General features: G+C 56.5%; 105 protein-coding genes, 1 tRNA gene and 2 pseudogenes (2 of these 108 cut by a window edge). 52 read left to right on the forward strand and 56 right to left on the reverse strand.

Going from position 1 to position 115,343, the window contains the following annotated elements; all coding sequences use genetic code 11:
* Nucleotides 1-1,157, forward strand: the 3' portion of a protein-coding gene (locus tag QEN43_RS15960) for a phage tail tape measure protein (RefSeq protein ID WP_317963399.1). 703 nt of this gene lie to the left of the window's left edge; 1,157 of the gene's 1,860 nt are visible here — the last part of the coding sequence; its start codon lies beyond the left edge, outside the window; its stop codon occupies nt 1,155-1,157.
* A 547-nt stretch (nt 1,158-1,704) separates the two neighbouring features.
* Here QEN43_RS15960 and QEN43_RS15965 read toward each other — a convergent pair.
* The 4 genes from QEN43_RS15965 to QEN43_RS15980 all read right to left on the reverse strand — a co-directional run bounded on the left by QEN43_RS15965 (nt 1,705) and on the right by QEN43_RS15980 (nt 4,583).
* Nucleotides 1,705-1,950 carry a zinc ribbon domain-containing protein gene (locus tag QEN43_RS15965; RefSeq protein ID WP_202901082.1) on the reverse strand — a complete coding sequence of 82 codons (246 nt, stop codon included), beginning with the start codon at nt 1,948-1,950 and terminating at the stop codon, nt 1,705-1,707.
* 22 nt (nt 1,951-1,972) lie between these two features.
* A complete protein-coding gene (locus QEN43_RS15970) occupies nt 1,973-2,191 on the reverse strand; it encodes a helix-turn-helix domain-containing protein (protein ID WP_026609338.1) in 219 nt (72 codons plus the stop codon).
* Between the two features lie 660 nt (nt 2,192-2,851).
* Nucleotides 2,852-3,103 carry an ogr/Delta-like zinc finger family protein gene (locus tag QEN43_RS15975; RefSeq protein ID WP_026609340.1) on the reverse strand — a complete coding sequence of 84 codons (252 nt, stop codon included), beginning with the start codon at nt 3,101-3,103 and terminating at the stop codon, nt 2,852-2,854.
* A gap of 388 nt (nt 3,104-3,491) precedes the next feature.
* On the reverse strand, nt 3,492-4,583 hold the full coding sequence (locus QEN43_RS15980) for a PA0069 family radical SAM protein (protein WP_051331454.1): 1,092 nt from the start codon (nt 4,581-4,583) through the stop codon (nt 3,492-3,494).
* Between the two features lie 59 nt (nt 4,584-4,642).
* Here QEN43_RS15980 and moeA point away from each other — a divergent pair, with 59 nt between their 5' ends.
* Complete coding sequence (gene moeA / locus QEN43_RS15985; RefSeq protein ID WP_026609341.1) at nt 4,643-5,911, forward strand: molybdopterin molybdotransferase MoeA; 1,269 nt, start codon at nt 4,643-4,645, stop codon at nt 5,909-5,911.
* Between the two features lie 138 nt (nt 5,912-6,049).
* On the opposite strand, the gene QEN43_RS15990 is transcribed toward moeA, so the two are convergent.
* Entirely contained in the window at nt 6,050-6,358 is a 309-nt protein-coding gene (locus tag QEN43_RS15990) for a PilZ domain-containing protein (RefSeq protein WP_051331455.1), read from the reverse strand.
* A 446-nt stretch (nt 6,359-6,804) separates the two neighbouring features.
* Between QEN43_RS15990 and aceE the strand changes: the two genes are divergently transcribed.
* From aceE to lpdA, 3 genes are all read left to right on the forward strand, one after another.
* Nucleotides 6,805-9,492 carry a pyruvate dehydrogenase (acetyl-transferring), homodimeric type gene (aceE, locus tag QEN43_RS15995; RefSeq protein ID WP_051331456.1) on the forward strand — a complete coding sequence of 896 codons (2,688 nt, stop codon included), beginning with the start codon at nt 6,805-6,807 and terminating at the stop codon, nt 9,490-9,492.
* Nucleotides 9,493-9,502: 10 nt separating this feature from the next.
* Entirely contained in the window at nt 9,503-10,846 is a 1,344-nt protein-coding gene (gene aceF / locus QEN43_RS16000) for a dihydrolipoyllysine-residue acetyltransferase (protein ID WP_026609344.1), read from the forward strand.
* Nucleotides 10,847-10,935: 89 nt separating this feature from the next.
* On the forward strand, nt 10,936-12,357 hold the full coding sequence (gene lpdA / locus QEN43_RS16005; RefSeq protein ID WP_026609345.1) for a dihydrolipoyl dehydrogenase: 1,422 nt from the start codon (nt 10,936-10,938) through the stop codon (nt 12,355-12,357).
* 56 nt (nt 12,358-12,413) lie between these two features.
* On the opposite strand, the gene QEN43_RS16010 is transcribed toward lpdA, so the two are convergent.
* Entirely contained in the window at nt 12,414-13,745 is a 1,332-nt protein-coding gene (locus QEN43_RS16010) for an AmpG family muropeptide MFS transporter (RefSeq protein ID WP_036267881.1), read from the reverse strand.
* Nucleotides 13,723-14,502: an exodeoxyribonuclease III gene (locus tag QEN43_RS16015; protein WP_026609347.1), complete on the reverse strand. Its 780-nt coding sequence runs from the start codon at nt 14,500-14,502 to the stop codon at nt 13,723-13,725. The genes QEN43_RS16010 and QEN43_RS16015 overlap by 23 nt, the downstream gene beginning before the upstream one ends.
* Nucleotides 14,503-14,699: 197 nt before the next feature.
* Between QEN43_RS16015 and rpmE the strand changes: the two genes are divergently transcribed.
* Complete coding sequence (gene rpmE, locus QEN43_RS16020; protein ID WP_026609348.1) at nt 14,700-14,903, forward strand: 50S ribosomal protein L31; 204 nt, start codon at nt 14,700-14,702, stop codon at nt 14,901-14,903.
* Nucleotides 14,904-15,056: 153 nt separating this feature from the next.
* Here rpmE and QEN43_RS16025 read toward each other — a convergent pair whose 3' ends face one another.
* The gene (locus QEN43_RS16025) at nt 15,057-15,674 is read right to left on the reverse strand and encodes a hypothetical protein (RefSeq protein WP_026609349.1); all 618 of its coding nucleotides are present in this window, start codon (nt 15,672-15,674) and stop codon (nt 15,057-15,059) included.
* A gap of 8 nt (nt 15,675-15,682) precedes the next feature.
* Entirely contained in the window at nt 15,683-17,968 is a 2,286-nt protein-coding gene (locus QEN43_RS16030; protein ID WP_084161994.1) for a penicillin-binding protein 1A, read from the reverse strand.
* A gap of 387 nt (nt 17,969-18,355) precedes the next feature.
* Between QEN43_RS16030 and QEN43_RS16035 the strand changes: the two genes are divergently transcribed.
* The 12 genes from QEN43_RS16035 (at nt 18,356) to QEN43_RS16090 (ending at nt 30,246) form a co-directional block, all read left to right on the forward strand.
* Nucleotides 18,356-19,417, forward strand: coding sequence for a pilus assembly protein PilM (locus tag QEN43_RS16035; RefSeq protein ID WP_317963400.1), 1,062 nt, complete (start codon nt 18,356-18,358; stop codon nt 19,415-19,417).
* A complete protein-coding gene (locus QEN43_RS16040; RefSeq protein WP_036267884.1) occupies nt 19,417-20,001 on the forward strand; it encodes a PilN domain-containing protein in 585 nt (194 codons plus the stop codon). The genes QEN43_RS16035 and QEN43_RS16040 overlap by 1 nt, the downstream gene beginning before the upstream one ends.
* Entirely contained in the window at nt 19,998-20,633 is a 636-nt protein-coding gene (gene pilO, locus QEN43_RS16045) for a type IV pilus inner membrane component PilO (RefSeq protein ID WP_026609351.1), read from the forward strand. Before QEN43_RS16040 ends, pilO begins: the two co-directional genes overlap by 4 nt.
* An 11-nt stretch (nt 20,634-20,644) precedes the next feature.
* The gene (locus QEN43_RS16050; protein WP_026609352.1) at nt 20,645-21,211 is read left to right on the forward strand and encodes a pilus assembly protein PilP; all 567 of its coding nucleotides are present in this window, start codon (nt 20,645-20,647) and stop codon (nt 21,209-21,211) included.
* Nucleotides 21,208-23,442, forward strand: a complete 2,235-nt coding sequence (pilQ, locus tag QEN43_RS16055; RefSeq protein ID WP_317963401.1) for a type IV pilus secretin PilQ — start codon at nt 21,208-21,210, stop codon at nt 23,440-23,442. The genes QEN43_RS16050 and pilQ overlap by 4 nt, the downstream gene beginning before the upstream one ends.
* Nucleotides 23,443-23,575: 133 nt before the next feature.
* Nucleotides 23,576-24,106, forward strand: a complete 531-nt coding sequence (gene aroK / locus QEN43_RS16060) for a shikimate kinase AroK (RefSeq protein ID WP_026609354.1) — start codon at nt 23,576-23,578, stop codon at nt 24,104-24,106.
* A complete protein-coding gene (gene aroB, locus QEN43_RS16065) occupies nt 24,103-25,185 on the forward strand; it encodes a 3-dehydroquinate synthase (RefSeq protein ID WP_026609355.1) in 1,083 nt (360 codons plus the stop codon). Before aroK ends, aroB begins: the two co-directional genes overlap by 4 nt.
* Before the next feature lie 73 nt (nt 25,186-25,258).
* Nucleotides 25,259-26,764 (forward strand): AAA family ATPase, encoded by a 1,506-nt coding sequence (locus QEN43_RS16070; protein WP_026609356.1) that lies wholly within the window; start codon nt 25,259-25,261, stop codon nt 26,762-26,764.
* A 118-nt stretch (nt 26,765-26,882) separates the two neighbouring features.
* Nucleotides 26,883-27,950: a uroporphyrinogen decarboxylase gene (gene hemE / locus QEN43_RS16075; RefSeq protein WP_026609357.1), complete on the forward strand. Its 1,068-nt coding sequence runs from the start codon at nt 26,883-26,885 to the stop codon at nt 27,948-27,950.
* Between the two features lie 2 nt (nt 27,951-27,952).
* Nucleotides 27,953-28,516, forward strand: coding sequence for an NUDIX domain-containing protein (locus QEN43_RS16080; protein WP_036267890.1), 564 nt, complete (start codon nt 27,953-27,955; stop codon nt 28,514-28,516).
* 427 nt (nt 28,517-28,943) lie between these two features.
* Entirely contained in the window at nt 28,944-29,579 is a 636-nt protein-coding gene (locus QEN43_RS16085) for a hypothetical protein (protein WP_202901083.1), read from the forward strand.
* Between the two features lie 13 nt (nt 29,580-29,592).
* Entirely contained in the window at nt 29,593-30,246 is a 654-nt protein-coding gene (locus tag QEN43_RS16090) for a hypothetical protein (protein ID WP_026609360.1), read from the forward strand.
* A 50-nt stretch (nt 30,247-30,296) separates the two neighbouring features.
* On the opposite strand, the gene QEN43_RS16095 is transcribed toward QEN43_RS16090, so the two are convergent.
* Nucleotides 30,297-30,383, reverse strand: a tRNA-Leu gene (locus QEN43_RS16095).
* A gap of 82 nt (nt 30,384-30,465) precedes the next feature.
* Here QEN43_RS16095 and queA point away from each other — a divergent pair.
* The 5 genes from queA (at nt 30,466) to QEN43_RS16120 (ending at nt 35,365) form a co-directional block, all read left to right on the forward strand.
* Nucleotides 30,466-31,500, forward strand: coding sequence for a tRNA preQ1(34) S-adenosylmethionine ribosyltransferase-isomerase QueA (gene queA, locus QEN43_RS16100; RefSeq protein WP_026609361.1), 1,035 nt, complete (start codon nt 30,466-30,468; stop codon nt 31,498-31,500).
* A 385-nt stretch (nt 31,501-31,885) separates the two neighbouring features.
* A complete protein-coding gene (locus QEN43_RS16105; protein ID WP_026609362.1) occupies nt 31,886-32,308 on the forward strand; it encodes an HIT domain-containing protein in 423 nt (140 codons plus the stop codon).
* Nucleotides 32,309-32,312: 4 nt separating this feature from the next.
* The gene (locus QEN43_RS16110) at nt 32,313-32,567 is read left to right on the forward strand and encodes a YkgJ family cysteine cluster protein (RefSeq protein WP_051331457.1); all 255 of its coding nucleotides are present in this window, start codon (nt 32,313-32,315) and stop codon (nt 32,565-32,567) included.
* A gap of 66 nt (nt 32,568-32,633) precedes the next feature.
* Complete coding sequence (locus QEN43_RS16115) at nt 32,634-34,202, forward strand: FAD-dependent oxidoreductase (protein ID WP_026609364.1); 1,569 nt, start codon at nt 32,634-32,636, stop codon at nt 34,200-34,202.
* Between the two features lie 29 nt (nt 34,203-34,231).
* The gene (locus QEN43_RS16120; protein ID WP_026609365.1) at nt 34,232-35,365 is read left to right on the forward strand and encodes a polysaccharide pyruvyl transferase family protein; all 1,134 of its coding nucleotides are present in this window, start codon (nt 34,232-34,234) and stop codon (nt 35,363-35,365) included.
* 143 nt (nt 35,366-35,508) lie between these two features.
* On the opposite strand, the gene QEN43_RS16125 is transcribed toward QEN43_RS16120, so the two are convergent.
* From QEN43_RS16125 to ettA, 3 genes are all read right to left on the reverse strand, one after another.
* Nucleotides 35,509-36,411: an ATP-binding protein gene (locus QEN43_RS16125; RefSeq protein ID WP_268870457.1), complete on the reverse strand. Its 903-nt coding sequence runs from the start codon at nt 36,409-36,411 to the stop codon at nt 35,509-35,511.
* A complete protein-coding gene (locus QEN43_RS16130; protein ID WP_026609367.1) occupies nt 36,408-38,156 on the reverse strand; it encodes a DEAD/DEAH box helicase in 1,749 nt (582 codons plus the stop codon). Before QEN43_RS16130 ends, QEN43_RS16125 begins: the two co-directional genes overlap by 4 nt.
* Before the next feature lie 530 nt (nt 38,157-38,686).
* On the reverse strand, nt 38,687-40,354 hold the full coding sequence (gene ettA / locus QEN43_RS16135; protein WP_026609368.1) for an energy-dependent translational throttle protein EttA: 1,668 nt from the start codon (nt 40,352-40,354) through the stop codon (nt 38,687-38,689).
* A 92-nt stretch (nt 40,355-40,446) separates the two neighbouring features.
* Between ettA and QEN43_RS16140 the strand changes: the two genes are divergently transcribed.
* From QEN43_RS16140 to infA, 4 genes are read left to right on the forward strand one after another with little or no spacing between them, the layout of a single operon-like run.
* The gene (locus QEN43_RS16140; RefSeq protein ID WP_084161660.1) at nt 40,447-41,637 is read left to right on the forward strand and encodes a GNAT family N-acetyltransferase; all 1,191 of its coding nucleotides are present in this window, start codon (nt 40,447-40,449) and stop codon (nt 41,635-41,637) included.
* On the forward strand, nt 41,612-42,316 hold the full coding sequence (aat, locus tag QEN43_RS16145; protein WP_026609369.1) for a leucyl/phenylalanyl-tRNA--protein transferase: 705 nt from the start codon (nt 41,612-41,614) through the stop codon (nt 42,314-42,316). The genes QEN43_RS16140 and aat overlap by 26 nt, the downstream gene beginning before the upstream one ends.
* A complete protein-coding gene (locus QEN43_RS16150; protein ID WP_026609370.1) occupies nt 42,313-43,038 on the forward strand; it encodes an arginyltransferase in 726 nt (241 codons plus the stop codon). Before aat ends, QEN43_RS16150 begins: the two co-directional genes overlap by 4 nt.
* 50 nt (nt 43,039-43,088) lie before the next feature.
* The gene (infA, locus tag QEN43_RS16155) at nt 43,089-43,307 is read left to right on the forward strand and encodes a translation initiation factor IF-1 (protein WP_026609371.1); all 219 of its coding nucleotides are present in this window, start codon (nt 43,089-43,091) and stop codon (nt 43,305-43,307) included.
* A 4-nt stretch (nt 43,308-43,311) separates the two neighbouring features.
* Here infA and clpA read toward each other — a convergent pair whose 3' ends face one another.
* The 3 genes from clpA to QEN43_RS16170 form a co-directional block, all read right to left on the reverse strand.
* Nucleotides 43,312-45,579: an ATP-dependent Clp protease ATP-binding subunit ClpA gene (gene clpA, locus QEN43_RS16160; protein ID WP_026609372.1), complete on the reverse strand. Its 2,268-nt coding sequence runs from the start codon at nt 45,577-45,579 to the stop codon at nt 43,312-43,314.
* Nucleotides 45,580-45,594: 15 nt separating this feature from the next.
* Complete coding sequence (gene clpS / locus QEN43_RS16165) at nt 45,595-45,915, reverse strand: ATP-dependent Clp protease adapter ClpS (protein ID WP_026609373.1); 321 nt, start codon at nt 45,913-45,915, stop codon at nt 45,595-45,597.
* A gap of 122 nt (nt 45,916-46,037) precedes the next feature.
* Nucleotides 46,038-46,790: an elongation factor 1-alpha gene (locus tag QEN43_RS16170; protein WP_026609374.1), complete on the reverse strand. Its 753-nt coding sequence runs from the start codon at nt 46,788-46,790 to the stop codon at nt 46,038-46,040.
* A 200-nt stretch (nt 46,791-46,990) separates the two neighbouring features.
* Between QEN43_RS16170 and QEN43_RS16175 the strand changes: the two genes are divergently transcribed.
* From QEN43_RS16175 to QEN43_RS16215, 9 genes are read left to right on the forward strand one after another with little or no spacing between them, the layout of a single operon-like run.
* Nucleotides 46,991-47,425 (forward strand): NUDIX hydrolase, encoded by a 435-nt coding sequence (locus tag QEN43_RS16175; RefSeq protein WP_317963402.1) that lies wholly within the window; start codon nt 46,991-46,993, stop codon nt 47,423-47,425.
* A complete protein-coding gene (mnmA, locus tag QEN43_RS16180; protein ID WP_051331458.1) occupies nt 47,425-48,546 on the forward strand; it encodes a tRNA 2-thiouridine(34) synthase MnmA in 1,122 nt (373 codons plus the stop codon). Before QEN43_RS16175 ends, mnmA begins: the two co-directional genes overlap by 1 nt.
* Before the next feature lie 47 nt (nt 48,547-48,593).
* On the forward strand, nt 48,594-49,955 hold the full coding sequence (gene purB, locus QEN43_RS16185; RefSeq protein WP_026609376.1) for an adenylosuccinate lyase: 1,362 nt from the start codon (nt 48,594-48,596) through the stop codon (nt 49,953-49,955).
* Nucleotides 49,956-49,969: 14 nt separating this feature from the next.
* The gene (lolA, locus tag QEN43_RS16190) at nt 49,970-50,593 is read left to right on the forward strand and encodes an outer membrane lipoprotein chaperone LolA (RefSeq protein WP_026609377.1); all 624 of its coding nucleotides are present in this window, start codon (nt 49,970-49,972) and stop codon (nt 50,591-50,593) included.
* Nucleotides 50,590-51,903, forward strand: a complete 1,314-nt coding sequence (locus QEN43_RS16195) for a replication-associated recombination protein A (RefSeq protein ID WP_026609378.1) — start codon at nt 50,590-50,592, stop codon at nt 51,901-51,903. The genes lolA and QEN43_RS16195 overlap by 4 nt, the downstream gene beginning before the upstream one ends.
* 23 nt (nt 51,904-51,926) lie before the next feature.
* Nucleotides 51,927-52,568, forward strand: a complete 642-nt coding sequence (locus tag QEN43_RS16200) for a PilZ domain-containing protein (RefSeq protein ID WP_051331459.1) — start codon at nt 51,927-51,929, stop codon at nt 52,566-52,568.
* A gap of 25 nt (nt 52,569-52,593) precedes the next feature.
* Nucleotides 52,594-53,583 carry a biotin--[acetyl-CoA-carboxylase] ligase gene (locus QEN43_RS16205; RefSeq protein ID WP_317963403.1) on the forward strand — a complete coding sequence of 330 codons (990 nt, stop codon included), beginning with the start codon at nt 52,594-52,596 and terminating at the stop codon, nt 53,581-53,583.
* Between the two features lie 13 nt (nt 53,584-53,596).
* Nucleotides 53,597-54,340, forward strand: a complete 744-nt coding sequence (locus QEN43_RS16210; protein WP_026609381.1) for a type III pantothenate kinase — start codon at nt 53,597-53,599, stop codon at nt 54,338-54,340.
* Nucleotides 54,337-55,104, forward strand: a complete 768-nt coding sequence (locus QEN43_RS16215) for an SPOR domain-containing protein (protein WP_026609382.1) — start codon at nt 54,337-54,339, stop codon at nt 55,102-55,104. Before QEN43_RS16210 ends, QEN43_RS16215 begins: the two co-directional genes overlap by 4 nt.
* Before the next feature lie 45 nt (nt 55,105-55,149).
* Here the strand turns inward: QEN43_RS16215 and QEN43_RS16220 are convergent, their stop codons facing one another.
* From QEN43_RS16220 to QEN43_RS16235, 4 genes are all read right to left on the reverse strand, one after another.
* Entirely contained in the window at nt 55,150-56,199 is a 1,050-nt protein-coding gene (locus QEN43_RS16220; RefSeq protein ID WP_084161671.1) for a COX15/CtaA family protein, read from the reverse strand.
* 69 nt (nt 56,200-56,268) lie between these two features.
* A complete protein-coding gene (locus tag QEN43_RS16225) occupies nt 56,269-56,661 on the reverse strand; it encodes a hypothetical protein (RefSeq protein ID WP_026609384.1) in 393 nt (130 codons plus the stop codon).
* Nucleotides 56,662-56,731: 70 nt separating this feature from the next.
* Entirely contained in the window at nt 56,732-57,301 is a 570-nt protein-coding gene (locus QEN43_RS16230; protein WP_026609385.1) for a CDP-alcohol phosphatidyltransferase family protein, read from the reverse strand.
* Nucleotides 57,298-58,281, reverse strand: a complete 984-nt coding sequence (locus QEN43_RS16235) for a DUF2066 domain-containing protein (RefSeq protein WP_036267895.1) — start codon at nt 58,279-58,281, stop codon at nt 57,298-57,300. Before QEN43_RS16235 ends, QEN43_RS16230 begins: the two co-directional genes overlap by 4 nt.
* 220 nt (nt 58,282-58,501) lie before the next feature.
* On the opposite strand from QEN43_RS16235, the gene purM reads away from it, so the two are divergent.
* The 3 genes from purM (at nt 58,502) to QEN43_RS16250 (ending at nt 60,747) form a co-directional block, all read left to right on the forward strand.
* A complete protein-coding gene (purM, locus tag QEN43_RS16240; protein WP_026609387.1) occupies nt 58,502-59,545 on the forward strand; it encodes a phosphoribosylformylglycinamidine cyclo-ligase in 1,044 nt (347 codons plus the stop codon).
* A gap of 30 nt (nt 59,546-59,575) precedes the next feature.
* Entirely contained in the window at nt 59,576-60,301 is a 726-nt protein-coding gene (locus QEN43_RS16245) for a glycosyltransferase family 2 protein (protein ID WP_026609388.1), read from the forward strand.
* A gap of 74 nt (nt 60,302-60,375) precedes the next feature.
* Complete coding sequence (locus tag QEN43_RS16250) at nt 60,376-60,747, forward strand: cupin domain-containing protein (protein ID WP_026609389.1); 372 nt, start codon at nt 60,376-60,378, stop codon at nt 60,745-60,747.
* A 52-nt stretch (nt 60,748-60,799) separates the two neighbouring features.
* Here the strand turns inward: QEN43_RS16250 and QEN43_RS16255 are convergent, their stop codons facing one another.
* A complete protein-coding gene (locus QEN43_RS16255; RefSeq protein WP_051331460.1) occupies nt 60,800-61,642 on the reverse strand; it encodes a DUF3530 family protein in 843 nt (280 codons plus the stop codon).
* A gap of 125 nt (nt 61,643-61,767) precedes the next feature.
* Here QEN43_RS16255 and QEN43_RS16260 point away from each other — a divergent pair, with 125 nt between their 5' ends.
* On the forward strand, nt 61,768-63,228 hold the full coding sequence (locus QEN43_RS16260) for a hypothetical protein (RefSeq protein ID WP_026609391.1): 1,461 nt from the start codon (nt 61,768-61,770) through the stop codon (nt 63,226-63,228).
* Between the two features lie 204 nt (nt 63,229-63,432).
* Here QEN43_RS16260 and ftsH read toward each other — a convergent pair whose 3' ends face one another.
* From ftsH to QEN43_RS16390, 26 genes are all read right to left on the reverse strand, one after another.
* Nucleotides 63,433-65,442 (reverse strand): ATP-dependent zinc metalloprotease FtsH, encoded by a 2,010-nt coding sequence (gene ftsH, locus QEN43_RS16265; RefSeq protein WP_051331461.1) that lies wholly within the window; start codon nt 65,440-65,442, stop codon nt 63,433-63,435.
* Nucleotides 65,443-65,662: 220 nt separating this feature from the next.
* Nucleotides 65,663-67,027, reverse strand: a complete 1,365-nt coding sequence (locus QEN43_RS16270; protein ID WP_051331462.1) for a TolC family outer membrane protein — start codon at nt 67,025-67,027, stop codon at nt 65,663-65,665.
* Nucleotides 67,024-70,542: a DNA polymerase III subunit alpha gene (gene dnaE, locus QEN43_RS16275; protein WP_026609392.1), complete on the reverse strand. Its 3,519-nt coding sequence runs from the start codon at nt 70,540-70,542 to the stop codon at nt 67,024-67,026. The genes QEN43_RS16270 and dnaE overlap by 4 nt, the downstream gene beginning before the upstream one ends.
* A gap of 161 nt (nt 70,543-70,703) precedes the next feature.
* Nucleotides 70,704-71,030: a HepT-like ribonuclease domain-containing protein gene (locus QEN43_RS16280; protein ID WP_051331463.1), complete on the reverse strand. Its 327-nt coding sequence runs from the start codon at nt 71,028-71,030 to the stop codon at nt 70,704-70,706.
* A gap of 86 nt (nt 71,031-71,116) precedes the next feature.
* The gene (locus QEN43_RS16285) at nt 71,117-71,359 is read right to left on the reverse strand and encodes a nucleotidyltransferase family protein (protein ID WP_235726523.1); all 243 of its coding nucleotides are present in this window, start codon (nt 71,357-71,359) and stop codon (nt 71,117-71,119) included.
* A gap of 114 nt (nt 71,360-71,473) precedes the next feature.
* A complete protein-coding gene (rfbD, locus tag QEN43_RS16290) occupies nt 71,474-72,376 on the reverse strand; it encodes a dTDP-4-dehydrorhamnose reductase (RefSeq protein ID WP_026609394.1) in 903 nt (300 codons plus the stop codon).
* Complete coding sequence (gene rfbC, locus QEN43_RS16295) at nt 72,373-72,930, reverse strand: dTDP-4-dehydrorhamnose 3,5-epimerase (protein ID WP_026609395.1); 558 nt, start codon at nt 72,928-72,930, stop codon at nt 72,373-72,375. The genes rfbD and rfbC overlap by 4 nt, the downstream gene beginning before the upstream one ends.
* Nucleotides 72,927-73,817, reverse strand: coding sequence for a glucose-1-phosphate thymidylyltransferase RfbA (gene rfbA, locus QEN43_RS16300; RefSeq protein WP_036267901.1), 891 nt, complete (start codon nt 73,815-73,817; stop codon nt 72,927-72,929). Before rfbA ends, rfbC begins: the two co-directional genes overlap by 4 nt.
* A gap of 69 nt (nt 73,818-73,886) precedes the next feature.
* Nucleotides 73,887-74,957 (reverse strand): dTDP-glucose 4,6-dehydratase, encoded by a 1,071-nt coding sequence (gene rfbB / locus QEN43_RS16305; RefSeq protein WP_036267903.1) that lies wholly within the window; start codon nt 74,955-74,957, stop codon nt 73,887-73,889.
* On the reverse strand, nt 74,954-75,763 hold the full coding sequence (locus QEN43_RS16310; RefSeq protein ID WP_317963404.1) for an ABC transporter permease: 810 nt from the start codon (nt 75,761-75,763) through the stop codon (nt 74,954-74,956). Before QEN43_RS16310 ends, rfbB begins: the two co-directional genes overlap by 4 nt.
* On the reverse strand, nt 75,760-76,503 hold the full coding sequence (locus tag QEN43_RS16315) for an ABC transporter ATP-binding protein (protein ID WP_026609399.1): 744 nt from the start codon (nt 76,501-76,503) through the stop codon (nt 75,760-75,762). Before QEN43_RS16315 ends, QEN43_RS16310 begins: the two co-directional genes overlap by 4 nt.
* Nucleotides 76,500-77,465 (reverse strand): PQQ-dependent catabolism-associated beta-propeller protein, encoded by a 966-nt coding sequence (locus QEN43_RS16320; RefSeq protein WP_026609400.1) that lies wholly within the window; start codon nt 77,463-77,465, stop codon nt 76,500-76,502. The genes QEN43_RS16315 and QEN43_RS16320 overlap by 4 nt, the downstream gene beginning before the upstream one ends.
* A gap of 95 nt (nt 77,466-77,560) precedes the next feature.
* A complete protein-coding gene (locus QEN43_RS16325) occupies nt 77,561-78,784 on the reverse strand; it encodes an ABC transporter substrate-binding protein (RefSeq protein WP_036267906.1) in 1,224 nt (407 codons plus the stop codon).
* A 94-nt stretch (nt 78,785-78,878) separates the two neighbouring features.
* The gene (gene rapZ, locus QEN43_RS16330) at nt 78,879-79,736 is read right to left on the reverse strand and encodes an RNase adapter RapZ (RefSeq protein WP_026609402.1); all 858 of its coding nucleotides are present in this window, start codon (nt 79,734-79,736) and stop codon (nt 78,879-78,881) included.
* Between the two features lie 58 nt (nt 79,737-79,794).
* Nucleotides 79,795-80,082 carry a ribosome hibernation-promoting factor, HPF/YfiA family gene (gene hpf / locus QEN43_RS16335; protein ID WP_026609403.1) on the reverse strand — a complete coding sequence of 96 codons (288 nt, stop codon included), beginning with the start codon at nt 80,080-80,082 and terminating at the stop codon, nt 79,795-79,797.
* A 34-nt stretch (nt 80,083-80,116) separates the two neighbouring features.
* The gene (locus QEN43_RS16340) at nt 80,117-81,580 is read right to left on the reverse strand and encodes an RNA polymerase factor sigma-54 (protein ID WP_026609404.1); all 1,464 of its coding nucleotides are present in this window, start codon (nt 81,578-81,580) and stop codon (nt 80,117-80,119) included.
* 91 nt (nt 81,581-81,671) lie between these two features.
* Complete coding sequence (lptB, locus tag QEN43_RS16345) at nt 81,672-82,397, reverse strand: LPS export ABC transporter ATP-binding protein (RefSeq protein ID WP_026609405.1); 726 nt, start codon at nt 82,395-82,397, stop codon at nt 81,672-81,674.
* Between the two features lie 3 nt (nt 82,398-82,400).
* A complete protein-coding gene (gene lptA, locus QEN43_RS16350; protein WP_084161997.1) occupies nt 82,401-83,003 on the reverse strand; it encodes a lipopolysaccharide transport periplasmic protein LptA in 603 nt (200 codons plus the stop codon).
* On the reverse strand, nt 82,987-83,565 hold the full coding sequence (gene lptC / locus QEN43_RS16355; RefSeq protein WP_051331465.1) for an LPS export ABC transporter periplasmic protein LptC: 579 nt from the start codon (nt 83,563-83,565) through the stop codon (nt 82,987-82,989). Before lptC ends, lptA begins: the two co-directional genes overlap by 17 nt.
* Nucleotides 83,565-84,101, reverse strand: a complete 537-nt coding sequence (gene kdsC, locus QEN43_RS16360) for a 3-deoxy-manno-octulosonate-8-phosphatase KdsC (RefSeq protein ID WP_026609408.1) — start codon at nt 84,099-84,101, stop codon at nt 83,565-83,567. Before kdsC ends, lptC begins: the two co-directional genes overlap by 1 nt.
* On the reverse strand, nt 84,101-85,111 hold the full coding sequence (locus QEN43_RS16365) for a KpsF/GutQ family sugar-phosphate isomerase (RefSeq protein WP_051331466.1): 1,011 nt from the start codon (nt 85,109-85,111) through the stop codon (nt 84,101-84,103). Before QEN43_RS16365 ends, kdsC begins: the two co-directional genes overlap by 1 nt.
* Nucleotides 85,112-85,209: 98 nt before the next feature.
* The gene (locus tag QEN43_RS16370; protein ID WP_026609410.1) at nt 85,210-85,617 is read right to left on the reverse strand and encodes an ExbD/TolR family protein; all 408 of its coding nucleotides are present in this window, start codon (nt 85,615-85,617) and stop codon (nt 85,210-85,212) included.
* Between the two features lie 2 nt (nt 85,618-85,619).
* A complete protein-coding gene (locus QEN43_RS16375) occupies nt 85,620-86,282 on the reverse strand; it encodes a MotA/TolQ/ExbB proton channel family protein (protein ID WP_036267910.1) in 663 nt (220 codons plus the stop codon).
* A 13-nt stretch (nt 86,283-86,295) separates the two neighbouring features.
* A complete protein-coding gene (locus tag QEN43_RS16380; protein WP_317963405.1) occupies nt 86,296-87,018 on the reverse strand; it encodes an energy transducer TonB in 723 nt (240 codons plus the stop codon).
* A 99-nt stretch (nt 87,019-87,117) separates the two neighbouring features.
* Complete coding sequence (locus QEN43_RS16385) at nt 87,118-87,690, reverse strand: nicotinamidase (protein ID WP_026609411.1); 573 nt, start codon at nt 87,688-87,690, stop codon at nt 87,118-87,120.
* Nucleotides 87,691-87,736: 46 nt separating this feature from the next.
* Nucleotides 87,737-88,288, reverse strand: coding sequence for a macro domain-containing protein (locus QEN43_RS16390; RefSeq protein ID WP_026609412.1), 552 nt, complete (start codon nt 88,286-88,288; stop codon nt 87,737-87,739).
* Between the two features lie 2,926 nt (nt 88,289-91,214).
* Here QEN43_RS16390 and QEN43_RS16395 point away from each other — a divergent pair.
* The 3 genes and pseudogenes from QEN43_RS16395 to cysZ all read left to right on the forward strand — a co-directional run bounded on the left by QEN43_RS16395 (nt 91,215) and on the right by cysZ (nt 93,103).
* Nucleotides 91,215-91,954, forward strand: a pseudogene (locus QEN43_RS16395) (autotransporter outer membrane beta-barrel domain-containing protein).
* Nucleotides 91,955-92,069: 115 nt separating this feature from the next.
* Nucleotides 92,070-92,216 (forward strand): hypothetical protein, encoded by a 147-nt coding sequence (locus QEN43_RS16400; RefSeq protein ID WP_156912662.1) that lies wholly within the window; start codon nt 92,070-92,072, stop codon nt 92,214-92,216.
* 116 nt (nt 92,217-92,332) lie between these two features.
* On the forward strand, nt 92,333-93,103 hold the full coding sequence (gene cysZ, locus QEN43_RS16405) for a sulfate transporter CysZ (RefSeq protein ID WP_026609417.1): 771 nt from the start codon (nt 92,333-92,335) through the stop codon (nt 93,101-93,103).
* Here cysZ and mtaB read toward each other — a convergent pair.
* From mtaB to QEN43_RS16420, 3 genes are all read right to left on the reverse strand, one after another.
* Nucleotides 93,046-94,365, reverse strand: a complete 1,320-nt coding sequence (gene mtaB / locus QEN43_RS16410) for a tRNA (N(6)-L-threonylcarbamoyladenosine(37)-C(2))-methylthiotransferase MtaB (RefSeq protein ID WP_026609418.1) — start codon at nt 94,363-94,365, stop codon at nt 93,046-93,048. The genes cysZ and mtaB overlap by 58 nt on opposite strands.
* Before the next feature lie 7 nt (nt 94,366-94,372).
* Nucleotides 94,373-95,599 carry a nucleoside recognition domain-containing protein gene (locus QEN43_RS16415; protein WP_317963406.1) on the reverse strand — a complete coding sequence of 409 codons (1,227 nt, stop codon included), beginning with the start codon at nt 95,597-95,599 and terminating at the stop codon, nt 94,373-94,375.
* Between the two features lie 235 nt (nt 95,600-95,834).
* The gene (locus QEN43_RS16420) at nt 95,835-98,171 is read right to left on the reverse strand and encodes a DNA translocase FtsK (protein ID WP_156912663.1); all 2,337 of its coding nucleotides are present in this window, start codon (nt 98,169-98,171) and stop codon (nt 95,835-95,837) included.
* Nucleotides 98,172-98,313: 142 nt separating this feature from the next.
* On the opposite strand from QEN43_RS16420, the gene trxB reads away from it, so the two are divergent.
* Nucleotides 98,314-99,273, forward strand: a complete 960-nt coding sequence (gene trxB / locus QEN43_RS16425; RefSeq protein ID WP_026609421.1) for a thioredoxin-disulfide reductase — start codon at nt 98,314-98,316, stop codon at nt 99,271-99,273.
* Nucleotides 99,274-99,378: 105 nt separating this feature from the next.
* A complete protein-coding gene (locus QEN43_RS16430; protein WP_026609422.1) occupies nt 99,379-99,549 on the forward strand; it encodes a rubredoxin in 171 nt (56 codons plus the stop codon).
* Nucleotides 99,550-99,897: 348 nt separating this feature from the next.
* Here QEN43_RS16430 and QEN43_RS16435 read toward each other — a convergent pair whose 3' ends face one another.
* Both QEN43_RS16435 and QEN43_RS16440 read right to left on the reverse strand, forming a co-directional pair.
* A complete protein-coding gene (locus QEN43_RS16435) occupies nt 99,898-101,574 on the reverse strand; it encodes a GTPase (protein ID WP_051331468.1) in 1,677 nt (558 codons plus the stop codon).
* Between the two features lie 3 nt (nt 101,575-101,577).
* Entirely contained in the window at nt 101,578-103,440 is a 1,863-nt protein-coding gene (locus tag QEN43_RS16440; RefSeq protein WP_084161683.1) for a GTPase domain-containing protein, read from the reverse strand.
* Between the two features lie 924 nt (nt 103,441-104,364).
* On the opposite strand from QEN43_RS16440, the gene QEN43_RS16445 reads away from it, so the two are divergent.
* Nucleotides 104,365-104,616, forward strand: a complete 252-nt coding sequence (locus tag QEN43_RS16445) for a GlsB/YeaQ/YmgE family stress response membrane protein (protein WP_026609424.1) — start codon at nt 104,365-104,367, stop codon at nt 104,614-104,616.
* Between the two features lie 231 nt (nt 104,617-104,847).
* Nucleotides 104,848-105,423 (forward strand): hypothetical protein, encoded by a 576-nt coding sequence (locus QEN43_RS16450; protein WP_156912664.1) that lies wholly within the window; start codon nt 104,848-104,850, stop codon nt 105,421-105,423.
* Between the two features lie 264 nt (nt 105,424-105,687).
* Here the strand turns inward: QEN43_RS16450 and QEN43_RS16455 are convergent, their stop codons facing one another.
* The 4 genes from QEN43_RS16455 to QEN43_RS16470 form a co-directional block, all read right to left on the reverse strand.
* Nucleotides 105,688-108,045 (reverse strand): hypothetical protein, encoded by a 2,358-nt coding sequence (locus QEN43_RS16455; protein WP_026609426.1) that lies wholly within the window; start codon nt 108,043-108,045, stop codon nt 105,688-105,690.
* 209 nt (nt 108,046-108,254) lie between these two features.
* Nucleotides 108,255-109,679, reverse strand: a complete 1,425-nt coding sequence (locus tag QEN43_RS16460; RefSeq protein WP_026609427.1) for an amino acid permease — start codon at nt 109,677-109,679, stop codon at nt 108,255-108,257.
* Nucleotides 109,680-110,238: 559 nt separating this feature from the next.
* Nucleotides 110,239-110,688 carry an SRPBCC family protein gene (locus QEN43_RS16465; protein WP_026609428.1) on the reverse strand — a complete coding sequence of 150 codons (450 nt, stop codon included), beginning with the start codon at nt 110,686-110,688 and terminating at the stop codon, nt 110,239-110,241.
* A 432-nt stretch (nt 110,689-111,120) separates the two neighbouring features.
* Nucleotides 111,121-112,086 (reverse strand): IS481 family transposase, encoded by a 966-nt coding sequence (locus QEN43_RS16470; protein WP_317963407.1) that lies wholly within the window; start codon nt 112,084-112,086, stop codon nt 111,121-111,123.
* A 236-nt stretch (nt 112,087-112,322) separates the two neighbouring features.
* Between QEN43_RS16470 and QEN43_RS16475 the strand changes: the two genes are divergently transcribed.
* From QEN43_RS16475 to QEN43_RS16495, 5 genes and pseudogenes are all read left to right on the forward strand, one after another.
* Nucleotides 112,323-112,538, forward strand: a complete 216-nt coding sequence (locus tag QEN43_RS16475) for a hypothetical protein (RefSeq protein WP_317963408.1) — start codon at nt 112,323-112,325, stop codon at nt 112,536-112,538.
* 75 nt (nt 112,539-112,613) lie between these two features.
* Entirely contained in the window at nt 112,614-113,144 is a 531-nt protein-coding gene (locus QEN43_RS16480; protein WP_317963409.1) for a helix-turn-helix domain-containing protein, read from the forward strand.
* A complete protein-coding gene (locus QEN43_RS16485) occupies nt 113,068-113,541 on the forward strand; it encodes a transposase family protein (RefSeq protein ID WP_084161864.1) in 474 nt (157 codons plus the stop codon). Before QEN43_RS16480 ends, QEN43_RS16485 begins: the two co-directional genes overlap by 77 nt.
* Before the next feature lie 482 nt (nt 113,542-114,023).
* Nucleotides 114,024-114,983 (forward strand): annotated as a pseudogene (locus QEN43_RS16490) (IS481 family transposase); the annotation flags it as partial.
* A gap of 338 nt (nt 114,984-115,321) precedes the next feature.
* On the forward strand, nt 115,322-115,343 hold the 5' portion of the coding sequence (locus QEN43_RS16495) for a UPF0158 family protein (protein WP_317963410.1). The gene runs 422 nt beyond the window's last position; the window shows 22 of its 444 coding nt (coding positions 1-22); it begins with the start codon at nt 115,322-115,324; its stop codon lies off the right edge, out of view.

Consider the following 115,343-nt stretch of genomic DNA (forward strand, 5'->3'; position numbering starts at 1 on the left):
TCCGGGGCAAGTTCGGGGAAACCTTTACCGTCGCCGACGCCGATTTGTTGAAAAAGGCGTTCGGCCGTAAGGAGGCGGTTTCTTTTATTCAGACTCTGATGGTCGACCTCGAGGGCCTCAAGGCCAACATAGACGAAATCAGCCAGGTTCGCGGTCTCCAAGACTTGACCCAGATGGCCCAGATCTTGGCAGACCCCTTCGACCGCGTAACAAGGGGCGTCGAGGCGCTCAGGATCGCCGTCGGGCAGAAAATGATCGATGCCATGATGCCGACGCTCAACAAGATCGTGGAGATCGAAAAGCGGATGATCGGCTGGACCGATCGATTCCCAAAGCTCACAGCCCTTATCGGCAAAGGCACGCTCGCTGTGTTCGGCCTGATTGCCGCAATTTCGGCGCTTTCTATCGCCGTGGGCGTTTCCAAGTTCCTGATGATTGGTTGGCAAGCGGCGTTCGGCGTACTCAAGTTCGCCATCCTCAACATGCTCCCGGCGCTCGGCAAGTTCGTCGCTGTCGTCCTCTTCGACGCAGTGCCGGCCATCGTGAGTTTTACCCTCGCCTTGCTCGCCAATCCGATCACCTGGATCGTCATCGGTATCGCCGCTTTGGTGGCGGTCATTGCCGCCGCGGTCATCTATTGGGACCAGTGGACCTCGGCCGTGATCGAATGGGCCAGCGCACTGGGCGAATCATCTGGACTCTTTGCCCTGGTCGACAACCTGATCGAGTATTGGAACAAGCTCCCAGTATGGTGGGACGAAACCGTTAACTGGCTGATTGCCAAGTTCGACCAGATCAGCGATTGGTGGACCCGCTTCACCAGTTGGCTGTCCAGCCTGAACCCGTTCGCCGGAATCTCCGCCGCCATCGATGGGGTACTCGGAAAGATAGCCCAGATCCCAGGCGTCGGCTCGCTGGTTAGGGCTATCGTGCCGTCTGCGCCGTCTCCGGTTATCGTGCCGTCTGCGCCGTCTCCGGTGCCGCCGCCCGCTGCGCTTTCGGCGTCGATGTGGGCCAACGTACCCGCTGGCGGCATTGCCAACAAAATTTCCTCGAAGGGTGGTGGCTTCCAGTTCCGGGACCTGCACGTAAACAACTACGGGCAGCCCATGAGCGGGCAGCAGCTGGTCAACGAACTTGCCTTCGCCGCGGGTTGAAGGCGCCTTGGCGAGGGGGCCGGCTGTGGATAGAGTATTTTTAACGGTTCCGGCTCGACAATTCGCCCGCATCCCCCGATAATCAAATCTTATCCTCTGTATCTCTAAACAGTCCTCAGTTGGTCCCAATCTGGCATCGACTGAGGGCTCTTTCTTCACGGTTTCGATTGCGTCCTCGGCCACGTGCACGCAGGCAGGCATCGCCCACACTGGCGATGGGAGCAGCTTGAATGCCTTGGCCTGGCGCTATCGCCAAAACCGGCGGTTTCGTACCGCGATCGCTTGCCACAATGGTCGATGGGGCGTCGTTCGACAGAATAGACACGAGGCCCCATACAGCGAAGACGCTTATCCACACGTAACGCCTGAGGCTGGTGCCCCGACGAAAAGCAGGAAGGCCGATCGAGACAGACAGCCGGCGCAAGAAGCGACTGGCTCTCTGGAGGCCAGATATGGCAATGTTTCCGATCTTTTTGGTGGTTTTCATTTCGCGTTTTCCGTTCTTTGACATCCTCCCCGGCCTGAAGGCCGGAGATTCCTACGGCGCTCAGGCGAGGCATTTAACCGCTCCTGAGTCGCTTCGGTGGGTTCCTGCTGCTGGCGACACTTCTGCATCGCTCACTTCACAGGCGCAACGGGCGTGTCCCGCCCTGAGAATGTTGATCGCGCCGGCCAGATCGGCGTTTTCCTCGAAACCGCACTCGACGCAGGCAAAGCGGGCCTGTGTGCGCCGGTTGTCGGCAGACACATGACCACACTCCGGGCAGGTGCGGCTGGTGTTCTGGGGCGGCACCGTCAGACTTGCTCATTCCTGCCTAAAACGGAAACTGTTCGCGCTTGATGGCGTTCAGTTGCCGCCGCAAGGCGTGTTGCGTGGGTTTGGGTAGGCTGTTGTCCAGTTTCCATGCCTCGTACTGCCGCTTCCACTCGACCAGCGCCCAGTTATAGGCAAAGCGGGCCGTGCCTGCGGCGCGGGCAAAGTAGGTCGCTTGCACGTTGTTTGGATCGAGCGCGATGCGATGGGCGATCAGCATTGCGATGCCTCCACGGCGGCCTTGAGGAAGAAGCTGTTCCCGCTGTTTTCAATACGATGGCCCGAAAAGCCTCTTGGTGGCATCTGCATGGTACATAGGTACCACGCAGATGCCCAGAAAACGGCCCAAATAGACGCTTTCCGCCACTCGCTCGTTGCCGAGAACCGCCCAGTGCGGAATGTTGCGACGGAGCACTAGACCAGATTTCAGGAAAAGAAGCGATTGGCGGTTGTCTGGCCTATCGCCCTCGGGACGTGTTTTGCGACGGCTCGTAGACCGAGCAACGGTGAGGGCCGCTATCCGCTTGGGTTTTTGCCTGGCGAGAACATAGCAAGAGATGTTGTTTTTTTGCAACATTTTGCAGTGCAGTGGCAACAGCTACTTCGAAAGGGCAGCTAATGTTATGAATTTATTATGGAAATCCTATATTTCGGGGGCATCCCCATCTGCAAAATGCAAAAAAATGCCAAAAACCCGGCAGGCGGGGAGGAGTGCGCGGCTCGCGTTCGGGGCGGGTAGGGTTTAAAAGCAAAAATCGTGCCAAATCATGATGGCGCAGGTTTTGGCACTAGACTTGCATATATATCCGGCGGCACGGATGGGCCAGATCGTGTGGGCCAACGCCAATGGTGGCGGTGAGGGCCTTGGGCCATCAGATAGCTAGAGATCGACCATGCCGCGCAGCTTGGCGCGTTCCTCGGCGGGGAGCGCTCTGATGATAGTTGCGGCGAGTTGGGCGGTGACGTTGACCGGCGGATTGATGGTGTGACTGAGGGCGAGACAATAGACGAATGTGGCGCCGCAGCTGGCGACGTTCCGGCAATGACAATAGAGATTCACGGCTGTCTTGGTTTGGGGGTGCCTACTGGTGATGGCGGCCTTGCCTCCACAGTGTGGACAGTTGATGCGCATGAAGCTTTTTGCTCGTCGGTGGCTTCGCCCCATAGATTCTAGCCTTTGTGCTTGATAAATATAGGGACTGGAAGCATTAAGAGCATGCTTTTCTGTTGAAAGGGGTCTGATAACAGCAGACCCCTTTCCCTTTTTAGCTATTCGCGGAGATTTGGTAACCGAAACAGTGGGGCAAGTCTGGGGGCAATTTTCCCGACACGAATTTTGTTTTTCAAAGAAATCAATGGGATATAGTGTGATTAGATGGGCTCTCTCGCCACATGGCTTAAGAGCGAAAAGTCCGGAAGAAGTCAGAAAAACCCGCGAGCGGTAAGGCTCGGCGGGTTTTTTGTCGCAATCCGTTTTTTCAGGCTCGATCCCGGGACTGCCAAATCCGCTTGCCCCCACGTTAGAACAAACTCGTTTGCACCGGACCATCGACGGGTCGTCGGAAAAGCTCCGAATTGGATCGGATTTCCACGGTGTTGAGCCCGGTTTTCTTGAGCGCCAGCAGAAAACGTTTCCGGATCAGATCGGCATAAATACCCGACCCGGACTGACGAACCCCGAAACGCGAGTCGTACAGGTTGCCGCCATGGAGATCGCGGATCCGCGCCAGAATATGTTTGGCTTTCAAGGGAAAGTGGGTTTCCAGCCATTCACGGAACAATTCGGTTACTTCAAGGGGGAGTCGCAGCATGATGTAATTGGCCCGGATGGCTCCGTGTTCGGCAGCTTGCGTAAGGATGGTTTCGAGCTCGGCATCGGTCAGAACCGGAATGACCGGGGCCACCATTACGGTAACTGGTACGCCGGCGTTTGCTAGTGTGCGGATCGTTTGCAAGCGGCGCTGCGGGCTGGTTGCGCGGGGTTCCATGATTCGCGCCAAACCTTTATCGAGTGTGGTGATCGAGATCTGAACTTGGGCCAGATGATCTCGAGCCATGGCTGACAGGATGTCGAGATCGCGCTCGATCAATGCCGATTTCGTGGTGATACTGACCGGATGGCGGCAATCGCGGAGTACTTCGAGGATTTGACGGGTGGTGCGCCATTCCCTCTCGATCGGTTGATAGGGATCGGTGTTGGCTCCTAAAGCGATCGGGGACGGACGATAGGTTGTCTCGCTCAGTTCCTTCCGAAGCAGAGCGGCCGCGTCGGATTTGGCAAAAAGGCGGGTCTCGAAGTCCATTCCCGGTGACAATCCCATGTAAGCGTGGCCGGGGCGTGCATAGCAATAGATGCAGCCATGTTCACAGCCCCGGTAGGGGTTGATAGAGAGCTCGAACGGGATGTCTGGCGAACGGTTATGGGTGATAATGCTGCGAGCGGTCTCATGAGTCACGCTGGTTGTCAGCGGGGGCGCATCCTCGGGCCACCAGCCGTCGTCGATCTTCTCGCGCACGGTCTTCGAATAGCGGGAATCCCGATTGCTCACCGCTCCGCGGCCTTTTCTCGGCATGTTCGGGATACGGATATTTTCGAATCCATCGTCACTCATATCTATCACCGATAGTACCATTTCACCGGTACAAAGGTTTCCGAAGAACGGGTTTCGACATGACTACGATTATCCAACCGAGTTGCAGCGATAATGAAGAGCCCGGCGCACTTCATGTCGATGACGCTTTAGCCCATATGCTGAGTGCCGTATCGCCGGTCAAGGGTTATGAGCAAGTCGCCTTGCTCGAAGCCGTTTCCCGAGTTCTGCACGAGCCCGTGGTCTCGCCCATTGATGTTCCGTCGCACACCAATTCGGCAGTCGACGGCTATGCCTTGAGGGGAGAGGATCTGCCGGGACCCGGTGACGTCGCGAGGTTCCAGGTGGTAGGGACGGCTTTGGCGGGAACGCCGTTTGTCGGAGAACTGCTTTCGGGGCAAGCGGTGCGCATCATGACCGGCGCGTCTATGCCGAACGGAGCCGATACCGTGCTGATGCAGGAGCATGTCGATTTCGATGGGGAGCGGATTTCCGTGACTGGCGGGCGACACCGTGTCGGAGACAATGTCCGCCTGGCCGGGGAAGATATCAAGCAGGGTGAGACCATTCTGAAACCGGGACGCCGTTTGACCCCGCCGGATATCGGCTTAATCGCCTCAATGGGAATCGGTGAAGTCAAGGTTAAGCGGCGTCCGCGGGTGGCTCTCTTGTCGACCGGAAGCGAACTCCATTCGCTCGGGAAGGCTTTGGGGGGTGGCGGCGTATACGACAGCAACCGATATACCCTCCATGCGGCGCTGAAGCGCTTGAGCGTCAAGGTGATGGACCAGGGTACCGTACCCGATGATCCAGAATTGCTGACGGAAGCTTTCATGCGAGCGGCTGCTGCGGCCGATGTGGTGATTTCCACCGGCGGCGTGTCGGTCGGCGAGGCCGATTTCGTCAAAGAAATTCTGTCGTCGATCGGTACCGTCGGTTTTTGGAAAATCGCCATGAAGCCCGGTCGCCCCCTCGCTTTCGGAAGTATTGGCGGCACAACTTTTGTCGGCTTGCCGGGAAATCCGGTGGCAGCGATCGTCAGTTTCTATCGGTTTGTCCTTCCATTGCTTGAAAAGAAGATGGGCGTTCAGGAATATTCCGTCATGCCCATGTTGAAGGCCAAGTGCGTCGAACGTTTAGCAAAAAAGCCGGGGCGTACGGAATATCAACGAGGCATTCTGGAACGGACAGAAACCGGGGACTGGGAGGTTCGTACGACCGGCAGTCAAAGTTCAGGCATCCTTCGTTCGATGAGTTTGGCCAACGTCCTGATCGCGCTGGAACACGATCGCGCGGATGTCGAACCGGGTGATTTGGTCGATGTCTTGCCTTTGGCCTATTTGATGTAGGGAGGCAATTGCTTATCGCCAAGGGCCGGAACATTGATGCCCACCTCTGCGGATCCGAAAGCTCCTCGAGCGGCCCAGGATCAGAGGTTTGCTCCGATAGGCTTTGAAGCCAGGTAGCCGCGTTGGATCTCGAGTCCATCAGGTTTCGCGAGCACCCGGGGTTTTGCCAGACTGCCAAAAACCGAGGCCGATTCCGTGCTGCGATTCCCGTACGACAACGACCGAATACCGAGCCAACCGTATCAGGTTGCCGTGTTCGAGGGTAAAGACGAGCCTGGCCGTCTCACCAATGAGCCGCTTCGACGGTTTCGCGACTTCGATGAAGACGCCTGAACGGCTTATGTTTTTCGCGATGCCTCGTAAGGGAGCGCTAGCCGGCATGATGAGATAAGCGGAAATTCGCGAATCGAGCCGTGGCGCACGCCGGCGTTCCTTCTCCGAATTCATCCTGCTTCCTAACATAGGGGGCAACCGGTTGTCTAAAACAGGGATTCACGCTCGAACGGTGCAACTATGCGTCCGTTGGCGAGCGAGGATGTTCTTGTGCCCGGGATGGAGTGAGCACCCAGCGATGATAACAGGTGACGGAAGTTCATTAAATCGCCGACCAACTCATTTTTCACATTCTCTTTTCTGGCGTAATCGGCTCTTAATCTGTAACATTTTCCGATTGGACTTTTTTCCAACAATATCACGTTGACCGCGTTCAGAAGCAAAGTCAGAGTTGCACGGTTCCGTCATCACTGGATCAACGGTTCGAGAAACATGCCAGGAATTCTTTCGTTAACAACGCGATTTTCAAATCGGTACTCTGACCCGATGATTTGGAGCGCGCTTGCCCACGTTCGAAAAGATTAACTGGAAGACCTTAAATCACTGGAGGAATCTTTCCTATGTCCGCCGTGAGTTTGTCTCACCCATCACAAATCCTTAAGAGCGAAAACGATATCGATCCCGAAGAAACTCGTGAGTGGCTGGAGGCCCTGCAGGCGGTCATCGAGACGGAAGGTATCGAACGGGCGCATTTCCTGATCGAAAGCCTGGTCGACCAGGCGCGCCGGGCGGGAGCGAATCTGCCTTATAAGGCGAATACGGCGTACATCAATACCATCCCGCCTCACATGGAGCCTCGCTTGCCGGGCGATGCCGGTTTAGAGCACCGCATACGCTCTTACATCCGTTGGAATGCGATGGCCATGGTGGTGCGTGCCAACCGCAAGTCCACCGAATACGGCGGGCACATCGCGACCTTCGCTTCGGCGGCGACGCTTTACGACGTGGGTTTCAATCACTTTTTTCGCGCCCCTAACAAGGACCATGGGGGAGACCTCATCTACTTCCAGGGACACGCCGCACCCGGTATTTACGCGCGTGCTTATCTCGAGGGGAGATTGACCGAAGAACAACTCGACAATTTCCGCGCCGAGATCGGCGGCAACGGTCTTTCGTCTTATCCGCACCCTTGGTTGATGCCGGACTTCTGGCAGTTCCCGACGGTGTCCATGGGCCTCGGGCCGCTCATGGCGATTTACCAGGCGCGCTTCATGAAATATCTGGAGGACCGGGGGATTTTGAAGACTGCGGGCCGTAAAGTCTGGTGTTTCTGCGGTGACGGAGAGATGGACGAACCGGAATCCATGGGCGCCATCGGATTGGCCGGTCGAGAAAAACTCGACAATCTCATCTTCGTCATTAACTGCAATCTGCAGCGCCTAGATGGGCCGGTACGGGGCGACGGCAAGATCATTCAGGAACTCGAGGCCGAATTCCGCGGCGCCGGATGGAACGTCATCAAAGTTATTTGGGGCTCCTATTGGGACCCGTTGCTGGCCAAAGACAAAGACGGGCTCTTGAAAAAACGCATGGAGGAAGCCGTGGATGGCGAGTATCAGGCGTACAAAGCGAAAGGCGGTGCCTATACTCGCGAGCATTTCTTCGGCAAGTATCCGGAGCTGAAGGAAATGGTGGCCAATTTGTCCGACGAGGACATCTGGCGCCTGAATCGCGGTGGACACGATCCGCACAAGGTTTATGCCGCTTATCACGCGGCGGTGAACCATACCGGCCAGCCAACGGTGATCCTCGCCAAGACGGTCAAGGGTTACGGCATGGGTAGCGCCGGCGAGGGGCTCATGACCACGCACCAGCAGAAAAAGATGGACGAGCAGGCGATCCGGGCATTCCGCGACCGTTTCAAGATTCCGATTCCCGATGACAAGCTGGCAGAGGTGCCGTACTACAAACCGCCGGAAGACAGTCCGGAATTGCGCTACATGCACGAGCGTCGAAAAGCTCTCGGCGGTTACCTGCCACAGCGCCGCCGCGACGCGCCGCTTTTGCAGGTACCGGACTTGGATGTTTTCGAATCTCTGCTGAAAAGCACGGAAGGTCGGGAAATGTCCACGACTATGGCGTTCGTGCGTTTGCTGACCCTGTTGCTGCGCGACAAGAAGCTGGGCAAGTACATCGTTCCCATCGTTCCGGACGAAGCCAGGACTTTCGGTATGGAGGGACTGTTCCGCCAGTACGGCATTTATTCATCCGTGGGACAGCTGTACGTCCCTGCGGACGCCGGTGGGGTGATGTATTACAAGGAGGATAAGTCGGGCCAGATCTTGGAGGAGGGCATTTGCGAGGCGGGTTCCATGTGCTCCTGGCTTGCGGCCGGAACGGCTCACACCAATCACAACATCCAGATGATCCCTTTCTACATCTACTACTCGATGTTCGGGTACCAGCGGGTGGGGGACTTCATGTGGGCCGCAGGCGACATGCAGGCACGCGGTTTCCTGATCGGCGGAACGGCAGGGCGTACGACTTTGGCGGGCGAAGGCTTGCAACACCAGGACGGACACAGCCATGTGAATATGTCGGCGATTCCCAACTGCGTGGCTTACGATCCGTGCTTCTCCTACGAGCTGGCCGTGATCATTCAGGACGGACTCCGGCGGATGTACCAGGAGGGCGAGAGCGTCTTCTATTACATCACGGTCATGAACGAGAATTATCCTCACCCGGAGATGCCGGCGGGTGTCCGAGAGGGGATCGTCAAGGGCATGTACAGATTGAAGGACGCTGGCAAATCGGCGCAAGCGCAACTACTGGCCAGCGGTACGATACTCCGCGAAGCCCTCGCCGCAGCGGAGTTGCTGGAACAAGACTTCGGCGTGAAAGCCAACGTCTGGAGTGTCACCAGCTTCACCGAGCTGCGCCGCGATGGATTGGACAAGCAGCGTTGGAATCTTTTGCACCCGGACCAGCCTCGTCGCATCAGTTACGTGGAGGAATGCCTGGCTGGAACCAAGGGGCCGATCATCGGCGCATCCGACTATATCAAACTTCTCGCCGATCAAATCCGGCCGTTCGTGCCGAGAGCCTATGAAGTGCTCGGTACCGACGGTTTCGGGCGCAGTGATCGGCGTTCCGAATTGCGGAGGTTTTTCGAGGTGGACCGGCATTACATCGCATATACCACACTGAAGGCTTTGGCCGATGAAGGAAGCGTGGCGATTTCAACCGTCAAGGAAGCCATGGCTAAGTACGGCATCGACCCGGAAAAGCCCAATCCAGTGAAGGTGTAAAGGCAACGCTATGGCAGTGTTGAAAGAAGTCGTCGTTCCCGACATTGGAGATTTCAAGAACGTCGAGATCATCGAGGTGCTGGTCAAACCCGGTGATGTGGTCAATGTCGAAGATTCCCTGATAACTCTAGAGAGCGACAAGGCGGCGATGGAAGTGCCGTCGCCTTTCGCGGGTGTGGTGAAGACCATGAAGGTCAATGTCGGTGATCGGGTGAGTCAGGGATCGCCGATATTGCAGTTGGAGGTCCAAGATCAAGCCGAGGCGAAGCCGGCCGAGGAGCCCGCGCCGGTCGTGGAGGCGAAACCCGAAAAGGTGGTAGCCGAAGAAGTGGAGGCTAAGCCTGTCGCCGAGCCGACGAAACCGGTTCCAGCGGAGCCCCAGTCAAAGCCCACGCCCTCGCCGGTTATTGCCGAACGAGCTCTGAAAGCCGCCGAAGAAGATCTTGCGCATCCGCCTCACGCGAGCCCATCGGTTCGGAAGTTCGCTCGCGAGTTGGGCGCTGATCTTAGAAAAATTAAAGGCACGGGGCCCAAAGGTCGCATCTTGAAAGAGGATGTTCAAGCGTTCGTAAAGGAGAGCTTGAAGCGGGCGGAGCAAGCATTGGCCGGTGGCGTTTTGGCGATGCCGCCCCAGCCGGAGATCGATTTCGCGCAGTTCGGGGTAATCGACCGCCTGCCATTGTCACGCATCAAGAGACTTTCCGGTCCGAACCTGCATCGCAGTTGGGTCAGCATTCCCCACGTCACGCAGCACGACGAAGCCGATATCACGGATCTCGAAGCGTTTCGTCAGTCGCTGAAGAGCGAGGCGGAAAAGCAGAACGTCAAACTGACCTTTCTGCCGTTCGTCATGAAGGCTGTGGTGGCAGCGCTCAAAGCCTTTCCGACGTTCAATTCTTCCCTCGCAGGTAATGGCGAAGAACTGATTCTCAAGAAGTATTATCACCTGGGCGTAGCCGTGGATACTCCGGAAGGCTTGGTCGTGCCTGTCGTGCGGGATGTCGATCAAAAAGGCATTTTCGACCTGGCTAGAGAGTTGGCCGAGCTCAGCGCTAAAGCTCGCGGCAAGAAGCTGCGCAGCAATGACCTCGAGGGTGCATCGTTCACCATTTCGAGCCTCGGCGGAATCGGAGGTACGGCCTTTACGCCTATCATCAACCCGCCTCAGGTTGCGATCCTCGGCTTGTCCCGAGCGCAAACCAAGCCGGTTTACCAGGACGGGCAGTTCGTCCCGCGCTTGATGTTGCCCTTGTCCTTGTCCTACGACCACCGTGTGATCGACGGCGCCGAAGCCGCACGCTTCACGGTTTATTTGGCCGGGCTGTTGGCGGAGTTGCGGCGGGTTCTCTTATAGAGACAAGCATGCTCTCCCGCAAACGGATTCGAAACGGGAGCGACGGACCGCTGACCAGCAATTTCCCTTAAACAGAAGGTAAACAATCGATGTCGGATACATCCAGTTTGCATGCCGAGGTAGTGGTTTTGGGCGGTGGGCCCGGTGGCTACACGGCCGCTTTTCGAGCCGCCGATTTGGGTAGACAGGTGGTTTTGGTCGAACGCTATCCAGTGCTCGGCGGTGTCTGCTTGAATGTCGGTTGTATTCCTTCAAAAGCATTACTGCATGCCGCCAAAATTATTCAAGAGGCGCAGGAAGCGTCGAATTTCGGATTGAATTTCGGTACGCCCAGCATCGACCTGGAGAAACTGCGTGAGTGGAAGGACAAGGTCGTGAAGACGCTCACGACCGGCCTTGCCGGGCTCGCCAAACAGCGCAAGGTCACCGTCGTAACCGGGGTGGGTAGATTTTCGTCGGATCGATCGCTGACAGTCGAAACAGCCGAAGGTCCGAGAACAATCAGTTTCGACCATGCGATCATTGCGGCCGGCTCGCAGCCGGTCCGGATTCCCGGCTTTCCCCATGACGATCCGCGGATGATGGATTCCACCGACGCCTTAGAGCTGGCCGAGGTGCCCAAGCGTCTTCTGATCATTGGCGGCGGGATTATCGGGCTCGAGATGGCAACGGTCTATCACGCGCTGGGCTCGAGGATCACAGTGGTCGAACTGATGGATCAGATCATTCCGGGCTGCGATGCGGATTTAGTCAAACCTTTATATCAGCGCATCAAGAAACAGTACGAAAACATCTTCCTGAAAACCAAAGTCACGCGCATCGAGGCGAAGTCGGAAGGATTGCAGGCCTATTTCGAAGGCGACGAAGGTGCGCCCGAATCCGACCTATTCGACCGGGTTCTGGTCGCGGTTGGCCGGAAGCCGAACGGTCATCTGATCGGTGCTGAAAATGCCGGCGTCAAGGTGGATGAGAAGGGCTTCATTCCGGTAGACGAGTGTCAGCGGACCAATGTGCCGCATATCTACGCGATCGGGGATATCGTGGGCAATCCGATGCTGGCGCACAAAGCGACGCATGAGGGCAAGGTAGCGGCTGAAGTCATCTCCGGAGAGCGGACGGCATTCCAGGCACTGACGATTCCCTCGGTCGCTTATACCGATCCGGAGGTGGCCTGGATGGGGCTAACGGAAACGCAGGCAAAAGCTCAAGGTATCGCTTACGACAAAGCCGCGTTTCCCTGGGCGGCGAGCGGTCGGGCACTGGGCATCGATCGCAAGGAGGGCATGACCAAGATTCTCTGCGATAAAGAGACTAGACGCATTCTGGGGGCAGGCATCGTCGGCCCGAACGCGGGGGAGCTGATCAGTGAGGCCGTTCTGGCTTTGGAAATGGGGGCCGATGTGGAGGACGTCGCCTTGACGATTCACCCGCATCCGACCTTGTCGGAGACTTTCGCCTTCGCCGCCGAGATGCTGGACGGCAGTATTACCGACCTTTACATTAGAAAATAGGCGGAATCAACGCGAGAAGAGACTACCGGCAGGCGCTCGTCTGCCGGCAGAGCTTTTCAGTCGGGTGACTGTGAATCGGGTTGCGGTTCGAGGCGAGCGGGTCTTTCGCTTTTGTTTCCGCCGTTCCATGGCGCCACTTTGAATAACAGCAGCATGCCCGGCAGGGTGAGCGCAAAGCACAACCAGTAAAAGCGCTCCCAGCCTAGCGCTTCGATATGAAGCAGCGAAACATTCCCCACTTTGATGTCCCCACCTTCGACTAGAAAGCCGGTAAAGGCATTGGCCAGCGTTCGCGGAGTGGCGGCGAGGCTGGTAAATAGCGCAAACTGGGTGGCAGTGTACGCTGGATTGGTCGTAGTGGCGATATAGGCAACGAAAGCGGCCGTGCCCAATCCAACACCGAAGGCCTCGGCGCCGATAACCGCAGCCAATCCGGCTATCGTGTGGCCGGCCGTGGCAAGCCAGACGAAGCCGAGAATCACCAGGGCTTGTAACACGCCGAATATCCATAGGGACCGATGAATCCCCAGGGAAATCATCCAAATGCCGCCGAGAATGCCGCCCGCGACGTTCGGCCAGAGCCCGGCATGCTTGGCGACCACGCCGATTTCCGTCTTACTGTAGCCCATATCTAAGTAAAAAGGTGTAGCCAGGGCTGTCGCCATGCTGTCGCCGAGCTTGTAGAAAAATATGAACGCCAGCACGGTCAATGCGCCGCTCCAGCCTTTTCGCTGAACGAATTCACGAAAAGGATCGACCACGGCTTGACGCAGAGTCGACGGTGTCTGGCTGGAAAATTCTGGTTCGCTGCCGATGATTGTGAGGAGTAGCCCTGGGAGCATGAACAGCGCCGTGATCAAGTAGACGGTATCCCAGGACAAATAGTCGGCAAGAATGAGTGACAGAGATCCCGGCACGAGTCCGGCGATTTTGTACGCGTTCACGTGGATGACGTTGCCGAGTCCCTGTTCCTCGTCCTTCAGGATTTCGCGTCGAAACGCGTCTATGGCGATGTCCTGAGTTGCCGAGAACAAAGCTACGGCCACCGCCAGCCAACGAATGGTCGCGATGTCCGGTATCGGTGTCAGCCAGCCGAACGCCGGAATGGAGAGCAAGAGCGCGATTTGCGTCACGAGCATCCAAGTTCGGCGCCGTCCCATCGGCAAGCCGTACCGGTCGCACAGAGGCGCCCACAGGAATTTCCAGATATAAGGAAATTGAACCAAGGCCAGAAGCCCGATTTCTTTGAGATCGACACCACCATCGCGTAGCCAGGCTGAAATCAGGCTGATCAGCACGAAAAGCGGCAACCCGGAGGAGAACCCCGTGAGGACGCAGATCAGCATCCTCCGGTTGAATACCGCTTCACGCCAGGAAAGGGTAGTCATAGTCGATGGTGAGTGGCGCATGGTCCGAAAAACGCTCTTCCTTGTAAATGTATGCCGCTAGAATTCTGTCCCTGAGAGAAGGGCTGGTCACCTGGTAGTCGATACGCCAGCCCACGTTCTTGGCCCAGGCCTGACCGCGATTCGACCACCAAGTATATTGCTCCGGCTCCTGATTGACGACACGAAAAGCATCGACCCAGCCATCCTGCTCGAACACGATATCCAGCCAGGCACGTTCCTCAGGCAGAAATCCGGAATTCTTCTGGTTGGAGCGCCAATTCTTGAGGTCGATCGGTTTGTGGGCGATGTTCCAGTCGCCACAAAAAATGTAAGTCCGCCCCGATTGTGCACACTCGCGAAGGTATGGCAGAAACCGGTTCATGAAGTCGAACTTCACCGCTTGACGCTCCTCGCTGGACGAACCGGACGGCAAGTAAAGGGAAACGACGCTCAGGGAGCCGAATCTCGCTTCGAGGTAACGCCCTTCAGCGTCCAAGTCAGGCCAGCCGAGGCCTTGAACGATTTCGTCCGGCTCGCGGCGGCTATACAACGCAACCCCACTGTAGCCTTTCTTGACGGCGTCCAGGTAGTAGCACCGATAGCCTTTGGGCCAATATATCGGATCTTCCAGTTGGTGTGTCTGAACCTTGGTTTCCTGAAGGCAGACGATGTCGGCGTTTTGTTTGTCCATCCAGTGGAAGAAGCCTTTGCGCGCCGCTGACCGCACGCCATTCGCGTTGAAGGAGATTATACGCATTATGGTTTATATCTCAGATGGGCATAAGACCGCGGAAAGCTACTCGAAACATCGGGCATACCGTTCGATGAGGAGGGTCGGTGTCAGCCCAAAGCGGGAAGATTCGAGTTGCAGACGTTGCGGTAAAAGGTCGTTTTAAGTAAGATGAAAAATTTGTCGTCCCTTTGTAGTTCTGATTTGTTGGAGAGTACCTAATCATGAAGCCGGATATTCATCCCGAATATAAAGCCATTACCGTCCAGTGCAGTTGCGGCAACACGTTCGAAACCAAGTCGACGTTAGGTAGGGATTTGCACATCGAAGTGTGTTCCGCCTGCCATCCATTCTATACGGGCAAGCAGAAGATCGTCGACACCGCCGGTCGAGTCGACAAGTTCCGGCGGAAATATGGACGGGGTTGATTTTCGGGCCCCATCCAAACCGCTCGAAACCGCTTGGCCACGTCGATTAAATGACAATAAGCAAGGACCGGCCCTCGCGGTTTAACATCGCCCGTTTGGGAATGGAAGCGAAATCGGCTGGACGGGAGGGTTCGGTCTGCTCGCACTATTCGCTTATGTACCAAGCCGAAGCTTGGACGGTGAGCTGCCGTTAATCAATTTTTCGACATCGTGCAGCGAGCCGCCGGGTACAGCCTTTTCCTTCCGGTTGATCCGTTGCCCTTTTAATTCCGGCGGCAGTACAGCCAGTTCAACGCGGACGCCGTCGACATAAAAGTCCAGTGCCGGACAAGTCACGCCTCGCCGATGCCCTAGATTGAACGAAAAGGATCGTTCCCTGAACGGGATGCCGACCTCGATCAGTTTCTTGATGATCTCTTCCGGGGTTTCGGGATACACATACAAAACAATAGGGCTGTACTTGCTGGCACTGCCGTCCAAGACAGCGCCGACCAAGCGCGGCGAAAATTCTTCCAAGAAACGCATGGCCTCCAATGCGAGCCTTCGCAGTCGGGTAATGTGTTGTGGCTGCGTATCCGCCCGGTAGAGTCGAAGATATTCTTCTAGCGCCTGGTCGATTTCCTCGTTACGGGGAAGGCTGCGCGAGTTCGTTATCCCAAGACGGGCCGCAGCCTTATTTTTTGCCGGAAGATAATCATTTATACCTTCCTCTGCGATGATTCGTGCGGCCTCGTAGGCGATCAATCGTCGGGCTCTGTCTTTTGCGGACATGGCGGAGGTCAAAATAGCGATTCGATCGGTTTGTCGGTCGTGACGCTCGGGACTGTTGGCTCCAGTGGTCGCGGTTGTTCCTCGTCTGCGATAGACTCTGATGGAGGAGGCGCGCTCACGCGCGGCGCGGCGTAGTAGCGGGGCACTCTCCCAGAAGGAAAGACCTCAAACACTGCATTGGGGCTCCCGGGCAAGGCTAGCATCCCGGTGCTCGGATCCATGCGAGCGATTGTCAGTCCGCTTGGAAGTGGGAAAGTTTGCTCGGGTACGTCTTTGAGTGCTTCTCGCATGAAGTGGATCCACATGGGAAGTGCGGCTTTGCCCCCGGTTTCGCCTTTCCCTAAGGATTTTGAGGAATCGAATCCAATCCAGGCGACGGCGGTCAGGGAAGGAACGTAACCGTTGAACCACGCGTCCTTGTAATCATTTGTCGTACCGGTTTTGCCGGCGACATCATTGCGCCCCAGTTCCATAGCGCGGACCGCGGTTCCGGTTCGCACCACATCTTGCAGCATAGAATTCATCATGTAGTGGACCTGAGCCGACAGTATGCGGGGTGCAAAGTTCGTCTGGTGATCATCGGCGTCACTGCAATTTGCGCAAGCGATTTGCGGAGTGGCTTGAAAGACCATGCCACCCGCTTCGGTTTCTATGCGTTCGATGAAATAGGGCTCGACGCGAAAACCGCCGTTAGCGAAAACCGCGTAGGCCTGTGCCATTCGAAGAGGCGTCGCGGTGCCGCTGCCCAGGGCTAGCGGAAGGGATCGCGGCAGTTCTTCGGGTTGGAAACCGAAGCGCCGCGCCATATCGATCGCTTTCGTAAGGCCGATGCTCTGAAGTAGGCGGATGGACACGAGGTTCCGAGATTTGGCCAAGGCTACCCGAAGCCGCGTGGGGCCATAAAATCGACCCGAGTAATTCTGCGGACGCCAAAATCCGCCTTCCTGCGAGGGGTCGGAAAAAACGACCGGCGCGTCATTGACTACGCTCGCCGGAGTATATCCTTGGGCCAAGGCCGCCGAGTAAAGTACGGGCTTAAAACCGGAACCCGGTTGTCTTTGAGCTTGGGTTGCTCTGTTGAATTTGCTGATCGCGAAATCATATCCGCCCGCCAGCGCGACCACGGCGCCGCTGGTCGGATCCAAGGCGACCAAGGCACCCTCGACTTGTGGAATCTGGCTGAGTTTCCAATGGCCGTCGCCGTCCTTGCGAAGTCTGATGAGGTCGCCGGCCTTGAGTATTTCTTTGGCGCTTCGCGGAAAAGGGCCTTGTGCGTTTTCGGAAATATATCGGCGTGCCCATTTGAGACCATCCCAGTCGAGTACGATTTGTTGTTGATGGCCGAGATAAACGTCCGCGGAAGTTTCGTTGACAGCCAGGACTAATCCTGGCACCGTCTCCCCGGTTTTCGGGATGCTGGACAACTGCCTGTCCCAGTACTCGCGGCGCTTTTCTTTCTTTAAGTCTATTCGCTGTGTTACACCTCGAAATCCGTGGCGTTCGTCGTACTCGTGCAGCGCAAGGCGCAATGCCTTGTCGGCGGCCCTTTGTAAACGGCTGTCGATAGTAGTGTAAATTCGGAAACCGTTGGTATACGCAGCTTCGCCATACTGGCGATACATCTCGTTGCGGATCAATTCCGCGACATAAGGAGCGTTTAATTCGATGGGGGTGGTGTGAAGCTTTGCGGTGACCGGTCGCTCGATTGCTTCCTGATAAGTTTGATCATCGATATATCCCAGTTTCCGCATCTGCTTAAGAACGTAGTTTCGCCGCTCCACGGCCCGTTGCGGATTGGTTATCGGATTGAAAGCGGAGGGGGCCTTCGGTAAACCAGCAATCATCGCGATCTCGTCTACCTCGAGCTCATTTATCTTCTTGCCATAGTAGACCTGACTCGCGGCAACGACGCCATACGCATGATGACCGAAGTAGATCTTGTTTAAGTACAGCTCCAAGATCTGCTCCTTTGTCAATTCCGATTCGATTTTGACTGCAAGCACAATTTCCTTGAGTTTGCGATAGAAAGTCTTTTCGCTGCTCAAGAAGAAATTGCGAGCGACTTGCATCGTGATGGTGCTGCCGCCTTGCTTTTTCTTTCCCGTCCGAAGGAAGGAGAACGTCGCTCGCATCAAGCCGACGTAGTCCACACCACGGTGCTTGAAGAAACGATTGTCCTCGGCGGCCAGGAAAGCCTGAATGACCCTGCTCGGGACTTCGGAAAAGGAGACCGGGCTCCGCTTCATTTCGCCGTATTGAGCCATCAGCAAGCCGTCTTTGCTGTAGATGCTCATGGGGGTTTGGTATCGAGCATCGCGCAGAACCTCCGTGTTCGGGAGTTGCGGTGCAATGAAGCGATAAAGCAAAAACGCGGCTAAAACTAAACTCGCAAATCCGCCAAGCAGGAAGAGAAAGATTAGTTTGATAAGGCTCGCGGAACGGGAGCGTGCTTGACCTCGATTGTTGCGGGTTCTCACTCGACCATCAAAAAAGCTGTTTTTCCGGCTGTAGCTATCGAACGATCATGAGCTGCGCGTCGCTCGGCTGACCGATAGCGGGGGTCTCATGGGCAAACTTCCAATCCCTACTATACTACATGACAGCGTTTAGCGGGTGACGAGAAACGGCATTGGGACTCGGTACCGCCCGCGTGAAGTCAAAGCGAGCTTGGGACGTTATCGATGTTTTTTTTGTACCGCAAGAGACCGCCGCTGCTTGGAATCGACATTAGTACTGCGGCCGTAAAGCTGCTGGAACTAACAAAAGACGGACAGCGTTTTCGGGTGGAAAGCTATGCCGTCGCACCGTTGCCGCCAGACGCGGTGATCGACAAAAACATCGCGAAGGTCGAAATCATCGCAAACGTCATCAAAACGCTTGTCAAGCAGTCGGGCACGCGACTCAAACATGCTGCCGTTGCCGTACCGAGCTCGTCGGTCATCACCAAGACCATCTCTATGCCCGCTTCCTTGAGTGAAGATGAGCTTGAGGCCCAGATCGAACTGGAGGCAGATCAGTACATCCCATACTCGTTGGATGAGGTGAGCCTCGACTTCGAGGTGCAGGGCAGGACCGAGAAAAATCCCGATATGGTCGATGTTCTACTGGTGGCTTCCCGAAAGGAGAATGTGGAAGACCGGGTCGCCGCACTAGAGATGGCTGGACTCAAGGCAGAGATCGTCGATGTGGAGTCGTACGCACTGGAGAATGCCTGCAATCTGATCCTGGATCAGTGGCCCGGCTACACCCCTGAGCAGACTATCGCTGTAGCCGATGTGGGCTCGACTATGACGACCCTGAACGTGATTCATAACCGCCGAATCATCTATACACGCGAACAGGGGTTCGGCGGCAAGCAGCTGACGGAGGAAATCCAGCGCCGGTATGGGCTTTCATACGAGGAAGCCGGTTTGGCAAAGAAACATGGGGGGCTGCCAGACAATTACTTGCTCGAAGTGCTGGAACCATTCAAACAGGCCATGGCCCAGCAAATCGGGCGCTCGCTGCAATTTTTCCTTGCTTCGAGTTCACACCGGACTGTCGACGGTTTGGTGTTAGCAGGCGGATGCGCTTCGATACAGGAAATTGATCGCTTCGTGGAAGGCGTTCTGGGTATTCCCACGGTCACTGCGAATCCGTTTGTCAACATGCATCTTGCGCCGCGCGTTAAACCACAAAGCTTGAACAATGATGCTCCGGCGTTGATGACGGCCTGTGGGCTGGCTTTGAGGAGTTTGGACTAATGGCTCGGATCAACCTACTTCCTTGGCGAACGGAACTCCGTAAACAAAGGCAAAAAGAATTCATCGCAATCACTTTAGCCGCGTTGCTATCGACGGGCGCCTTATGGTGCTTTGTGCACTACTTCATCGGCAGCATGATCGACTATCAGACCCAGCGGAATAAGTACTTGGAGTCCGAGATCGCGTTGCTCGATAAAAAAATCAAGGAAATCGAGGAATTGGAAACCAAGAAAAAGCGACTCATCGCCAAGATGGAGGTTATCCAGAGATTGCAAGCGAGCCGGCCCGAGATCGTCCATCTGTTCGATGAGTTGGCGCGGACCATCCCCGAGGGTGTTTATCTGACGGACCTGACTCAGCTTGAAAACAATCTGACGATGAATGGAATAGCTCAGTCCAATGCCCGAGTTTCCGCATACATGAGGAATCTCGAGTCTTCGCCTTGGATGCAGGATCCTCTGTTAAACATCATCGAGACCAAACAGGATGCCAACGATAGCCGCAAAGCGCGCAGCAATCGTTTTACGCTTCAGGTCAAGCAGGGAAGCGACAAAGCAGACAAGCAGGAGAAGAAGCCGTCATGAACCTTTCCGAAATCAACTGGGACTTAGAAAACGCCGGCGCCTGGCCGCTGCCGATCAAGGCCGCAATTATTGCCCTCCTGTGCTTCATTCTGAGTGGCCTTTGGTACTACCTGGATACGCAGGACCAAATGGCGCTGCTCGAAACGGAAGAAAGGAAGGAGCTGGAGCTGAAGACCAAATTTGAGCAACGCCAACAAAAGGCCGCCAATTTAGAGGAATACAAGGCGCAAATGGCGGAGATAGAAAAAAGTTTCGGCGATTTACTCAGACAACTACCCGATAAGACTCAAGTTCCAGAGCTTTTAGTAGACGTTTCTCAAACTGGACTCGCGGCAGGCTTGGAGTTCGAGCTTTTCAAGCCGGGTGCTGAAATCGCCAAAGAGTTCTACGCGGAGTTACCTATCGAGATCCGCGTAATAGGTGATTACATGGAGTTCGGAGCGTTTGTCAGCGGATTGGCATCTTTACCGCGCATTGTAACGATCCATAACGTAAAGATTGAACCGCACAAGAAGGATGAGAGAGCGAAGAAAACGGCTAAGAATCCTTTGGTCATGAGTGCGCTGGTCAGGACTTATCGCTACCTGGATGAGGGAGCCGTGCCGGCGAGCCAAATCAAAAAGTCACGATGAAGAAAAACGCTATGGGTAGGCAGTTGAATTTTTCGATACCGCCGTATCGTTCGCGGCTCCTCGTTTCTTGGCTGATCATTTTCGGATTGACGGGCTGCGCGGGCGACGATTTGGCCGATCTCAAACACTATGTCGAAGAAGTCAAGGCGCGGCCGAAAGGGTCAGTCGAGCCTCTGCCGGAATTCAAGGCGGTTGAGCCCTTTGTCTTCAATCCGGAAGATTTGCGCAATCCTTTCATCATTGATGATAAATCCGAACAGACCGAGGACGCGAGGATCAGCAGCAGTATTCGACCGGACACCAATCGCCCTAAGGAAGAACTGGAATCCTACGAATTGGACACGCTGCGTATGGTCGGGACGGTCGATAAGCAAGGCGTACTCTGGGGCTTGGTGAAAGCCGCCGATGGGACGATACACCGAGTACGCACTGGTAATTACATGGGAAAGAATTTCGGCAAGGTCGTCAGCATTAAAGAAAACGTGATCGAGTTGGTAGAAATCGTATCCGACAGTCCTGGAGTATGGCGCGAACGTAAGGCAGCTCTCGATTTGGCGGAAGTGGGGGGAAACAAATGAAAACGACACGAAGTATAGGTATTGCCCCGACCGTATGGCAGCGATACATGAAAGCGGTAGGCTTCATTTTGGCCGGGTTGTTTTTGCATCTTTCCGCCAGTCGAGCGGAAGGACTCGTTCTCGAATCAGTGGACTTCTCGATCTTGCCTGGAGACAACTTGCAACTGCTGCTGGGTTTGAACGGACCAGCGAACGAGCCGAGAATTTTCCATACGGAAAATCCTGCCCGCATAGCGCTGGATTTGCCTGGTGTGACGAATGGCCTGAAACAGAAGACAGTGCCCATCAACGTAGGTGCCGCTCAAAGCGTTCAAGCGGTGGAAGCGGCGGGTCGTACCCGGGTCGTCATCAATTTGACTGATATGATGCCCTACACCAGTCGAGTGGATGGCAACAATATTCTGATCACGTTACAAAGTGGTACGGCGCCGATCGCTGCAGCAAACGCCACATCCGCGAGTCCACGTTTTAGCGATCGGCCATTCGGCGGAGGAGATCGGCGTATCGAAAATATCGATTTCCGCCGAGGAGAAAGAGGCGAAGGCCGGCTTCTGGTGACGCTGAGCGACCCAAAATCCTTAGTGGACATTCACGAAGAGGGGCAGAAAGTCGTCATCCGATTTGCCAATACCCGGCTTCCCGCTCAGTTGCAACGCAGACTCGACGTTATGGATTTCGCCACGCCTGTCCGTTCGGTCGATGCCACGGTAGAAGGTGCTCACACACGTATGGTTGTGGCGACGGTTTCCGACGAATACGACTATTCCTCTTATCAGACCGACAACATTTTGACGGTGGAATTCCGTCCGTTAACCAAAGCGGAAAAGGAAGAGATCAAGAAGAAGGACTTCGCGTACTCCGGTGAGAAGCTAACGCTGAACTTCCAAGATATTCCGGTGCGCTCTGTTCTTCAGATTCTGGCGGATTTTACCAATCTGAACATCGTCGCCAGCGATACGGTTCAGGGCAATGTCACGCTTCGGCTCAATGATGTCCCATGGGATCAGGCATTGGACCTGGTTCTCAAATCCAAGGGATTGGGCAAGCGGCAAGAAGGTAACATTATCCGCGTCGCGCCGCTTGAGGAAATCAACAAGCAGGAGAAAGAGGAGCTCGAAGCGCAGAAGGTGGTAGAAGATCTCGAACCACTACGGACGGAAATTATCCAGATCAATTACACGACGGCCGAGGACATCAAGAAAGTTTTGATCGGCACTACGGAACGCATCAGCCAATTGACAACACAGCCAGGAGGTATTAGCGGTGGATCCGGTTCTACGTCGGTGTCGACACTCGATGTCAGTCAATCGGTATTGTCCGGCCGGGGTAACGTAACCGTCGATCCACGGACCAACCAACTGATCGTGAAGGATACGCCGCGCAATTTGGAACGGGTGCGCGAGCTCGTCCGTCAACTGGACAAGCCGGTTCGGCAGGTGCTGATCGAGTCTCGGATCGTCATTGCGAGAAACGATTTTCTGAGGGATTTAGGCAGTCGGCTTCAGCTCAACAGATTAGTTAAAGGGAGAGGTGCCGATTCCTTTTCTTCGAGTGCCGGATCCGAGGGTGTAATCTTCCAACAGCCGGCCTCGGGAGGGGAAAAGTCGACCAACGTCGACGTGTTGGTCGACCTTGCGGCGAAAGGCGCGGCGACCGCCGCGACCGGTGGCGCAAGTGCGCTCGGCTTCACCCTCATCAAGGCAGGCGACTATTTGCTCGATCTTGAGTTATCCGCCGCTCAGCGTGAGGGACGCAGCGAGACGGTGTCCAACCCCCGGCTGATCACCTCGGATCAGACCAAGGCGGTGATCAGGCAGGGTGTTGAAATTCCTTACCAGACGACTGTCGTAGCGGGCGGGGGTGCTTCGGCGAACATCACCTTCAAGCAGGCCGTGCTCGAGTTGAACGTGACACCGCATATCACACCAGACGATCAGGTGTTGATGGAGCTCTTGATCAGGAAGGACGAACAAGGCCAGCAAACGCCGATCGGCCCGGCGATTGATAAGCGCGAGATTGAAACGACCGCCCAAGTTTCGAACGGGGAAACTGTAGTTTTGGGTGGGGTTTACGAGGGGTTGAATCGTAACAATACGGACAAAGTGCCGTTTTTCGGCGATCTGCCGGGAATCGGCTACATGTTCCGCAGAAATAGCGTGGAAGATACGAAGCGAGAGTTGCTCGTTTTCATCACGCCGAAGATCCTCAAACAAGATCTCGCTTTTCGCTGATTTCGGCGGGAAGTGAAATACAAAGGCGCCGCCCCGAACGGGCGGCGCCTTTTGTTTTTGGGCCGGAGCCTACGCCACGCCCGGTATTATCTAGACGCATGGTATGATGACCCGATTTCGCACCTCCTGCAGCATGAGACAGACGCAGAATATCTATTTGATCGGCCCTATGGGAGCGGGCAAGACGACCATCGGACGGTTGTTAGCTAAAGCCCTGAACGTTCGTTTCGTCGACAGCGATCGGGAGATCGAGCAGCGCACAGGCGTCTGTATTCCCATGATTTTCGAATACGAGGGAGAGGAAGGGTTTAGGCGGCGAGAGGCGGAAGTTCTGGCGGAGTTGTGTTGTGAGGAGGGCGTGGTGTTGGCTACGGGGGGCGGATCGATTTTACTGCCGAGGAATAGAGAGATACTGCGGGAGCGGGGGTTTATCGTTTATTTGAAATGTTCGGTCGAAAAGCAGCTCGAAAGAACTCACAAGGATTCCAATCGGCCTCTCCTCCAGACTGAGAACCCGCGCCAGCGGTTACAGGAATTGTTGCGGATACGGGAGCCGCTCTATCGCGCCTTGGCCGATTTTATCGTGGATACCGGGACGCACTCCAGCCGCAGCGCCGTCCGTCAGATCTTAAAAGCCTATAACCGAGCGAACGCCAAGTCATGAAAACCTTAACCGTTAATCTGGGCGAACGCAGCTATCCGATTTACATCGGTTCGCGAATTTTGGAGTCCGATGAGCTTTTGGCTAGGCATCTGACTTCCAGTCAGGTCATGGTTATTACCAACGAAACCGTGGCTCCCCTCTATTTGGAGCGAGTCAAGCAGAGGCTGACAGGCAAGGAGACTGCCGAAGTGATTTTGCCAGACGGTGAATCCTACAAGAGTATCGAGTCGGCAATGATCATCTTCGATAGGCTGCTCGCCGGAAAAATCAGCCGAGACGCATCTCTCATTGCACTAGGCGGCGGCGTCATTGGCGACCTGGTCGGTTTTACTGCCGCATGCTATCAACGGGGCGTACCGTTCATTCAAATTCCGACGACTTTGCTGGCCCAGGTCGATTCTTCCGTAGGCGGTAAGACCGCGGTCAATCATCCGCGCGGCAAGAATATGATCGGGGCTTTTTATCAACCGCAATGCGTTTTGGCCGATACCTCGACTCTTGATACGCTGGCTGACCGGGAGCTGAGCGCCGGTTTGGCTGAGGTGATCAAGTACGGGCTTATTCGCGACCTTGAATTCTTCGAGTGGCTGGAAGCCAATTTGGAGAGGCTTCTGGCTCGCGATGCGGAGGCTCTGGCCTACGCCATCGAGCGATCCTGCCTCAATAAGGCGGAGGTCGTAGCCGAGGACGAGCGGGAATCGGGGTTACGGGCGATTCTGAACCTGGGGCATACATTCGGACATGCCATCGAAACCGGGATGGGGTATGGAACTTATCTCCACGGCGAAGCGGTCGCTATCGGTATCTGTCAGGCCGCGGATCTCTCCAGACGGCTCGGTTGGCTGGATGCCGACAGTGTCGAACGCATCGTTTCGCTGCTCGCGCGGGCGCGGTTGCCGGTGACACCGCCGACGGATCTGGATGCGGATCGCTATTTGGACTTGATGGCCGTCGACAAGAAGAACGTTGCAGGTAAACTGCGAATGATCTTGCTGGAGAGAATTGGCCGGGCTACCTTGCCGATGGCTGTGGATCCGGAGTTGCTTCGCGCCACCTTGAATGAATATGGCCGCCGCTGAGTTGTCATCGTCTGCCAGTGGTCGTGAGGCCGCCGACAGCAGCCAGTCCTTGCCGCTACTATCCGCGATACGCATGCAAAAGTTCGATCTGCTTTTGCATTTGTCGGTCAACCTGGCTCAGCCCATCGTCGTTTGCGGGCCGGAAGGCATCGGCAAGACAACCTTCCTGCGTCTCCTGGAGACTCGCTTATCGCCGTTCGCAGTGGTTGCCTATTTGGCGTCGGGGCCGAATATGGGTTACCTGCGTGTTTTGGACGAACTGTCACGCGCCTTGAATCGGGACCGACCGGGATTGGTTTCTGCGGGGGCGGATTTGGCTGATCTACTGGACGCTTACGCCAAGGAACGCCGAAGCCTCGTGCTGCTGCTTGATGATGCCGGCAGGCTCGTGCCTGGGGCGCTCGGTACGTTATGGCAGTTCGCGAGTCAGCATCCGGCCTTGCGTGTGGTGCTGGCAATGCGCACCGATGAGGCGGCGCAAAAGTCGGGGCTCGATAAATCGGCTCTCGCCGACGCATTCACGCTGGAAATCCCCGCCCTTTCCGAAGACGATTGCGTACTGTTTGCGCGTCAATTGAGAACAACGTGGCCTGAGGCGGCAACCGGGCGACACAGTGCGGAATCCTTGGCAAAACGGTTGTACGCCGAGAGCGGTGGGATTCCAAGCAAGCTGATCGAGATTCTGGAATCCTCTCATCATTCGACAAGCACGGCGGCTTCGGCCAGATGGTTTATCGCCACGGGCCTATCGGCTGGCGCGGTGTGTGCAGTGTTCCTGATATTCGCACTGCGATCTTCTGTGTCGGAAAAGTCGGTTCCAAGCAGCCCGGTGTTCGACGACGCCGCTACGTCTCGGAGCTCGGAACAAGCCGGAATCGTCGAGACATTGAATCCTGCGAAGTCGCTGATAGATACCCAATCTTTTCCGCAGCGTTCGCCGTTAGCCGATAACGAAAAGACGGAGACGCCTCCGATCTCCGAAACTGCCGCGCCGAACATGATGCCCCCGTCCCAAGTGGAGGGGAATGAAGATCAAAAGCCGAGGGAAGCGGTCGGCGGGGACGAACCGTCGACACCGCCGATTTCGGAAGAGCCGAAGAGTATACCGGAAGAGCAGCCGGAGATTGCGCGGAAACACTCCGTGCCAACCGACTCGGTACGCGAAGCCCAGACGCACATGCGGCCACCCATTGAACAAGAGAGCGCGCGTTCGAAATTGTCGGAAAGCGTGGCGGATGGTCTAAAAGGTACCGAATGGCTGATGCGTCAAAACCCTGATGCCTATACCTTACAGATTGTCGCCGTGTCCCGATTGAGTTCGTTGCTGAAACTGGCCGAGCAATTTCCGCCGGGTAGTCAACTGGCCAGTTTTCGTTCGCGCAAAGGAAACGCTGAGCTTTATCCGCTTTTTTTCGGTATTTTTCCATCGCTGTCGGCGGCCAAAGAAGCGGCGGCGAATCTTCCCGTATCGCTCGGGCAGCCTTTACCTAGACAGTTGAAATCCGTTCACCAGGAAATTCGGCGCATGATGCCGCGGCAAGCAGGGCCGAGCATATCGGCCGATTCCCCGACCCGCTGAAGCGGTCGAATAGGCTCTTATTCCGAAGTGCTACCTATGCCGTTGAAGCTTTTTCCCAACCGGCGATTCTTGCTAAACGCTGTAATCCGACCTTTATGCCATTGAGTTGCGTGATGCCATGAATGCACCTACAAACGATTGCCTAATCCGTGCACTGTTGAGACAACCCACCGAAAGAACGCCGGTTTGGATGATGCGCCAAGCGGGCCGCTATCTGCCAGAATATCGTCATGTTCGTGAACGGGCCGGCAGTTTCATGACACTGTGCAGCACGCCCGAACTGGCTTGTGAGGTCACGTTGCAGCCTCTCGCGCGCTTTCGTCTCGATGCCGCCATACTTTTTTCCGATATTCTGACGGTGCCGGATGCCATGGGTTTGGGGCTGGAGTTCGTCGAAGGCGAGGGTCCCCGTTTTAGAAACCCGGTTCGCAGCGCGGCCGATGTGCGCCGGTTGTCGGTACCCGATCCGGAATCCGATTTGCGCTATGTCATGGATGCTGTTCGCCTGATTCAGCAAAATCTAGCTGGAAGCGTTCCTCTTATCGGGTTTTCGGGCAGCCCCTGGACGTTGGCCACTTACATGGTCGAGGGCGGGGGCGGGCAAGAGTTTCGCCGAGTCAAGGGATTGATGTATGAACAACCCGCCGTTCTCCACGAACTTCTTGAAAAGTTGGCCGATGCGGTAGCGCTTTATCTCAATGCCCAGATTGCCGCAGGCGTCGATGTAGTCATGTTGTTCGACACCTGGGGCGGGATTTTGCCGGCGGCGCATTACGAAGAATTCTCCCTGGCTTATGCAAAACGCGCACTCGACAAGCTGAATCGGCGTCACGGCGAAAAAACCATTCCGACGATCTTCTTTACTAAGGGTGGCGGGCAGTGGCTGGAAGCCATGGCGGAAACGGGCTTCGATGCTTTGGGTCTGGACTGGACCACACCCATCGGAGAGGCTCGCCGGCGAGTGGGACACAAGGTGGCGCTGCAAGGCAATTTGGATCCGATGGCTTTGTATGCACCGATCGAAACCATCCGCACCGAAGTAAAGCGGATTTTGGAGCAGTATGGTCATGGAGGCGGGCATGTATTCAACCTGGGCCACGGCATATTGCCTGATGTCGATCCCGAGCACGCCAAGGCCATGATTGAGGCTGTACATGAATTCAGTCCCGCGTTTCACGGACCTTAACTATGTCCGAACACAACCCTTGGAAACTGATTCGCCGCCGGATGGTTTACGAGAATCCCTGGATTCGCCTCGACGAAGACGAGGTGATTAATCCGTCCGGCGGTTTGAGCCTCTATGGCAGAATCCATTTTAAGAATCAGGCTATCGGCATCATACCGATAGATGCTGAAGGCAATACCTGGTTGGTCGGCCAGTATCGCTACGTTCCCGATGCCTATTTTTGGGAGATCCCCATGGGCGGCTCTCCTGAAGGCGAAGATATTCTCGAGACCGCGAAACGCGAACTTAAGGAAGAAACCGGTTTGACGGCCAAGGATTGGACGCTTTTCATGCACTTGCATACCACGAACTCGGTCACCGACGAGGAAGGTTATGTCTTCCTTGCGGAAGGATTGTTGGAGGGTGATCCGGACTTCGAAGAAACCGAGGCGATTACCATCAAGAAGCTGCCTTTGACGGAAGCGGTGCGTATGGTGATGGAAGGAGAAATCACCGACTCGATCAGCGCCGCCGGTCTGTTAAAACTCGCCTACGTTAGAAATTTGTTTCCTCCCGCCCACCGTTAAAGCATTCTCATATTGCGGGTACGGGCGAATACACTCGCTCGCTCGGCGCACCGCAGGCGAAGGAATTTGCTTGCTACGCCGCAGTAAATGCCGGAGGAAAATGCTTTTGCCAACCGCCTGCCGAACAGCAAATCGCCGTTAAATCGGCGGTTTATTGTGATAAATTGGTCCAAATCCTGCATGTGATCGATTAAGGGTACCGGACTGGATTGAGAAGTAATGCTCCGAGTAAACGATAGCCACTCGAACCACGGCCTCATCATCGACGTCCAATTGTTGACTTGTTTTTTCTCCCAGTGAACCGGAGATGTGGCCTGTCCGACAGTTGGTATACTCGGGGAGAATTTTTTACGATCGGCTTGTGATATTACCCATGCAAATCGGTCACTTTGTCAGGTAGATCTTCACTTCTTGGGAGAGGTTAGACATGATGGCGCCTGAGAACCTCGACGCGAACTTGATTACGGATGTAAACGTCCAGGAATATTTCAGGGAATCGGTAACAACGGCTTTATCGAATCAGAAAGTCGATGCCGGGGAGGATACCGTTTACTACATCGTCAATTTGCTCGCTTATTTTACCGAGGCGGACAAATTGTTTACCCAGACCGCCGAGGGTGTGATCTTGCAACCGTTGGCCCTGATCTACGCAGAAGCGTTGGAAGCGGCAAGCTTGGAAGAACGGCATCAAATCCTGCGCCGGCTAGGAGACGTGGCACTCCTGATATCGGGTCTGTTTTCTTCCAGCCTCAATCGTAAGCTCGTCGACGTCGACTATTACATCGCGATGGGAGGCACTGCGTACGGCTATCTATCCGATTTGAACCGTGGTACCGTAAGGGGCAAGGCGCTCTGCGCGATTTTCGGCGAGCTTTCCGAGAAATTTCAGTTGTTCGTGGATGTCCTTTCAGAGGTCGGCGAAAGATCCTCGATAGGTTCGTGCACGGATATTATGCGGCTTTACGAGATTTGGCTCCGAACCGGTAGCAAGCGTGCAGCCGAAAAATTGAGGAAACTGGGTATAGAACCGGCCCACGGCTCGGTCAGCCGCCGGCACAATTGATGGAGGCGCTGTCATGCGCCTGAATGCCCTACAGAAGCTGCTGGAGCGTATCTATCGCGTCGAGGTGGGGCTCGACGTGGAAGATTTCCTAATTACCGCCCCGGAGCTTGCCCGACAGCTGGACACGAGCATTAATCCGCGCGAGAGCAAAGAGAAGCTCTTGGTCTCGCAGCAAGGCGACCAGCTGGACCTTGCCCTGTTTCTGGATGCCTCGGTAATGGCTCGCCTATCCGAGGATGATCCCCTGGTCAGTCTTCATTCCGAGAATTTCGTCGACTTCCTCTTAGCTGTGGAAGGCGTTAGCCACTTCCTTTATCTCATTTGGAATGCAGGCGTCGAGCGGGGCGTGACCTTGTTGGAACTGGAGATGCAGGCCGAGGTGGACAAATTCGTAACGGCCACGTCGCTTTGGAAGCATCAAGGCCGGAATCTCGTGTCCTCAGAGCTTCGGTATTGTTTGTTCGAAGCGCCGGCTTACGATGCGGCATTGGATCGGGTCCAACGCCAGCGCTACGAAGACGCCAATCATTATGCAGGCAAGTATTGCCTTAGATTGGAGAATCGTTATCTGAAGACCGCGAGGGCCGGTGCGATGATGGAAGAACTCCGCCGATTCTATCGACTTACGCAAGGCGAAAAGATCCGGCTGATCGATTCAGCCGCTTGACCTGCTAAAAGAAGAGGGCGTGCGATGACTCACAAGCCCTTTTTATTCGATGGTGCCGAGGGCGAGAATCGAACTCGCACTTGGTTTCCCAAACCAGATTTTGAGTCTGGCGCGTCTACCAGTTCCGCCACCTCGGCGTGAAAGCAGGCGAATTATAAAGAAACTTCTTTTGAAAAGCCACATACTGCGCTTTCGGTTCTCGCTTGATACTATCCACCGATGCGCAAGAGTGATTTCTTTTTTGAACTTCCCGGCGATCTAATCGCCCAGCATCCTCTGCCCGAGCGGAGCGCCAGTCGGTTGTTGTGTTTGGATGGAACGACCGGCGAAATTGGCGATCACATGTTTATCGAGTTGCCGGAATTGCTCCAGCCGGGTGATCTTTTGGTATTCAACGACACCAAAGTAATGCCGGCGCGTTTGTTCGGCCGCAAAGCGTCCGGCGGGCGAGTAGAGATCTTGATCGAGCGAGTGCTCGAACCGGATACCGCTACGGCCCATGTGCGTGCGAGCAAGGCTCCGAAAGCAGGTAGCGAAATTTTATTGGACGGCGGTTTTCGCTGCGTGGTTCAAGGCCGGCAGGACGATCTGTTCGTGTTGGCGATTCTGGATGGTCGAACCGTCGATGAAGTCTTGAACACGGTAGGCCATATCCCTCTGCCGCCCTATATCGACCGCCCGGATTCGATGGCCGACTGGGAGCGTTATCAAACGGTGTACGCGAAGGAACCCGGTGCCGTGGCGGCACCTACCGCCGGTCTCCATTTCGATGAAGCGATGTTGGCGCGTCTAGCGGCGAAAGGTGTCGAGCGGGCTTTCGTCACGCTGCACGTGGGGAGCGGAACGTTTCAGCCTTTGCGTGTAGACGACCTCGATCAGCACATCATGCATTCGGAGTATTGCGAAGTCGACACGGAAGTAGTGGAAAAAGTCGACGACGTTCGACGCCGCGGAGGGCGGGTGATCGCTGTCGGAACGACCGTGGTGCGGACCCTGGAGTCGGCTTCTTCGGAAGGCACGCTCGTGCCATACAAAGGTGAAACCAATTTGTTCATTCGTCCAGGGTTCCGTTTTCGCTGCGTCGATGCCATGGTTACCAATTTTCATCTTCCAGAGTCTACTTTGTTGACTCTGGTGTGTGCTTTCGCGGGCCATGCGGAGGTCTTAGCGGCGTATCGGCACGCGGTGGCGCGCAAATACCGGTTTTTCAGTTATGGCGACGCGATGTTTGTCACGCGCAAGCCGCAGGGCTAGTCGATAGGATTCGATTATCGATCTACATGTGTAACAGAATGGTCGCCAAGACATCCGATGTTCTGAAACCGTTCAACCCCGGGCGGATTTTTGTTACCGATCGCGTTGGGGTTGAACATTGTCGGTTTTACGCTATGCGACGAATGGATGAACAGTGATTTACCCGAGCGCGAGGTTCTGGACCGTTTCGCCTGAACATCTCGCTCAAATCATTGGGTAGCCATAGTGCTTCTGATGATGGTGCTATGCGATGTCGGCTATCTGTGGCGGTTGAGCAGTTACTTTCCTTACTTGGTTTTCGGCGTTTCGGTCATGATCCGCTGGGTCAGGTGCGTGTACGGTACCGATATCCGACAACCTCAAATCGGTATCGATTGAATTCGTTATGTTCGAATTACACCCTCGCTTGTCGCAGGATTGCATCCAATTGGGCCGTTTTCCCTTGTGTCGGGTTTTGTTGATGAACGAAAGCCGGTACCCGTGGTTTATTCTGGTCCCTGAGCGGGAAAATATCGTCGAGATTCATCAGTTGACGGACGAGGATCAAGTTCAGCTCATACGGGAGTCATCCCATTTCGCCGGCGTTCTCGCGGAACTGTTCCGTGCGGACAAAATGAATATTGCCGCGATCGGCAACCTGGTCCCTCAACTCCATCTTCATCACGTGGTGCGCTACCGGAACGATCCGGCCTGGCCCGGTCCGATCTGGGGACGTTTCGACCCTAAGCCTTATGATGAGCGCGCCGTCATAGACGTCAAGGAAAAACTCAAGTACTCGCCCTTACGCGATTTTTCTTTTTTCGATTAGGGCTATGGAATGCCGGCCCGGTTGTGGCGCGTGTTGTATCGCCATATCGATTTCCAGTCCGATGCCCGGAATGCCGGAAGGCAAGCCGGCAGGCGTTCGCTGCCCGCATCTGACCGATGATCTGCGTTGTGCCATTTTCGGACAGGCCGGCCGTCCCGCTTGCTGTGCGGGCCTGCAACCTTCTCGAGACATGTGCGGCGACAGCCGGGAAGAGGCTTTCGCTTTTCTGACTTGGCTGGAAAAGGCGACGCTTCCGTAGCGGACGGATCCGAACTCGCGCCGTTCGCGCCAGTCAATATTCAAGGAGTGAAAGGAGGAGACAAAGGTGGAGGTGATTCGCACGGATGTGGCAATCATCGGTGGAGGACTAGGAGCTTGTGCGGCGGCCCTGGGCGCCGCGCGTGTGGGATACCGGGTCGTTCTTACCGAGGAAACGCACTGGATCGGCGGTCAGTTGACGAATCAGGCGGTTCCGCCGGATGAGCACCCATGGATCGAGGAGTTCGGGGCGACGGCCAGCTATAGGGCGTTGCGGGAAGGTATTCGCCAATATTACCGTGACCATCTTCCGCTCACGCCGGTGGCACGGGCGTCGAAACATCTCAATCCGGGCAACGGCTGGGTCAGCCGCCTTTGTCATGATCCGCGCGTCGCTGTCGCCGTTCTCCATCAGATGATGGCTCCGTATCAGCTCAGCGGCAAGATGTTCATAATGCACCCCCACCGTCCGATTGACGCATGGACGCATGGTGATCGAGTGACTGGAGTGGTCGTTAGAGGGCTGGAATCCGGACGCGACACCCTGATAGAAGCCTCTTTTTTCATCGATGCGACGCCGCAGGGCGAATTGCTTGATCTCGCAGGTGTGGAGCATGTCATAGGGGCGGAGTCACAGGCCGAAACCGGGGAGCCTCATGCATCCGAAGTGGCCGATCCCAAGGACCAGCAGGCGATTACGGTTTGTTTTGCCATGGAGTATCTTCCGGGCGAAGATCATACGATCGACAAGCCGCGGCAATATGAGCTTTGGCGAGATTATCACCCTCCGAATTGGCCGGGGCCCTTGCTCGGATGGACGACGAGTCACCCGGAAACGCACGAGCCGTTGACGCGTTTTCTGTTCGAAGCCGAGGACGGACGGCCGTGGTGGCACTTCCGTCGAATTCTGGACATCACCAACTTCGAGCATGGCTTCGCGCCGAGCGACATCAGCGTGGTTAATTGGCCCCAGAACGATTATTGGTTCGGTCCCGTTTGCGGCGTGGACGAAGTGGAACAGGCACGCAATCTGGAAGCCGCGCGGCAGCTCAGTCTCAGTTTGCTCTATTGGCTTCAAACGGAAGCTCCGCGACCGGATGGAGGAGTCGGGTATCCTGGGCTTCACCTTCGCCGGGACGTGGTCGGTGGAACTGTTGACGGACTAGCGCCGGCACCTTACATCCGGGAATCCAGGCGCATCCGGGCCGAGTTCACGGTGCTCGAGCAGCACATCGCATACCCGCTCCGACCGAAGGGCCCTGAGTTTTTCCCCGATTCGGTCGGTATCGGCTGCTACCGGATCGATCTTCACCCACGCACCAGCGGTGCCGGTTATCTGGACCTCGGCTGCTGGCCTTTTCAGATTCCGCTTGGGTCGCTGCTGCCGGTACGGGTCGAAAACCTCTTGCCGGGTGGCAAGAATCTGGGCGTGACGCACATCACGAACGGCGCTTACCGGGTTCATCATGTCGAATGGAATGTCGGTGAAGCGGCTGGACTGCTCGCAGCGTTTTGTTTGAATCGCAGGGTTTTGCCGCGAGCCGTAAGGAACCGCAAGGCGCTGTTGGACGACTTCCAGTCCTTGCTCCGGCAGCAGGGAATTGCGCTTTCCTGGCCGTCGCTCACTCCGCTGTAGGCTCTTTGGTTGACATTAGAGGCTTTCCAATGGAACAGCAAACTCGATTGTTTCGGATCGGCATCTCGGGATCCTACGGCGGGATGAATCTCGGTGACGAAGCCATTCTGGATGGCATCGTGAGCCAGTTGCGCCAGTCTGTCTCGGCCGAAATCACGGTTTTTTCGCGGAACCCCGAGGATACATTGAACCGGCACGATGTCGACCGCGCCGTTCCGGTCCGCAGCCTGACCCGGAAAGAGATCAGTCCCGAAATCGAGCGACTCGATTTGTTCATCCTTGGCGGCGGAGGCATTCTTTACGACCGGGACGCCGAGACTTATTTGAGGGAAGTCTTTCTCGCGCATGAGTTCGGGGTACCCGTGGTCGTTTATGCGGTGAGCGCCGGTCCACTCACTTATCCGAGCTCGCGTAGCGCCGTGCGCGAGGCTTTGAACGATGCCGCCATCATCACGGTGCGGGATCGGCAAGGCTATCGTTTGCTCGAGGACGTCGGGATCGACCGCGAGATTCATCTGACCGCTGATCCCGCTCTACTCATCCATCCCGATCCGCTTCCCATCGATGCTCTCAAATCGGAAGGGGTCGAGTTTGAACGCCATCTCGTCGGTTTTTCGGTCAGAGAGCCGGGCCCCGCGGCTCCTGATCTCGATCCCGAGCATTATTACGCGCTGCTCGCCAATACGGCGGATTTCATGGTGGATCGGCTCGATGCCGACGTGGTTTTCGTACCGATGGAAAGGACTGATGTCCAGCACAGCCACGCGGTAGTAGCGCACATGCAGAATTCAGAACGGGCGGAGGTTCTGCGACGGAAATACTCTGCTCAGCAAACCCTTGGTTTGTTGGGATGTTTCGAGTTCGCGGTGGGTATGCGACTTCATTTTTTGATTTTTGCCGCCCTTCAGGGAACGCCTTTCGTCGCGCTTCCGTATGCATCCAAAGTCCTGGGTTTTCTCGAGGATTTGGAGATGGAAACACCGCCGTTAGGGGGAGTCGGGATCGGTCAGCTCATTGCCAGGATAGACCGTTCCTGGGACACACGCGAGGAAATTCGCGAAAAGATAAGACAACGTCTTCCCGCACTCCAATCTCGCGCACGAGAAACGAATCAGTTTGTGACGAGACTGCTGATGGCTTCAAATGATTTATCAGGCCGGTAAATACCGTCCTGATATCTACGGGCCACCACCCAGGCCGGTGTACACGCCCGGCCTGGGCTCACGTGGCTGGTCGCCGCACCGGGGCATCCCAGTCCCGGGTTAATAGCCCTTTCGGAGTCGAAGTATTTCGAGTCGGTCTTGGATTATCCGCCGCTCGAGTGGGTATCGAGCCGCGTGCGCCCACTCCAGTCCTTCGCGAATTGCCAGGCAACCCGTCCGCTACGGGAACCGCGCTGAAGCGCGAAACGAAGGGCTTCCGTACGCACGGTTTCCCAGTCGTTCAAGGGCGTTTGCAGCTTTTCCAACCAATACCGAACGATGCTCAGGTATTGATCCTGGCTGAACGGGTAAAAGGACAGCCATAAGCCGAAGCGTTCCGAGAGGGATATTTTTTCCTCGACTGCCTCGCTCTGGTGGATTTCCCCCTCGATCTGGCGTGCCATAAGGTTTTCCTCGTGATATTCGGGTAGCAGATGGCGCCGGTTAGAGGTGGCGTAGATCAACACATTCGTGGGCGGTGCGCTAAGCGAGCCCTCCAGTGTGGATTTCAGAGCCTTGTAACCGGGGTCGTCCGCCTCGAACGAAAGGTCGTCGCTGAACAGTATGAATTTCTCCGGACGCGGATAGACTAGATCCAGAATGTCGGGTAGTTCCACCAGATGCTGGCGGTCGACCTCGATGACCCGTAAACCTTCGGAAGCGTACTCGTTGAGTAGAGCCTTAATGAGCGAGGATTTGCCGGTTCCCTTGGAGCCCCAGAGCAAGACATTATTGGCGGGAAATCCTTTGATGAACTGCCGGGTATTGCGATCCAGTTCGCACTTTTGGCGGTCGACGCACAGGATGTCGTTCAGCCTCAACCGGTGTGGGTGTCGGATCGGCTGCAATGGATTGGTATGACCGGCGCCGCGCCAGCGGAAGGCGATGGCGTCTTGCCAATCGGGTTCCGCGGCTTCAGGGGGAATCCGTCTTTCCAGGCGCTCAAGCAATTCGGATGCTTTGGCGATCAGTTGTGCAAGTGCGTCCATAGCTGAAGGAACGTTCAAAGTTGATTCGTCGGGCGGCGTTGTGCCGCAGATTTATTCTCACTCGAAGCCTTTGGTCTTCCTAATTTACCTGACTTACCTGCTTCGGCCGTGGTGGATTTTCTGTGCGGTTTCCGACCGCTATTGTCGAGCAATTGTAGATTGAGGCGCTGGTTTTTGACCCAGGTTTTTTTGAGCAGCCTGAAGAAATCGTCCGGGAGATCGGCCGGAAGCTCCACCGTGCTGTAGGCATCGAACAGTTTGATCTGGCCGATCAGCCTGGGGGAAAGGCCGGTTTCGTTGGCGATGGCGCCGACGATGTCTTTGGGCTGTACGCCGTGTTCCCGACCTACGGCGAGGCTGTAGCGCAGCAATCCGCTCTCCGGGCGTGTCTTTTCCCGCGAGCGTTCGCGAGCGTGTCCCGGAACCGGCGGTTCGGGCTCTTCGAGCGCTTGCAGCGGGCGCTCCCGGTGCATGAGATAGGCGAGGGCGGCGGCAATGTCGGTGGCATCACCGATGCCTTCGGCGACAAATTTATCCACTAGATCGCGATAGAAACTCACATCCTGGTCGTCCAGGGCTTGAACTAATTGCGCCTTGAGCTGCTCGATACGGCGGTCGGCGATATCCTGCAGCGTGGGCAGGCGCATCTGCTGTATCGATTGGCGGGTCGTTTGTTCAATGGTACGCAACATACGCCTCTCACGCGGAGCCACGAACAGGATAGCCTTGCCTTTACGCCCGGCGCGTCCGGTGCGCCCGATACGGTGGATATAGGCCTCGCTGTCGTAGGGGATATCGTAATTCACGACGTGGGTGACGCGTTCCACGTCCAGACCGCGAGCGGCAACGTCGGTCGCCACGACGATATCCAGGGTACCCTTCCTGAGGCGATCGATGACTTTTTCGCGCAAACCCTGGCTCATGTCGCCGTTCAAGGCGGCGGCTTCGTGCCCGCGGGCTTCCAGTTTCTCGGCCAGCTCCACCGTTTCGGTCTTGGTACGTACGAAGATGATCATGGCGTCGAAGTCTTCCGTGTCGAGAATTCGGGTCAGGGCTTCGAGCTTTTGCACGCCCGAAACCAGCCAGTATCTCTGGTTGATGGCGTCGACGGTGGCGGTTTTCGCCTTGATTTTTACTTCTACCGCATTGTTGAGGTGACGGTTCGCGATCTTCCGGATGACCTCCGGCATGGTGGCTGAAAACAGCGCGATCTGCCGGTGCGGCGGAGTCTGTTCCAAGATCCATTCGACATCTTCGATGAAGCCCATGCGCAGCATCTCGTCGGCTTCGTCGAGGACCAGGGTGGTCAAGTGGTTCAACGACAGGGTTCCGCGGCGAAGATGATCCATCACCCTGCCCGGCGTGCCGACGACGACGTGCACGCCCCGGGCAAGTTGCCGCAATTGGGAACCCATGCCTTGGCCGCCGTAAACGGGCAGGATGTGAAAGCCATCGAGGTGGCGGGCATAGGTTTGAAAGGCTTCGGCAACCTGAATGGCGAGTTCGCGGGTTGGGGCGAGCACCAGGGCCTGGGGTACGCGCCGGGACAGATCGATTCTCGTCAGTACGGGAATCGCGAAGGCCGCGGTTTTACCGGTGCCGGTCTGCGCCTGGCCCAGCAAATCCTTCCCCTCCAGGAGATGCGGGATGCTTTGGGCTTGAATGGGCGATGGGGCTTCGTAACCGATTTCTCGGAGCGCCCGCAGGACGGGTTGGGCGATGGCCAATTGTTCGAAGGAGGATATTGAGGTGGATGATGTCATGTGTTCGATGGAGTCCGTGTAGGAGATGATCGGCGGACGACGCGGTGGCTTGTCGTAACCGGTGTTTTCACTTGAAAGAGCGTAGATATTAAGCTTGGCGGTTTTCCTATATGTAATACCTCGCCGCGGGAAACGTATCGGTTCTGCTGATGGACGAATTAGCCGACTGCAAGAGACCTCGGGACCGACGCGGAATCGATCATTCGGCGCTTCTACGCAAAGGGGTTCTTCGACGGCTCGGTTTTCCGGTGAAACCGAAGTCGAGGTCAAGAAAAATCGGAATGTGAGTCGATGCGGTGAATCGTCTTGCGATGCGTTTTCCCTGTATTGCCGTTTGCCAACGTTGGACGTCGACTCAGCCTTACTGGCGGGATTCGGTTAGCTGTTACCCACCATTCGAGGCAATTCCGGCAGAACGTTTCCGGTGCCGCCCAGCCTCATCGAGTCCCGTCGGCACCAACGGCTGGCGGCGGACCGAGCCGCCGCCATAAATCACTTTTCATCAAAAAGAAGTGCGGTTGCGCTCAAAATCAGCGCGTCAAAGGTTTGAATCGGATTCGATGCGGATTTTCCGCTTCGTCGCCCAGTCGACGCTTACGATCGGCTTCGTAGTCCGCGTAGTTGCCTTCGAACCAAACCACCTTGCTCTCGCCTTCGAAGGCTAGGATATGGGTGGCAATGCGGTCGAGGAACCAGCGATCGTGCGAGATCACGACGGCACAGCCCGGGAATTCGAGCAGCGCTTCTTCGAGCGCCCGCAGTGTTTCCACATCCAGGTCGTTAGTCGGTTCGTCGAGCAACAGTACGTTGCCGCCGGCTTTAAGAAGCTTAGCCAAATGCACGCGGTTGCGCTCGCCCCCGGAGAGTTCGCCGATGCGTTTCTGCTGATCTGAGCCTTTGAAGTTGAAGCGGCCAACATAAGCGCGGGACGGTGTCTGATATTTGCCTACCGTCACCATGTCCAGGCCGTCGGAAATTTCCTCCCAAACCGTTTTCTTGTCATCCATGGCGTCACGGAACTGTTCGACATAGGCGAGCTGAACCGTAGGACCGATACGGATGCTGCCGGAATCGGGCGCCTCAATGCCGGCCATCATGCGGAACAGCGTGGTCTTGCCGGCACCATTAGGGCCGATCACGCCAACGATACCGCCCTGCGGGAGGCGAAAGCTTAAATCCTCGATTAGGAGCCGGTCGCCGAAACCCTTCGAAACGTTTTCGAACTCGATCACCAGTTCGCCCAGACGCGGTCCTGGGGGAATATAGATCTCGCGAGTCTCGTTGCGGGCCTGGTATTCGCTGGACGACAATTCCTCGAATCGCTGCAAGCGTGCCTTACTCTTGGCCTGTCGCCCCTTGGGATTGGCGCGTACCCATTCCAGCTCTTCTTTCATGGCTTTCTGGCGAGCAGTTTCCTGCTTCTCTTCCATCGCCAGCCGTTTTTCCTTTTGCTCTAGCCAGGAGGAGTAGTTCCCTTCCCAGGGGATGCCGTGGCCGCGGTCCAATTCGAGAATCCAGCCGGCGACATTGTCCAGGAAATAACGGTCGTGGGTGACAGCAACCACCGTACCTCGGAAGTCTTGGAGGAAACGTTCGAGCCAAGCGACCGATTCGGCGTCTAAATGGTTGGTGGGTTCGTCCAGGAGCAGCATGTCGGGATTCGACAACAGCAACCGGCATAAGGCGACGCGGCGTCGCTCGCCGCCGGAGAGCTTGGTGACGTCGGCGTCCCAGTCGGGAAGCCGCAGGGCGTCGGCGGCGATTTCCAATTTGCGATCGAGATCCCAGGCACCCGCGGCCTCGATCTTGTCCTGGAGTTCGGCTTGTTCGGCGAGCAATTTGTCGAAATCGGCATCGGGATCCGCAAAAGCACTGCTGACCTCGTTGAAGCGGTCGATCAGCGCCTTGATTTCAGCCACGCCGTCCTCAACGTTTCCTCGGACGGTCTTGGTCGGATCGAGTTGAGGCTCCTGCGGCAGGTAGCCGATTTTGATTCCCGGCTGCGGACGGGCTTCACCGTCGTATTCTTTGTCGACACCGGCCATGATGCGGAGCAGAGTGGATTTGCCGGAACCGTTCAGGCCGAGTACGCCGATTTTCGCGCCGGGAAAGAAGGAAAGCGAGATGTCGCGCAAAATCTCTCGTTTGGGCGGCACGATCTTGCTCACCCGGTTCATCGTGAAAATGTACTGAGCCATTTTGACAGCAATCTGTTGGCAGAAAAACGTTATTATTTCATGGTTTGGTGAATCGATCACGGCATGCCGCTATTCGGCAGTTGAGGAGTGAAATGACTGCCCAAGACCAGAAAATTTCGGCGGGTTTGAGCTCGCGCATTGTCCGCCGTATCAGCGCGGTCGATCCTGATGCTTGGAACGCATTGACCGGAGGCGCTTATCCCTTCTTGCGGCATGAATTCTTATTCGCGTTGGAAGAATACGGATGCCTGGGCAGGCATGTCGGCTGGATTCCCTATCATTTGCTCATCGAGGATGCGGAGCACGGTCTGATGGCGGCCCTGCCGATGTACCTCAAACTCAATTCATTCGGCGAGTTCGTTTTCGATTGGGCTTGGGCGGACGCCTATGAACGAGCCGGCATGAACTATTATCCGAAGCTGGTCGTGGCTTCGCCGTTCACTCCCGCAACCGGACCACGCCTTCTTATCCGGCCCGAGCATTATTCGGAACAGTTGGCGGAAGCTGTGGTCGAGTTGGCGATCAGGGCTGCACAGGATGCGGGCGTTTCTTCGCTGCACTGGTTGTTCACGCAGGACCGGGTGTTGCTGCAGGCGCCGCAGGTATTGAAGCGACTCGGCTGTCAGTTTCACTGGTACAACCGGGGGTACCGGGACTTCGATGATTTTTTGTCGGAATTTACCGCCAAGCGACGTAAAGAGGTAAAAAGGGAGCGCCGACGGGTCCGCGAGGCCTCGGTAGAGTTGCGAAGAATCCGGGGCGACGCAGTGCAGCCGGAGATTTGGCATACGGTGTATCGGCTCTACCGGTCGACCTTTGCGAAGCACGGCAATTATCCGGCGCTGACGGCCAAGTTTTTCGAGGCCATCGCGGCGACGATGGGCGAGCAAATCCTGCTGGTTTTAGCCGTGCGGCGCGGACACATCGTCGGAGCGGCCTATTTTCTCGTCGGCCGCGATGCCTTGTACGGTCGATATTGGGGTTGTACGGAGGAGATACCCGCGCTCCACTTCGAGGCATGCTATTACCAGGGCATCGAATATTGCATCGAAGCAGGTCTCCCTAAATTCGAGCCCGGTGCTCAGGGTGAACACAAAGTTAGTCGGGGGTTCTTGCCGACAGATACCTGGTCTGCCCACTGGCTGGCCGAGGCGGCATTTCGTGACCCGATCGCACATTTTTTGGATCGTGAACAGCGCTCGGTGCGTGCCTATATGTCGGAACTGAATGCTCACTCGCCTTTCAAAGGCTTTGACCATGCTGACCGTTCTGAATCCTTTTGACCGTAACGAACCTTTTCCGCCGGTGGAAAAGGCTTTGGATGAACCGAACGGACTCCTGGCCGTGGGCGGATGTCTCTCCGCTCGACGGTTGGTGAACGCTTATCGGAACGGGATTTTTCCTTGGTTCAGCAAAGACGAACCGATACTCTGGTGGTCGCCGGATCCCCGGCTCGTCTTGCGCCCCGAAGGTATCAAGATTTCCCGGAGTCTTGGCAAGCGGCTCAGGCGAGGAGAATTTCAGTTCAGTTTCGACGTCTGTTTCGACCGCGTTATAGAGGCCTGTGCAGAGCCGCGGGACAATGCGATCGGAACCTGGATCACCGAGGACATGAAACGGGCATATTCGAATCTCTTTGATCTGGGTTTGGCCCACTCCTTCGAAGCATGGCAAGGCGACACGCTTGTCGGCGGACTTTACGGCGTTTCCGTCGGACGCGTGTTTTTCGGAGAATCCATGTTTCATCGCGTCACCGATGCGTCCAAGGCGGCGTTCGCTTTTGCGTGCAACTGTTTGAAGGAATGGGGGTATGTCCTGATCGACTGTCAGGTCTATACTCGGCATTTAGCGAGTTTGGGAGCTGAAGAGATACCCCGTGCCGAGTTCGTGAAATTGCTGCGAATCTACTGCGACCAGCCGGTTTCGAGCGAGGCTTGGAAATCGAGGGGCGGAGCATCATGACATCGATACCGCTTTATATCAGCTACGAACACGACTGCGATTATCTGCCGGGACGGCGGGCGCAGATGGCGTATGTCTCGCCGCGAGAGAGATTGGATGTCGGTATTTTTTCCTGGCTCGCAACCCGAGGTTTCCGGCGAAGCGGCGACATGGTTTACCGGCCGCACTGTCCAAGTTGTTCAGCCTGCATCCCGGTGCGGATACCGGTCGCACAATTTCGGCCAAATCGGGGACAGCGACGGATTCAGCGGATGAATTCGGATCTGAAGGTCGTGCGGAAACCGGCTCGTTTCGAAGAAGCTCATTACCGACTTTTCATACGTTATCTCAGGGCGCGCCACTCGGATGGTCATATGGCCGAGTCTTCGCCAGGTGACTACATCCGTTTTCTCGCTTGCGGCTGGGCGGAGACCGGTTTTTACGAGTTCAGATTGGGCGATCGGTTACTGGCAGTAGCCGTTACCGACCATTTAATCGATGGGCTGTCGGCGGTTTATACGTTCTACGATCCCGAGTTGCCCGAACGGAGCCTTGGAACCAACGCGATTCTCTGGCAAACAGCCGAGGCCAGACGTCGCGGATTGGATTGGCTGTACCTCGGGTTCTGGATATCGGATTGCCGAAAAATGAGTTACAAGAGCGCGTTTCGCCCGCTGGAGGCGCTGGTCGGCGAAAACTGGGTACTATTGGGGAAAGGCGAGAATATCGTGCCAGAAACTTAATGTGATATTATTCACCCTTTACCATTTGAGTGCATTTCTGAGAGAGGTTTATGTCGAAAGAAGATCACATCGAAATGGAAGGCAAAGTGATCGAAACTTTGCCTAATACGACTTTTCGCGTCCAATTGGATAACGGCCATATCATTACGGCGCACATTTCCGGAAAAATGCGTAAACATTACATCCGCATTCTTACGGGCGACCGTGTAAAAGTGGAAATGACGCCGTACGATTTAACCAAAGGACGGATCACCTTTCGTCAGCGGTAAGCTCTCAGACCGCTGCCGTTTCTTGCACGCTTTCGATGGTGAACGACAGTTGACCATCTGCCACGCCGATTCTCACTATTCCGCCTTCGCTCAGCTTGCCGAATAGGATTTCTTCGGCCAGGGGCTTTTTGATATTTTCCTGAATGACCCGGGCCATCGGTCTCGCTCCCATAGACGGATCGAAACCGTGTTCGGCCAGCCACTCGCGCGCATCGGGCTCCAGGACCAGAGAAACCCGCTTTTCGGCCAGCTGCGATTCCAGTTCGAACATGAACTTGTCGACGACCTGGCCAATGGTCTCCAGGCTAAGCGGCTTGAACTGGATAATGGCATCCAGCCGGTTGCGGAACTCGGGCGAAAACATCCGCTCGATGACCTTCATACTGTCGGTGGAGTGATCCTGCTGGGTGAAACCGATCGATGGACGGCCTCCTTCGGCGGCCCCGGCATTGGTCGTCATGATCAGGATGATATTCCGGAAATCGGCCTTGCGTCCATTGTTGTCGGTCAAAGTGCCGTGATCCATGACCTGCAGCAACAGGTTGAACACGTCGCTATGCGCTTTCTCGATCTCGTCAAGCAGGAGTACGGCATGAGGATGCTTGTTGACCTCGTCAGTCAGCAGACCTCCCTGATCAAAACCGACATAACCGGGTGGTGCCCCGATCAAGCGGGAAACGGTATGCCGTTCCATGTATTCGGACATATCGAAGCGGATGAGCTCGATGCCCAGTACCTTGGCCAACTGACGGGTGACCTCCGTTTTTCCGACACCGGTTGGACCTGCGAACAGGAAGCAGCCTATGGGTTTTTGCGCTTCACGAAGTCCCGCGCGCGACAGCTTGATCGCGGAGGCCAGAGTCGAAATGGCTTCGTCCTGACCGAACACCAGCATCTTTAGGTTCTTTTCGAGGTCCCGCAGTTTGTCTTTGTCGTTGGTGGAGACGGTTTTCGGCGGGATGCGCGCGATTTTCGAGACGATATCCTCAATCTCCAAAGTGCCGATCAGCTTCTTTCGACGCGACACCGGCAACAGGCGCTGACTGGCTCCGGCCTCGTCGATCACGTCGATCGCCTTGTCCGGAAGATGACGGTCGGTAATGTAACGATCGGACAATTCCGCTGCCGTGCGGAGCGCCGCCAACGAATATTTCACGTCGTGGTGCTTTTCGAACCGGGACTTGAGTCCGCGCAGAATATGATAGGTCTCGTCGACCGTAGGCTCATGGATGTCGATTTTCTGAAAACGGCGGGCCAAAGCTCGGTCTTTTTCGAAAATACCGCGATATTCCTGGTAGGTGGTGGACCCTATGCAGCGCAGTTCACCTGAGGCCAACACCGGCTTAATCAGGTTCGACGCGTCCATCACGCCGCCCGATGCCGATCCGGCTCCAATAATGGTGTGGATCTCGTCGATGAATAGAATCGAGTTAGGCTCTTTCTTGAGCTGAGCGAGCAGTGCTTTGAGACGCTTCTCGAAATCGCCGCGGTATTTGGTTCCGGCGACCAAAGAGCCGAGATCCAACGCGTAAATCGTGCTGTCCGCCAGGATTTCCGGCACTTCGTTGTCGACGATCTTCTTGGCCAGCCCCTCAGCGATCGCGGTCTTACCGACGCCGGCCTCGCCGACTAGCAAAGGATTGTTCTTGCGACGCCGGCACAGGACCTGAATGGTACGTTCGATTTCACCCTTGCGTCCGATCAGCGGGTCGATTTTGCCACGTTTTGCCAACTCGTTGAGGTTGGTGGCGAATTTCTCTAGCGGATTGGCGGTGGCGCCGTCACCGTCGTCGCCATCCGACGCGGTGCTGCCTTTCGGGGTGGTGTCCGAATCTTCGCGAACTTTCGAAATACCGTGGGAAATGTAGTTGACGACGTCTAGGCGGGTCACGTCTTGCTTGTTGAGCAGATAGACCGCTTGGGAGTCCTGCTCGCTGAAAATAGCGACCAGGATGTTGGCGCCGGTGACCTCTTTCTTGCCCGAAGACTGCACGTGGAACGCCGCCCTCTGGAGCACCCTCTGAAAACCTAGTGTCGGCTGAGTTTCCCGTTTTACTCCCGGCGGAATTAATGGAGTCGTTTCGTCCAGGAATTCGGTGAGTTCCCTTCTCAATTGATCGATGTTCGCGCCGCAGGCTCGAAGCACTTCAACCGCAATCGAGTTGTCGAGCATCGCGAGCAAAAGATGCTCCACGGTAATGAACTCGTGCCTTTTTTCGTAGGCCGACCGGAATGCCACATTTAATGAATATTCGAGTTCTTTGCTTAACATAGAATCAGGGCCTGTTCAGGCTTCCTCCATCGTGCAAAGCAGAGGATGCTGGTGCTGCCGAGAATAATCGTTCACCAACTGGACCTTGGTTTCTGCAACGTCTTTCGAAAAGACGCCGCAAACGCCGATGCCCCGTGTGTGAACGTGAAGCATAATCTGGGTAGCTTTTTCCTCGCTCATGCCGAAGAACGTTTTCAATACCAAAACGACGAAATCCATCGGAGTGAAGTCGTCGTTCAACAGAATCACTTTATAAAGCGGTGGCCGTTTGAGTTTTGGCTTCGCTTCCTGTACCGCAACATCATCTGTGAGTTTGTAGTCAGGATGTTGTGCCATTTTTCGCCCTTGAACTGCAACAATGTCTAGACCAAGGCTACTATAGCATTTGCGCGCTTCCTTGTATTAGACCGTTCCCAGTTGAATGATTTCCCCCATCCAGCGGCTTGCCGAGCTTGGTTTCACGATCGCGTCAAAGCGTTACGCCGATCCGGAAACGGGAGCTTTTTGGGGAGTATCCACATCTCGTACATTGAGACGACCCACATGAATACAAATGCCATGGCTAATCCCGCGCCGCCTAGCACGACTAGAAGCGCGAAATTCGGGTTCAATTTAGTCAGCCACCAGGATGTGATGTCAAGCAGTAAGAAAGCGTAAGGCATGATGATCGCAGCGCTTTTCAGCTTCACGGGAACGCCAGTGGACAGGCCGAATATGAGCCCCACGAACATGAAAATGAAGGAAATGCCGAATAAATGGATGTGCGACACGCGTGTCAAAGACTGGAAGGTCGCTCCTTCATCCGATGCAGTTCGTGCCTTGATATTCTCGAACTGCGTGAAATCGGGAATTCCGCTGGCTTCTGCGTTGTGGCAACTGATGCAACGCTGTTCGAAAATCGGTTTGATGTCTTTCTCGTACGACTTCTCGCTGGCGCCGTCGCGCACCCATTGGATGATCTTGAAGCGCTCCTCGTCCGGGGCCATGGGTTTCATGGAGCCGTTCAGCTGGCTTTCCAGGACAGAGCCGGACCGGTTGCCGTAATAGCTGTACACGATATCTTCGATGGAAAGACCAAACTTACCATCCGCCATGCCGTGGGTGAACAGGATTTGAACCATCGCAACGGCATAGCCGATTGCGATGACCGTCAAATAACCGGAAAATAACAGCTTTATCGGTAATCCTAGACTGCTCAGGTTTAACGGCATTATTCAGCTCCGGCCGGTAGGGGGAAATTGCAGGTCTGTCCTGGCCGGCTCACCGGCACCGACACACCTCGTACTTTAGTTTTTTAGTTCTGCTAGCCGGTTTTCTTTTAGCATACGCGAACAGGCTAAGCAATTTGAGCCTCAGTTAAAAGTTCATGCACCAGCTCGAAACGGAATCCAGCGGGAATGAGAGACCGAGAGTGACCGTCGCGGCTATCGTCCAAAGGGGTGGGCGGTTTCTGGTCGTCGAGGAACGAATCGACGACGGCGAGCCAGTGATCAATCAGCCCGCCGGCCATGTCGAAGGCGGAGAGAGTATCATCTCGGCCGTTATCCGCGAGACTTTGGAAGAGACGGGGTGGCGCTTTCGTCCCGAGGCACTGGTTGGTGTGTATTTGTGGCGTCGGTCGGAGCGTGATGGGGGATTCCTCAGGATCGGGATTGCCGGCTCGGTTGATGACCACGACCCGAACCGTCCCCTGGATGATGGGATCGTGCGGACGTTGTGGTTGGGCCGGGAGGAACTTTTAAGCGAGAACGTACGTCTTCGAAGTCCTTTGGTGATGCAATGCATCGACGATTACCTGAAGGGAGAACGCTATCCGTTGTCGGTGCTTAAGTCTTTGTTGAGCTGATGTCACAAAAGATCGTTGTTGGTATGTCGGGCGGAGTGGATTCCTCCGTCACGGCTTTGCTACTCAAGGAACAGGGTTACGATGTTGTCGGGCTTTTCATGAAGAATTGGGAAGAAGACGACGACACCGGTCTTTGTACCGCGCCTCAAGATTTCGCCGATGCGAAAAGTGTTTGCGACAAGCTGGGCATACCGCTGCACGCCGTCAACTTCGCCGCCGAGTATTGGGACGAGGTGTTCGAAGTCTTTCTGAGTGAGTATCGTGCCGGCCGCACGCCCAATCCGGATATCCTCTGCAATCAGCAGATCAAGTTCAAAGCCTTTATGGATTATGCGGCGGATCTTGGAGCCGAAATGATCGCGACGGGGCATTACGCACGGGTTAGCCAGCGAGACGGCAGATATGCACTATTGAAAGGAGTCGATCAGCAGAAGGATCAAAGCTATTTTATTTACACCCTCGGGCAGTCGCAGCTCAAGCGCGTGTTGTTTCCGATCGGGCACATGGAAAAGTCCGAAGTCAGGAAGCTTGCCGAGCGGGCGGGATTATCGACCTATCAAAAGAAAGACAGCACCGGTATCTGTTTCATCGGCGAGCGCCGTTTCAAGGAATTCCTGCAGCGGTTTTTACCGGCTCAACCGGGCGAGATTCGTACGCCTGACGGCAAGGTCATCGGACGGCACGACGGTTTGATGTATTACACACTGGGACAGCGCCAGGGGCTCGGCATCGGTGGCGTGAAAGGTGCGCCGGAAGAGCCTTGGTACGTATTGGCCAAGGATTTAGAGCGTAACGTTTTGATCGTCGGCCAGGGGCACGACCACCCGATGTTGTTCCATACTGGCCTTGAAGCGGGAAGCGTGAGCTGGGTGGACGGGAAGTCTCCTGAGGGCCCGGTCCACTGCTCGGCGAAAATTCGATACCGTCAGCCGGATCAGGTTTGCACCGTCGAGGCTATCGACGAGCAGCGGGTCCGTGTCGCCTTCGAGCGACCACAGCGCGCCATAACCCCGGGTCAGTCGGTGGTGTTTTATCGAGGCGAGGAGTGCTTGGGTGGCGGGATCATCGAGCGGGCGCTGGATGCCGCGCCGACTTCGATCTCGACACGGGCTGTGGCCTGAATTTCGCTTCCTCATTGCCAAGAATTACCAGAACCAAGGTTTTTTGAATGACGTCTCTCACCTGCCTTTCCCCCATTGACGGGCGCTATGCCGACAAATCGGATGCGCTGCGTCCGATCCTCAGCGAATACGGACTTATTCGTTTCCGCGTGCTGGTTGAAGTCCGATGGCTTAAAGCCTTGGCGGAAGAGCCCGCGATTGGCGAGGTGCCGGCGCTGAGTGCGAGCGCCAAGGATCGCCTGGAGGCCATCGTGAACGGGTTTTCGCTCGAGGATGCGGGGCGGGTGAAGGAGATCGAAAGGACGACCAACCACGATGTCAAGGCGGTGGAATATTTCCTCAAGGAAAAGATCGCCGATCACGCGGAATTGGCTCGAGTGAGCGAATTCATCCACTTCGCCTGCACATCGGAAGACATCAACAACCTCGCCTACGCCCTGATGCTGAAAGAGGCACGGGATAGCGTTCTGCTGCCAGAGATGCGGCGATTGGTCGGCGCGATCAAAGAAAAAGCGGTTGCCTATGCCGGTCAGCCTATGCTGTCTCGTACCCATGGACAGTCGGCCACGCCTACGACCATGGGCAAGGAGTTCGCCAATGTGTCGGCTCGCCTCGAAAGACAGCTGAAGCAATTGGAGTCGATCGAGCTGTTGGGCAAGATCAACGGTGCGGTCGGCAATTACAATGCCCACCGGGTCGCCTATCCCGAGGTCGATTGGCCAACGTTTTGCCGCAATTTCGTGACGTCCCTGGGATTGACATTCAACCCTTATACCACCCAGATCGAGCCGCACGATTATCTGGCGGAGTTCTTCCACGCCCTGTCGCGCTTCAATACCGTGCTGATCGATTTCGACCGAGACATATGGGGCTATGTGTCGCTGGGCTATTTCCGGCAGAAGACCGTGGAAGGCGAAGTCGGTTCATCGACCATGCCGCACAAGGTGAATCCCATTGATTTCGAGAATTCGGAAGGCAATTTGGGCGTGGCCAATGCGGTGTTCGGTCACCTCGCCGAAAAATTACCGGTTTCCCGCTGGCAGAGGGATTTGACCGATTCCACCGTGTTGCGGAACATCGGGGTAGGGATCGCCCACACCTTGATCGCTGTGCAAGCGACGCTCAAAGGGCTCGGGAAGCTTGAAATCGATGCGGCTGCCTTGGAAGCGGATCTCGCTGCCAATCTGGAAGTGTTGGCCGAGCCGATCCAGACCGTCATGCGCCGTTACGGCATCGATAAACCTTACGAAAAGCTGAAGGATTTGACCCGCGGCAAGCGTGTTGAACCGGAGGCGCTCTCCGAATTCATTCTGGGACTCGATATTCCGCAAGACGCGAAGCGGCGCTTGTTGGCGCTGACACCCCGCGACTACACCGGTTATGCGGAAATCTTGGCCAAGAACGCTTGAACGATAAACAGACGATGATAAAAAAAGCCTTATTCCTTCTTCTGGTCGCTCTGCCGGTATTTGCAGCCGCGGCGGAAGTGGCGCCTGTCCAGCGTTTGCGGGATTTTCTGGCGAGGGCAAACACCCTGCAAGCGGAATTTTCGCAGGTGATCATCGATGAAGCCGGCAATCCCGGGCAACGCACTAGCGGCGTGTTTTATCTTCAACGTCCCGGCAAATTCCGTTGGGATTACAAGAAGCCTTACAGCCAGGAAATCGTTTCAAGCGGCCAGAAGGTGTGGTTCTACGATGTCGATCTCGAGCAGGTCACAGCCAAGCGCCTGGATGAGGCGATCGGGTCCACGCCGGCTTTGCTTCTGAGCGGCGAAGTCGCCTTGGAAAACAATTTCAAGATCGAAAATCAAGGAAGCGACGAAGGTTTGTTCTGGATCAAGCTGGTCCCGAAGTCCGAGGACAGCGGATTCAAGTATGTCCTAATCGGCTTGGACGACAACACGCTGGCGGGCATGGAACTTGGCGACAATTTCGGCCAAGTCACCCGCATTTATTTCAGTAACGTCAAGACGGGAGTCAAGCTGGATCGCAACCTGTTCGAGTTCCGTCCTCCTCCGGGAGTCGACGTTTTCGAGGAAAGATGAGCACGGATTTCCAGAGACCCTTGGCTGACAGGATGCGGCCACGCTGCCTTGACGAATACGTCGGCCAGCGGCATTTGATATCGCCCGGGAAGCCGCTCTATGAAGCGATCAAGGCGGGCAAGTTACGTTCAATGATTTTCTGGGGGCCGCCCGGCACCGGCAAGACGACCTTGGCGCGTATCGTCGCCCGGCATGCCGACGCCGAATTTCTGCCGATTTCGGCGGTACTGGCGGGCGTCAAGGAAATTCGGGAGGCGGTGGCGGAAGCCAAGCGGCTTTTGGCAGAACACAATCGACGTACTATTTTGTTTGTGGATGAGGTGCATCGCTTCAATAAATCCCAACAGGATGCGTTTCTGCCTCATGTGGAAGACGGTACCGTCTATTTCATCGGCGCTACCACCGAAAATCCTTCTTTCGAGCTTAACAACGCCTTGTTGTCGCGTGCTCGCGTCTACTTGTTGAAGCCTTTATCCGAAGACGATTTGCTCGAGCTTATCGAGCGTGCGCTGTCGGATTCTGAGCGCGGAGTCGGTCGGCCCGATCTCGTATTTCCGGACGAGCTGCGTGGTTGGTACGCCAGGGCGGCCGACGGCGATGCGAGAAAGGTTCTGAGCCTTTTGGAGATCACTCTCGATCTGCTGGAGGCTGGGCAGAACGAAGTCACCCCGGACATCGCCCGGGAAGTGCTCGCCGGTGGTGGGGTCAGGCGATTCGATAAGCAGGGCGAGGATTTTTATAACCAGATTTCGGCGCTGCACAAATCGGTGCGGGGCAGCGCCCCAGATGCGGCTTTGTACTGGCTGTGCCGCATGTTGGATGGCGGTTGCGACCCACTTTATCTCGCACGCCGCATCGTTCGTATCGCGAGTGAGGACATCGGCAATGCCGATCCTCGCGCACTGGAACTGGCGTTGAACGCCTGGGATGCTCAGGAGCGGCTTGGGAGCCCGGAAGGCGAGTTAGCCTTGGCCCAAGCTGTGCTGTATCTCGCTTGTGCCCCCAAGAGCAATGCGGTATACACCGCTTATAACGCGGCGCGCGCCGACGCTTCCAAGACCGGCAGTTTGGAAGTGCCGATGCATCTTCGCAATGCTCCCACGCGGTTGATGAAGGAACTCGATTACGGCAAGCATTACCGCTACGCTCACGATGAACCTGAAGCGTATGTAGCGGGGGAGAACTATTTCCCTGACGGCTTTCAGCCTCGCTCGTATTACAAGCCGGTTCCGCGAGGGCTGGAAATCAAGATTGCGGAAAAATTGGAACGGCTAAAAGTCTTGGATGACGCAGCTCGGAACAAGACATAGCGACTACCAATCGGATGAGTTTTATGAGCGACGACCAAGCGGGTCATGAAACTGGGAATGGGATAGGACCGGTGACCGGCAGGGAAGTGGAGAAAGAGCGCAGGCGATATTTTCGGATAGAAGACGAGATCATCCTTTTTTTCAGGGAAATTGCGCCTGACGAGATTCCCGACAATCGAAGTCCGCGGGAGTTTCCCTCGGATGCTTTCGCGCTTTCCGCCAGTTTGGACTTACTGACCCAAGAATCCCGTAAGCTACTGCGTAAGATTGAGCGGGATTCGCCCGAGGTTAGCGACTTCCTGAAAGTCATGGAGCGCAAAATCGATCTCATCGCTCGGGCTTTTCTGAACTACGAAGCCAATTTGCCAGAACAATGCCCCCAGCGCGTGAGCCTCAGCGCGTCCGGTTTGTCATTCGACGTAGACAAGCCGTGTGCCGCTGGTAAAGTGTTGGAGATCAAGATGGTCTTGCAGCCGGAATTCGTCGGGCTGACCGCTTACGGTCGTGTCGTTTATTGCCAGAAGAATGCTCCCAATTCCGAGTTGCCTTACCAGATTTCAGTAGATTTCGTTGGATTGCGCGATAGCGATCGGGAGTTGCTGATTCGGCACGTCGTCAGACGGCAGTTGCAACAGCTTAGAAATAAGAAGCAGCCGCCGGAATAAGCGCTTTTCTGCGTTTTATCCCTTCATGCAATACGATGAGCTGACCAAGACCCTGCTTCATGTGTTGTCCGACAATGGCTTTCACTCGGGAACGGAGCTGGCGGGCCGTCTTGGTATCAGTAGGACGGCCGTGTGGAAAGCTGTGCGTGCCTTGGAGCTCCGCGGAATCGAAATCGCCGCCTTGCCGGGCAGAGGGTACCGGGTAGTGCAGCCCCTGGAGCTGCTCAACGAAACAGCCATTCGTGCCGCTCTGAAACCCGAGGTCGCGTGCCTGCTTAGCGCGCTACACGTTTACGACGAACTCGACTCGACCAACACGCATTTGATGCGCCTGGCCGCAGAAAGAGCCCCTTCGGGCGTGGTTTGCCTCGCTGAAACGCAAACGGCCGGTAAGGGACGAATTGGTCGCACTTGGCTTTCGCCCCTGGGAGCCAACGTTTATCTCTCGGTCCTGTGGCGTTACGACGATCACGCTTTGATAGCCGGTCTTAGCTTAGCCGTCGGCGTGGCGGTGATTCGGGCACTGGAAAAATGCGGTGTCGTCGGAGTCGGACTCAAATGGCCAAACGATCTTTTGTGGGAAGGCCGCAAGCTAGGGGGAATCCTGCTGGAGGCGAGCGGGGAGGCCCATGGTGGATGTGCGGTGGTCGTGGGCTTGGGGATAAACCGCTATATACCCTCCGCCGTGGGGCGCGAGATCGATCAGGCATGGGTCGATCTCTCTACCGTGGCGGGAGAATCCGCCCCGTCGAGGAACCGCCTGATCGCCTCGATTCTGAACGAATTGCTGCCATTATTGAACGATTACCAGCATACCGGGCTCCGGCATTATCTTCCGGAGTGGCGCCGCTATCATCATCTGAACGGCCGCGAGGTGATCGTCCGCCAAGGCGACATTGAAACCGTCGGCACGGTCGCGGATATTACCGAAGAAGGACTGCTCGTCCTAACGTGCAAGGACGGAAAACGCCGAGAGTTCGCATCCGGCGATGTGCAGCTCCGCGTCGTTGGGTAAGGAAGGGAGCGGGATGTCGCTTCTGGTCGATATCGGCAACAGCCGTGTGAAGTGGGGTATCGTGCAGGACGATCGAATCGTTTCGGGGCAGCCATTTCCTTCGGCTGCCGAATCGCTGGAAAAATCGCTGAGTCACTACTGGCTTTCTCTTCCAGTCCCTCATCGCATATACGCCTGCAATGTCGCTGGCAGCAACGCAGAGCAGATCATTACTGCCTGGACGCAACGATACTGGGGGAATGCACCCCATTTCGTCAGGTCGGCGGAGCGGAGTTATGGCGTCTTAAACGGTTACGAAGAACCGGAAAAATTGGGTGTTGATCGCTGGGTCAGCCTAATCGCCTTAAGAATGCTCGCTAGGGGACCCGCATGCGTGGTCGACTGTGGAACCGCTTTGACGTTCGATGTGCTTGACGCGGACGGCAGGCATCTCGGCGGTCTTATCGCCCCCGGTCTCGCAATGATGAAACAGTCGCTGGTGCGGGATACGAAAGGCATCCGCGATATCGACTGCAGCGATTCCCGTTTTTTTGGGCGGAACACGGCGGCCGCTGTGAAGGGCGGTGTGCTGGCGGCCTGTACGGGATTGATCGAGAGATCCGTCCGAGAGGCCGCGAAAGAATTGGGACAGATGCCCGAGCTGGTGCTGACCGGCGGCGATGCGAACGAGGTGGCCGACACACTCGAAGCGCCGTGTACGGTTGTTCCGGATCTGATTCTGCGGGGACTGCTCCGCATCGCGAGAAGCGTTTCATGAAATACACGTTTTACGGTCTAATTCTGGTGAACATCGTGTTCTTCCTATGGGAGAGCAACATACTCGGGCGAGGTAGCCATAGCGATGCGCCTTATCGGGAGTTGCAGCTACCCCGCACCGTGGAGCAAATCGTGTTGCTCAGGGAACGCAAAGACTTGCCCGAAAAAAACGCTGACGTGGATCTGGCTGAGGTATCCGCGACCGCAGCGAAATCGGAGCAGGCCAAAGAGATAGCGCAGTCCTTAAAAGAGATTGCTCCGATGGATGCGCCGTCTGTCCCGATGCTGGCAACAGTGCCGAACTGTTTTCAATGGGGGCCTGTCACTGATGAAACGCGGGCGCGCGGGATTTTGGAGCAGGTGAAAGTTCGCTCCAATGAGGCCAGCCTCGTCAAGAAACCTTCGGCGCTGACCGATGGCTGGTGGGTGCTGTTTCCCAAAGCTCACGATATGGACACTGCCAACTCGAATCGGAAGATGCTACTCGAGAAAGGGGTAACCGATCTGTGGTTGTTCGACAAAGGCCCTTTACAAGGGGCAATATCCCTTGGTCTTTTCAAGACCCGGGTCCGAGCAGAACAGGCGCAGAAAAAATTTACCGATCAAGGCATCATCACCGAGGTCGTGCCCCGTCAAGTACCAAGAGACGCCTATTGGGTGCGAATTCCCTGGACTGGCCCAACAACGGATTTGGACGAACTTTTGAAGGCAACAGCGCGACAAAGTGCGACCGGGATGTCCGCATCGCTCATTCCCTGTGATTGATCACTTCGATCAAATCGGCCCGGGGCTTTCAGCCCCGAACGGATGTCAGCCCATGCGCGCCACGCCCGTGATCGTCGGACGTTCCGAATACCGCAAGGCGATAAACAGGAAAAACTGCGCGCCGAAGATCAGGTTGGCCAGGACGAGATGGATCGGCTGGACGAACGCGGGAAATCCGAGACGGTCCAGGGTCACCCCGGTGCCTATAGCGGCCACCACCAAAGCACCTAGCCCGATGGCGAAACTGCGGAGCAGGTGCCGACGGTGCAGGCGCTGCACTAGATGCCAGACCAGCCACAGGTTCGTAAAGAGAATGACAGCGGAAAACGAACGGTGGATATAGAAAATGGTTGGAAACTCTTCTCGCCAAAGGTGGCGTTCGGCTTGATTGAAAGTCGAGGCGATGATGTCCACCGATTCCCGAATCTGGGTTCCCATCATGATTTGTAGCAGCGTCATCCCCATGGCTGCCGCCAGGACGGTTTTAAATTTGGGTGATAGGGCGCCGCTATCTAATCGGCATAGTGTGTCCTGCTGCGATCTCGCGATCGTGTAGATCAGCAGGCAAACGATCACAAAGGCCATGACCATATGGGCGGTGATCATGATAGGCCGCAAATTGCTGGCGACCACCGCGGAGCCCAGCCAGCCCTGGAAACCTACCAGCAGGAATACGAGTAAGGCCAGGAAAAAGACGGTACGGTCTCGTTTTAGATACGGGACCGAATAGAGCAGAGTCAGCAGAACGAGTACCCCGATACTCACGCCGACCAAGCGGTTCACATATTCGGTCCAGGTCTTGACCGGATTGAACTCCGTGTCTGCATAACCTCGTTCGGCATAAATTTCATGGTAGTTCGGCGGCAACTGGGATTCATCGGTCGGCGGGATCCAGCGGCCAAAGCACGTCGGCCAGTCAGGGCAGCCCATTCCGGCGCCCGAGGCGCGAACGATACCGCCGACCAAGATCAGAAAATAAACTGCGGCGATCGTGATCAGGCCGATCCGGCGGAACCGCCTGGAAATCGCTGCATCGGATGGGTTGGAGGGAAAAGCGTGTTGAGGCTCAAAGGCGGAAGAGACCGTATCGTTCATGGCTGATATTTCGACGAACTAGGAACGTAGAATTTTGCAAGATGGCCTGCGGCTAGCCGTTAACCGCGTCTAACGAGCCGGCATGACCGAAAAGGATTCTGAGATGCTGAAGCTGCGGCTGCGAGTACTCTCGGAAAGGTCCTGATAATACAGCCGAACGCGATAATTTCCGACCGGCAACCGGCCGATCCGATAACTCTGGTAAAGCCCGGCGCCAGGGAGACCCTGCCCGTGCGGCTGATAGGTATAAAAGCATTGCCCGTAATGACTGACGACGACTTCGATTTCGTTGCCCTTCATTCGGGCATCGACGCGGCTGTCGTGGCAACCCCGCCGCGGGAAATAAATCAGGATTTCTTCATTGTCGCGAGGGGTGTTCGGTTCGATAAAAATCGTCTCACCCGGCGTTCCGCCAGGCACCCAGTGGTATCCCTGGGCACTGGCCAAGAGAGGCGGAAACATCAGGAGAAGCGCTGAAGTATGTCGGCGAATGCGGGATAACCGTACTGACCGAGACCTGGAAAAACGGCCTTCAGTCATTGCGCATACCCGCAACTCGGGTTTCGCGGTAATAACTGCTTCCCCAGATATACACATACAACGCGCCGCTGGCCAGGGTGGTTACAAACACGACCGCGATCAGTCCTGTGATGAGGCCGGCGGGCAACGGCACGAAGCCATTGTGCAGGAGTACGATAAACACCAGAAAAAGCTGAAGCAGAGTATTCACTTTGCTGATTAGAAGCGGCTGCCCTTCGAACGGCCTCAGCAAGAAATAATACAGCACCGCGCCTGTGAATATCACCACATCGCGGAGCACCACAGTCGCCGAGAGCCAAAACGGGAGCAACCCCATGGAGCTCAGCACAATGTAGGACGAAACTAGCAGTAGCTTGTCGGCCAATGGATCGATATAGGAGCCGAGACGGGATTGCCAATGAAAATGCTTGGCCAGGAAACCGTCCAGGGCATCTGATACACCCGCGACCACGAATAGCGTCAGCGCCCAATCGAAGCGCTTTTGCAGAATCGAGGCGACGACCGGGTAGACGAGTAGGATTCGGCAAACCGAGATGATGTTGGGTATGTGACGTGCTTTCATTCGGCCAATTGGTAGGTTAGCCCGGAAAAATGCCGGTCTTCGTTGGCGACTGGTCTCAACACGCGCCCTAAAGCCAGGGCCTCTTCCAACGACTTTCTGTCACCGAGCACGGAAAGCTTGAAAAGGGCATGGTCGGCGTCCACTCCCAGCCATTCCAATTTTTCGACCTGTGACAAGCGGCTCAGATAGGTCGTTGCCCTATCGATCGCATCGAGAGACGAAAGGCCCACGATTTTTAGCTCCAGGGTCGTTTCTTGCGTCGTGCGCGGAATGAATCGTTCGGCCAAGCGCGTGTAGACACCGGACGTGGCCGATTGAAATGCTCCTGAGAGATCGGAGAAGTTCCCTTGCCATGTCTCATCCGTATTTTGCAGGTAAAGCCGCCAGGTTGCATCCCAAGTGCCCTCTGGCTTATGTGACAGGCGTCCGGCCAGGACCACATCGGTCTCGTAGCGGGCGGACGCTTGCCGGATCCTTTCCCCGTTCCCGGTTGCCAAATCATCGAGACTCAGACTCTGTTGGTCGGTTAAATCCCACAAAGGCAACGTCACTGGAACGCCGCTTTCCTCTGCGGCGGCTCGAAGAGCCTGGTCGATTTCGGGCATCTGGTCGGCCACGAACATCGATTCTTGCGCATTATCCTCAATCGAAAGCCACACCAGCACTTCGGGGCGCTGCTCTCCCCAAGAGCTGATATTCGCTCCGCGCAAGGTCTTCTTGATACGGGGAGGATCGAAGTCCACGCTCAGATAATTAAGCGGCGCACCGCCGGTCGCCTTGGTGATGTATTCGTACTGCAGAACGAACTGATCGGGCTTTTCCAGCATGGCGCGTATCGCTTTGGACTGCATGGCATCGGTCCTGACCAATCTCCTGAGGACCATCTCGAGAGCTCTGCGGATGTCTTCGTTGCGCGTCGATTCATCCTTGCTCTGTACGGCGACGTCCATTCGATACAATCCTTTTATTTCCGCGGCCATAAGGCGCGGGCAAAGCGCTATGAACCACAAACTGACGAGGGCGACGAGGCGCACGAGGATCCTCCCGCAGGTTGTCGTAGAGCGTTGTACAATATCACAATCCTTTTAAGCAGCTAAAACCCTCGATGTCCGTTCGTCTACGCGAGATTCTGGTCGAATCGGCATCGGTTTCCGGCTTGTTAGAGTCCATTTTTCCGAATTGATTTCCCGGAGATTCAGCTTGACCGATTCCAAATCCGTACCCCTCGATTATAAAAGCGCTGGTGTCGATATCGAGGCCGGCAGTGCGCTCGTAGAACGGATCAAACCCGTTGCCGCAAAGACGCGTATTCCCGGCGTGCTGGGCGGACTCGGCGGATTCGGCTCGCTGTTTGAGCTTCCCGTGGGTCGTTATAAGCAGCCGGTTTTGGTCGCCGGCACCGATGGGGTAGGCACCAAGCTGAGGTTGGCTATCGATACCGGTCGTCACGGCGGCGTCGGCATCGACCTGGTTGCGATGTGCGTCAACGATATCGTTGTACAGGGCGCCGAACCGCTGTTCTTTCTTGATTATTACGCCACGGGCAAGCTGAATGTTGACGTCGCCGCCTCGGTCATCGAGGGCATAAGCAAGGGGTGCGAGTTGGCAGGCTGTGCGCTGGTGGGTGGCGAAACAGCGGAAATGCCCGGCATGTATGGCGCGGGCGATTACGATCTGGCCGGCTTTTGCGTGGGGATCGTGGAAAAAGAGGAGTTACTTGACGGGAGTCGGGTTCGTCCAGGCGACAAACTGCTCGGTCTCGCATCCTCCGGTCCGCACTCGAACGGCTATTCCCTGATCCGCAAGATCGTCGAGCGCGAGGGCTGCAGCCTAACCGAATCGTTGGAAAGCAAATCTCTGGCCGATTGGCTGCTGGAGCCGACCCGAATTTATGTTAAGCCGCTGCTTCAACTGATGCGCCAGGTCAAGATTCATGCCTTGGCCCACATCACCGGCGGCGGCATCACGGAAAATCTGCCACGGGTCCTGCCGAACGGGTTGGAGGCGGTGGTCGATCCGAACGCATGGCCGAGCCCGGCCGTGTTCCGTTGGCTCCAGGAAAAAGGCGGGGTAGATGATAGCGAAATGCTGCGTACCTTCAATTGCGGTATCGGAATGATCGTATGCGTCGCACCGGAAGACGAAGCGAACGCACGCGCGGTGCTGACCGCCGCCGGGGAGACCGTGTACGGGATCGGCGAGATTGCAACGGCCGAGGGCTTGCCCAGGGTCAAGTACGTCTAGGCGTAATACTCGTCTTTGGTTTGAGGCGTTATGGAGCTTAGTGTCGTCGTGCCGGTTCACAACGAAGAAGACAATGTCGCACCGCTAATTGCGGAGATTGAGCGGGTTTTGGTCGACGCGGGAGATTACGAAATGGTTTTCGTCGACGACGGAAGTACCGATCGTACCTTGGACCGACTCGATGGTTTACGGGCGCGATACCCGCGGCTCCGTGTCTTGCGCCACCGGCGCTGCTGCGGTCAAAGCACAGCGTTGTTGACAGGCGTTCGCGTGGCTCGAGGACGAATCATCGCGACCCTCGATGGCGACGGGCAGAATAATCCTGCCGATATTCCCAAGTTGGTCGCCGCTCTCAAGACTTTAGAGGAAGGAGGGACGAAAGGGATGGTGGCCGGATTTCGTAAACGTCGCAAGGACACCGTTTGGCGGCGCTTTTCCTCCCGGGTCGCCAATATCGTGCGCGGTTCGCTGCTCGGCGACAACACACCGGACACGGGATGCGGTCTCAAGGTTTTCTCGCGCGAGTTGTTTCTTTCCCTGCCGTACTTCGACCATATGCACCGATTCCTACCCGCGTTGGTTCAGAGGGCCGGCGGAAAGGTAGTGTCGGTGGAGGTCGACCATAGGCCGCGGATGCGCGGAGTCTCCAAGTACGGGACCTGGCAGCGGCTTTGGGTGGGGATCGTCGACCTGTTCGGGGTTATGTGGTTGCAAAGGCGCGCACAAATTCCCGAGGTGGAGGAAATCGCCGGATGATCGGCGTCTTTATCCGCCGCGCGAGATGGCGTAAGTTTTTAACTTTAACCGGTACAAGAACAAAGGAAAATAATATGCGACCGAATTCTCTTCTGCTCGTAACTGCCGCTTTTTTCATGGGGGCCGGAGTAATCCGAGCCGAAGAAGCGACGATGCCGCCCCGCCAAATGCTTTTGGAGAAAGCCGTCGAGCTGCCGACGAACAAGGTTAACGCGCGGGTAGTGCGCGTCATTTTTCCGGAAGGATACAAAACGCCTCTGCATACACATGAAGGGCCAGGTCCTCGTTATGTCGTGAAAGGCAAGGTAAAAATCGAGGAAGGCGGTCAGGTGCGGGAATACGGCCCCGGAGAAGTCTTTTGGGAAACTGGCCAGTGGATGACGGCCGAAAACGTCGGGCAGGGCGAAGCCGAACTCATCATCATGGAGTTGGCGGCTCCGAAGTGAGCCCGATCCACCTATGGGATCGGAACAGCCCGATGAGTAAGGGGCGGCACCATCACTCTTGTTTGTTCCCACTAGGCGTCCGGGTTTCAGCAGGCGTTGCCGTGATCGAAACGGCACTTGCTTGCAAGTGACTCAGCCAGCCATGAATCCGGTTGAGGAGAAAGTCTTCGCTATCCTGCCACCCGCGGTGAGGCTCGTTCAGAACCAACAACTGGTAAGATGGGTTGGCTTTCATGACCGTGCGCTTGCGAGATGCCTCGTCGTTGACGGAGACCGATATTCGCCGGCTTAGAATTTCCAATATCGGCAGACTGATGGCGCGCAGACTGCCGGCGGAGATGGGTGGCACGTCGAGTTCCCCTACGGGTGCCGGATCGATCAGCACGGCACCCTTGACGCTGTTGTCGGGGGCGTCGGCGAGATAGCGGAGTGTTCCCCATGCCCCGGTATCGTGAGCTAGCAAGGCGATAGTTCCGATGTTTTTCTCCTTCAAGTAGGTGATGCCGGACTGCAGCCTCACGATCGCTTCCGGAACGAGATCGGCTTGCCCCTGTAAATCGTCAGGAACCGCGATGGGCATAGCCAAAGATAAAGTGTTCCAGCCATGTTCAGGCAACCCCCGCCGAAGCGGACGAATCAGATCGGCCGCATCCTGGTTTGAATCTCTCCCGTGCAGCAGGACGACGGCGCCGCGCACGTTCTTCGATACCGCCTCCCGATACAATCCCTGGAATTCGAGACCGGACGCTTGTAGCCGCACGACTTCACCCGGGCTTGTACGAGCGTCGATGTCTTGGGTGATCTGAAGTTCGCGGTACCCATCCGTTGCCCATAGCTCGCCGCTCGCGAGCCAGGCCAAAAGGCCGATGCCCAGAACGGGCTTAAAAGACGCCATTTTGTTCACAAATCGTTTCCTTGAAAAAAGCAAACACAGATGGGGTCGCAGCGGTCCAGCAATTTCGATTGGTGTACACTGGCCGGACCCGAACAACCCTCGTTATGCATACCGGAGCGTTACTCATGGAAACACTTGCCGAAACCATAGACGGTCTTCCCAATATCTCGGGGTCGGAATTTTTGATCGAACAGGTGATTCGAAATCGGCCCGACCCGATCTTCAAGGATTCTAGCCGGATCGATTTCGGCCGCATCAAGAGCGCGGCCGCGATCGCGCTGCATATGCATCAGCCTTTGATTCCCGCGGGTGGCAGCGACCTGCCGACCGCCAAGATCATCAGCAATCTCAAGTACATGATGGAGAACCAGCATATCGGGGACAACCATAATGCTCCGGTTTTCCACTGGTGCTACAAGCGCATGGGCGAATTCGTGCCGCAGCTGATACATGAGGGCAAGGAACCGAGGGTCATGCTGGAATACTCGGGAACCCTGTTCTACGGCCTTCGTGAGATGGGGCTGCACGATGTGTTCGATAATCTCAAGACCATCACCTTGAATCCGGATTACCGCCGTGCCGTCGAGTGGCTAGGCGCGCCCTGGGGCCACGCAGTGGCCCCGTCGACGCCAGCCCAGGATTACCGCCTGCACGTCAAAGCCTGGCAGCACCATTTCGCTGCCATCTTCGGCGTCGAAGCCTTGGAGCGGGTGAGGGGATTTTCGCCGTCCGAGATGGCTCTGCCGAATCACCCGGATGTCGCTTACGAATTTGTGAAGACGCTTCGGGATTGCGGCTATACCTGGGTTCTAGTGCAGGAGCATACGGTCGAGCGGCCCGAAAACGGCTGGGGGCCGGAACACAAGCATTTGCCGCATCGGCTAGTGTGCACCAATTCGGAGGGCGAGAGCGTCAGCATCATCGCGATCATCAAGACCCAGGGCAGTGATACCAAGCTGGTGGCTCAGATGCAGCCCTATTACGAGGCCAGAAGCCTGTCTCGCTGGGAGTTGGCGGGGAAATCGGTTCCACCGCTGGTCACGCAAATCGCCGACGGCGAAAACGGCGGAGTGATGATGAACGAATTTCCGCCGAAATTCATGGAGGTAGTCCGCGAGGCCAGCGGTTCGGAAACGCCTCTCATGAACGTCACCGAATACCTCGAGTTTCTGGCTGACATGGGAATTGGAGAAAGTGATTTTCCTGTGATCCAGCCTTTGTTCCAAAAAAAGATTTGGGATCGTTTCAAACCCGGTGACGGCGCCGAAAAGCTGGAAAAGGTCATCGAAGAAATCAAGAAAGAAGATCACCGGTTCCACATGGAAGGCGGAAGTTGGACCAGCGATATCTCCTGGGTGAAGGGTTATGAAGATGTACTGGGCCCTATGGAAGAAGCGAGCTCGCTATTTTACGAAAAGGTCCTGAAAAGAGGCGTGCCGACCGACGATCCGCGCAATCGGAATGCGCTATTCCATTTGATGACGGCACAAACCAGTTGTTACCGATATTGGGGGCAGGGTTTGTGGACCGATTACGGGAAGGAGATTTGCCGACGCGCGAAAGAGATCATCAACAACGATTTCTGATGGCTTTTTGGATATCCCGCTCGTCGAACGCCAAGACGCCCGCAACGTGGCAGGCGCTATGGCGGACGGGAATGACAGGGCTTTACGCGTTTTCCTTCTTTTCTCTGGGGGTAGCTTGGGCTAAGGAAGCCGAGAAACATCGGTTTCCCTGCAAGCCGCTCCCAGAAAAAGCGGTTCACGCATAAGTCCTGACTGGTTTCGACATCACTGGAGCGTGGGTTCGGCGGTACCGTGTGATGGTGCCTCGGCGCGCGGTTCCATTCTGTGGATGATTTCCTTGATTTCCTCGCCGCTGACGACTTCCCGGTCTTGCAAAATGCGGGCGATTTCATCCAGTGTTGCACGCCGTTCGGTAAGAATCTCCCGGGCTCTCCGATGTCCTTCCTCGATTATTTCTCTTACCTCGGCGTCGATCAGCCGCGCGGTTTCCTCGCTGAAATTCCGTTCCTCGGGCCCTTCGTAGTTTAGGTACGTCAGCTGCTGCCGCTTGCCGTAGGTGAGGGGGCCGAGTTTCTTGCTCATGCCCAGTTGGCAGACCATCGCGCGTGCGATTTCGCTGGCTTTCTCCAAGTCATTGTGCGTGCCGCTCGATATCGTGCCGAAAACCAGTTCTTCGGCGGCGCGTCCTCCGAGCAGGATGGCAATCTTGTCGCGAAGTTCGTCCTCGGTGGCAAGGAATTTTTCCTCGATGGGCAATTGCAGGGTAAAACCCAGGGCGGCTGCGCCGCGAGGAATGATGGAGACCTTGTGCACGGGCTCTCCGGTCGGAACGATTTCGGCCACTAAGGCATGGCCGGATTCGTGGTAAGCCACTCGGCGCTTCTCCTGCTCGCTGAGGGTACGGCTTTTCTTCTCGGGACCGGCGATGACACGATCTATGGCCGCTTCGAAATGCCTCATGCCGACCGCATCTTGATTTTCGCGCACCGCGATGATGGCAGCTTCGTTGCAGATGTTGGCGAGATCCGCGCCGACCAGTCCAGGCGTACGCTGGGCCACTACCCGAAGATTCACGTCCGGTCCCAGTTTGATGTTGCGGGTGTGAAGCTGGAGTATAGCCACCCGATCTTCGAGCCCGGGTTTGTCGACCACGATCTGCCGGTCGAATCGGCCCGCCCGTAGCAAGGCTCGGTCCAAGATTTCCGGACGATTGGTGGCCGCCATGACCACGACTCCGATCGAAGGATCGAAGCCGTCCATTTCGGTGAGCAGTTGATTCAAGGTCTGCTCGCGTTCGTCATGACCGCCCATGACCACCGGGCCTCCGCGTGCCCGTCCGATGGCGTCCAATTCGTCGATGAAGATCATGCAGGGTGCTTTTTGTCGCGCTTGTTCGAACAGATCGCGCACCCTTGCCGCACCTACGCCGACGAACATCTCGATGAACTCGGAACCGCTGATGTTAAAGAACGGTACGCCGGCTTCGCCGGCCACGGCTCGTGCCAACAAGGTCTTTCCCGTACCGGGTGCGCCGACCAGAAGGACCCCTTTCGGCATGCGCCCGCCCAGCCGCTGTATACGGGCCGGGTTGCGCAAGAATTCGATCGTTTCTTTGAGTTCCTGCTTCGCTTCTTCGGCTCCGGCCACATCCTGAAACGTGACCTTGACCGACGATTCCGCATGAATGCGAACCCGGCTGCGGCCGAAGTTGAGAAGCCCGCGGCCGCCGGTCATGCGGCGCGCCATCCAAGTCCATAGCGCGAACAGGATGCCGATGGGCAGCAGCCAATTGAAGATGAAGTTGCTCAACCAGTTGTCGGTGTAGCGAACGGTATATCTGACGCCTTTTTCTTCCAGGGTTTGAGCCAAATCCTGGTTCCATAAAGGCACGGTGACGAAGCGACGCCGTTCTTCACCGGGAGCTTTGGGTTTCAGGTAGCCGGTGATGACCTGGTCCATCACTACCACGTCCTCGACCTGCTGTTCCTGTACGTATTTCAGAAACTCGCTGTAGGGAATTTCATCCTGGCGGATTTCTTGATAGCCCTGCCAGAAGTAAAGAGTGGCCAAGATCAGAAGGAGGTAAAGCCATAGGTTGAGGCGCCGCCTGCGTGCGGCCTGCTCATCGTTCTCACCGCCCGCGCGCGGGTTGACTTCAACGCCACGTTTTCCGGTAGAACCGAGATCTTGCAGAGTGTCCGCGAGCTTCTTCCAGAATTCCTTAACGGTTTTACCCAAGGAATCCAACAAAGAATTTTGTGAGTTCTTATTCATAGCGTTCTCCCAATGGGATAGCCGACGGTAACAGTTTCGAACCCGATGGTCACGATTGGTTCCGCCGCTGGCGGAACGCGTACGAGGCTTCCTTTTCGAGCCGATCCCAGCAGGTCTCAAAACTATTCGACAGGACTTTCCTGAGCTAAGTCAAAAGCCTCAGACGAGTCCATTGAAGCGACCAGGGTGAACAGCCTACGGAGATAGGCTCCCGGTCCTGTCAAGCCCCGGGGTCGTCCGGAGCTACGACGGTCTTGCGAGCATGCGGCTTTAGCCACTCATTGACGATCGCGAAATCGGCCGGATTTAACGTGCCGGCAGCCTGTTTGAGCGTCAAGCTGTTGAGGATGTAATCGTAGCGCGCCCTCGCGTAATCGCGCTTGGTCCGAAACAGATTACGCTGTTCGGTGAGAACGTCGACCATCGTTCGCGTGCCGACCTCCAAGCCCGCCTCGGTTGCTTCCAAGGCGCTTTGCGACGATACGATGGCCGCCTCGAGGGCTTTGACCTGACTGATAGTTGACAGGATACCACGGTAGGCATCTTTTACTTGACGTTGGATGGAACGCCGAACGCCGTCCAAGTTTTCTTGGGCGGCCTCGTATTCGTGGCGGGCTTGACGAACCCGCGAATTGACGCCTCCGCCCGCGAACATCGGCACATTGACCTGCATCCCGATAATTTGATACTCAGTGGGTATGCCCTGCGGTCGATTGGTGTCGGTGAACCCGGCCGAGCCAACCAAATCCATGGACGGAAGATGGCCGGCGAACTGGAGGTCGATACCCTTTTTCGCGACCAGGCTACGGTTTTCGGCCGCGATGATGCTGGGGTTGGTCTGCTGAGCCAACTCGGCCCAACTCTCGATGTTTTCCGGGTCCGGACCTTTCAGCGGGATTTCCTCCGCGAGTTTTGCCAGGTCGAAGTCGAATTCGCCGATGATTTCGCGCAGCGCTTCACGGGCATTGTCCACTTGATTCTCGGCCTGTATCACATTGGCGTGGGCCTGATCGTACCCGGCTTGGGCTTCGTGCACATCGGTTATGGCGATCAGGCCGACCTCGAACCGAGCCTTAGCCTCTTCGAGTTGGTGCTCGATGGCGCGCTGTTCGGCCCGCGCGAACTCAAGGCTGTCTTGGGCGAACAGCACATCGAAATAGGCGCGTGCGGTGCGCAGCATCAGGTTTTGTTGTTCGGCGGCGTAATTGGCCTCGGCCTCGGCGATTTGGTTGTCCGCCTGGCTGAGTTGCACCCAGTAATCGTGGTGATAAATCGGTTGTGTCAAATTGATACTGGCCGCGCTGTTCCAGAAGCCGAGATTCCTGCCGCCTGCGATGAAAGCCAGTATAGAGTCTTCGAACTTTGACAGCACCGAGTTGCGGTTGAGCTCTCCGGTAATCGACAAAGTCGGCAACAGGCGGGCAACGCTTTGAGGCTTGGCTTCCAGCACGGCGTTGCGGGTAGCTTCCGCTTCGCGCAGCCTGGGATCGCGTTGCAGCGCGAGTTCCAAGGTTTGTAACAGATCCTGGGCGTTCGCGACTGCGCTCGCCAGCAAGGACACAGCAAGCAAGAGGCTTTTTTTCATTGGTAGTGCAGTTTCACCTTGTCCGCTCCAACACGCTTTTGCAGGCGCGCGATCAATTCGTCGCCAGGATGCACGCGCCAGCTTTCGCCGAGCTGGATCGTCGTCTGTGCGGCCTTTCCCCGATATTCGATGTAAATCGGACAGGAACCCCCGCGGAACGGCGTGAGTAGATCGACCAGCTCGTTTACCCATTGGTCGCTCGGGCGATCGGTGCTCGTCCCGGCGGATGGCCATTGAATAAAAAGATGTTTGGCAAAGTGCGCGCGCGCCTCCGCCATGGTAAACAGATTTTCGGCCGTGAGACGAAGCTGGCCTGCATAGTCGTCGAAGCTCAAATTGCCCTCGACGACGAGCAGGGTGTCCTTCACCAAATGTTCGCGGTATTTTTCCAAGACTTCCGAGAACACCGCGACTTCCAGCCTTCCCGTCCGATCGTCCAGAGTGGCGAAAGCCATGCGCTTGCCGTTCTTGTTCTGCCGCGTGCGAAGCTCCACGACCAGCCCTGCGACCACCACGCGCATTTCCCGCCGTCCCGTTGCCCCCCGCTCGTTGTCGAGCGACAACTTCCCGAGACGCGCGGTAACGAAGTGCTGGATCTCGGATTCGTAAGGGCCTATAGGATGGCCGGTGAGATAAAGCCCCAGTGTCATTTTTTCATACGCCAGTCGCTCATCTTCCGGCCAAGGTTCGACGACCATCTCTGCACGCGGCGTATCATTGGTTACTGCCAAGCCTCCGAGCCCGAATAGATCATCCTGTCCAGTCGCGGCCATGGCGCCGTGCTGTTCGGCGGCCTTGATCGCATCCGACAGCTCCGCCATATGGCGTGCGCGATTCGGATCGATGGAATCCAGCGTGCCGGAACGGATCAGGGCTTCGATGACCCGTCGATTAACCTTGCGCAGATCGACCCGACGGCAGAAGTCGTACAGATCCACAAACGGGCCGCCCTTTTGTCGCTCTTCAAGAATGTCGCGGATCGCTGTTTCGCCGACGCCCTTGATCGCGCCGAGACCGTACAGGATCGTGCGGTCGTCGAGCACCGCAAACCGGTATTCGGAGCGATTGATATCGGGCGGCTGAACCGTCAACTTCATTTCCCGGCACTCTTCGATCAGCACAACGACCTTGTCGGTGTTGTCCATGTCCGAGGATAGCACCGCCGCCATGAATGCAGCCGGGAAATGGGCTTTGAGCCAGGCGGTCTGGTAGGACACCAGGGCATAGGCTGCCGAATGCGACTTGTTGAAGCCGTAGCCGGCGAATTTCTCCATGAGGTCGAAGATGTAGCCGGCGATGCTCTCGTCGACACCCTTCTGGATTGCGCCGGACACAAAGATCTCCCGTTGTTTGGCCATTTCCTCGGGCTTCTTCTTGCCCATGGCGCGGCGCAGAAGGTCGGCACCGCCGAGGGTGTAGCCGGCCATGTCGCGGGCGATTTGCATCACCTGTTCCTGGTAGACGATGACGCCGTTGGTGGGTTTCAGGATGGGCTCGAGAATGGGATGCGGGTATTCCGCCTTGGTGCGGCCGTGCTTGACATTGATATAGTCGTCGACCATGCCCGATTGCAGCGGTCCCGGACGGAATAGCGCCACCAGGGCGATGATGTCCTCGAAGCAATCCGGCTGTAGGCGCCGGATCAGGTCTTTCATGCCGCGTGATTCGAGCTGGAAGACGGCGGTGGTTTGGCAGTTTTTCAGCAGCCTGTAGGTATCGGGGTCGTCAAGGGGGATTTGAGCGATATCGATGGGCGGCTCGCCTTTCTCGGCCCGTTGTTTGTTGATGGATTTCACGGCCCAGTCGATGATGGTCAAGGTTCTAAGTCCCAAGAAGTCGAACTTGACCAGGCCGACGGCTTCGACGTCGTCTTTGTCGAACTGGGTCACCAGGTTTTCGCCACCCGGCTCGCAGTACAGCGGGGAAAAATCGATCAGCCGGGAAGGCGCGATGACGACGCCGCCAGCGTGCTTACCGGCGTTCCGCGCGAGGCCTTCGAGCGATTTGGCGAGGTCGATGAGCGTTCGGACCTCCTCGTCGCTCTCGTACAACTTTCTGAGGTCTTCGCTGTCGTTGAGAGCCTTGTCCAAGGTGATCCCCAGTTCGAACGGGATCAGCTTGGCGATCTTGTCCACGAAACTGTAGGAATGGCCCAAGACCCGGCCTACGTCGCGCACCACCGCCTTGGCCGCCATGCTGCCGTAGGTGATGATCTGGGACACGCGGTCGCGTCCGTATTTACGCGCCACGTAGTCGATGACCTCGTCTCGGCGCTCCATGCAGAAATCGACGTCGAAGTCGGGCATGGACACGCGTTCGGGGTTCAAGAAGCGCTCGAATAATAGATCGAACTCGATCGGATCGAGATCGGTGATTTTGAGTGCGTAAGCCACCAGCGAACCCGCGCCGGACCCGCGTCCGGGCCCCACTGGAATGTCGTTTTTCTTGGCCCATTGGATGAAATCGGCCACGATCAGGAAATAGCCGGGGAAATCCATTTGGTTGATCACCGAAATTTCCATTTCCAGCCGTTCCTCGTAGCGCTTGCGCCGTTCTTCCAACGTTCCTTTTCCGGCGGGTGGGCGCACGGCGAGACGCTCCTTCAACCCTTTGCGTGATTGCTCTGCGAAGAACTCCGCCGTCGTCATGCCCTCGGGCACTGGGAATTGGGGCAGAAAGTTCTTGCCCAAGGTGAGCTCAAGACTGCAGCGCTTGGCAATTTCCACCGTGTTTTCCAGGGCTTCCGGAATATCGGCGAACAACTGTTCCATTTCCTCTGGACTCTTGAGGTACTGTTGTTCGCTGTAGTCTCGCGGGCGGCGCGGATCGTCCAATACCCGACCCTGATGAATGCATACCCGGGCCTCGTGCGCTTCGAATTCCGAGGGGCTGATGAAACGCACGTCGTTGGTGGCGACCACCGGCGCATCGAACTCGATCGCGAGGTTCAAGGCGCCTTCGATGTATTCCTCTTCGTTCGGTCGTCCGGTGCGTTGTAGTTCCAAATAAAAGCGTTGGTCGAAAACTTCGAGCCAATGTTCTAGTAGGCGCTTGGCTTCACCGGTGTTGCCTGCCAGCAAAGCCTGACCGATATCGCCCCGGCGTCCCCCGGATAATGCCAAGAGCCCTTCGTTCTTTTCTTCCAGCCACTCTGGCATCAACTGTGGCACACCCTGATGCTGGTTCTCTTGATAGCTGCGGGAAATCAGTTCTGTCAGGGTGCGGTAACCCACGGCATTCTGCACGTACAACGTGAACGCGTATGGCGAAGCCGGATCCACGTGGTTGTAAAGCAACACGTCGGCTCCGGCGACGGGTTTCACACCTTCGGCCAAGGCGGCTTTGTAGAACTTGACCAAGGCAAACAGATTGGACTGGTCTGTCACCGCTACCGCCGGCATGCCGAGTTCCGCCGTTCGCTTGACCAGGGCCTTCACGTCGATCAGGCCGTCAACTAGGGAATACTCGGTGTGGACGCGGAGGTGAATGAAACGGGGATCGAGAGCTTCTGTCATGAAGGGTGGTTAGCTTCCGGGTTGTTGTTCGACTCTGTCGATACAGTCTTGCAATGTACGTTGTTGGTGTTGTCCTTGAAAAAAGTCAAAAAAGGCACTTAACCTTAACCGACAGGCACGACAGCCGTGGGCGACATGTCTATGCGGTCGTCGCGCGTGGCTTAGTCTCTCAGCAGATCGTCGTCCGGTTGATCCGCTAACGATTTGGCGGCGGCCAGGATCTTAGGCACGTGGTTGACCGCTACGTCCCAAATAATGTTGGCGTCCAAGGCAAAATGATGGTGAGCGATGATACCCTTCAGCCGCGGCGCTTTTGGCCAGTCGATTTCGGGGATCGCCGCCCGGACTGCCTCCGGCAGATGCTTGACGGCCTCTCCGATCACCTGCAGGTTGAACAAGACCGCATCGAACCGGGTTTCATCGGCGGTGAATTCATCGAAGGTCCGGTCCTTTACGACTCGGCCGATTTTCTCTGCCGCTGCGATCAAATCGTCGAGGTAAAGCAGCCATCACGCGACATGGATTAAATCCTTCTCCACCCAGCGGCGCGCTCTAGGCTTGAAACCGCTGCTGGTTACGAGATCCACCTTTTTCCGAACAGCTGTTCGAGATAGGACAGTAAGCCCATGTAGCCGTCGAAAGTGGGCGCAGTCTCGAAATCGACCAACACATCTACGTCACTGTCCTCTCGCGCTTCGTCTCGCGCGGTCGAACCGAACAAGGCCAGATGTTTGACGCCGAATCGACGCTGCATGTCCTCGCGATGCTCGCGCAACAGAGATAATGCCTGTTCCCGCTTCATAGGGCGGCAAACCATGGCAAACCCTCCTGTGTGATTCGGTATAGCAGCGTATTTTCTCACGCAATCCGTTGCGATCAGTATCGTCTCATGCCGTTATCGCTGCGCCATCTTGGAACCCGGGAAATGCGATCAGTGTCTGAATTCTTCCAGGCAGAAGCGGAGCGCCTGGTCCCAGTCGGGCAAGGCTAGGCCGAACCGGTCGAAGAGCTTTTCGTTGGAAAGCACGGAATAGTTCGGGCGCCGCGCCGGCGTCGGGTAATCGGAACTCGGGATCGGTTCCAGTCTCGCGGCGGATTCCGGCAACAAGCCTAGTCGTAAGGCTTGGTCCCGGATTCGGCAGGCGAAGCCGAACCAGCTGGTCTGTCCGGCACAGCTCAGATGATAAGTCCCTTGCCGATCGCCCGGCTCGAATCGCCCATGCGAGGTGGACTCGGCGATCATCAAGGCCGTGGCTTCGGCGATGAGCCGGCTCCAGGTCGGAGCGCCGAGTTGGTCGTCCACGATGCGTACACATTCCCGCTCTCGCATCAGCCTCAGCATCGTGAGTAGAAAATTCTGTCCGCGCCGTCCATAAACCCAGGCGGTGCGGAGAATGAAGTGAGGCACTCCGACATGACGGATGGCTTCTTCGCCGGCCAGCTTGCTTCGGCCGTAGGTGTTTTGCGGCCCAACTGCATCGTCCTCGCGGTAAGGCCTTCGACTATCGCCCGGAAAGACGTAGTCGGTAGAGTAATGGACCAGTCCAGCGCCGATGGCGAGCGCTTCCTCGGCCAGAATACCGGGAGCCACTGCATTGATCCTGAACGCGAGATCGCTTTCCTGCTCCGCTTTATCCACGGCAGTATAGGCGGCCGCGTTGACGATCAGACCGGGTCGGGTTTGGCGTATCGTTTCTCGAATGGAGTTGGAATCGGCCAGATCCAGGACGGGCGTCGACCGCCGACCCAGCGCTACCGTTTCGCCCAAGCAGGCGAGCGTCCGGCGCAGCTCCCAGGCCACTTGCCCATCGCATCCGATCAGGAGAATCTTCATGCTTGGAAGGTGGGGAGCGCGTCGCGGGGAAAGTCCTTCAAAAAACGGGCGGACTGGTCCTTCGCCGACAAGACGGGGGTTTCGATCGGCCAAGTGATGCCGAGATCCGGATCGTCCCAGCGCAGGCTGTATTCCGTATCCGGATTGTAGAAATCGGTGCACTTGTAAGAAAAAAGTGCGGTTTCGCTCAGAACGCAGAAACCGTGAGCAAAGCCCTCTGGCACATAAAGCTGAAGGTGATTTTCGCCCGAGAGGTGCACTCCGAACCAACGGCCGAAAGTCGGCGAGCCAACGCGGATGTCCACCGCCACATCGAAGACCTCGCCTTGTAGGACCTGCACGAGCTTGCCCTGGGGATTCGGGTTTTGAAAGTGCAAGCCACGCAGAATGCCCTTGCGAGATAAAGACATGTTGTCCTGGACGAACTCTTGGTCCAGGCCGGCGGCGTGGTAGCGGCGCCGGTTCCACGTTTCCAGAAAGAAGCCGCGGGAGTCCCCGAAAACATCGGGCTCGATCAGCAGCACTCCTGGTAAGGCGGTCGATTCTATTTTCATGTGGGCCGGCCGAGTTGAAGAAGTCTGATCAAATATTCACCGTAACTGCTCTTGTTCAGCTTCATGGCGTGCTTTTCCAGATCGCCGGCGCTGATCCAGCCCTGACTCCAGGCGATTTCCTCGGGGCAGCAGATCTTGAGGCCCTGGCGTTCTTCTATCGTTTGAATGAAATTGGAAGCCTGCAGCAAGGAGTCGTGAGTTCCGGTGTCTAGCCAGGCGATGCCGCGGCCAAGTTTTTCGACCCGAAGCCGTCCTTGCTGCAGATAGAGGTTGTTGATGTCGGTGATTTCGAGTTCGCCCCGTGCCGAAGGCTTCAGGTCGACGGCCATGTCGATCACCTGGTTGTCGTAAAAATAAAGGCCGGTGATGGCGTAGTTGGATTTTGGGTGCTTAGGCTTTTCCACCAGACCGACGACCCGGTCGTTTTCGTCGAACTCCGCGACACCGTAGCGTTCAGGGTCCTTGACCCAGTAACCGAAGACCGTGGCGCCAGTTTGGCGGCCTACAGCGTTTTCCAAATAAGTTTGCAGGCCGTGGCCGTAGAAGATGTTATCGCCCAGAATCAGGCAGCAGCGATCCGTGCCGATAAAATCCCGTCCGATGATGAAGGCTTGGGCGAGTCCTTCGGGTTTTGGTTGAACCGCGTAATGGATCGACATGCCCCACTGCCCACCGTCGCCCAACAGGCTTTGGAACAAGGGCGCGTCCTGCAGCGTGGTAATGATCAGTATGTTGCGGATACCCGCCAGCATCTGGACCGATAGCGGGTAATAGATCATCGGTTTGTCGTAAACCGGCAGCAACTGCTTGCTCACGACATAGGTCAGCGGGTGCAGGCGGGTACCCGAGCCCCCGGCCAGAATAATCCCCTTTAGATTATCGGACACAATAGTATCCCCCCTTATGTGCTGTTCATTCCGAAAGACCGGCTTTGGCCGCCGGCCCATCCGTGGTGCTCAGGAACGTTCGATTCCTAGCCGTTCTCCCCGGTAGCTTCCGTCCATCACACGCTGGCTCCAGGTCTGGTTTTCCAGGTACCACTGCACGGTCTTGCGCAGTCCGGTTTCAAAGGTTTCGTGCGGTTCCCATCCCAGTTCCCGGCGGATTTTGCTGGCATCGATCGCATAGCGAAAATCGTGTCCGGGGCGATCCGCGACAAACGTAATGAGTTTGCGGTGTGGGCGGAACTTCGAGTTCGGCAGTAATTCGTCCAGCAGGCTGCAAATGGTCTCGACGACTTCCAGGTTGGTTTTTTCGTTGTTGCCGCCGATATTGTAGACTTCGCCAGGCTTGCCTTCTTCGATGACGCGCTCAAGTGCCCGGCAATGGTCCTCGACGTAAAGCCAGTCGCGCACATTGGCGCCGGTTCCGTAAACCGGAAGGGGTTTGCCGTTGATGGCGTTATGGATCATCAAGGGAATCAGCTTTTCCGGGAATTGGTACGGCCCGTAATTGTTGGAGCAATTTGTAGTCAGGGTCGGCATTCCGTAGGTGTGGAAATAGGCCCTGACCAAGTGGTCGGATGAGGCTTTGGACGCCGAGTAGGGCGAATTCGGACGATAAGGGCTTTCCTCGGTGAAGTATCCCTCGGAGCCCAGCGTTCCGTAGACCTCGTCGGTGGAGACGTGGAGGAAACGAAACGCTTTGTGCGCCTCGGGAGAGAGCGAGCGCCAATAGCGGCGAGCTGCCTCGAGTAGTTGGAACGTACCGAGTATGTTGGTCTGGATGAAAGGCTCCGGCGAGTCGATGGACCGGTCGACGTGGCTTTCCGCGGCGAAGTTAACGATGACGTCCGGCTGATAGCGTTCCAGTAGGTAATCAACTAGGCTGCGGTCGCCTATGGATCCCAGGATGAACACATGGTTGGGGTTGTCCTTGATGCTGTCGAGCGTATCTAAATTGCCGGCATAGGTCAGGGCGTCCAGGTTGACGACCTGAAGATTCGGGCGGCGCATCTGTCGAAGCACGAAATTCCCGCCAATGAATCCGGCGCCCCCTGTTACCAATATCGTCTTCCGTCTTGTCATGCGGCTGCCCCCCCTTTGCGTTGCATCATGCCTCTTGAGGGATTGTATCCGATGATCGCGACGATCAGGAAAACGATCAGCGCCACCGACGTGTAAACACAGGCGTAAGGATTGAACTGCCCGTAAAGCGCGAAACGGATGAGCTCTACAGCCTGGGAAAAGGGGTTGTAGGAGGCGAGAACATAAAGGAGCTCGCTCGATTCCTGAATTTTCCACAGCGGATAGAGCGCCGTGGACAGGAAAAACATCGGAAAGATTACGAAATTCATGACGCCGGCGAAGTTTTCCAGTTGCTTGATGACGGAGGACAGCAACAGGCCGAGAGCGCCGAGCATCAAACCGGCGAGGATAAGTGCCGGCAACACGGTCAGATAACCTTCCAGAGGAGCCTGGACGTCGTAGAACCAGGCAATGAGCAGAAACGTATAAGCCTGCAAGACTGCAACCAGTACGCCTGCCAGCAGCTTGCCGACCAGCAGATACCAACGGGGCAGGGGGCAAACCAGGAGCGTTTTCATGCTCCCCATCTCGCGGTCGTACACCATGGACAAGGAACTTTGCATGCCGTTGAACAGCAGAATCATCCCGAGCAGTCCGGGTGTGATGTAGACCTCGTACAGGATATACGTTTCATAGGGCGGAATGATGGCGACACCGAGTGTGGAACGGAATCCGGCGGCGAAGATGAACAGCCAGACCAGAGGGCGCACCAAAGCCGAGACGAACCGTTCGCGCTGATGGACGAAGCGCAGCAGCTCCCGCCCCATGATGCCGCGCAGCGCCCGGACGTAGTGCATGAGCCTCATGCGGCCTCCCGTGTCAAGATATGGAAGGCATCACCCACGGTTTCGACGCCGGCGGTTTTCAGTACCTCCGAGACCGAACCTTCTGCCTGGACGGCTCCTCGATGCAACACGATCAGGCGGTCGTCCTCATAGATTTCATCGATAAGATGGGTCGCCCACAGCACCGCGATTCCACTATCCGAACACAAGCGATGCACGTAATCGACGATAGCCTTTCGGCTCGGAACGTCCAAGCCCACTGTGGGCTCGTCCAAAAGCAGCAGCCGTGGGTTGTGCAACAAGGCGCGAGCGATTTCGACCCGGCGCCGGTGGCCGCCGTTGAGCTGGCGAACCTTTTCTTTGCGGCGTTCGTACATGCCTTGCCGTTCCAATTCTTCCCGGATGCGCGCGTCGGCCTGGCGCCGACTTAGACCGTGCAGCGAAGCATGGTAATGAAGATTCTGTAGCACGGAGAGGTCGAGGTCCAGGGTCGGTTGCTGAAATACGACGCCGAGTTGCGCAAGGGCGCGGCTAGGTACTTTTTTGACGTCGTATCCGGCGATTTCGATGCGCCCTTCGCGACTGGCGTAAAGCCGGGTGATCAGGGAAAACAGGGTGGTTTTGCCGGCGCCGTTAGGACCGAGCAAGATGGCGCACTGCCCCGGCGCGACGGCAAAGCTCACTCGGTCTAGAGCCTTCTTTTTGCCGTAGGCGTAGGAAAGCCCGGTCACGCTCAGGGCAGGCGAGGGATTTGAAGTCATGGTTTAACAACGAGTCCCCAAGGGTATTGGCCGACGGCCACCGACTTCAACACCTTTTGCTGTTTGAGGTCGATGATGGATATGTCATTGCTCACGCCGTTGGTGGTATAAAGCCGCGACTGATCGGGCGAAAACTCGAGATTCCACACCCGCTGACCGACCAGGAAATAATCGACGACTTCCAATTTTTGCGCATCGATGACGGCGACCCGGTTCGCCGGTCCTAAGGCGACATAGCCGTAACGCCGGTCTTTGTCGATGCGTATCCCGACCGGCTGGATTTTTTCCTGGGTGACGCCTGGAATCTTGAAGCCGATCTTCTTGATCGGTTGCCGGGTATTGACGTCGAACACGGTCAAGGTGCCGGCGATTTCCGAGGTGACCCAGAGCTGCTGGCTGTCGTCGGTGAACGCGCAGGCACGGGGGCGCGGGTCGACCAGGGTGTTGTCCACGATCTCGAGACGCTGGCGATCTATCCAATGAGCCATGTTGGTGGTTTCGCTGGTGCTGACTACCCATTTTCCATCCGGGCTGACCGCGATCCCTTCCGGCTCGACGCCGACCGGAACGGTTTTGATCGCCTTTTTGCTAGCGATATCGATTACGGTCACTTCGTTGTCATCTTCGTTCGAGACATACAAGAATCGGCCTTCAGGGTCCATCGCGAAAGTTTCCGGGTCATCCCCGGAAGGCAGTTTGCCGACAACTTTCAGGCTTTCCGCGTCGATGACCTGAATGGTATTGTCGTCGCTCGCCGCCACGTACACGTGCCGTTGATCTTTGCTCAGCACGATACCGCGCGGCCGTTTGCCGATCTTGGCGGTTTTCACGAGTTTTCCTTGCTCGGCATCGACCACGGCTAGGGCGTTGTCTTTCTCCAAGGTGACGTAAATGGTTTCGCCGAGGGCAGAGCCCGAGACCATTCCTCCCAGCAGAAGCGCCGACATCAGTAGTTTTTTCATCAAGTCTGTCCTCTCGCGAGTCGTAAATTTTTGCGATGTGTTTTCCTGTAGGAAATCGGTTGTGACGCGCTTATAAAGCTTGCGCCCGCCCCGCCTTAGAAGCGGCATTTCGACTCAGGTTCATCGTAACCTAGGGTATCCAATTCGTTCCTGGGATGAATGAAGCCTTCTACCGGAGCGACGGCTACCAACGATCTCGACCAGGCGAGCAGCACCGGCTGCCGCAATTGTCCGTTCCAGCGCCGGAACGACAAAGGCACACCCTTGAATCCCGCAAGCGCGAATTCCTCCCCCAGCATAAACGTTTTCACCTTGTCAAAATCGACCGATTTGGTGCGCGTGGCGGACTCGCCGATCGCCCGCACCGCTAGCCAGGCGCCGTAATCTTCCTCGGTCATCCAGCGGCCGGCCTGGTCGCGGAAGCGGTTCTGGAGCTGCAATGCGCCCCAGGCTTCGTGCGTCTGATGCCAGGCAGCCGCGACCAATCCCTGGGTGCCGGCCACCGGGCGCGGTTGCCAAGTGCGATAAGGGAGATAATCGCCAAACAAGCCCGACTCGTCGGCGACGACGAGAACGTCGTATTGGATGCCCTGGGTGAAAACCGGCACCTCGGACTCCGGTGTGCGGCGTTCGTCGAAGGTGTGTTGCCATGTTTTTTCAGCAACAATCTTGGATCCGAAGCGCTTGGCGGCACGTTTGATCGCATCGGCATAGAGTTTGTCACCCTCGCTAGGACCGACCGCCAAGAACCACTTGTTCCAGCGTTTTTTTGCGAAGTATTGCGCCAAGGCGTCGGCGCGCATCGCTCGGCTGGGCAGGAGGTGCAGCACGTTTGGGCGGCAGGACTCTCCGCGAAGCTGGTCGTCCCGGCTGGCGATGTCGTAAAGCAGGACGTTTTGCGACTCAGGGAGAGCCGCAAGCTCCAAGATTTTGGCGGCGTCCAGGTTTACGAGGATGTGTCTGTATCCGTCCGCGAGCACGGATTTGAACGCCGCGGTGACATCACCGTCCGGTGGGACGATGTTTTCGCGCAGGGTGAAATTCTGGCCGGTAAAGCGGCCGGTGGTATTGTTGTCGCGTATACCTAAGCGGGCGCCCTGTATCCCCCGGTCGGTGATCACCTCGTCGAAAAATGGCAAGGTCGGTTGGCTTTGAGGCTCCTGTGCGAGATAGGCGATGGACAGTTGATCAAGCTTCGCCTGGGCGGTCTCCTTGGGTTGCTGTTTCGGAGCCGGTTTCTTGGCCGCGTAGGCCGGCGTAAGGGCGGCGAGAACGAGACTGAAAACAATAAGGACAGATCTTTTTGAATTTCGAAGCATGATTCCTCACTGTCGGACCGGGGCATTATACCGAAACCGACTCTCATCCGGGGAAACGCGGGACTGCATATCCACGTTTTCCGGCGTTTAAGGCCTAATTCAGGTCTCTATGCCGGACGAGGATGTCGTAAGAGGCCGAACGGAAACACTGCGCCAGCGCTTCCACCAGATACACCGAACGGTGCTGTCCGCCGGTGCAACCGATGGCGGCGGTCAGATAGCTGCGATCTTCGGCCGCGAACCGAGGTATCCAGCGTTGCAGCAGAGCTGCGACATCCTCCAGATAGTTTTGCACCTCGGTAATATTGGCGAGAAACTCGATGACCTCCGGATCTTTGCCGGTCTTGCAGCGGAGGCTGGGCTCCCAATGCGGGTTGGGCAGACAGCGCGCGTCGAAAACGAAGTCCGCATCGAGCGGGATGCCGTTTTTGTAACCGAACGACAGGAAATACAGAGACATCAAGTGGTCCTGCTTCGCGGCGAGGCGCCCTCTGATCAGCTCGCGCAACTGATGAATATTGGTATAGCTGGTGTCGATCAGAAGATGAGCGCGGCTGGCGACGGGCTCCAACAGCTTGCGTTCCAACTCGATCGCCTCGCTTAGCGGGTGCGAGGAATCGGTCAACGGATGCCGGCGCCGGGTTTCGCTGAAACGCTTAAGCAGTGTGTCCGTTTCCGCCTGCAGGAACAGAATCTGGCACTCGATTCCGAACTTGTCGGCGAGCTCCAAAGTCAAGGGAAACTGTTCGAGGCTTGCGGTCTGATTTCGAGCGTCGATGCTGATCGCAGTTTTCCGGAACGCACCCGGGTTACTGATCACGGCCTGCCGGATAAACGATTCGAATAGTGAGACCGGCAGATTATCAATGCAGTAATAACCGGCGTCTTCCAGCGTCTCCAATGCGATGCTCTTGCCCGATCCGGACAGTCCGCTGACGATGACGAGTTTCATGTCGACATCTCGTTTACGCCCCAAGAGCAGAAAACAATCACCGTAAAAAGGGGCAAACTCAGTGCTTCTGGATTTTTTCCTTGTGTTTGATGATTTGCCGGTCCAGTTTGTCGACCATGCCGTCGATGGCGGCATACAAGTCCTCGTGTTCCTCCCGAGCGAACAAACTGGCGCCGTCGACCTGCACCGTCGCCTCCGCTTTCTGTACCAGCTTTTCCACGGCGAGCACCACGTGCACGTCGACGATCCTGTCGAAATGACGTTCGATTCGCTGCATTTTTTCCAGGACGTAATTTCTCAAGGCTTCCGTGACCTCGACGTGATGGCCGGTGATGCTGATCTGCATGAAGCTCTCCTTGACTCTTGGATTTGTAAGAAAATCAAAAAACGCGCTTTCGTTCGTTGGATGGCGGGATGGCCATGGCTTCCCGATATTTGGCGATGGTACGGCGCGCGACGTTGATGCCACGTCCCTTCAGCATGGCGGCGATCGTGTGATCGCTCAGGGGTTTCTGCGGATCCTCGCTTTCGATGATTTCTTTCAAATACGCCTTGATCGCTGTCGCCGAGCATTCTCCCCCACCATTGGTCGAGACATGGCTGGAGAAGAAATACTTGAACTCGTATACGCCGTTCGGGGTATGTATGTATTTTTGCGTTGTCACCCTGGAAATGGTGGATTCATGCATACCCACTTCTTCGGCGATATCTCTCAGGACGAGCGGCTTCATGGCGGTCTCGCCGTACTCGAGAAAGTCTTTCTGGCGTTCGACGATGCACCGAGCCACTTTCAGCAGGGTCTCGTTGCGGCTTTGAAGGCTTTTGATGAACCAGCGTGCTTCCTGCAAATGGTTCTTCATGGTGATGTTGTCGGCGCTGTTGTCGGCGCGCTTAATCATGCTCGAATAGAAGGGATTGACGCGCAGTTTGGGCGAGATCTCCGGGTTGAGGGCGACGACCCAATCATTTCCCTGCTTGACGACAAAGACGTCGGGAATTACGTATTGAGATTCCGGGGTGGAGATCTTGCGGCCGGGTTTGGGTTCCAAGGTCCGGATTAAGGCCACCACGCGATTGAGGTCTTCATCGGACAGCTCCAGGAGGCGTCTGAGCTTGGCTAGGTCTCGTTTGGCCAACACTTCTAGATGCCGCGTCACTAGGGTGAGGGCCTCCTTTCTCCAAGGCGTGTCTTCCGGCAGCTGATTCAACTGAATCGCGAGGCAAGTCGCCAAATCCGGTGCGGCTACTCCCGGCGGATCGAAGTTCTGGATCCGGTGCAGTACGGCCGTCACCTCCTCGATTTCTAGATCTTTAATTTGGCTGGCGAGACCCTGGTGGATATCTTCCACGCTGGCCGTCAGATAACCGTCGTCGTCGATCGCGTCGATGATCGCGGTGGCGATGGCGTAGTCCTGCTCGCTGAACGGTGTCAATTCCATCTGCCAGCGCAGGTAATCCTGTAAGGTCTGGGCTGGCGCCCGCTGAAAGATGAAATCGTCGTTATCGGAATCGGCGGATCCGGCCGAATAGCTCTGAAGGCTGTCGTACACCTCCTCCCATGACGTATCGACCGGCAATTCCTGCGGAATATCGGTCTGCGCGTCGAGATTCGACAGTTCCTTGAAGTCCGACTCGCTGGCGACGGCCGGTGCTTCTACAGCGTCCTGAAATTCCCCCGGGATTCCATCGTCTTCCGCTACCTCGAGCATCATGTTCGAGTCTAGCGCCTGCTGAATTTCCTGCTGTAAGTCCAGGCTCGACAACTGCAGCAGCTTGATGGCCTGTTGCAATTGGGGGGTCATGGTCAGCTGCTGACCCAACCGGAGTTGCAGAGTTTGCTTCATGAGGCGTTACGTCCAGAAATGCATATTGGCAGCGTCAGTGTGAAAATCGGCTTCATTCTAGTGCACAGGTATCAAGCATGAAAGGGAGTGGCTATAGGGAAAAATGCTCGCCCAGGTAAACTTGGCGCACTTCTTTGTTCTGTACGATATCTTGTGCCGTGCCTTCGGCGATCACGACGCCTCCGCTCAAGATATAGGCTCGGTTGCATATTCCGAGCGTCTCGCGCACGTTGTGCTCGGTGATCAGGATGCCGATGCCTCGGTCTCTCAGGTGCTCGATAATCTTTTGGATATCGATGATGGAGATCGGGTCGACCCCGGCAAACGGTTCGTCCAAGAGCATGAATTGCGGCTCGCAGGCCAATGCCCGTGCGATTTCCACGCGTCTGCGCTCTCCGCCTGACAGCCCTAGCGCCGGTTGATTCCGAAGATGAGTGATACTGAATTCGTCGAGAAGTTCCTCGATCACCAGTTCTCTCTGCCCATTGGTCAATCCCCTGCGCAATTCCAACACGGCTCGCAAATTGTCGACTACGGTTAGCTTCCGAAAGATCGAAGGTTCCTGAGGAAGATAGCCTACGCCGAGTTGTGCCCTGGCATGCATGGGCAGACTCGTGATGTCGTGATCGTCGAGGTAAATTGTACCGCCATCCGGGCGTATTACCCCCACGATCATGTAGAACGTAGTTGTTTTACCCGCTCCGTTCGGGCCTAGCAGTCCGACGACCTCACCGCTGCGGATTTGCAGCGAGACCCCGTTGACGACGTTGCGCTTGTTGTAGCGCTTGTGTAGATCGCTTGCAGCCAGAATCGCCATGGTTCACTCTGATTTTTCTTTTGGCTGCATTTTTACGTGGACGCGCTTGCTGCCAGTGGTGGGACTTCCGGCTTTAAACAAACCATTCTTGGTGTCGTATTCGATGATGTCACTGGCGGTCGAATTCTGTCCCTGCCAGACCAAGGCTTTGTCATACAGAATCAGAATTCCAGTGTCCGGAAAATAATCGGCGCGCTGCGAGGTCCCGTGAATGTCTTCCTTGCCGCCTTCCGGCGTTTGTTTCAATTTGGTCGGATTTCCGGTAACGACGATTTTTTCGGTCCGACCGCCTTTCTGATAAACAACCATTTTATCGCCCTGGACTTCGAGGCTGCCCTGAGTGGCTTTCACGTCGCCTATGTACACGGTTTCGCCTTTTCTCTCATCGTATGTTGCGGTGTTGGCTTCGATATAAATCGGTTGTTTTGAATCGCTGTCGAGCGCGAGGACGTTTTCGCTTGCCCAAAACCACGACAGGAAAACGATCAGGCTTAGGGCGAGGCGGCCGAGACGTCCTGCGAGTTCCTGTCGAGAACGGATCGGCAAAGAAACGTAAGTGTTACCGCTATGAACTAGGGAGTTACTGCGGTTAATTGGGAATTTCATGCTTTCTTCGTACATCGGAAAGTATCGTGACCTTTAGATCATCGCCGAAATGAACTTTTGCACCTTTGCCGGTCAGTTCGTCCGGTGGGCTGAGTACCTGTATGAACTCGTCGGTTTCGGCATAGTTGTTGTCGGGTTGGACTCTGGCATTCTGCGTGATGATCTTTAACGTCCGGCCATTTTCGTCCCGCTCGCGCAGAATTAGGACATTTCCGTTCAAAAATATGGTATCGCTGTCTCCTGGTATGACAGCGCGATCCGAATGAATAACCCAAGGTGGTCCGTTTTCTCCGTAGAGTGTTAGGATCGGCTCGGTCAATTCGCTACGGTCGCCGTCCACGTAATGGGTAAGGTTCACCGTAAACAGCAGTTGCTTGGGCTTGCCGTTTTCGTCCATCAAGGTTCGACTCAAGTTTTTCGCATAATAATCGACCGTGCCCAGCGCGGCGGATTCCACGGATTCCTCATCGGGTGTCAAAATGCCGGCGAGCCACCAGGTCGACAAGGCCAGGGCAGCCAGTGCCAGATAGGTCACCAGCGAACGCAGAGCAAAACTGCTCATTAGAAATGACTCTCGATCACGCCTTGCAGGGTGTCTTGGGCTTTCATGATGAGATCGCAGACTTCGCGCGCGGCGCCTGCTCCGCCGGGGTTGGCAGTGATCCAGTGGGCGTGCTGTCGAATGCTGAAGTGGGCGTCGGCCACTGCGACCGCCAGTCCGACCCGTCGCATGATCGGGAGATCCAGGAGATCATCGCCGACATGAGCTATCTCGTCCGGCGCCAGCGCCAGTTCCAGGCGAAGCTGGTCGAACGCTTCCAGTTTGTTTTCGCACCCTTGAAAGATGTGGCGAATTCCGAGGCTTTCCATGCGCAAAGCCACCGATTGTGAGCGGCGGCCGGAGATGACTGCCGTAGCCACGCCCGTTCTCTGGAGCAGCTTAATGCCATGACCATCGCGGGCATGAAAGCTCTTGTATTCCCGGCCGTCCTGATCGAAGAACAGCCTGCCGTCGGTTAGAACGCCGTCCACGTCGAAGATGACCAGACGGACACGGGCCGCACGGGCCAGCACCTCTTGCGGTACGCTCTCGGACATCAAACTACCCCGGCTCTCAGCAAATCGTGCATATTGAGTGCGCCGATCAGCCGGTTCGTCTCGTCCACCACCAAAAGAGCGTTGATCCGCTTATCTTCCATGATGCGTACCGATTCGGCGGCCAACAACTCGGCTGAGACTTTGGTGCAATCTCGTGTCATGACTTCGTTAATCGGGGTGGTATGAATGTCGCGAGCCTTTTCGAACAAGCGCCGGAGGTCGCCGTCGGTAAAAATGCCGAGCACGCGGAAGTCGTTATCGACAATAGCGGTCATTCCTAGTTTTTTCGCAGTCATCTCCAAAACGGCATCGCGCACCAAAGCGTGTTCCGGTACCGCCGGGATTTCCACGCCGGTGTGCATGATGTCTCGTACTCGGGTCAGCAGCTTTCGTCCGAGGCTTCCGCCCGGATGGGCGAAGGCAAAATCTTCTCGGGTAAATCCCCGCGCTTCCAACAGAGCCACCGCCAAAGCATCCCCCATTGCCAGTGTCGCAGTTGTACTCGAGGTAGGGGCAAGACCGAGCGGACAGGCTTCTTCTTTCACCGACGTGTCGATATGCACCAGCGATTGCTTGGCCAGTGTGGACTTGGCGTTACCGGTCATGGCGATCAACGGAACGCCGAGTCGCTTGATGAGATGCAAAATAGCCAGGATCTCAGGGGTCTCCCCGGAATTGGACAAAGCCAGAACGACATCGTGCACGGTGATCATACCGAAATCGCCGTGGCTGGCTTCGCCCGGATGCACGAAGAACGCGGGGGTGCCGGTGCTCGCCAGAGTCGCGGCGATCTTGCCGCCGATATGGCCGGATTTTCCCATCCCGGTCACGATGATGCGCCCCTTGCAGGCGAGCATGAGTTTGCAGGCTGAAGCAAAGCTCCCGTCGATGCGCTTGGCCAAGGCCGCTACCGCTTCGGCCTCGGTCCGTACGACTTTGAGGCCGGTGCGACACAGGCTTTCCTCGTCGTAGGTCGTGGTGAATCTACCGCGTTGTAAGCTCGACGTCATGCGTGTGAACCGCTAAGAATGGGCCAATTATGCCACGAATACGGTGTGGCGATCCCGGATTTTCCCGAGAACCCCGGTTTTCGGAGTATCGGGAGCGGTCACTCGCGGGTGATGAAGGCCAATTTGGTGATGCCTGCCTTGTGCGCAACAGCCATGGCTTCTGCGACCCGGCCGTAGGGAACGGCGGTGTCGGCCTGGAATTGGACGATTAGTTCCGGGTCGGCCTGCTGCAGGTCGCGCAGCCCTTGCTCCAATGTCTCAAGAGGCTGCGGTTGATCGTTCAGGGTAATTTGGCCTTGGGCGTCGATGGCGATAGTCGCGAGGTGTTCGTCGGGGGCGGGATCGGTTTTTTCGGTTTTCGGTAGATCGACCTTCACGGCCTGGGTTAATAGCGGCGCAGTGACGATGAATACGACCAGCAATACCAGCATGACGTCGACCAGCGGCGTCACGTTGATTTCGCTCATCGCCTCCCGATCGGAGGAAGAGTCAGTCTTGAACGCCATAGTTATTCGCTCCCGTCACCCTTGAGGCCAGTTTTTACAGCGAGGTTGAGGAAATCGGTGGCGAAGTATTCGAGATCCGCTTCGCACAGCTTGATGCGCCGTAGGAAGAAGTTATAGGCCAACACGGCCGGAATGGCCGCCGCGATGCCGATGGCCGTGGCGATGAGTGCTTCGCCGATAGGACCGGCGACCACGTCGAGGCTGGCCGATTTAGCCTCACTGATGTCCTTCAACGCGTGCATGATGCCCCAGACCGTGCCAAACAGCCCGACAAAGGGCGACGTGCTACCGATGCTGGCCAGCATGGACAGCCCTTGTTCGAGATCCTTGCGCTCCTTGCTGATTTGTTGCCGCAGCGATCGTTCCAGCACCGACTGAATATCACCGCTCCACTCCAGCATGCGCGAGGTATTGCTGCGCACGTCCTTGAGCACGCCGAATCCTGCTCCCGCGATGCGTCCCAGCGCGCTAGTAGCATGTTCTAGGCTGGAGGCTGCGGCGAGATCGGGGGCAGCCCAGAAAGCTTTGCTGTATCCGCGGTTGCGCTTGCCGATGTTCCAGAGCGTCCAGCTTTTGAAAAAGATGATGCTCCAGGTGATGATGGAAAACGCGATCAGAACCCAGAGGGTGATCTGAACGATATCGGCGGAGGATAAGTGAATCATGCGACAACCTTTCTCATCTTTTTAGCTTGTACTCGATCGGGATGATAACCCAGGAGACCACGGCGCGGTCTCCGCGGCGCGCGGGCACAAAGCGCCAGTTCTTGACTTGTTCCACGGTCGCTTCGTCCAAAATCCCATAGCCGCTGCTACGCTCAATTTTGATTTCGCCCGGCGAACCATTCGGCATGACCTGAACACGCAGCGTGACTTTGCCTTCCCAACGTCTTTCCAGCGCGATGCGCGGATAACGCGTCGGCGGATTGTTCAGTCCCGGCGCCTTGTAACTGGCTTCCACGAAAGGCGCGGGTGGAGCCGCAGCTTTGCCTTTAACCGGAGCGGTCGGGGCCTCGACCGGCGCCGTGGGTGCGTTGTCTTGTGCCGGTTCGGGCTCGGCTCGCGCCACGGGTTTAGGTTGGGGCTCAGGCTTGGGTTTGGGTTTCGGCTTCGGTTTTGGTTTCTCCGGTTTTTTGGGTGCAGGTTTTTCCGGCGCCGGCTCCGGTTTGGGCGGCGGCTGTTGTACCTGTGGTTGAGGCGGTTCCGGAGCCACTTCCGGCTGTGCCGCGACCAGCGAGACTTCTACCAGCCTGGGCGGCGTTTCAGCCGGCTCGCGATCCGCCGGGGCGGCGAGCCAGGCGGCCCAAACCGCAGCATGAAGCGCCGCCGCGGTAACGATCGAAAAAGCCGGCTCCAGCCACGAGCGACATCCCTGCTTGGTGTCGGCGGACATCGAGATCATATGCGGATGATGGTTTTCGGTAGACGCGGGAAAATGCGGCTTACAAAATGCGAATAATAACGAGAATTTTTACTGACAACCGTATTTTACATACGGAGATCAAGCTGCGATACTGGCACCGGCCTCTCGCATCTTCCGTCGCGCCGCTTCTCCGCCCTGAGGAGACACCGGACGGGTAGCTTCCTGGATCACCATGACGTCGAAGCCTTCCCGACGTGCGTCCAACACCGTGGCGAGCACGCACACATCTTCTGCGAGGCCGCCTACCCAGAGGCGTTTGATGCCCTTTCTGCGGAGGTGCTGACCGAGCCCAGTCTGGTCGAAGGCGGAGTTCTGATCCTGGTCGAAGCGTACGCCCTTAGTCACGACTATCGTCGAATCAGGGAGCTTCAGGTCGGGATGGAAACGCGCGCCCGCGCTGTCCTGGATGCAGTGAGGCGGCCAGGGACCGCCGTTTTCTCTGAAGGAGACATGTTCGAAAGGATGCCAGTCGCGCGAGGCGTAAACTGGAACGTTTCGCCGCGTGGCCGCCGCGATCCAGCGGTTCAGAACTGGAATCACCGCGTCGCCGTTTTCGATCGGCAGCGCTCCGCCCGGACAGAAATCGTTCTGCACATCCACGACGAGCAAGGCATCGCCGGGGGCGAACAGGCTATCGATGTCGGTGGTCATGTTCCTTGTCCTTTGTTTATCGCCCGAATGAGGTGTCGCCACAGCGCTAGCCTTCAGGCCTGCGTTCCGAGATCTCGTCGAGGATTCTCTCGTGCAGCTCTCGGTCTTTCGCTTGGAACAGGACGAAGCGTATGTGCTTGACTGAGGTGAGTTTCGGCGCTTCTTCGAGGATAGTTTCAAAGGCAATGCGCGCCGCCGCTTCCATAGGATAGCCGAAGGCGCCGGTTGAAAGAGCGGGAAAGGCGATGGACCGAATGTTATTCTGCTCGGCCAGGTGAAGCGCGTTGCGGTAGCAGGATGCCAGCAATTCGGCGGCGGGTTCGTCGCCCCCGTAGACTGGACCGAGACAGTGAATCACGTAACGGTTAGGCAGCTTATGGGCGCCCGTTATGACGGCTTCACCGGGGCGAATGGGAGCCAATGGCCGGCATTCCTGCTCAAGTCCAGGTCCTGCCGCCCGATGGATAGCGCCGGCTACGCCTCCGCCCGTGCGTAACGCGGCGTTGGCGGCGTTAACAATCGCCTCCATGTCGGGCTGATCGGCGATGTTTCCCTGTAGGCATTCAATCGTTGTGTCGTGGATGACGCGCTGAGACATCGATATCAAATCCTCCATTGGCCGTTCGCGAAGACGGAATAGCGTGTGTTCCGGAGTCGGAACAACTCAAGCTACTATGGCCTATACTGGGTATTTTGTAACTCAAGGGTACGGTCAGTAGAGACAGAACCGTAGCACGCGGGTTCCCGCACCAAGCCGGTAGTTCACGCAAACCATAACGATGTGTCCTCGCGCATGACGATTTTGAAGAGACGAACGTTTTCCTATCAAGCTATTCCGCTCCCGTCTCCCCGAGCGCAAGCCCAAATTACAGAGGTTCCCCTACCACCTCCCCAACCCGGTTACAGCAGTTGCTGCCAATCATCAAGGTCCAGCCTGGAACTCCCTAGCGCGATGCAGCCAAGCTTAAGGCTCGCAAGGCGACGGAGTTTTGCCAAAAAGACCTCACGGAAGCCAATGCGTTTTGGGATGTATTCCTTGCCGACCTGGGTACTGTACAGTTAGAAAAAAGCGCGAATACCAAAGAGCGGAGGTCTGTTCGCAATGGAACCGCAAACGCTGCGGCGCGATCACCGCCTTGAAATCTTGAGCTAAGGAAATCGCCGCCGCCAGCCCCCGATTCGGCATAAATCATCATCGAGCTCAATCTCGTGAGGATGCCACCGCAGGCATTAGGTCCATCGCCGATACCCTGGAGCTATCCCGCCTGAGAAGCCTACGAGCACGGGGACTGTTCAGCCAGCCTGAAAAAACCATAGAAGACCTAGAAGTGGTGCTGGGCCACGAAGGTCTGGTGAAGCTGAGGAAAAATTGGAATTGAATTGGAATGAGGGACAATTAAATCTCTGCCCACATGTTAATAAATGGGAAATTAATTAACTTTAGAGCGCTGCTCGTCAGGTGGGAAATCGCATTTTATGGCCCACTCTTGGTCTTTGCTCCCTTCACCTTGCAGGCGGCTATTCTCGCCGATACGGTAAGCTGGAATGTGATCGGCCGAGAGGTTCAGATTTTCAATCCTCATTTCTCCTCGGTGGGGGGAGAAGGTCAAGGCGAGGGAATCATCCATGGCAATTCAGCTATCGTAACCGGAGGCGCCTTTGTCGGTGTGGCCGGCAATTACCACATCCAGGAAAACGACACCAGCTATTGTCCGGGCTGCATCATCCAGCTCTATACCGCCTGGATAGCGCCTGCCCCTGCGGGGTCTCAGGCATTTTACAATGGTGGGATCCCGCCTGGTTTTGGCACTCAGATCGGGGTGATCCCCAATAACTTCGCCGACAGCGCCTTATATGCGCCGACTGAGCCTGGGGTTTACTACATCGGGTTCGCGTTTACCCTGCAATACCAGATTTTCCCTAATCGGCAAGGCGTGTTCGGAACCCTTCCAGGCGGAAGCGTGGCGAATTACGCTCCGTTTCGGGTGACGGTCATCGGTGAGTCACTGCCAGACAATCCCCAGGGCAATACCCTCAACCTCGCGTCCGGGGGAGGCTACGGTATCCTGAGCGACTACACCAATAGGGGTACGCTTAATAATGCTGGCGCCACCCTCGTTGTTCCCGGACTCACCAATTTCACCAATGCCGGCGTTTTCAACAACAGCGGCAACGTCCAGATTTTCGGATCTTTTACCAATGCCGGGAACCTGAAGATTTCCGGGGGGGCGATGGCGGACGGTGCCATTGATGAGCTGGAACCCGGCGGCTTTGTCCAGATGGCCGGGAGTACCACCATCACTGGTGGTGGCACACTCAGCACCAATCATCTCGATCTTCGGACTGGCGATCTGAACCTGGTAGATGGCAATCTGACGGTGGGCCACTTCGACAACCAGGGCAATTTCAATTATTCCGGCGGCAGCTTCCAAGGCGAACTGAATAACCTCGGCACAGTCAATGTAAGCGGTTCGGGTACTCGCATTTTCAATGGCAATGTGACCAATCAGGGGACTTTCAAGATTACCGATACCCAGGTTCAGTTCAATGGGACTTTTACCAACAGCGGCGCCTATATCAGCGACCCTTCCACCAATCAGTTCAATAACCTGGTAGTGGGGCCCGAAGGCTATTTAGTGGGTGGGAGCGGCGATACTTTCATCATCACCGGCGATTTTCTCAACGCCAGCACCCAGAGCACTCTGTGGAACACGACCAAGGCCGAGCTGATTTTTGCCGAAAGCGAGTTGGGGAACTCTGAGCACATCCTGCAATTGGCCGGCGAGGACCGGGGTGCTCAGGCTGCAGGATTTCTCAACAATTTCGCCTGGGGCTCGCTTACCCTGAATCCGGGCCAAACCCTGATCCTGCAGGATGGCAACAACACTGCGGGTGCAGCCCTTTATGTGCGCACCATCAATCTTCCCGGCGGTATGGCCCAATTGGCCGGCATCAGCGGCGACTACAACATCTATTTCGATCCGACCGTAGAAGCTAATCAGGCCTTTCTGAACGGCGCTTCGTTTGGCTCAGGTAGCGGCCAGCTTTTGCCCTGGAGCTTCGTGCCCGATCTGGTAGAAACTGAAGGTTTAACCCTCGATCAGCAGAACTTCTCCGCCGCCCTCGATGAGGCCTGTCTCAACCCCAGTGAGGCTTTGGGGCTGCGTTGCGCGGAACTGCAGTCCATGACGCCGGAACAGAAACAGCAGGCTATCCAGTCTTTGACTCCAGATCAGGTGCCCAATCAGGCCGGCATCCCGGTGAAATTCAATTCCACCCGCATGGACGCGGTGTTCACCCGTCTGACCGGCCTGCGGCGAGGGACCACTCCGGCCTTTTCGCTTAATCTTAACGGTCTGCAATTCTCCAAGAACTTGCTGCTGAAGGCCAATGAGGATGCCGGATCGCCGCTCCGCGACAGTCCTTTGGGGATGTTCATCCAAAGTCGTTTCAACATCGGCGGCGTAAACGGCAATGCTTTCGAGCGCGGATCGGATTTTGAGACTCGCAATGTGACCTTCGGGATGGATTACCGCTTTACCGATAACCTAGTGGCGGGTGTGGCGGTGAATTACACCAATACTTCTTCCCGCTACCATTGGGGCGCTGGTTCCTTGGATAGCGATACCTTCCTAGGGAGCTTCTACGGCGGTTACTACCTGCCCCAGGATTTCTATGTGGACTGGCTGGCCAGTTATGGCGGCACCGATTACACCTTTAACCGCCGTTTCCGCTATCCGGGCTTCGCCGGCCATACCCACGCGACGCCCTCGGGTGATCAGTTCACTATCGCTTTGAGCGGGGGCGGGATTTCAATTTCGGGGCTTGGCAGATTAGTCCCCAGGTTCGCTTCGAATACCTCAACCTGCACATTGATGCCTACCAGGAAAAAGGCGGCTCCGGATTGGCCTTGTCGGTGGGCGGGCAGCTGAATCACTCCCTGGTTAGCGACGTCGGCCTACAGGTTAGTCGGGTTTTCAGCACTCCGTTCGGAGTTATCACGCCGTCCATACGGGTGGAGTGGGAGCACCAATATCTCAACGACAACCGTCCGATCGCCATGCGCCTGTCCAATACCTCCAGCAATCTCGGCAACTTCGCCATCTACACCGGCAAGCCAGATCGAGACTATGTCAACCTAGGTGGCTCGCTGAGTCTCGCTTTGCAGGAAGGCAACGGCCTGTACCTACGTTACGAAAGCCGATTGGGCCAATCCAATCTCGACCAACATATCGTCGAGGGCGGCGTCAAAATCAGTTTCTAGCCAAAGGTTACGTTCCCTGGAATCTGCGGCTTCAGGCCTGATGACGTTTTGTACTAGCTAGACGTGGCGGGTAGGGCAATGCGGGCTGCGGCATTACGGTCACCTGAGGAAGGACGTGGCGGTACAGACCATCACAGTACCCTGCATCTTAGGCAAGGACGCGCTGTTTCTGTGCTCCTTGATTCTTAAGGATGCCTTGAGCCGCCCCTACGCACGCCTGGAACTGCTGAGCGAGAATTTCGACGTGAACCTTGGCGCATAGATCAGAACCGCCATGTCCCTTGTGCTCGACTTGCCCGAGAGCCGCAAACGGTATACTGGTCGCTGAGATCGAACATATCGACACCAACGTATCACTCGTTTCGGACCAGACCATTCATGAATGCTCCAGTCAATACCAAAAAGCTCAACAATCTACATCTTTCCGCCGCCTGTTTGCTGCGAGGGCTTCGTATGCTCGCAAAGCCGGGCCTGCGCCATCTGGTAGGGATTCCCCTGTTGATTAACCTGGTGCTTTACGGCGTGGCTCTCGCCGCTGGATTTTATTACTTTTCGGCTTTCGTCGATTGGCTGGTGCCGGCTTGGCTGGATTTTCTGCGCTGGCTGCTTTGGCCTCTGTTCGGGCTGAGCTTTTTGATGATCGTGTATTTCACGTTTACCCTGCTGGCCAATCTGGTTGGAGCGGCGTTCTACGGCGTCCTGGCAGAAAAGACGATCGTCTTGCTAAAGGGCCAAGAAGCCCCTGCCGCTGAGGTCTCGTTGGGCAAGTCGCTGGTAGCTGATTCTCTGTCAGAGGTAAAACGCTTGCTTTATTTTCTGGTCCGCGCCGTTCCGCTGCTGGTGCTATTCCTGATCCCGGGCCTCAACCTCATCGCGCCGTTCTTTTGGGTGGCGTTCAGCATCTGGTTTTTGGCGCTCGAGTATCTAGCCTATCCGCTCGAAGCTTATGGTTATCGGTTTGACGAACAGCGCCGCATCGCACGGAAACTGCCTTTGGGGGTGTTCAGCTTCGGTGGTTTGGTGACGCTGGGACTCACGATTCCGGTGTTGAATGTCCTGATCCCGCCGGCCGCGGTGATTGGCGCGACGCTCTATCTCTTGGAAGGAGGGCTCGGGGAGCAATCCGATACCGCTTCGGCGAGTACATGATCGCCCGGGTCGGCGACAGCCGTCAGCCGAACCGTAGTGATGCGGTTCGTCAAAGATTCACCCGGTTCGGCTCGAACGGCAACCCGGAGATAATTCGGCGTATAACCGAAGGCTTCAAGGGGCTGATTTGGGGCCGAGTGCTCGGTTTCCCAAAGAACAGGAAATTCGCGGCCCAGGAATCGCTCGAAGGTTTTCCGCTTCTGTTTTTCAGAAACCTCGTGTAGCGCACGGCTCCTTGCTTTCTTGATCTCGGCTGGTATATGGCCCGGCATTCCCGCGGCTTTGGTGCCGGAGCGGGGCGAATAGGCGAAGATATGGATATGACCGAACCCGATCCCTTCGATGAAGGTCAAACTCTCCTCCCATTCCGCTTCCGTTTCGCCGGGAAATCCGACGATCACGTCGGTGGTGATATTGATGTCGGGAACGTCCTTCCGCAATTGCTCCACCAGGCGGGCGAAATCGGCGGTCTTGCAGCGCCGCGCCATGCGTCTCAACACCGAATCGGACCCGCTCTGCAGAGGAAGATGAAGGTGCGGCATGAACCTCGGATTTTCGAAGAGTTCGCTGAAGGATTCCGGTAAGTCCCAAGGTTCTAGGGAACCGAGGCGTAGGCGCGGAATGTCGGTGCGTTCGAGCAGGGCGCGAATCAATTGATCTAACCCCAAGCCGAGATCGCTGCCATATCCACCCAGATGAACGCCGGTGAGCACTGCTTCCTGGACGCCTTGGGCATGCAGCTCGGCAATCTCGGCGACAATCTCGTCGATGGTGCGGCTCCGTTCTTCGCCCCGCGCGACCGTGACGATGCAGAACGTGCAGCGGTAACGGCAACCGTCCTGAACCTTTACGAAAGCGCGCTGGCGGCCGAGCCGGAATAGGGCAGACTCGCCCGGATCGGTCGAAAACGCCGGCATCACTGGTAGATCGAGTTCTTTTTTGGCAATGTCGATCAGTTGCGCTTTGTGCTCATTGGTGACCACGAGATCGACACCCAAGTTTTCGGCTTCTTCGCGGTTCAAAGTGGCGTAGCATCCGCTTAGGACCACCTTTGCTTTTGGATTCTCGCGCGCCGTGCGGCGGATCAAATGCCGGGACTTACGTACAGCCTCCTGGGTGACCGCACAAGAATTAAGCACGATGAGATCGGCTTCCTCGGTGTCGCCGACGATGCGATACCCTTCTCGCTGAAATTGTCGGGCCCAGGATTCGAGTTCCGCCTCGTTGAGGCGGCAGCCTAAGGCTTTCAAGTTGACGCGCATGATGTTTTCAACCAAAGAATCGATAGGTAATCACAATGGCCGCGAGCACTCCGGCCAGATCCGCCAAAAGCCCGCAGCCTATCGCATATCTGACGTTTTTGACACCGGCCGCTCCGAAATACACCGCAAGCACGTAGAACGTCGTCTCGGTGCTGCCCTGAATGATGGTCGCGAGGCGTGCCGGAAAGGAATCGACCCCAAAGGCGCGCATGCTGTCTAGCATCATCGCGCGTGCCCCGCTGCCGCTGAAGGGCTTGATCAACGCGGTCGGCAGGGCGTCGACGAAGCGTCCGTCGATTTGCGCCGCCTCGCAAAGAAAACGCATTCCGGACATGATGGCATCGAGCAATCCGCTCGCTCGCAATACACCGACGGCAACCAGCATCGCCACCAGATAGGGCAGGATGGTGATCGCGGTGTGAAATCCTTCTTTGGCGCCGTCGACGAAAGCCTCATAAGCGTTGATGCGATGACGAATCGCACCGGCCAGGAACAGGGCGATCAGCGAAAACAGCAAGAGATTGCTAAACGACGCCGAGTTCCGCTGCATCTCGTCCTGATTCAGGCTGCCAAAATAGAACGCCAAGCCGATGATCGCCAGGCCGAATCCGCCGATATAAGCCAGAACGACCGGATCGCGTAGGCCAATGTGCTGCCGTAGGGCGACACTTGCAAAGCCTGCGAGCGTGGAGCAGAAGGTCGCCATCAGGATCGGAACCACGACATCCCCTGGATGGGCTGCGCCCATCTGTGCCCGAAACGCCAGAATCGAGATCGGAAACAGAGTGATGGACGACGCATTGATCACGAAAAAGAGAATCTGGGCGTCGCTGGCCGTATCCGGTTTCGGGTTCAGGCTTTGCAGTTCCCGCATAGCCTTGATACCCAGGGGGGTCGCGGCGTTGTCCAGTCCCAGGATGTTCGCCGAGAGATTCATTACAACCGCTCCCATGGCCGGATGATTCGGGGGGACTTGCGGCATCAGGCGGTGAAGTAACGGCGTCAGCCCGCGGGTAAGCAGCTTGAGAAAGCCGCCACGCTCGCCGACCCGTAGGATTCCGAGCCAAAACGTCAAGGCTCCGGTCAGTCCTAAGGCGATTTCGAACGCGGCCTTGGCGCTGTCGAACACCGCCTGCATCAGGCGTGCAAATACCTCGGCGTCGTCCAGCCACAGCCACTGAACCAGTCCGGAAACGAAGGCGGCCAGGAAAAAGCCGACCCAGAGATAATTCAATAACAAAGCGTCAGCTTGTAGGGCAGGTTAGGTGCACACCACATCGAGTCTGGAAAGTTCCTTTGGCATTTCGGCGCGCCGTAACCCACAAATTCGGTGGCATGCTTCATGGGTTGCATCTTGGTGGGTTACGGCGCACGGAAACGTCAAAGAAACCTTGCGAATTCCTTGCGATGCGCGCCTAACCCACCCTACATCTGATACATGCATCGGCACTCTGGTTTCGGCCATGTGCTCAGACATCCGGCGGTGGTGGAGCCAGGACCTCGCGGCTTCCATTCGATTCGGCGGGGCCGACAATGCCCGCTCTCTCCATGTCCTCGATCATCCGCGCCGCGCGGTTATAGCCCACCTTGAACCGGCGCTGCACGCTGGAGATAGAAGCCTTGCGCGATTCCGTGACGAAGCGGACGGCTTCATCGTAGAGAGGATCCAGATCTTCCCCGTCTCCGCCGCCGGACGATTTACCGCCGGAAAAATCGCCGCTGTCCTCGGAGAAGCGTGTGATCTCGTCGATGTATTCGGCGCGCCCCGTTTTCTTCAGGAATTCGACCACGTTGTGCACTTCCTGGTCGGAGACGAAGGCGCCGTGCGCCCGCATCGGCAGCCCCGTGCCTGGCGGGAGGAAGAGCATGTCGCCGTTGCCTAGCAATGTTTCTGCCCCGCCTTGATCGATAATGGTTCGCGAGTCAATGCGCGACGAGACCTGGAAAGCGATACGGGTCGGGATATTGGCCTTGATCAAACCGGTAAGGACATCCACCGACGGCCGCTGGGTGGCCAGAATCAAATGCAGGCCGGCGGCGCGCGCCTTTTGGGCGAGGCGAGCGATCAGTTCCTCCACCTTCTTGCCCACGATCATCATCATATCCGCCAACTCGTCGATGACGATGACGATATAGGGCAGGGGGGCGAGGGTAGGGGGCTCTTCGCCTTCCAAAGCTTGTTCGGCGGACCAGGTGGGATCGAGAATCGGCTCGCCGGCTTCGATGGCCTCGCTGACCTTCTGATTGAAACCTGCCAGATTGCGGACACCCATCATGGACATCAGCTTGTAGCGCCGCTCCATTTCCGCTACGCACCAGCGCAGGGCGTTGGCGGCTTCCTTCATGTCGGTCACGACCGGGGTCAAGAGATGGGGAATGCCTTCGTATACGGACAGTTCCAGCATCTTGGGGTCGATCATGATCAGGCGGACCTCGTCGGGTCGGGCCTTGTACAATATGCTGAGGATCATGACGTTGATGGCGACCGACTTGCCGGAACCGGTGGTGCCGGCGACCAGGAGGTGAGGCATGCGGGCTAGATTGGCCACTACCGGCTGGCCGCCGATGTCCTTGCCGAGCACTAGGGTCAAGGGCGATGTGGATTGCTGGTAAGGCTCAGACGAAAGCACCGAATGGAGCAATACGGTTTCGCGTTCCTCGTTAGGGATTTCGAGACCGATGACCGACTTGCCGGGAATGATTTCCACCACTCGCACGCTGGTGACGGACAAGGCACGCGCCAGGTCCTTCGCCAGTCCGCTGATGCGGCTCACTTTGACACCGGCCGCCGGTTGAATTTCGAACCGCGTGATGACGGGGCCAGGGTGTACCTCGGTGACCTCGACCTCTACGCCGAAATCCGCGAGAATGGACTCGACCATTTGAGACATTTCCTCCAATGCCGCATCGGAGTAGCCCTTGATCTTCGGCGCGACACTGTTGAGGAGATCGAGGGGCGGTAGTTCGCCCTCGTTGGGCAGAAGTGTCTTGGTCGAGGTCGTAGCCCTGTGGAACCGTAGCGGTCCCCTAGGTTCCTTGGCGTCCTTGATTTCCGGTGCTTGGGATTTGCGTTTGACTGTGGGTTCGATCCGCTTGGGCTTGATTTTCTCCCGCGGCGGGTCGATCCGTGCTTGGCTTTCCTGATTGTTTGGCTCCCCTCGGGATGCTCCGCCGAGCGCCTGGAAAGCGGCGAACAAGCCGTTGGCGATCATCAATCCGCCTTTTCCCACCGCGTCCAGCAAACCCAGCCAGGAAAGGCTGGTGTAGAGCGAAACCCCGGCCAGGAAAAATGAAACGAGCAGTACCGTCGCACCGGTCGTGCCGAAGGCTCCGATCAATAGCCCGGCCGCTTCCTGGCCCAGGATTCCGCCGGCGGTTTCCGGAAGGGGAAAAGGCACGCGCAACAGATGAATATCGGCCAACGCGGAGCCCGACGCCATCGCGGCTCCGAAACCGAACCAGCGCAACAGATAATTCACGGCACCGTAGGGTTCTTTCGACGCGGGGCCTTTGTAGACGGCGTAACCGTAGCCTGACAGCAGGAACGGAAACAAAAAAGCCGGAAGCCCGAACAGGGAAAGGGCAAAATCTGCAAGCCAGGCTCCGACCGCGCCGCCGCCATTGGCGATAGGGCGTCCCGTGCCAGTGTGAGTCCAGCCCGGATCGCTCGCGTCGAAAGTCATCAAGGAGATCAGGAAAAACAATGAAATGGCCAGGTAAATCAAAAAGGCTGCCTCGCGCAGCCCTCTGACCAATACCGAGCCCAGATCCTGACCGATCGTGAGCTTTTTGTGAAATTGCGACAAAATTCTCACCAAATCAAAGAAATAAATAACCGCGGTATTGTTCAAAATCAGCGTGATTTAATCAAGAGCCGGGCTTTACGCCCGAAAAACTTGTCGTCATACTTGGAATTTTGTTGTTGCGATAAACCGAACCGAGGAGCCTATGACGGACCAAAAACATTGCCGGTTATTGATCCTGGGATCGGGTCCGGCCGGATATACCGCCGCCATCTATGCGGCACGGGCCAATTTAAAGCCGGTCCTCATCACCGGCATTCAGATGGGTGGGCAATTGACCACAACCACCGAGGTGGACAACTGGCCCGGCGATCCCGAAGGACTGCTCGGCCCGGATCTCATGGAACGTATGCGCCGTCACGCCGAGCGTTTCGATACGGAGATCGTTTTCGATCATATTCACACCGCCGATCTGTCGTCCAGGCCCTTCCGGCTGACCGGCGATTCCGGCGTATACACTTGTGATGCTCTGATCATCGCGACGGGTGCGTCCGCTCGCTACCTGGGACTGCCCTCCGAGGAGGCGTTCAAAGGCAGGGGGGTATCGGCGTGCGCGACCTGCGACGGATTCTTCTATCGCAACAAGCCCGTGGCAGTCGTCGGGGGCGGGAATACGGCGGTGGAGGAAGCCCTTTATCTCGCCAACATCGCGTCCCACGTCACCGTCGTGCATCGACGCGACAAGTTCCGGTCCGAGAAGATCCTTGCCGACAGACTGCTACAACGCGCACGGTCCGGGAACGTGACCATCGAATGGAACCACGTGGTGGATGAAGTTCTCGGCGACGATTCCGGCGTTACCGGACTGCGCATCAAGAGCGTGACGGACGGCTCGACCAAGGACTTGCAGGTGGACGGCGTTTTCATCGCCATCGGGCATACGCCCAACACCGAGATTTTCGCCGGCCAATTGGATATGCGCGATGGTTACATCATCGTGAAAAGCGGATTGGAAGGAAACGCAACGGCGACCAGCGTGCCCGGCGTCTTCGCCGCGGGCGACGTGGCCGATCCCATTTACCGACAAGCCGTGACCTCGGCGGGATCGGGGTGTATGGCGGCGCTGGATGCTGAGAAATACCTGGACGATATCGGAGCCGGCTGAGCGCCGCATCGTCTTGTTCTAAAGATGCCGGATGGGCGAGGCACTCATGCCGGCTTGGGGGACACTTTCACTTTTCATAAGAATAACTAGAGGAGCCGTTACCCTATGTCCCAATATCGAAAGTTCATTTGTTCCGCTTGCGGTTATGTCTACGATGAGGAGCTAGGCGACCCCGATTCCGGCATAGCCCCGGGCACGCGATGGGAAGACATTCCGGACGACTGGGTGTGCCCGGAATGCGGCGTGGACAAGAGTTACTTTGATGTCATGGAGTAATCGGGGAACACCAACAGATTCGTCCGCAATTGGTTAAAACCACGGATGGTAGGAGTAAGGTGGCGATTAGGTCAGGAATTCTTTACCAGCACAACTCGCCGGTAAACATGGCGTAGTGTCGGCAAGGGAAGGTCGACCTACGATCGTGGCGTGTAGTCTCGAATCCCTACGCGGTGTCGCGTAGCCCGCTTTGGGGAGATGTCCAAGACGGTTCGTGCGTCATTTCCAAGTGCACGGATTGCCGTTCGACGCACATTCCTTGCCAGCACCTTCTGAGCCCTGTTCAATTCCAAAGCGCTTTCATTGGCGCATTCTTAAAATGCCGCGCCGCCGAACCATAAAAAAAAGCTAGCCCGTGGTTTTCTGACGAATGCGGGCGGATGCCGGGAGGACCCGTTCCAGCAATTTCGAGCCCTGAACGGCGGGCGTTTCGGTTGGTGCCGAAAGGTTGGCGATGCGACGGCCCTCTTCGACCAGGATCTGTCGTTCTTTCTCCATCTCCCGGAGTTGCTCCACCACGCGGTCGCCGCTCAGATCCAAGCCTAACGCGATGCCGTCCCGAAGGCCTTTGATCGCCGTTCGTTCGGCTGAGGGTTTCAGTTTTCGATAAAGGAAATAGGGGAGCAGCCAGGATAGGACGATGAGCAAGGCGCTGTGTATGGCGAAATCGGTGCCCAGATAGCCTAGGTGATAAAGCGCGCTTTCGTAATAGCCTTTGACGACTTGATAGGACACCCAGCCGATGGCGATCAGAGGCAGGAGGACCGACAAGAAGCCGGAAAGTTTCAGGAAAAAGCGCTGCAACGCGTTTCCCGGATTGGCCAGGGCCAGCCGCAGCGATCGCTGTCCTTCCGCGAGAACGGTGCGGCCTACGCCGTTCCCCACCGCATCCAGTCTCGCTTTGAGCGGGATCACGGCGAGTCCCCGTTCGCCGGCTTCGACGATCAGGCGATCTTGCGCATCTTGATACCGGCTCTCGGCCCACTCATCCCATAAGATCGATTCCGGTCGCGCTTTTTCGGATCGTGGTTTCTCGTCGGGCGTCTTGGTCAAGTCGATACGCCGGCGCAGCACGCTGGCCTCGTGAGTCACGAAGGCGCGGGCGACCTCCTGGATCGGCCATTCCAACCCTTTCATCAAATCCTCACGGGTTTCCCTCCAGATGCCGGACCAGTTGGGTTCGAGTCCGGTGTAGCCGTCGCGGTTGCCGAGCTTTTCGAGGCAATCGTTCAAAGCCTTCCGCAGCGCATCCAGGCGCAGGGCTTCCGCTCGCAGTTCCAGTTGATGGATGACGTGGCGGTCAGCCATATCCTGGAGTATGGCCTGTAAAGTCTCGAAATCATCAAGCTTGCGTTCACCTTCGATTTCACGGCTGTCGGTGCGGAGCAAAATGGGATTTCTGAATCCCGCCTTGGCCAGGAGTTTGGCGAAATCCTCGACCTGGGCGGGATGGCCGCGATCCCACTGGTTCATCACGAACAGCCAGGCATGTTCACCGCCGTGTGCCTGCAGCAAGCGCCAGCCTTTGTCGTCGCGATAGCGTTCGGGGCTGACCACGTAAATCAAGACGTCGATGTGGGGCAGCCAATCCAGCACGAGCTGACGATTGCTCAGTTCGGTGCTGTCGATGTCGGGCATGTCGATCCAGAGGACTTGTCTGCGTCGGTCGTCGTGGTGATAGGCGATACGCACCCGGTCGGTAGGGAAGTCTTTCGGAAGATGTTGGATCTTCACCGAATCGTGGAGATAGAGGGATACCTCGCGAGATGTCGGGCGTTCGACGCCAGTTCGGGCGATGGACTGGCCGGCGAGCCGGTTCAGCAGGGTACTCTTGCCGACGCCCGTGCCGCCGAAAAAGGCCGCGACCAGGGGACGGTGTGTTCCGGACTCGAACAAAGCTGCCGGCGTCCGGACCTCCATTTCGTACAGGGACTGGACGTCTCCCGACGTCAGCCACCCCCCGGATTGGGCTTTTTCCGCCCAGCTTCTTGCGGTCGAAAGTAGCTGTTCGAAAGTTATTTGCATGGTTTAATCCAGTTGCGCCTCGGCCGAGTCGATAGCCTCGCGGGGAATGTTGAACTGTCGGGAGGTGTCCATTTGTTCCGGCAGACTGTTCAAATAGGTATGAACAGTCTTGTTGAACAATTCTTCCACGGCTTTGAACTGTTGCTGCTTGAGCTCGGCTGCCGCTTTGTTCATGTAACGCCCCAAGGCGCTCTCGGTCAGCATGGTGGTGAGGGAGAGCATGGCCGGTGCGATGATGAAATCCTGCACACCGATGCCGCCCGTATGCAGGGCTACCGCTAGGGCTGCTGCATCGGTGGTGACGCGTGTTGCCCTGAGGCTGTTCAGAACCGCCGGATGTTCCCGCAGCCGATCGTACAGTCCGTGCGCTGTTTTTTCGATCTGCGGCTGGAAGGCTCGCAGGTATTGGTCGACGGCCACGGCATAACGGTTGGCTAGAACCGGTCTGGCGCTTCGGAGCAATTCCGCCAGCTCCTTCCACCAGGCTTGCCGGAAGGGTTCCTCTTCCCGTTTTAAGAGTATGGTCTCGCTGAGACGGATGAACAGATGTTCAGCTGCCTGGTGCAAGATCGCCGCTTCGCCGCTGACACTTTGTTGGCGGCGACCACCTACGGCTCGGCCGAGTTTGACGATCTGTCGAACCGGCCAGGTGACGATCTTGCGTGCAGTGAGCAGCGTACCAGCGAGGCCGGGAATCTCGAGCAGGGTCAAGAGTTCCGCTAGCGCCCTCTGAAACGTTTCGTAATGGTGCGGGTGATTGAGATAGTCCCGCTTGTAGATGTTCAAGCTGTCGCGCACGGCCTCGTCGACCAGGTTGCGCCACTCGGCCTTCAGGTTGTGCTCGGCTTTGACCGGCACCAGCCAGTCGCGCCAGTGAATTTGGACGAAGCGCTTGGCGCTTTTCGCGTGTTGCTTGCGGTGAACTCCGCGGATCGCCCGATCTACGGCGTTGAGGAGCTGTGCGCGCTCGCTGTGCAACAGGGCAAAATCATCCGCTTGGATATTTTCTAAATATGGAACGGTGATGATGGGAGGCGGCGGATCCCGTCTGGCATTTCGCCATTTCTCCTGCAGCGACTCCGCCAAAGTCTGGTAAGACGCTTTCTCGATCTTGTTCAAGCAGATCACGGTGGGTTGAGACAGCGGTTCCAACAGGCCGATCAACTCCCAAACCGACAAGTCGGCGTACTTGTCCTTGCTCAAGATCAGCAATACCACGTCCGCTAGGGCGGCTACGCGAAGCACGGCCTGCCGGTACTCATCGGCATCGACGGAATCGAAATCCGGAGTATCCCAAAGTACGGTACCGCTCAAGGGGTGCCGCGCATCGGTCGTCGTTTCAACGAGCGCAAAGCAGTCATAACGGTCCGACGGTAAGGCATCCCGAGGGCAGCGCTGATAGTGACGGAAATACCCGTCGATCCATTCCACACGGTCGGGAGAGAGATTGATGTAAAAGCCTTGCGGATGAACGGTAAAACCGGCCAGAGGACTGACCTCAGCGAGTTTTTTTTCGAGCAACCAATTGATGACCGAGCTTTTTCCGGCCTGGGTGGGGCCGAGAACGGCGACCTGCAGCGGATGATGCTCTTTCGTTTGAATCAACTCGCTTTTTTCCAGCACTGCCTCGCCGAAGCTGATTGATTGCAGATTTCGCCGCAGTTCGAGAAAGCGTCCCTCATCGTCCGGCGGGATATGCTTCAAAACACTTTCGTAACTGTGCTTCAAGCGGCGGATAAAGGAAAGCATGGTCGGGGTCGCTGGCGAGCCATCCAGATTGCTGAAAGGAAGATTGTACACGATGGCGTTTCGCACGCGCGGGTCCTGAGATTGGATGACCGGACCTTTCCGATTGCTGAAAGACATAGATTGTGCCTGGACGTTCTCATTTTAGACAGTGAAGACCCTGCATTCCCGCACTTTATTGTTGGACGGGGAATTCGGCGAGAGTTCAGCCTCTGTAGTGGAGATGAGCGCTCTAAATATGCGATTTTACACGTATATTCGCAGCCGTTCCGACATTGGTCGAGCTACATCGTTTAGACTCCGCAAAGTTGGGGACACAATGTGCGAAAACAGGCAAGGATGAAGTATGGGGGAGTGTTTGGTACCGACTATCGGTTGGGTAGGGTATGTGTGGGGCGCGCGGCATATGGCCGACGATATAACACGCTGTGGTGGAATAGGGGACTTTCTTGCGGGTACGAATAAATCGCCCCTGAAGAGCCTGTTCAAGAACAATTCGGTACTGTTTAAATCCTGCTGCGCCATGGCTGTAAACCCAAAGACGCACAGGCTTCCGTGAATCACGTCGCGGGCACGAAAGGACAAAGACAATTGCCGAAGTTAAGGGGCGGGCAATGGCTCTACCGGGACGTTCTTCCTTTTCAGGAGAGATCCGAGCGATCGCTTGGACGGAACCAACCCCCTGACAGAATTGCCAAATTTTAGGAAGCTCTGATTCAGTCCTCTTCCCTTGGGGCAAATTGCAGGGCGAGGCACTACGCGACGACCGGGTGGCTGGAAATGGGCTGTCCCGGATTCGCGGGTAAAGCGGGACAGCGCAGCGAGGCCGATCGGCACGCAGGCGCCGCAAGCGGTTTCGCATAGGATGCGCGGCGTGTTCAGTTGAGGCCTTTAGGGTTAATTAGTTACACAGGTTGCTTCTTCGAATCGGAAACCCGATCAGAGCTTCCTCGAGAGGATCATCCTTATCCGGAAACCGATATCATGGGGACAGCAGTGTCGCCGATGGTCTCGGTCCGGTCATCGTAACAGGGAGATGTCGATATGTTGCTTTGGATTATTTTCGGCGGGATTGCCGGCTGGGTCGCCAGTCTGATTGTCGGACGAGGGGATCAGATGGGCATTTTGGCCAATATCGTAGTCGGTATCATCGGCGCATTTATCGGAGGTTGGATCGCCGATCGTTTGGGATTCGGAGGAAAGCCGGGTGTCGAGCGTCCGACAACTTTGGTAAGCTTCGCTACGGCCGTGTTTGGCGCCGTGATTTTGTTGGTGATTTTGAACGCCTTGTTTTAGATCGGTCTCCGAATCGCCATAATCGCGCAATTTCCGACTAGGGCGGGCCCGTTCGTCCGCCGCGGGTTATTTTGACGGCAGCGATTCCGACGATGAGCGTTGGCGTTCGAGAGTAACGCCGGCGTGAGTCACGTCCGGGAATCGCGACAAGGTTCCAGGGCTGAATGAACACCAAAGCGTATGCCCCTTATCGATGGGCGGACTCGTACAGTCTTTTCGCGGGGGATGATGGTGAACAATTGGACAAAGAAGGCTCTTGGGGGAATTCTCGTCGCATGGACGTTTTCCGGACCGGTCCTGGCTCAGAATTTAGGTTCGGGACCGGCCGAGGACGAGCCCGAAGAAACGAAACCGGTTGCCCTACATGATGTCGAGCTCGAATTCAGCGAGGATCAGCGGGCGCTGCTAAAAGAACTGAGAGCCTGGCTGCATCAGCGCAAGCTCGAAAGAGCGCGATCCGCGGTATACCGTTCCGGGGACATGGATGACGCGGGCCGGCTCGATTCCGATGCCGTGTACCGATACGTGCGTCCGCCTCGACTCCTGCATGATGCACGCAATTGGCAAGCCAGACCGCAACCGCGGCTGCGTGTCGGCAAGATACCGGACGAACGGATTCGCGACACCTACGGAGTTGGCGGTCTGAAACCCGAGGAATCCCGACGGCAGACTCTAGGTTTAGGCTCCGGCGCCGAACATCAAGCCCCGGTTCTCCGTTCCTCGACGCCGGCCGAGACCAAGGCTAAAAGTCGCGTCAGACTGGTCTGGACGACCGATCTGGCGCGCCACAAACCTGATTCACGCTAGACCGCAGTAGATTAAGATCCCGGCATCATTTCCGTCGCTGTGGAGGGAGTATGCACTAATCGAAAACACATCACCTCGCAGTGCTCACACCCTCTGCAATAAAACGGTCGCTTCGGGAAGGGGCCCCCGGCGCTTCCAGCCAGGTCGTTTGCGATCGGAGCGCCGAAGCGATCTTATCCATCGAGCGATCGCCAACCCAGTCCACCCGGGTAAGTGAATATCCGCAGCCTCCCCAGGCTCGCAACTTCGGAACACGAACCTTCGCTATCTGGGCCCGACGAACGGTGGTCGTCCGAACTGAACATAGCGCATGTTGGCGGTACAACCCACGGTGGCGCAGGTGCCGCTGGGCACGCCCGGCGGCAGAGGGTTGAGGATCACGTCGTAGCCCAGGGTGGCGAATTGATCGTCGGTTCCGGGAATGAGTCGGGCAGAGAAGTAGTCGCCGAAGCGGGTAATCTGGGTGGCGTCGCTCGATGTCACCGGGTAGAGCACAAAGTCGTCCTTGAAGCCCACGGAGATCTGGGGATACCCCAAAGTACCGCCGCCCACCGCCACCACGATGGCGATGTCCGGCCTCACCAGACCCCGGCCGCTGCCCAGGGCAGCAACTGCGAAAGCATAATTGTTATTCCAGATATCGTATTCGCTGGAAACCCGGTAGCCGTTGTCGCCGGACGGAGTGAGAGTCTCTAGCCGAACATAGGCTTGGGGCCGGCCGCCGCCGGCGTTTGTGCCCGCAGTGAAAGCAAACACATACTCCGGCCGGGACGATACGCCGAGACCCGGGATGACGCTGCGGTAAGTCGCGCCGCTGATATTGCCGGGGAAAGACACTGCGACCCAGTCGCTGCCGTCGGGAGCGGTCGAGGTGTAGCTCGCGCCCTGCTGAATCTGGCTGATGCCCACGGTGCTGGGGGAGGGGATGGAATCCTCCCCGTCCATCCAGGTGAACACCCGCAGGGTGCTTGAATTGTCGAGGGAACCTACTACCATGCGGCCGGGCGCGTTCTGGACGAAGTGGGTCTTGTTGAGGCCGTTGGACCCCGTCAGTTCGGCGAAACGGTAATTCACGGCGGTCGCCGCGGGGTTAGCCATGTCGGCCAGCGACAATCGGGGCACGATGCGCCGTCCGGTGTAGACTTGGCCGGGGGTGGAGAATCCGTGGTCGACGCCTACGTACAGAAAGGTGTCGGACCAGGCTAGATCGGGGTAGTCCAGCCATTCGTTATTGTTGATGCCGAGTCCGTCGGAAACGCCGGCCACGTTGGTGCCGGTGAGATCGACGTAGGTCCACGCATTCCAGAAGTCGTTCCTGATGGCGGCAGGGGTTGCCCAGGCAATGCGAAGCCGGTTGGGCGAGGTGATCACGTTGGGGGTTACCGCGGTGTTCACTACCGGCTGGTACTGGAGCAGCCAGACGAACAGGTTTTGATTTCGCAGGTACACCACCACTTGGTCGCAGCATAGGCCACCGTCGTCTTGCGGGAAGAAGGAGGTGCGGGCGGGATTGCCCGGCTGCGGACTGAAGAGATTTACGTCGGTGAGTTTCGCTCCGCCATCAGTGGAATAGCTGATGCCCGTATTGTAGGTGGCGAGTACCACGCCATTGGGCGCATCGGCGGCCACGTTGGGATCCGGCGGTACGCCGGCGCTGCGCATGCTGGTATTGCGCGGGATCCGAACCGCTGCTCCGCCTTGGCTGGTGCCGAGGTCGGTGGCAACGATGTTGTTGGGATTGATGGGCGCGGGCAGGAGGCGCGGCGGCCCCAAGGGCACGAAGATGGGCGATTCGGCGTTGGGACCGAAAGTGGCCGGCGGCGGAGCGGGCGGGTAGACGGCCTCGCTGGGTTTCTGCACTGTGGCTTGGCCCGACCGACTCTCAAAAGGTCCGGGTGGCGCAACGTTCGGAGCGATCGTGCGGCTTTCGACGAAGGTTTCGGGAAACGAGCCGCACCCGTATTCGCCCTTCACGACCAACTCGTTCTCGCTCCCATCGACCGGCATCTTCAGTAAGCTGTCGAACCGGGCGTCCTTTCCTGCCTCCAGGATGCCAAGGGAAATGGGCAGAGTGGCGGGGCCGGCGTAGCTGCCGTTGCTTACGGTGATCTCGGTCACTTGTACAGTGCAGGCGCTCTCATCTCCGGTATTGCGCAGCAGAATCTGGGCGCTGGCAGTTTCCTCGTCGTCCCAGGCAGAGACCGCCACGTCCTCGACGACGATATTGGCAGGCAGGAAAGATACCGAGTCCGACCCAGCCAGAGCCTGCGCGGTGCCGACGAAGAACACGAAGAGAACGAAGGCTAGCCGTTCGAAAAGGCGAAGCCCGGAATCGGATTGTCTGTTGCCTCTTGGGAACCCGACTCGGGCTCCACATTGACAGTACTGTACCGGGGATTGAAAAGCGCGGCGGCGGTGCCCGCCTTTTTTCGCCTGGTCGCGACTGATGATATTCGCCGTTGGAGTTCGACCTTCGAATCTTGTCCCTGCCTCCGGGCGGAGATGGATATCATCGAACCGGTGATCGAACCGATAGGAAGGACTGAAAGCTCGTCCCAATCGGGATTGAGTAAACGCCTTGCTTTTGGTTCCCTTCGCTTCCGTGACGTCTTGCGTCGCCATGACATCCTCTGGCTCGATAGCCCAACAGCATCTTAAGTAACTGAGGGACTACGACTCGGACCGAAAGTTCAATCGCCGACCGGCCGCCCGGAAAAGCCCGTCGCTAAGTACCGGACCTCATGCGGCAGCCAGTTGGGAAAGAGGGATGCGGGCCGGGTCGGCGTCGGGAATTAGGCGGTGTTATTTGTCAGAAAGACATGAGCTTTCGTCTATACCTCGTTCGTTTGGGCTTCTTCCGTCTTCGCGAGCTTGCTGTGGCGCACCGAGTATAGGAAATAGACGATTAGCCCAATGCCTAGCCAGATCGTGAAACGGTACCAGGTGGTAGCTGGTAGAAAGACCATCAGCGCACCGCAGCAGAGAGCGCCCAGTGTCGGGAGTACCGGATTGGCGGGTGCCTTGAAGGGCCGGTGCATGTCGGGTTCGGTGATGCGGAGGATGATCACGCCGACACAGACCAGCACGAATGCGAACAGTGTACCTATGTTGACCAATTCGGCGAGTTCGCTGAGCGGCACGAAACCAGCCACGGACGCAATCAGAAATCCGCACAATATGATGACTCTCACCGGAGTTTGGGTTTTCGGATTCACGGTCGAAAACCACGGTGACAGGAGACCGTCACGCGACATCGCAAAGATGATGCGGGTCAGCGCGTAATAAAGCACCAGCATGACCGTGGTTAGCCCGGTAATGACGCCGGTCGCGACCAGTGCCGATGCCCAGTTCAGCCCTAGGAGCTGGAGCGCATGGGCTACCGGAGACGACACGTTGAGTTCCGTATAGGGGACGACCGCCGTCAGCAGTCCCGCCACCACGATATAGATCAGCGTGCAGAAAACCAGTGCCGCGACGATGCCTATAGGTACGTCTTTTTTTGGATTGCGCGCCTCCTCGGTAGCCGTGGAAACGGCATCGAATCCGACATAAGCGAAGAACACGATGGACGCGGCCGCGAAAATGCCGATCGGCTTGCCATCGGTGGTGTGATCGAACCAGCCGAAAGGCATGAAGGGATGCCAATTTGCGGGATTGATGTTGAACATCGCGACCGAGACGAACACGGCTATGGTCATCACCTTGATGAAGACCATGATCGAGTTAAGCCGGGCGCTTTCCTTGACGCCGATGATCAGCAGGATCATCAGAACCATCACGATGCCCGCCGCCGGGAGATTGATGATGCCGCCCAATTCTGGCGCGCGGGTTAGATAATCGGGAAGCGGCAAGCCGATAGCCGTTAGAGCGTTGTTGAAATAGCCGGACCAACCGTTCGCCACGGCTGCCACCGAGAGCCCGTATTCCAGGATCAGGTCCCAGCCGATGATCCAGGCCGCCAATTCGCCGAACGCGGCATAGCTGTATCCATAGGCGCTGCCACACCCGCCCACGCTCGAAGCCAGCTCGGCGTAGGACAGCGCGGCGAATGCGCAGGCAAAGCCCGCAATCACGAAGGAGATGATCACCGCCGGTCCTGCCTGAGTTGCCGCCGCGATGCCGGTCAACACGAAGATGCCGGTGCCAATGATGGCTCCGATTCCGAGGAGGGTCAGATCCATCGCGCTGAGACAGCGTCTTAGTCCACTCTCCTGAAAATCGTCCGCAGTGGTTTTCTTGGTTCGTAAAATCTGCATGTTCGAGTTCTCGCACGCTGGTTTTATTCGGGAAATTATGCCTGATAAACCCGGTTGGCGACGATTACACTGAATGTTTGTTTATACGAAAAAGTTCGAGCGGAAGGACGGTACCGTCGATTCGAAAGAGCTCTGAATACGACGAGTCCGGCGATGCTTTGACCAAACCTGCCCCGAGCCGAGGCGAAGGGTCTGTCCTGAGTTCGGCCGAAGGCCTTGATCGGAGCATTCGTAATGGCGTTGGGAGGACGGGGACTTCTTACCGATACGTTTGGCGGCGCTTGGACCGGTCGGCAGTCTTTTGCCGAAGAGCGTATCCGTTCTCCGAGGGAAAGCGTGCCGTTGCTTGCGTTCGCCCTCCCCAAGCGCCTTGTGCAGCTGATCGGGTAAGACGACTCTGGGAGGGCGGCGTGAAAGAAGGCGAAATCGACGGGAAGGAGAGTTGGCCTGCTTAGACTTGGCTCCTTCGCGTTTCAGAGGGAAGGCGGTGATTCCTTAGGACCGTAATTACGACGCGGTATGCCATCGTCTTTCGAGGAGTCCCGCCGAAATCGCAGGCTCAATGGAGTTCTCCCCGCCAGGCGCCAGTTTCGTGTCCGCGCGACTCAATGAAATCCCTGAAGTTCTGCAGGTCTTTTTCCACATTGGACGACACCATCCCGAGCATGGCCCCGACCTTTTCCATCGCAGTTTCAGGTTGATATTCGATGTCGACGCTGACGCGGGTACGGTCGGTGGCAATCGGCTCGAACGTCACCACGCCCTGATTCTCCGATCCCGCCATGCTGCGCCACGCGATGCGTTGATCCGGTATTTGCTCGACGATTTCGGTGTCCCATTCCTTGTGCTTACCGGCGATCTCGGCGTGCCAATGAACATGGCTATCATCGATCTGGCGAACCTCAACGAGGTTTTCCATAAAATTTGGAAAATCTTCAAACTGCGTCCATTGGTTGTAGGCAACCTTTACCGGTACGTTGACTTCGATGGATTTGTGCAGCGTAGCCATCGCATACTCCTTGAATCTAGTCTATTTGGTTGTCCGGAATGCACCGGCCGAACCGGTACATGGAGCCTATGAGTCCTTGCCGACAGATGCTTGAAGCGCCACCGGCGCCGTTTGATCACCAATCGGCTCAGAAATTAGACACCGGGCGATTGACACGGTTCGAAAGGAATTTGGACGCCAGGCGACATCCGTCTGGACAGAATTCTTTTGTTTCTGACGCCGGTACCGTCTTGCTGCAAAGCTGCGTCCGGAACGACTTTGGATTTGAGAGTAAAAACGGACGTGGTTATTTGCTGCGGCGCATTAGCTAGAGTGTATTTTTGAAGCGTCTTTGAACTTGCGAGTTTGTGTTTCTTGAAAACCCAAAGGCTGCTGGAGCCGAACCAATATACGAAATTGCGGCATTTTCGGATGTTACCAAATATTCAGCGCTTATCTGTCAAGTCCCGCAAGATCGTAAACCTTCTTTCGAAAAAGATGAGGATGGGACAGTTGCCAGTTTTTGAGAGCCTGGATCGGGGTGAGATGGCGTAAGGCCTTTTGGGGAATGTGATGATTGTACAGCTCGACATAGCGGTGCAGGGTGGTGTCCAGATCGGCGGTTGAATCGAAGTGATGGGTTTGCAACACCTCCTCGATGCGGCCATTGAAGCGTTCCACCAGGCCATTCGTTTGGGGCCGGCCCGGCGGAATCAGGCGATGTTCGATGCCTTGTTCAGTACAGAGGCGGTCAAACTCATGCGTCCCCGAGGGCTGCCGAGTTCGGGTCAGGAAACGGTCGGTAAACTCCGAGCCGTTGTCGGTCAGGCATTTCTGGATGCGGAAAGGCGCGGCCTGAATCACCGCTTTGAGGAAGTCCTTTGCGCTTAAGGCGGTGCGGTTGGGCTTGAGGGCGACATAGACCCAGCGGGTGGCGCGGTCGATGGCGACGAACAGGTATCGGCGGGGTTCGCCGTCGATGGCGGGCAAGTACTTAACATCCAGGTGAAGGAAGCCGGGCTCATAGGCCTTGAAGGGTTTGACCTTCGCCTTCTCTGTAGGCGGAAGCAGGGTCTTGAGGGACGCCACCCCGTGGCGGCGCAGGCAGCGGTCTAGCCCGGAACGGGACACGGCGGGATTGAGAAATTCCCGGGTCACGGCCAGGAGATCATCCAAGGGGAGGAGCAGAGCTTGGCGGAGGTAGACCACGATGGCTTCCTGGGCGGGCGTGAGCGTGGTTCTGAGGGTGTGGGGCCGGTGTGAGGCATCTTCGACCGAGGAGCGGTGTTTCCACTTGCGGACGGTCGTTCGGCTAATGCCATGCTTTTGGGCCAAGGCGCGCTCGCTCAACGTGGACGCTTGAATGGCCTGCCGAACGGCCGGGGTGGTACGGGCGTTCTTATGAAGACGAATCTGCATGGAGAGAAACCTCACTTGGACGAACCGAATATCTCCTGGAGAAGGCTCCGGGCTTCGAACAGAGCATAACTCCTTCTCGGTAAATAATCACACGAGACGCGACACTTATCGACCGAGTTGCAAGAGAAACGGGCGTAGAGGCGCGGCTTATCCGCGCTATTATGTATATGGAAACTACTCACGGTTATTACGACGCGTCATTACGCCTGATTAGCTAGAATAAGGCGATTCTTCCGATGAGTATCAATGTGGAATACTGGGGCAGTGCATTTAGTGATCGGAAGTCTTTAGCTGATCTGTACAATAACATCAAAGCTGATGCTAAAATTCTCAAACGGATAATTTCAAATCTGCCTGTCGGATCATCAGTCCGTCAGATAGCGACCCTTTACAACAATATTAATGCGCATTACGTCAGCAACTACGGCGCTCGCGTTGAAGAAATATATTAGAGTTGTACCTGATGCTAATGCATGGTATTGATAGCCCACTTGTTTCTCAAACAAATCCGAATATAAAAACCTTCCGTGATCTACGACAAATTTAGCCAAATAACCGATGACCGTATCGTGGCATCGTTGATTGGAATGCCCAAGGCGAAGTTCACAGCCCTCGTCAAAGTATTCGAGTCGGCCGCTCTCGCCATCGATCGAGAGCGTGTCGAAAAGGGCGAGATAAAACACGTCAAACAGGGCGGCCCTAAAGGTTATCTTGATTCTTACGAGAAAAAGCTGTTTTTCGTTTTGTACTATTTGAAAACCTATCCCACTTTTGACGTTCTGGGCTTTCATTTCGGTTTTAGTGGCGGACATGCCCATGCCCATATCGACCGGTTGCTGCCGGTTTTAGTGCGAGCGTTGACAAGCCTCAACGTCATGCCGGAGCGCACACTAACAACCCCAGAAGAATTCTCTCAACTCATTGATCAATATAAGAACATAGTGATCGATGGCGTAGAGGTCGCTTGCGTTCGACCCCAAGATGAAACTGAACAGGAAAAGCATTACAGCGGAAAAAAAAAGACATACGCTCAAATCCCTCGTAATCTCCGACTTTAATCGAAGGATATTGTTTTTGTGCTGCATTGTGGCAGGCAGCGTACATGACTACACACTCATGAAAGACGTCTTCACACCGGGTTCAGCGTGGTTCGAGAAGGTCAATTTATGGCTTGACTTAGGATTTCTGGGCGCGGACAAAGATTATCAAAGTACCCAAATATATCTACCCCACAAGAAACCCAGAAAATCCAAGAAAAACCCTAATCCGACATTGACGCCTGAGCAGAAGAAACAGAACAGAAAACAAGCCGCCACGCGGGTCATCGTTGAGCATGCCATCGGTGGCATGAAGTTCTTCCACTGCTTGATGCATCGGATTAGAAATCATCTGGGTCACTTCGTGGATTATTTTTTCTCACTTTCCGCCGGTCTTTGGAACTACAAAATCTGTTGATTTACAATTGTTTAGCATCAGAAACAACTCTATTCCACGCAGCCTTGGCTAAAAGGCAGCAAGAAATGAAGAATATATGCGTACAACTCGTAGCGGTCTCGCTTGCCTTCGGAACGGCTAGTGGATTTGCCTTCCTGTGGCTGGGTATAACTCACAACGCTCAGTCCAAGTTCTACTTGCCTACCGGTGACCTTGATTATATCTACTGTATTAAATTATTCGCTTCGTGCTTTATTATCGGTGTATTTGCGGGAGGAGGGATATTTGTGGTTTGTAGGATGCTATTACGCCTTTTTGCACGGGAAGATCGGAATACATTAAGAAAGCGTTCAAATGGGTTTCCCTGCTGCGCAGGAGAATTTTAGGTTAGCCGTTATATGTCGCGTCTCGTGTGATTATTTACCGAGAAGGAGTTATGCTTGGTTCGAAGCCCGGAGCCTTCTCCAGGAGATATTCGGTTCGTCCAAGTGAGGTTTCTCTCCATGCCGATTCGTCTTCATAAGAACGCCCGTACCACCCCGGCCGTTCGGCAGGCCATTCAAGCGTCCACGTTGAGCGAGCGCGCCTTGGCCCAAAAGCATGGCATTAGCCGAACGACCGTCCGCAAGTGGAAACACCGCTCCTCGGTCGAAGATGCCTCACACCGGCCCCACACCCTCAGAACCACGCTCACGCCCGCCCAGGAAGCCATCGTGGTCTACCTCCGCCAAGCTCTGCTCCTCCCCTTGGATGATCTCCTGGCCGTGACCCGGGAATTTCTCAATCCCGCCGTGTCCCGTTCCGGGCTAGACCGCTGCCTGCGCCGCCACGGGGTGGCGTCCCTCAAGACCCTGCTTCCGCCTACAGAGAAGGCGAAGGTCAAACCCTTCAAGGCCTATGAGCCCGGCTTCCTTCACCTGGATGTTAAGTACTTGCCCGCCATCGACGGCGAACCCCGCCGATACCTGTTCGTCGCCATCGACCGCGCCACCCGCTGGGTCTATGTCGCCCTCAAGCCCAACCGCTCCGCCTTAAGCGCAAAGGACTTCCTCAAAGCGGTGATTCAGGCCGCGCCTTTCCGCATCCAGAAATGCCTGACCGACAACGGCTCGGAGTTTACCGACCGTTTCCTGACCCGAACTCGGCAGCCCTCGGGGACGCATGAGTTTGACCGCCTCTGTACTGAACAAGGCATCGAACATCGCCTGATTCCGCCGGGCCGGCCCCAAACGAATGGCCTGGTGGAACGCTTCAATGGCCGCATCGAGGAGGTGTTGCAAACCCATCACTTCGATTCAACCGCCGATCTGGACACCACCCTGCACCGCTATGTCGAGCTGTACAATCATCACATTCCCCAAAAGGCCTTACGCCATCTCACCCCGATCCAGGCTCTCAAAAACTGGCAACTGTCCCATCCTCATCTTTTTCGAAAGAAGGTTTACGATCTTGCGGGACTTGACAGAAACTACTTGTCGCCTGAATATAATCTACAGTGCAGTTGGCTAAAGCGGGAGAATTCTCGACTTGGCTGCTGACTGGTACGGCGGCGATTCTTGGCGCAGTAGTCGCCAACATTGATCCCATAGCAAAAGTGATGGATGCGAGCAACTTTCGGTGGGAACCTGCACTACTCGTAGGCTCGACGTGTGCGGGGCGGTTGTTTGCCGGTTGTGCCTCATGTTAAGGACGAGCGTGTAGCTCTCGACAAAACAATACGAGGCCAATTCGTTCAGACACTCTGGCTACCCGATAGATTGGAATTCGCACTAAGCGCCGATGATTCAGAAGGTGGGGGCAAGTGTCCAAAGCAAAACTCAGCT

This window comes from Methylocaldum szegediense (assembly GCF_949769195.1).
Taxonomy (GTDB): Bacteria; Pseudomonadota; Gammaproteobacteria; order Methylococcales; family Methylococcaceae; genus Methylocaldum; species Methylocaldum szegediense.

Coding starts and splice junctions, on each gene's coding strand:
- QEN43_RS15970 (WP_026609338.1), bottom strand. CDS start 2,191: ATGCTGATCGCCCATCGCATCGCGCTCGATCCAAACAACGTGCAAGCG.
- QEN43_RS15975 (WP_026609340.1), bottom strand. CDS start 3,103: ATGCGCATCAACTGTCCACACTGTGGAGGCAAGGCCGCCATCACCAGT.
- QEN43_RS15980 (WP_051331454.1), bottom strand. CDS start 4,583: ATGAGTGACGATGGATTCGAAAATATCCGTATCCCGAACATGCCGAGA.
- moeA (WP_026609341.1), top strand. CDS start 4,643: ATGACTACGATTATCCAACCGAGTTGCAGCGATAATGAAGAGCCCGGC.
- QEN43_RS15990 (WP_051331455.1), bottom strand. CDS start 6,358: ATGAATTCGGAGAAGGAACGCCGGCGTGCGCCACGGCTCGATTCGCGA.
- aceE (WP_051331456.1), top strand. CDS start 6,805: ATGTCCGCCGTGAGTTTGTCTCACCCATCACAAATCCTTAAGAGCGAA.
- aceF (WP_026609344.1), top strand. CDS start 9,503: ATGGCAGTGTTGAAAGAAGTCGTCGTTCCCGACATTGGAGATTTCAAG.
- lpdA (WP_026609345.1), top strand. CDS start 10,936: ATGTCGGATACATCCAGTTTGCATGCCGAGGTAGTGGTTTTGGGCGGT.
- QEN43_RS16010 (WP_036267881.1), bottom strand. CDS start 13,745: ATGACTACCCTTTCCTGGCGTGAAGCGGTATTCAACCGGAGGATGCTG.
- QEN43_RS16015 (WP_026609347.1), bottom strand. CDS start 14,502: ATGCGTATAATCTCCTTCAACGCGAATGGCGTGCGGTCAGCGGCGCGC.
- rpmE (WP_026609348.1), top strand. CDS start 14,700: ATGAAGCCGGATATTCATCCCGAATATAAAGCCATTACCGTCCAGTGC.
- QEN43_RS16025 (WP_026609349.1), bottom strand. CDS start 15,674: ATGTCCGCAAAAGACAGAGCCCGACGATTGATCGCCTACGAGGCCGCA.
- QEN43_RS16030 (WP_084161994.1), bottom strand. CDS start 17,968: ATGAGCATCTACAGCAAAGACGGCTTGCTGATGGCTCAATACGGCGAA.
- QEN43_RS16035 (WP_317963400.1), top strand. CDS start 18,356: ATGTTTTTTTTGTACCGCAAGAGACCGCCGCTGCTTGGAATCGACATT.
- QEN43_RS16040 (WP_036267884.1), top strand. CDS start 19,417: ATGGCTCGGATCAACCTACTTCCTTGGCGAACGGAACTCCGTAAACAA.
- pilO (WP_026609351.1), top strand. CDS start 19,998: ATGAACCTTTCCGAAATCAACTGGGACTTAGAAAACGCCGGCGCCTGG.
- QEN43_RS16050 (WP_026609352.1), top strand. CDS start 20,645: ATGGGTAGGCAGTTGAATTTTTCGATACCGCCGTATCGTTCGCGGCTC.
- pilQ (WP_317963401.1), top strand. CDS start 21,208: ATGAAAACGACACGAAGTATAGGTATTGCCCCGACCGTATGGCAGCGA.
- aroK (WP_026609354.1), top strand. CDS start 23,576: ATGAGACAGACGCAGAATATCTATTTGATCGGCCCTATGGGAGCGGGC.
- aroB (WP_026609355.1), top strand. CDS start 24,103: ATGAAAACCTTAACCGTTAATCTGGGCGAACGCAGCTATCCGATTTAC.
- QEN43_RS16070 (WP_026609356.1), top strand. CDS start 25,259: ATGCAAAAGTTCGATCTGCTTTTGCATTTGTCGGTCAACCTGGCTCAG.
- hemE (WP_026609357.1), top strand. CDS start 26,883: ATGAATGCACCTACAAACGATTGCCTAATCCGTGCACTGTTGAGACAA.
- QEN43_RS16080 (WP_036267890.1), top strand. CDS start 27,953: ATGTCCGAACACAACCCTTGGAAACTGATTCGCCGCCGGATGGTTTAC.
- QEN43_RS16085 (WP_202901083.1), top strand. CDS start 28,944: ATGATGGCGCCTGAGAACCTCGACGCGAACTTGATTACGGATGTAAAC.
- QEN43_RS16090 (WP_026609360.1), top strand. CDS start 29,593: ATGCGCCTGAATGCCCTACAGAAGCTGCTGGAGCGTATCTATCGCGTC.
- queA (WP_026609361.1), top strand. CDS start 30,466: ATGCGCAAGAGTGATTTCTTTTTTGAACTTCCCGGCGATCTAATCGCC.
- QEN43_RS16105 (WP_026609362.1), top strand. CDS start 31,886: ATGTTCGAATTACACCCTCGCTTGTCGCAGGATTGCATCCAATTGGGC.
- QEN43_RS16110 (WP_051331457.1), top strand. CDS start 32,313: ATGGAATGCCGGCCCGGTTGTGGCGCGTGTTGTATCGCCATATCGATT.
- QEN43_RS16120 (WP_026609365.1), top strand. CDS start 34,232: ATGGAACAGCAAACTCGATTGTTTCGGATCGGCATCTCGGGATCCTAC.
- QEN43_RS16130 (WP_026609367.1), bottom strand. CDS start 38,156: ATGACATCATCCACCTCAATATCCTCCTTCGAACAATTGGCCATCGCC.
- ettA (WP_026609368.1), bottom strand. CDS start 40,354: ATGGCTCAGTACATTTTCACGATGAACCGGGTGAGCAAGATCGTGCCG.
- QEN43_RS16140 (WP_084161660.1), top strand. CDS start 40,447: ATGACTGCCCAAGACCAGAAAATTTCGGCGGGTTTGAGCTCGCGCATT.
- aat (WP_026609369.1), top strand. CDS start 41,612: ATGCTGACCGTTCTGAATCCTTTTGACCGTAACGAACCTTTTCCGCCG.
- QEN43_RS16150 (WP_026609370.1), top strand. CDS start 42,313: ATGACATCGATACCGCTTTATATCAGCTACGAACACGACTGCGATTAT.
- infA (WP_026609371.1), top strand. CDS start 43,089: ATGTCGAAAGAAGATCACATCGAAATGGAAGGCAAAGTGATCGAAACT.
- clpA (WP_026609372.1), bottom strand. CDS start 45,579: ATGTTAAGCAAAGAACTCGAATATTCATTAAATGTGGCATTCCGGTCG.
- clpS (WP_026609373.1), bottom strand. CDS start 45,915: ATGGCACAACATCCTGACTACAAACTCACAGATGATGTTGCGGTACAG.
- QEN43_RS16170 (WP_026609374.1), bottom strand. CDS start 46,790: ATGCCGTTAAACCTGAGCAGTCTAGGATTACCGATAAAGCTGTTATTT.
- mnmA (WP_051331458.1), top strand. CDS start 47,425: ATGTCACAAAAGATCGTTGTTGGTATGTCGGGCGGAGTGGATTCCTCC.
- purB (WP_026609376.1), top strand. CDS start 48,594: ATGACGTCTCTCACCTGCCTTTCCCCCATTGACGGGCGCTATGCCGAC.
- lolA (WP_026609377.1), top strand. CDS start 49,970: ATGATAAAAAAAGCCTTATTCCTTCTTCTGGTCGCTCTGCCGGTATTT.
- QEN43_RS16195 (WP_026609378.1), top strand. CDS start 50,590: ATGAGCACGGATTTCCAGAGACCCTTGGCTGACAGGATGCGGCCACGC.
- QEN43_RS16200 (WP_051331459.1), top strand. CDS start 51,927: ATGAGCGACGACCAAGCGGGTCATGAAACTGGGAATGGGATAGGACCG.
- QEN43_RS16205 (WP_317963403.1), top strand. CDS start 52,594: ATGCAATACGATGAGCTGACCAAGACCCTGCTTCATGTGTTGTCCGAC.
- QEN43_RS16210 (WP_026609381.1), top strand. CDS start 53,597: ATGTCGCTTCTGGTCGATATCGGCAACAGCCGTGTGAAGTGGGGTATC.
- QEN43_RS16215 (WP_026609382.1), top strand. CDS start 54,337: ATGAAATACACGTTTTACGGTCTAATTCTGGTGAACATCGTGTTCTTC.
- QEN43_RS16220 (WP_084161671.1), bottom strand. CDS start 56,199: ATGAACGATACGGTCTCTTCCGCCTTTGAGCCTCAACACGCTTTTCCC.
- QEN43_RS16225 (WP_026609384.1), bottom strand. CDS start 56,661: ATGTTTCCGCCTCTCTTGGCCAGTGCCCAGGGATACCACTGGGTGCCT.
- QEN43_RS16230 (WP_026609385.1), bottom strand. CDS start 57,301: ATGAAAGCACGTCACATACCCAACATCATCTCGGTTTGCCGAATCCTA.
- QEN43_RS16235 (WP_036267895.1), bottom strand. CDS start 58,281: ATGGCCGCGGAAATAAAAGGATTGTATCGAATGGACGTCGCCGTACAG.
- QEN43_RS16245 (WP_026609388.1), top strand. CDS start 59,576: ATGGAGCTTAGTGTCGTCGTGCCGGTTCACAACGAAGAAGACAATGTC.
- QEN43_RS16250 (WP_026609389.1), top strand. CDS start 60,376: ATGCGACCGAATTCTCTTCTGCTCGTAACTGCCGCTTTTTTCATGGGG.
- QEN43_RS16255 (WP_051331460.1), bottom strand. CDS start 61,642: ATGGCGTCTTTTAAGCCCGTTCTGGGCATCGGCCTTTTGGCCTGGCTC.
- QEN43_RS16260 (WP_026609391.1), top strand. CDS start 61,768: ATGGAAACACTTGCCGAAACCATAGACGGTCTTCCCAATATCTCGGGG.
- ftsH (WP_051331461.1), bottom strand. CDS start 65,442: ATGAATAAGAACTCACAAAATTCTTTGTTGGATTCCTTGGGTAAAACC.
- QEN43_RS16270 (WP_051331462.1), bottom strand. CDS start 67,027: ATGAAAAAAAGCCTCTTGCTTGCTGTGTCCTTGCTGGCGAGCGCAGTC.
- dnaE (WP_026609392.1), bottom strand. CDS start 70,542: ATGACAGAAGCTCTCGATCCCCGTTTCATTCACCTCCGCGTCCACACC.
- QEN43_RS16285 (WP_235726523.1), bottom strand. CDS start 71,359: ATGGTTTGCCGCCCTATGAAGCGGGAACAGGCATTATCTCTGTTGCGC.
- rfbD (WP_026609394.1), bottom strand. CDS start 72,376: ATGAAGATTCTCCTGATCGGATGCGATGGGCAAGTGGCCTGGGAGCTG.
- rfbC (WP_026609395.1), bottom strand. CDS start 72,930: ATGAAAATAGAATCGACCGCCTTACCAGGAGTGCTGCTGATCGAGCCC.
- rfbB (WP_036267903.1), bottom strand. CDS start 74,957: ATGACAAGACGGAAGACGATATTGGTAACAGGGGGCGCCGGATTCATT.
- QEN43_RS16310 (WP_317963404.1), bottom strand. CDS start 75,763: ATGAGGCTCATGCACTACGTCCGGGCGCTGCGCGGCATCATGGGGCGG.
- QEN43_RS16315 (WP_026609399.1), bottom strand. CDS start 76,503: ATGACTTCAAATCCCTCGCCTGCCCTGAGCGTGACCGGGCTTTCCTAC.
- QEN43_RS16320 (WP_026609400.1), bottom strand. CDS start 77,465: ATGAAAAAACTACTGATGTCGGCGCTTCTGCTGGGAGGAATGGTCTCG.
- QEN43_RS16325 (WP_036267906.1), bottom strand. CDS start 78,784: ATGCTTCGAAATTCAAAAAGATCTGTCCTTATTGTTTTCAGTCTCGTT.
- rapZ (WP_026609402.1), bottom strand. CDS start 79,736: ATGAAACTCGTCATCGTCAGCGGACTGTCCGGATCGGGCAAGAGCATC.
- hpf (WP_026609403.1), bottom strand. CDS start 80,082: ATGCAGATCAGCATCACCGGCCATCACGTCGAGGTCACGGAAGCCTTG.
- QEN43_RS16340 (WP_026609404.1), bottom strand. CDS start 81,580: ATGAAGCAAACTCTGCAACTCCGGTTGGGTCAGCAGCTGACCATGACC.
- lptB (WP_026609405.1), bottom strand. CDS start 82,397: ATGGCGATTCTGGCTGCAAGCGATCTACACAAGCGCTACAACAAGCGC.
- lptA (WP_084161997.1), bottom strand. CDS start 83,003: ATGAAATTCCCAATTAACCGCAGTAACTCCCTAGTTCATAGCGGTAAC.
- lptC (WP_051331465.1), bottom strand. CDS start 83,565: ATGAGCAGTTTTGCTCTGCGTTCGCTGGTGACCTATCTGGCACTGGCT.
- kdsC (WP_026609408.1), bottom strand. CDS start 84,101: ATGTCCGAGAGCGTACCGCAAGAGGTGCTGGCCCGTGCGGCCCGTGTC.
- QEN43_RS16365 (WP_051331466.1), bottom strand. CDS start 85,111: ATGACGTCGAGCTTACAACGCGGTAGATTCACCACGACCTACGACGAG.
- QEN43_RS16370 (WP_026609410.1), bottom strand. CDS start 85,617: ATGGCGTTCAAGACTGACTCTTCCTCCGATCGGGAGGCGATGAGCGAA.
- QEN43_RS16375 (WP_036267910.1), bottom strand. CDS start 86,282: ATGATTCACTTATCCTCCGCCGATATCGTTCAGATCACCCTCTGGGTT.
- QEN43_RS16380 (WP_317963405.1), bottom strand. CDS start 87,018: ATGATCTCGATGTCCGCCGACACCAAGCAGGGATGTCGCTCGTGGCTG.
- QEN43_RS16385 (WP_026609411.1), bottom strand. CDS start 87,690: ATGACCACCGACATCGATAGCCTGTTCGCCCCCGGCGATGCCTTGCTC.
- QEN43_RS16390 (WP_026609412.1), bottom strand. CDS start 88,288: ATGTCTCAGCGCGTCATCCACGACACAACGATTGAATGCCTACAGGGA.
- cysZ (WP_026609417.1), top strand. CDS start 92,333: ATGAATGCTCCAGTCAATACCAAAAAGCTCAACAATCTACATCTTTCC.
- mtaB (WP_026609418.1), bottom strand. CDS start 94,365: ATGCGCGTCAACTTGAAAGCCTTAGGCTGCCGCCTCAACGAGGCGGAA.
- trxB (WP_026609421.1), top strand. CDS start 98,314: ATGACGGACCAAAAACATTGCCGGTTATTGATCCTGGGATCGGGTCCG.
- QEN43_RS16430 (WP_026609422.1), top strand. CDS start 99,379: ATGTCCCAATATCGAAAGTTCATTTGTTCCGCTTGCGGTTATGTCTAC.
- QEN43_RS16435 (WP_051331468.1), bottom strand. CDS start 101,574: ATGCAAATAACTTTCGAACAGCTACTTTCGACCGCAAGAAGCTGGGCG.
- QEN43_RS16440 (WP_084161683.1), bottom strand. CDS start 103,440: ATGTCTTTCAGCAATCGGAAAGGTCCGGTCATCCAATCTCAGGACCCG.
- QEN43_RS16445 (WP_026609424.1), top strand. CDS start 104,365: ATGTTGCTTTGGATTATTTTCGGCGGGATTGCCGGCTGGGTCGCCAGT.
- QEN43_RS16455 (WP_026609426.1), bottom strand. CDS start 108,045: ATGGCGACGCAAGACGTCACGGAAGCGAAGGGAACCAAAAGCAAGGCG.
- QEN43_RS16460 (WP_026609427.1), bottom strand. CDS start 109,679: ATGCAGATTTTACGAACCAAGAAAACCACTGCGGACGATTTTCAGGAG.
- QEN43_RS16465 (WP_026609428.1), bottom strand. CDS start 110,688: ATGGCTACGCTGCACAAATCCATCGAAGTCAACGTACCGGTAAAGGTT.
- QEN43_RS16470 (WP_317963407.1), bottom strand. CDS start 112,086: ATGCAGATTCGTCTTCATAAGAACGCCCGTACCACCCCGGCCGTTCGG.
- QEN43_RS16475 (WP_317963408.1), top strand. CDS start 112,323: ATGAGTATCAATGTGGAATACTGGGGCAGTGCATTTAGTGATCGGAAG.
- QEN43_RS16485 (WP_084161864.1), top strand. CDS start 113,068: ATGAAACTGAACAGGAAAAGCATTACAGCGGAAAAAAAAAGACATACG.